Source organism: Streptomyces sp. NPDC007945, from assembly GCF_042958885.1.
Lineage (GTDB): Bacteria > Actinomycetota > Actinomycetes > Streptomycetales > Streptomycetaceae > Streptomyces.
On the sequence record NZ_JBIBJV010000008.1, the window covers coordinates 286,683 to 393,205 of the forward strand.

88 protein-coding genes and 1 pseudogene (1 of these 89 only partly in view) are annotated in these 106,523 nt (G+C 74.4%); 40 read left to right on the forward strand and 49 right to left on the reverse strand.

Features of this window, described 5'->3' with window-relative positions; translation table 11 throughout:
• The 4 genes in view from murC to ACFZCF_RS25385 are tightly spaced (at most 30 nt apart) and all read left to right on the forward strand, a layout consistent with a single transcriptional unit that may run on beyond the window.
• Positions 1-546: the end of a UDP-N-acetylmuramate--L-alanine ligase gene (gene murC, locus ACFZCF_RS25370; RefSeq protein ID WP_388448885.1), read on the forward strand. The gene continues 852 nt to the left of window position 1, outside the view; 546 of the gene's 1,398 nt are visible here — the last part of the coding sequence; the start codon falls outside the window, past its left edge; its stop codon occupies positions 544-546.
• Positions 547-561: 15 nt separating this feature from the next.
• Complete coding sequence (msrB, locus tag ACFZCF_RS25375) at positions 562-969, forward strand: peptide-methionine (R)-S-oxide reductase MsrB (protein WP_388448883.1); 408 nt, start codon at positions 562-564, stop codon at positions 967-969.
• A gap of 30 nt (positions 970-999) precedes the next feature.
• Complete coding sequence (locus tag ACFZCF_RS25380) at positions 1,000-2,535, forward strand: hypothetical protein (RefSeq protein ID WP_391288977.1); 1,536 nt, start codon at positions 1,000-1,002, stop codon at positions 2,533-2,535.
• Complete coding sequence (locus ACFZCF_RS25385) at positions 2,532-2,867, forward strand: hypothetical protein (protein WP_388448879.1); 336 nt, start codon at positions 2,532-2,534, stop codon at positions 2,865-2,867. The genes ACFZCF_RS25380 and ACFZCF_RS25385 overlap by 4 nt, the downstream gene beginning before the upstream one ends.
• Before the next feature lie 53 nt (positions 2,868-2,920).
• Here the strand turns inward: ACFZCF_RS25385 and ACFZCF_RS25390 are convergent, their stop codons facing one another.
• The 10 genes from ACFZCF_RS25390 to ACFZCF_RS25435 all read right to left on the reverse strand — a co-directional run bounded on the left by ACFZCF_RS25390 (position 2,921) and on the right by ACFZCF_RS25435 (position 14,881).
• Positions 2,921-4,258, reverse strand: a complete 1,338-nt coding sequence (locus ACFZCF_RS25390; RefSeq protein WP_391288980.1) for a protein kinase — start codon at positions 4,256-4,258, stop codon at positions 2,921-2,923.
• Positions 4,255-5,184, reverse strand: a complete 930-nt coding sequence (locus ACFZCF_RS25395) for a PP2C family serine/threonine-protein phosphatase (protein WP_388448875.1) — start codon at positions 5,182-5,184, stop codon at positions 4,255-4,257. The genes ACFZCF_RS25390 and ACFZCF_RS25395 overlap by 4 nt, the downstream gene beginning before the upstream one ends.
• Positions 5,181-5,855 (reverse strand): tellurium resistance protein, encoded by a 675-nt coding sequence (locus ACFZCF_RS25400; protein WP_388449014.1) that lies wholly within the window; start codon positions 5,853-5,855, stop codon positions 5,181-5,183. Before ACFZCF_RS25400 ends, ACFZCF_RS25395 begins: the two co-directional genes overlap by 4 nt.
• A gap of 105 nt (positions 5,856-5,960) precedes the next feature.
• Positions 5,961-6,164, reverse strand: a complete 204-nt coding sequence (locus ACFZCF_RS25405) for a hypothetical protein (RefSeq protein ID WP_388448872.1) — start codon at positions 6,162-6,164, stop codon at positions 5,961-5,963.
• Positions 6,161-7,762, reverse strand: coding sequence for a hypothetical protein (locus ACFZCF_RS25410; protein ID WP_391288983.1), 1,602 nt, complete (start codon positions 7,760-7,762; stop codon positions 6,161-6,163). Before ACFZCF_RS25410 ends, ACFZCF_RS25405 begins: the two co-directional genes overlap by 4 nt.
• Positions 7,763-7,766: 4 nt before the next feature.
• Positions 7,767-10,256, reverse strand: coding sequence for a GTPase-associated protein 1-related protein (locus ACFZCF_RS25415; RefSeq protein ID WP_391288985.1), 2,490 nt, complete (start codon positions 10,254-10,256; stop codon positions 7,767-7,769).
• Entirely contained in the window at positions 10,253-11,503 is a 1,251-nt protein-coding gene (locus ACFZCF_RS25420) for a hypothetical protein (protein WP_391288987.1), read from the reverse strand. Before ACFZCF_RS25420 ends, ACFZCF_RS25415 begins: the two co-directional genes overlap by 4 nt.
• Before the next feature lies 1 nt (position 11,504).
• Complete coding sequence (locus tag ACFZCF_RS25425) at positions 11,505-13,709, reverse strand: hypothetical protein (protein WP_391288989.1); 2,205 nt, start codon at positions 13,707-13,709, stop codon at positions 11,505-11,507.
• 222 nt (positions 13,710-13,931) lie between these two features.
• Positions 13,932-14,351, reverse strand: coding sequence for a hypothetical protein (locus tag ACFZCF_RS25430; RefSeq protein ID WP_391288990.1), 420 nt, complete (start codon positions 14,349-14,351; stop codon positions 13,932-13,934).
• A 77-nt stretch (positions 14,352-14,428) separates the two neighbouring features.
• Positions 14,429-14,881, reverse strand: a complete 453-nt coding sequence (locus tag ACFZCF_RS25435) for a pyridoxamine 5'-phosphate oxidase family protein (protein ID WP_391288991.1) — start codon at positions 14,879-14,881, stop codon at positions 14,429-14,431.
• A 144-nt stretch (positions 14,882-15,025) separates the two neighbouring features.
• Between ACFZCF_RS25435 and ACFZCF_RS25440 the strand changes: the two genes are divergently transcribed.
• Positions 15,026-15,655 carry a GNAT family N-acetyltransferase gene (locus ACFZCF_RS25440; RefSeq protein ID WP_391288992.1) on the forward strand — a complete coding sequence of 210 codons (630 nt, stop codon included), beginning with the start codon at positions 15,026-15,028 and terminating at the stop codon, positions 15,653-15,655.
• Positions 15,656-16,110: 455 nt separating this feature from the next.
• Positions 16,111-16,248 (forward strand): hypothetical protein, encoded by a 138-nt coding sequence (locus tag ACFZCF_RS25445; protein ID WP_391288993.1) that lies wholly within the window; start codon positions 16,111-16,113, stop codon positions 16,246-16,248.
• 63 nt (positions 16,249-16,311) lie between these two features.
• Here ACFZCF_RS25445 and ACFZCF_RS25450 read toward each other — a convergent pair whose 3' ends face one another.
• From ACFZCF_RS25450 to ACFZCF_RS25460, 3 genes are all read right to left on the reverse strand, one after another.
• Positions 16,312-17,100 (reverse strand): SDR family NAD(P)-dependent oxidoreductase, encoded by a 789-nt coding sequence (locus ACFZCF_RS25450; RefSeq protein WP_388448849.1) that lies wholly within the window; start codon positions 17,098-17,100, stop codon positions 16,312-16,314.
• Between the two features lie 102 nt (positions 17,101-17,202).
• Entirely contained in the window at positions 17,203-17,442 is a 240-nt protein-coding gene (locus ACFZCF_RS25455; protein WP_391288996.1) for a DUF397 domain-containing protein, read from the reverse strand.
• A complete protein-coding gene (locus ACFZCF_RS25460; protein WP_391288997.1) occupies positions 17,439-18,275 on the reverse strand; it encodes a Scr1 family TA system antitoxin-like transcriptional regulator in 837 nt (278 codons plus the stop codon). The genes ACFZCF_RS25455 and ACFZCF_RS25460 overlap by 4 nt, the downstream gene beginning before the upstream one ends.
• Positions 18,276-18,422: 147 nt before the next feature.
• Here ACFZCF_RS25460 and ACFZCF_RS25465 point away from each other — a divergent pair, with 147 nt between their 5' ends.
• Positions 18,423-18,857, forward strand: coding sequence for an ATP-binding protein (locus ACFZCF_RS25465; RefSeq protein ID WP_388448843.1), 435 nt, complete (start codon positions 18,423-18,425; stop codon positions 18,855-18,857).
• On the opposite strand, the gene fusA is transcribed toward ACFZCF_RS25465, so the two are convergent.
• Complete coding sequence (gene fusA, locus ACFZCF_RS25470) at positions 18,854-20,866, reverse strand: elongation factor G (protein WP_391289000.1); 2,013 nt, start codon at positions 20,864-20,866, stop codon at positions 18,854-18,856. The genes ACFZCF_RS25465 and fusA overlap by 4 nt on opposite strands.
• 270 nt (positions 20,867-21,136) lie before the next feature.
• Positions 21,137-21,544: a VOC family protein gene (locus tag ACFZCF_RS25475; protein ID WP_388448839.1), complete on the reverse strand. Its 408-nt coding sequence runs from the start codon at positions 21,542-21,544 to the stop codon at positions 21,137-21,139.
• Between the two features lie 183 nt (positions 21,545-21,727).
• Between ACFZCF_RS25475 and ACFZCF_RS25480 the strand changes: the two genes are divergently transcribed.
• From ACFZCF_RS25480 to ACFZCF_RS25500, 5 genes are all read left to right on the forward strand, one after another.
• A complete protein-coding gene (locus ACFZCF_RS25480) occupies positions 21,728-22,357 on the forward strand; it encodes a nucleoside/nucleotide kinase family protein (RefSeq protein ID WP_388448837.1) in 630 nt (209 codons plus the stop codon).
• 28 nt (positions 22,358-22,385) lie between these two features.
• Positions 22,386-23,489 carry a hypothetical protein gene (locus ACFZCF_RS25485; RefSeq protein ID WP_391289003.1) on the forward strand — a complete coding sequence of 368 codons (1,104 nt, stop codon included), beginning with the start codon at positions 22,386-22,388 and terminating at the stop codon, positions 23,487-23,489.
• Between the two features lie 51 nt (positions 23,490-23,540).
• Complete coding sequence (locus tag ACFZCF_RS25490; protein WP_391289004.1) at positions 23,541-24,065, forward strand: tetratricopeptide repeat protein; 525 nt, start codon at positions 23,541-23,543, stop codon at positions 24,063-24,065.
• A 91-nt stretch (positions 24,066-24,156) separates the two neighbouring features.
• Positions 24,157-25,116, forward strand: coding sequence for a hypothetical protein (locus ACFZCF_RS25495; protein WP_388448831.1), 960 nt, complete (start codon positions 24,157-24,159; stop codon positions 25,114-25,116).
• An 85-nt stretch (positions 25,117-25,201) separates the two neighbouring features.
• Complete coding sequence (locus ACFZCF_RS25500; RefSeq protein ID WP_388448829.1) at positions 25,202-26,356, forward strand: aminopeptidase P family protein; 1,155 nt, start codon at positions 25,202-25,204, stop codon at positions 26,354-26,356.
• Between the two features lie 10 nt (positions 26,357-26,366).
• Here ACFZCF_RS25500 and treZ read toward each other — a convergent pair whose 3' ends face one another.
• Positions 26,367-28,118, reverse strand: a complete 1,752-nt coding sequence (gene treZ, locus ACFZCF_RS25505; RefSeq protein ID WP_391289007.1) for a malto-oligosyltrehalose trehalohydrolase — start codon at positions 28,116-28,118, stop codon at positions 26,367-26,369.
• Positions 28,119-28,193: 75 nt separating this feature from the next.
• Entirely contained in the window at positions 28,194-29,162 is a 969-nt protein-coding gene (locus ACFZCF_RS25510; RefSeq protein WP_388448825.1) for a GNAT family N-acetyltransferase, read from the reverse strand.
• Positions 29,163-29,341: 179 nt separating this feature from the next.
• Here ACFZCF_RS25510 and ACFZCF_RS25515 point away from each other — a divergent pair, with 179 nt between their 5' ends.
• The 3 genes from ACFZCF_RS25515 to ACFZCF_RS25525 all read left to right on the forward strand — a co-directional run bounded on the left by ACFZCF_RS25515 (position 29,342) and on the right by ACFZCF_RS25525 (position 31,681).
• Complete coding sequence (locus ACFZCF_RS25515; protein ID WP_388448823.1) at positions 29,342-29,890, forward strand: FHA domain-containing protein; 549 nt, start codon at positions 29,342-29,344, stop codon at positions 29,888-29,890.
• 124 nt (positions 29,891-30,014) lie between these two features.
• A complete protein-coding gene (locus tag ACFZCF_RS25520) occupies positions 30,015-31,088 on the forward strand; it encodes a cytochrome P450 (protein ID WP_388448821.1) in 1,074 nt (357 codons plus the stop codon).
• A 98-nt stretch (positions 31,089-31,186) separates the two neighbouring features.
• The gene (locus tag ACFZCF_RS25525) at positions 31,187-31,681 is read left to right on the forward strand and encodes a hypothetical protein (RefSeq protein ID WP_388448819.1); all 495 of its coding nucleotides are present in this window, start codon (positions 31,187-31,189) and stop codon (positions 31,679-31,681) included.
• Positions 31,682-31,759: 78 nt separating this feature from the next.
• Here ACFZCF_RS25525 and treY read toward each other — a convergent pair whose 3' ends face one another.
• Positions 31,760-34,231, reverse strand: coding sequence for a malto-oligosyltrehalose synthase (gene treY, locus ACFZCF_RS25530; RefSeq protein ID WP_391289010.1), 2,472 nt, complete (start codon positions 34,229-34,231; stop codon positions 31,760-31,762).
• Positions 34,232-34,312: 81 nt separating this feature from the next.
• Here treY and ACFZCF_RS25535 point away from each other — a divergent pair, with 81 nt between their 5' ends.
• Positions 34,313-35,572: an MFS transporter gene (locus ACFZCF_RS25535; protein WP_391289012.1), complete on the forward strand. Its 1,260-nt coding sequence runs from the start codon at positions 34,313-34,315 to the stop codon at positions 35,570-35,572.
• Here the strand turns inward: ACFZCF_RS25535 and glgX are convergent.
• Entirely contained in the window at positions 35,526-37,646 is a 2,121-nt protein-coding gene (glgX, locus tag ACFZCF_RS25540) for a glycogen debranching protein GlgX (RefSeq protein WP_388448813.1), read from the reverse strand. The genes ACFZCF_RS25535 and glgX overlap by 47 nt on opposite strands.
• Before the next feature lie 137 nt (positions 37,647-37,783).
• Here glgX and ACFZCF_RS25545 point away from each other — a divergent pair, with 137 nt between their 5' ends.
• From ACFZCF_RS25545 to ACFZCF_RS25560, 4 genes are all read left to right on the forward strand, one after another.
• Positions 37,784-38,632 (forward strand): Tat pathway signal sequence domain protein, encoded by an 849-nt coding sequence (locus tag ACFZCF_RS25545; protein ID WP_391289014.1) that lies wholly within the window; start codon positions 37,784-37,786, stop codon positions 38,630-38,632.
• A gap of 70 nt (positions 38,633-38,702) precedes the next feature.
• The gene (locus ACFZCF_RS25550; protein WP_388448809.1) at positions 38,703-40,025 is read left to right on the forward strand and encodes a copper amine oxidase; all 1,323 of its coding nucleotides are present in this window, start codon (positions 38,703-38,705) and stop codon (positions 40,023-40,025) included.
• 108 nt (positions 40,026-40,133) lie between these two features.
• Positions 40,134-41,420: an SAV2148 family HEPN domain-containing protein gene (locus ACFZCF_RS25555; protein WP_388448807.1), complete on the forward strand. Its 1,287-nt coding sequence runs from the start codon at positions 40,134-40,136 to the stop codon at positions 41,418-41,420.
• A gap of 88 nt (positions 41,421-41,508) precedes the next feature.
• Positions 41,509-42,234 carry an exonuclease domain-containing protein gene (locus tag ACFZCF_RS25560; protein WP_391289017.1) on the forward strand — a complete coding sequence of 242 codons (726 nt, stop codon included), beginning with the start codon at positions 41,509-41,511 and terminating at the stop codon, positions 42,232-42,234.
• Positions 42,235-42,278: 44 nt separating this feature from the next.
• On the opposite strand, the gene ACFZCF_RS25565 is transcribed toward ACFZCF_RS25560, so the two are convergent.
• Entirely contained in the window at positions 42,279-43,109 is an 831-nt protein-coding gene (locus tag ACFZCF_RS25565) for an alpha/beta fold hydrolase (RefSeq protein ID WP_391289019.1), read from the reverse strand.
• 95 nt (positions 43,110-43,204) lie between these two features.
• Positions 43,205-44,062, reverse strand: coding sequence for a phosphotransferase (locus ACFZCF_RS25570; RefSeq protein WP_391289021.1), 858 nt, complete (start codon positions 44,060-44,062; stop codon positions 43,205-43,207).
• A gap of 372 nt (positions 44,063-44,434) precedes the next feature.
• On the opposite strand from ACFZCF_RS25570, the gene ACFZCF_RS25575 reads away from it, so the two are divergent.
• Complete coding sequence (locus ACFZCF_RS25575) at positions 44,435-44,986, forward strand: DUF1697 domain-containing protein (protein ID WP_391289023.1); 552 nt, start codon at positions 44,435-44,437, stop codon at positions 44,984-44,986.
• Here the strand turns inward: ACFZCF_RS25575 and ACFZCF_RS25580 are convergent.
• From ACFZCF_RS25580 to ACFZCF_RS25645, 14 genes are all read right to left on the reverse strand, one after another.
• On the reverse strand, positions 44,983-45,732 hold the full coding sequence (locus ACFZCF_RS25580) for a CbiX/SirB N-terminal domain-containing protein (RefSeq protein WP_391289025.1): 750 nt from the start codon (positions 45,730-45,732) through the stop codon (positions 44,983-44,985). The genes ACFZCF_RS25575 and ACFZCF_RS25580 overlap by 4 nt on opposite strands.
• Before the next feature lie 4 nt (positions 45,733-45,736).
• Positions 45,737-46,624 (reverse strand): ABC transporter permease subunit, encoded by an 888-nt coding sequence (locus ACFZCF_RS25585; RefSeq protein ID WP_391289027.1) that lies wholly within the window; start codon positions 46,622-46,624, stop codon positions 45,737-45,739.
• Positions 46,611-47,408 (reverse strand): ATP-binding cassette domain-containing protein, encoded by a 798-nt coding sequence (locus ACFZCF_RS25590; protein ID WP_391289029.1) that lies wholly within the window; start codon positions 47,406-47,408, stop codon positions 46,611-46,613. The genes ACFZCF_RS25585 and ACFZCF_RS25590 overlap by 14 nt, the downstream gene beginning before the upstream one ends.
• A gap of 34 nt (positions 47,409-47,442) precedes the next feature.
• Entirely contained in the window at positions 47,443-48,552 is a 1,110-nt protein-coding gene (locus tag ACFZCF_RS25595; RefSeq protein ID WP_391289031.1) for an aliphatic sulfonate ABC transporter substrate-binding protein, read from the reverse strand.
• Positions 48,553-48,752: 200 nt separating this feature from the next.
• Entirely contained in the window at positions 48,753-50,096 is a 1,344-nt protein-coding gene (locus ACFZCF_RS25600; protein WP_388448788.1) for a sulfate adenylyltransferase subunit 1, read from the reverse strand.
• Positions 50,097-50,098: 2 nt separating this feature from the next.
• Positions 50,099-51,034: a sulfate adenylyltransferase subunit CysD gene (gene cysD, locus ACFZCF_RS25605; protein WP_189950047.1), complete on the reverse strand. Its 936-nt coding sequence runs from the start codon at positions 51,032-51,034 to the stop codon at positions 50,099-50,101.
• Complete coding sequence (gene cysC, locus ACFZCF_RS25610) at positions 51,031-51,597, reverse strand: adenylyl-sulfate kinase (RefSeq protein ID WP_388448785.1); 567 nt, start codon at positions 51,595-51,597, stop codon at positions 51,031-51,033. The genes cysD and cysC overlap by 4 nt, the downstream gene beginning before the upstream one ends.
• Positions 51,597-52,331 carry a phosphoadenylyl-sulfate reductase gene (locus ACFZCF_RS25615; RefSeq protein ID WP_388448783.1) on the reverse strand — a complete coding sequence of 245 codons (735 nt, stop codon included), beginning with the start codon at positions 52,329-52,331 and terminating at the stop codon, positions 51,597-51,599. Before ACFZCF_RS25615 ends, cysC begins: the two co-directional genes overlap by 1 nt.
• Entirely contained in the window at positions 52,328-52,507 is a 180-nt protein-coding gene (locus tag ACFZCF_RS25620; RefSeq protein WP_388448781.1) for a hypothetical protein, read from the reverse strand. Before ACFZCF_RS25620 ends, ACFZCF_RS25615 begins: the two co-directional genes overlap by 4 nt.
• The gene (locus ACFZCF_RS25625; RefSeq protein WP_189950039.1) at positions 52,504-54,201 is read right to left on the reverse strand and encodes a nitrite/sulfite reductase; all 1,698 of its coding nucleotides are present in this window, start codon (positions 54,199-54,201) and stop codon (positions 52,504-52,506) included. Before ACFZCF_RS25625 ends, ACFZCF_RS25620 begins: the two co-directional genes overlap by 4 nt.
• 126 nt (positions 54,202-54,327) lie before the next feature.
• The gene (locus ACFZCF_RS25630) at positions 54,328-54,411 is read right to left on the reverse strand and encodes a putative leader peptide (RefSeq protein ID WP_311136957.1); all 84 of its coding nucleotides are present in this window, start codon (positions 54,409-54,411) and stop codon (positions 54,328-54,330) included.
• 219 nt (positions 54,412-54,630) lie between these two features.
• Positions 54,631-55,200 carry a GNAT family N-acetyltransferase gene (locus tag ACFZCF_RS25635; protein ID WP_388448779.1) on the reverse strand — a complete coding sequence of 190 codons (570 nt, stop codon included), beginning with the start codon at positions 55,198-55,200 and terminating at the stop codon, positions 54,631-54,633.
• Between the two features lie 365 nt (positions 55,201-55,565).
• A complete protein-coding gene (locus tag ACFZCF_RS25640) occupies positions 55,566-56,858 on the reverse strand; it encodes a GAF domain-containing protein (protein WP_388448777.1) in 1,293 nt (430 codons plus the stop codon).
• Positions 56,859-58,001: 1,143 nt separating this feature from the next.
• Complete coding sequence (locus ACFZCF_RS25645) at positions 58,002-59,648, reverse strand: acyl-CoA dehydrogenase family protein (protein WP_391289036.1); 1,647 nt, start codon at positions 59,646-59,648, stop codon at positions 58,002-58,004.
• 17 nt (positions 59,649-59,665) lie between these two features.
• On the opposite strand from ACFZCF_RS25645, the gene ACFZCF_RS25650 reads away from it, so the two are divergent.
• The gene (locus ACFZCF_RS25650; RefSeq protein ID WP_388448773.1) at positions 59,666-60,790 is read left to right on the forward strand and encodes a YihY/virulence factor BrkB family protein; all 1,125 of its coding nucleotides are present in this window, start codon (positions 59,666-59,668) and stop codon (positions 60,788-60,790) included.
• A 234-nt stretch (positions 60,791-61,024) separates the two neighbouring features.
• On the opposite strand, the gene ACFZCF_RS25655 is transcribed toward ACFZCF_RS25650, so the two are convergent.
• Positions 61,025-62,635: a hypothetical protein gene (locus tag ACFZCF_RS25655; protein ID WP_391289038.1), complete on the reverse strand. Its 1,611-nt coding sequence runs from the start codon at positions 62,633-62,635 to the stop codon at positions 61,025-61,027.
• The gene (locus ACFZCF_RS25660; RefSeq protein ID WP_391289039.1) at positions 62,632-68,466 is read right to left on the reverse strand and encodes a hypothetical protein; all 5,835 of its coding nucleotides are present in this window, start codon (positions 68,464-68,466) and stop codon (positions 62,632-62,634) included. The genes ACFZCF_RS25655 and ACFZCF_RS25660 overlap by 4 nt, the downstream gene beginning before the upstream one ends.
• 410 nt (positions 68,467-68,876) lie before the next feature.
• Between ACFZCF_RS25660 and rsgA the strand changes: the two genes are divergently transcribed.
• Positions 68,877-70,001, forward strand: a complete 1,125-nt coding sequence (gene rsgA / locus ACFZCF_RS25665) for a ribosome small subunit-dependent GTPase A (RefSeq protein ID WP_388448767.1) — start codon at positions 68,877-68,879, stop codon at positions 69,999-70,001.
• A 60-nt stretch (positions 70,002-70,061) separates the two neighbouring features.
• Complete coding sequence (locus tag ACFZCF_RS25670; RefSeq protein ID WP_391289041.1) at positions 70,062-71,432, forward strand: AlkA N-terminal domain-containing protein; 1,371 nt, start codon at positions 70,062-70,064, stop codon at positions 71,430-71,432.
• Here the strand turns inward: ACFZCF_RS25670 and ACFZCF_RS25675 are convergent.
• Both ACFZCF_RS25675 and ACFZCF_RS25680 read right to left on the reverse strand, forming a co-directional pair.
• Positions 71,419-71,901, reverse strand: a complete 483-nt coding sequence (locus ACFZCF_RS25675; protein ID WP_391289043.1) for a DUF456 family protein — start codon at positions 71,899-71,901, stop codon at positions 71,419-71,421. The genes ACFZCF_RS25670 and ACFZCF_RS25675 overlap by 14 nt on opposite strands.
• A gap of 670 nt (positions 71,902-72,571) precedes the next feature.
• On the reverse strand, positions 72,572-73,555 hold the full coding sequence (locus ACFZCF_RS25680; protein WP_391289045.1) for a helix-turn-helix domain-containing protein: 984 nt from the start codon (positions 73,553-73,555) through the stop codon (positions 72,572-72,574).
• Between the two features lie 230 nt (positions 73,556-73,785).
• Between ACFZCF_RS25680 and ACFZCF_RS25685 the strand changes: the two genes are divergently transcribed.
• The 4 genes from ACFZCF_RS25685 (at position 73,786) to ACFZCF_RS25700 (ending at position 81,464) form a co-directional block, all read left to right on the forward strand.
• Positions 73,786-77,595 (forward strand): S8 family serine peptidase, encoded by a 3,810-nt coding sequence (locus ACFZCF_RS25685; protein ID WP_391289047.1) that lies wholly within the window; start codon positions 73,786-73,788, stop codon positions 77,593-77,595.
• Positions 77,596-77,718: 123 nt separating this feature from the next.
• Positions 77,719-79,206, forward strand: a complete 1,488-nt coding sequence (locus tag ACFZCF_RS25690) for a protein phosphatase 2C domain-containing protein (protein WP_391289049.1) — start codon at positions 77,719-77,721, stop codon at positions 79,204-79,206.
• Between the two features lie 27 nt (positions 79,207-79,233).
• Complete coding sequence (locus ACFZCF_RS25695; protein WP_388448755.1) at positions 79,234-80,976, forward strand: pyruvate dehydrogenase; 1,743 nt, start codon at positions 79,234-79,236, stop codon at positions 80,974-80,976.
• 83 nt (positions 80,977-81,059) lie between these two features.
• The gene (locus tag ACFZCF_RS25700; RefSeq protein WP_391289051.1) at positions 81,060-81,464 is read left to right on the forward strand and encodes an ATP-binding protein; all 405 of its coding nucleotides are present in this window, start codon (positions 81,060-81,062) and stop codon (positions 81,462-81,464) included.
• Between the two features lie 75 nt (positions 81,465-81,539).
• On the opposite strand, the gene ACFZCF_RS25705 is transcribed toward ACFZCF_RS25700, so the two are convergent.
• The gene (locus ACFZCF_RS25705) at positions 81,540-82,640 is read right to left on the reverse strand and encodes a DUF2637 domain-containing protein (RefSeq protein WP_388448751.1); all 1,101 of its coding nucleotides are present in this window, start codon (positions 82,638-82,640) and stop codon (positions 81,540-81,542) included.
• A gap of 194 nt (positions 82,641-82,834) precedes the next feature.
• On the reverse strand, positions 82,835-83,704 hold the full coding sequence (locus ACFZCF_RS25710; protein WP_388448749.1) for a (2Fe-2S)-binding protein: 870 nt from the start codon (positions 83,702-83,704) through the stop codon (positions 82,835-82,837).
• Between the two features lie 627 nt (positions 83,705-84,331).
• Here ACFZCF_RS25710 and ACFZCF_RS25715 point away from each other — a divergent pair.
• Positions 84,332-85,036: an FCD domain-containing protein gene (locus ACFZCF_RS25715; protein ID WP_391289053.1), complete on the forward strand. Its 705-nt coding sequence runs from the start codon at positions 84,332-84,334 to the stop codon at positions 85,034-85,036.
• A gap of 184 nt (positions 85,037-85,220) precedes the next feature.
• Positions 85,221-86,852: a hypothetical protein gene (locus ACFZCF_RS25720; RefSeq protein WP_391289055.1), complete on the forward strand. Its 1,632-nt coding sequence runs from the start codon at positions 85,221-85,223 to the stop codon at positions 86,850-86,852.
• Between the two features lie 7 nt (positions 86,853-86,859).
• On the opposite strand, the gene ACFZCF_RS25725 is transcribed toward ACFZCF_RS25720, so the two are convergent.
• Complete coding sequence (locus ACFZCF_RS25725; protein WP_388448744.1) at positions 86,860-87,648, reverse strand: hypothetical protein; 789 nt, start codon at positions 87,646-87,648, stop codon at positions 86,860-86,862.
• A 312-nt stretch (positions 87,649-87,960) separates the two neighbouring features.
• The gene (locus tag ACFZCF_RS25730; RefSeq protein WP_391289057.1) at positions 87,961-89,655 is read right to left on the reverse strand and encodes a PucR family transcriptional regulator ligand-binding domain-containing protein; all 1,695 of its coding nucleotides are present in this window, start codon (positions 89,653-89,655) and stop codon (positions 87,961-87,963) included.
• A gap of 325 nt (positions 89,656-89,980) precedes the next feature.
• Here ACFZCF_RS25730 and ACFZCF_RS25735 point away from each other — a divergent pair, with 325 nt between their 5' ends.
• The 5 genes from ACFZCF_RS25735 to ACFZCF_RS25755 all read left to right on the forward strand — a co-directional run bounded on the left by ACFZCF_RS25735 (position 89,981) and on the right by ACFZCF_RS25755 (position 96,750).
• Complete coding sequence (locus tag ACFZCF_RS25735; protein WP_391289059.1) at positions 89,981-90,871, forward strand: FAD binding domain-containing protein; 891 nt, start codon at positions 89,981-89,983, stop codon at positions 90,869-90,871.
• 2 nt (positions 90,872-90,873) lie between these two features.
• A complete protein-coding gene (locus tag ACFZCF_RS25740) occupies positions 90,874-91,467 on the forward strand; it encodes a 2Fe-2S iron-sulfur cluster-binding protein (RefSeq protein ID WP_391289061.1) in 594 nt (197 codons plus the stop codon).
• Positions 91,468-91,469: 2 nt separating this feature from the next.
• Positions 91,470-93,869, forward strand: a complete 2,400-nt coding sequence (locus ACFZCF_RS25745) for a xanthine dehydrogenase family protein molybdopterin-binding subunit (RefSeq protein WP_388448738.1) — start codon at positions 91,470-91,472, stop codon at positions 93,867-93,869.
• 230 nt (positions 93,870-94,099) lie between these two features.
• Positions 94,100-95,572, forward strand: a complete 1,473-nt coding sequence (locus ACFZCF_RS25750; protein WP_388448736.1) for an NCS2 family permease — start codon at positions 94,100-94,102, stop codon at positions 95,570-95,572.
• 38 nt (positions 95,573-95,610) lie between these two features.
• The gene (locus ACFZCF_RS25755) at positions 95,611-96,750 is read left to right on the forward strand and encodes an XdhC family protein (protein WP_388448734.1); all 1,140 of its coding nucleotides are present in this window, start codon (positions 95,611-95,613) and stop codon (positions 96,748-96,750) included.
• Between the two features lie 357 nt (positions 96,751-97,107).
• Here ACFZCF_RS25755 and ACFZCF_RS25760 read toward each other — a convergent pair whose 3' ends face one another.
• Entirely contained in the window at positions 97,108-98,412 is a 1,305-nt protein-coding gene (locus tag ACFZCF_RS25760; RefSeq protein ID WP_391289065.1) for an ROK family protein, read from the reverse strand.
• Positions 98,413-98,464: 52 nt separating this feature from the next.
• Positions 98,465-99,070 carry a TetR/AcrR family transcriptional regulator gene (locus tag ACFZCF_RS25765; RefSeq protein ID WP_388448730.1) on the reverse strand — a complete coding sequence of 202 codons (606 nt, stop codon included), beginning with the start codon at positions 99,068-99,070 and terminating at the stop codon, positions 98,465-98,467.
• 149 nt (positions 99,071-99,219) lie between these two features.
• On the opposite strand from ACFZCF_RS25765, the gene ACFZCF_RS25770 reads away from it, so the two are divergent.
• Together ACFZCF_RS25770 and ACFZCF_RS25775 are read left to right on the forward strand one after the other, a co-directional pair.
• Positions 99,220-100,374, forward strand: coding sequence for an acyl-CoA dehydrogenase family protein (locus tag ACFZCF_RS25770; protein ID WP_388448728.1), 1,155 nt, complete (start codon positions 99,220-99,222; stop codon positions 100,372-100,374).
• A 401-nt stretch (positions 100,375-100,775) separates the two neighbouring features.
• Positions 100,776-101,858 (forward strand): endonuclease/exonuclease/phosphatase family protein, encoded by a 1,083-nt coding sequence (locus ACFZCF_RS25775; RefSeq protein ID WP_391289067.1) that lies wholly within the window; start codon positions 100,776-100,778, stop codon positions 101,856-101,858.
• Positions 101,859-102,065: 207 nt separating this feature from the next.
• On the opposite strand, the pseudogene ACFZCF_RS25780 reads toward ACFZCF_RS25775, so the two are convergent.
• Positions 102,066-102,214 (reverse strand): annotated as a pseudogene (locus tag ACFZCF_RS25780) (heme-binding protein); the annotation flags it as partial.
• Between the two features lie 274 nt (positions 102,215-102,488).
• Between ACFZCF_RS25780 and ACFZCF_RS25785 the strand changes: the two are divergent.
• The 3 genes from ACFZCF_RS25785 (at position 102,489) to ACFZCF_RS25795 (ending at position 104,557) form a co-directional block, all read left to right on the forward strand.
• The gene (locus ACFZCF_RS25785) at positions 102,489-103,250 is read left to right on the forward strand and encodes an SDR family NAD(P)-dependent oxidoreductase (protein ID WP_388448724.1); all 762 of its coding nucleotides are present in this window, start codon (positions 102,489-102,491) and stop codon (positions 103,248-103,250) included.
• Positions 103,251-103,336: 86 nt separating this feature from the next.
• Positions 103,337-104,062, forward strand: coding sequence for a TetR family transcriptional regulator (locus ACFZCF_RS25790; RefSeq protein WP_391289070.1), 726 nt, complete (start codon positions 103,337-103,339; stop codon positions 104,060-104,062).
• Positions 104,063-104,173: 111 nt separating this feature from the next.
• Positions 104,174-104,557 carry a Zn-ribbon domain-containing OB-fold protein gene (locus tag ACFZCF_RS25795; RefSeq protein ID WP_388448720.1) on the forward strand — a complete coding sequence of 128 codons (384 nt, stop codon included), beginning with the start codon at positions 104,174-104,176 and terminating at the stop codon, positions 104,555-104,557.
• 63 nt (positions 104,558-104,620) lie between these two features.
• On the opposite strand, the gene ACFZCF_RS25800 is transcribed toward ACFZCF_RS25795, so the two are convergent.
• The 3 genes from ACFZCF_RS25800 to ACFZCF_RS25810 form a co-directional block, all read right to left on the reverse strand.
• Entirely contained in the window at positions 104,621-105,577 is a 957-nt protein-coding gene (locus tag ACFZCF_RS25800; RefSeq protein ID WP_388448718.1) for an electron transfer flavoprotein subunit alpha/FixB family protein, read from the reverse strand.
• Between the two features lie 33 nt (positions 105,578-105,610).
• Positions 105,611-106,399, reverse strand: a complete 789-nt coding sequence (locus ACFZCF_RS25805; protein WP_388448716.1) for an electron transfer flavoprotein subunit beta/FixA family protein — start codon at positions 106,397-106,399, stop codon at positions 105,611-105,613.
• A 28-nt stretch (positions 106,400-106,427) separates the two neighbouring features.
• On the reverse strand, positions 106,428-106,523 hold a 96-nt coding region (locus tag ACFZCF_RS25810), incomplete at its 5' end, for an acyl-CoA dehydrogenase family protein (protein ID WP_157849844.1).

Genomic DNA, 106,523 nt, shown 5'->3' on the forward strand with positions numbered 1-106,523 from the left:
CGCCACTACGCCCACAACGCCGCCGCGGCCCTCGCCGCCGGCGCCCGCGCGGGCCTCGACCCGGCCGCCCTCGCCCAGGCGCTCACCGCCTACACCGGCGTCGGCCGCCGCCTCCAGCTCAAGGGCGAGGCCGCGGGCGTCCAGGTCATCGACTCCTACGCCCACCACCCCACCGAGATGACCGCCGACCTGGAGGCCATGCGCGGCGCCGCCGGCGACGCCCGCCTCCTCGTCGTCTTCCAGCCGCACCTCTTCTCCCGCACCCAGGAGCTCGGCAAGGAGATGGGCGAGGCGCTGGCCCTCGCCGACGGCTCCGTCGTCCTCGACATCTACCCGGCCCGCGAGGACCCGATCCCCGGTGTCACCAGCGAGCTGATCCTCGACGCGGCCCGCGCCGCCGGCGCCGACGTCACCGCCGTCCACGACAAGACGGCCGTCCCCGAGACGATCGCGGGAATGGCGCGGCCCGGCGACTTCGTTCTGACCATGGGCGCGGGCGACGTCACGGACCTCGGTCCGCGGATCCTCGCCCGCCTGGCGAACTGAGGGAGTGGACGCACGATGGCGTACGAGGTCGAGAAGTCGGACGCGGAGTGGCAGGAGCAGCTGACCCCGTCGGAGTACCAGGTGCTCCGGCTGGCCGGCACGGAGCCCGCCTTCCGCGGTGAGTACACGGACACCAGGACCGAGGGCGTCTACTCCTGTCGCGCCTGCGGCGCCGAGCTCTTCACGTCGAACGAGAAGTTCGAGTCGCACTGCGGCTGGCCGTCCTTCTTCGACCCGAAGGACAGCGACGCCGTCGAGCTGGTCGCGGACACCTCCCACGGCATGGTCCGCACCGAGGTCCGCTGCGCCCGCTGCGGCTCCCACCTCGGCCACGTCTTCGAGGGCGAGGGCTACCCGACCCCCACGGACCAGCGCTACTGCATCAACTCGATCTCCCTGAGGCTGAAGCCGGCAGAGGACTGACACGACCCGGCGGTCCCCCTAAGGTGTCCGGTGACGGATCAGGGGGACCGCATGGCCGGCCGCAACTCAGCTCCGCTTCCCACCTACCGCAAGGACGCGGTGACGAGGAAGCTCTGCGCGCACGTCTACCTCGACGACACCTTCGCCCGCGACATGGACGTCGAGCTCACCGGGGACCGACTGACGGCCCTAGGCCTGCCGCTCGGGGTGAACCTGGTGGCGCTGGCGCGGCACGCGCGGGTGGCCGCGCGCCGGGTCCGGGCCAGGGACCGGACCCTGTCGCTGCTTTTCCTCGCGCTCTGGGCGGGCGTCGCGCTCCTCGCCGCCGGACTCGCCGTCGACCCGCTCCTCGGCTGGATCGGCGCCGCGATCGGGTTCGCCGCCCTCGTCGGCGGCTGGTGGGCCACCCACCACGACCTCGCCGTCTCCTGGCGGGAGGCCCAGCGGGTCTTCCAGGAGGCCGCCCGCCCCGAGGAGCAGGCCCCGGCCGTCGAGCGCGACGCGGAGGACCGGCTGCGGGCCCTCGCCCGCGCCAACGTCCTGCCGTACACCGCCTCCGCCGGGCACCACGACCCGTTCGTCGGCCACGGCGAGAAGGTGAAGGACGTCGTCTGGCACCCCATCGACGTCTCCCAGCCCGCCGACGACCCCGCCCATCCCGGCCGGAAGCTCACCGTCCGGCCCTTCGACGCGGTCGACCTGCACACCTTCGTGGCCCGGGAGATGGAGAACATATCCGGCCTGGAGGGGCTGCGCGCCAGGAACCGCCTGTACGTCTCCGGCGACCACGTCCCGTACCTCGTCGGCGAACTCCTCGACTCGCGCGTCGACCGCCCGCGCCCCCAGATCTCCCCCGACCTCGTCCGCACCGGCCTGATCAAGCCCGGCGCCGGCACCCGCACCTACCTGAGCCTGGAGCGGATCAGCGACGGCGGCCGGGTCGTGGTCTCCGTCCACATGCGCGCGCGGCTCCATCCGCCCAGCCTCTCCTGGGAGTTCATGATCTTCGTGATCCCGCCGCCGGCCGCCCGCTTCTACACCGTCACCACCCTCCCCACCCAGGGCTTCGACCGGTTCCGGATGCTCCTCAGCGGCACCAACTCCATCTGGTGGCGCTGCCTCACCGGCTCCTGGGCCCGCTCCGCCCGCCGCGCCTCCCAGGAACGCGACCGCGCCCGGGCCCTGCGGCGCGCCCGCCGCGACATCACGCGCCGCAACACCCTGCACGACCACGGCGCCACCGACAGCATCCGCGAACGCGTCTCCGACCCCGAGCAGATGCTCTTCAGCGACTCCGCCGACGCCCAGGACTACCTCCAGCGCCTCCAGGGCGGCATCCTCATCGCCACGGAACGCTTCCTGAAGGACCATCACGTCGACAGCGCGTCCTTCGACTCCACCAAGCAGATCATCAACTCGAACCCGACGTACAACTTCAACGGGATCGTCCAGGGCAACGCCTTCGGGCACCAGAACGTCGTCCAGAACACACCCGGCCAGCCCGGGGGCGGCGGCGGACAGCCCGGCCCCGGCGGCCAGTGGGCACAAGGTAAGGGGACCCCGTGACCACCTTCAACTTCAACGGCCCGGTGAGCGGCAACGCCTTCGGCAACGACAACACCGTCACCAACAACCACTTCCACCCGGCCGCCGAGCCGGTCACCGCCCGCGCCCTCGCCGAGCAGCTGGTGACCCTGCTGCGCGAACAGCCCGCGGCCACTGGCGCGGTCGCCCCCGCGGAGTCCGTACGGGACGAACTCGCCGCCGCCGAGCGGGAGAACCGCCCCGTCGACGAGGGCCGGGTCCGCACCGCGCTCGCCGCCGTCGAGCCGTACGTCACGGTCGGCAGCGGCGGCATGGCCCTGCTCCAGGGCATCCTGGCGATCTTCGGCGGCTGACGGACGGCCGGGGGCGCCGAGGCGGCCGGGGCCGCCGGCCGCCCCTCGCCGGGTCAGCGCGCGCGGACCTCGGCCCTTGCCCCGTCGGCCAGTTCGAGGGCGAGGCCGGCGCGCAGCGGCACCGTCTGGCCCGGCACGATCCGCTGGCTGGTGCCGTCCGAGCGGGTGCCGGTCCACGCCTCCGCCGAGCGGTTGGCGAGCCCGTACCGGCCCGGCTTCTGCGGGTGCTCGACCAGCTCGGCGACGAGGCTGCCGTCCGAGTAGTCGTGCCGCGTCGGCTCGGCCGTCAGGTGGTGGCGGTGGATCCGGGCCGCCCGCCCCAGCATGATGTGCCGCTCCGACCGGGGCGGCGGGGTGGTCACCACCAGCCGGGGCGGCAGCACCAGCGGGGCGCCGTCCTTCCAGCAGGTCCCGGGCGTCGTCGTGCCGGGCTCCGTCATGTTCGCCCGGCCGCAGTTCGGGCACTCCACGATCGCGTCACGGGCCGCCCGCAGCGCGTCGCGCCACTGGGACTCGCGCACCCGGGCCGACGGCTCCCGCAGCCCCACGGTGAAGTTCTGCGTGAACAGCCGCTGGAGCGACGGCGGCACCAGCGGCCACAGCACCCGCGCCGTCGTGTGCTCCACCGGGTCCGGGCGGTTGTCCGGGTCGTCCGGGTCGAAGACGAACAGCGGGTCCTTGCCGTACAGCCGGCGCTCCGCGTGCTCGTCCAGGCAGCGGATCGCCAGTTCCCTGGCCCCCTTGAAGGGGTGGTGGTTCACCAGGAACATGAAGAGCAGCACCGACAGCGAGTGCAGGTCGCTCTGGGTGCCGGGCATGGCCCCCGGGTCACCGCGCACCAGCTCCGGCGCCATGAAGCCCATGGTGCCGGAGATGCCGCTGCGGTCGCCCTCCACCACCGCGTTGTCGTTGTCGCAGACCAGGACGTCGCCGGTGGCCGGGTCGAAGAAGATGTTGCCCCAGGAGATGTCCCGGTAGGCGATGCCGCGCGAGTGCAGCGCCTGGTAGGCCTCCACCGTGTACAGGCAGGCGGTGAGCAGCTCCCGGAAGCTCGTGGTGACCGTCCGCCGGAACAGTTCGGGCAGACCCCGGAAGCGGTCGGGGCGCAGGTCCATCAGATAGCCGAAGCGGTCCGGTGCCGCGTCGACGAACGCGGTCGGCCACAGGAACCGCTCGTCGTCGAAGTCCCGCTCCACCAGGTCCTCGACGACCCGCCGCTGCTGCGGGGTCGCGCTCTCGGGGTAGTACCACTTGAGCGCCTTGGCGGAGCCGTCGGGGAGCGTCACCCGGTAGACCTCGCCCTGGCCGCCCTGGCCGAGCAGCCGGTCGACGACGAGCGTCTTCCCGGTGCCGGTCGTCAGCGTGTCCCCGTTGTCGAGCATGCCGCTCATGGTCGTTCGCTCTCCTCGTCGTCGTTCGCATCGGATGGGGCGGCCGCGTCCGCCTCGGGGCCCCAGGGCCCGGCGGGCTCCGGAGCCCGTGCCCAGGCCTCCCGGGGGTCGGACCCCGGCTCCGCCCGGTGGGCCAGGGCCAGGGTCGTGTCGTCGCCGGAGTGGCGGGACGCGGCCTCCAGCCAGCGCGGTACGTCGTCCTCGATGCCGGGCAGGCCCCGGGAGGACAGTCGTTCGTAGAGTCCGGCCGTGAACTCGGTGAAGCCGGCGTCCGAGGCGAAGCTCTTCGAGAGGCCGTCGGTGGAGAGGGCGACCAGCCGGGGCGCCCGCGCCGGGTCGGGCAGGGGCTCCCAGTGGACGCGGACCAGGTGCCAGGCCTCGTGGAGGCAGAGGGAGGCGGTCTCGTCGCCGAGTTCGGCGTGCTCGGGCGCGAGCGGGAGCCGGACCCGGCCGTCCGGGTCCACCACGGTCAGATCGCCGTCGCCCAACTGCCAGGCCACGAAGAGACCGGGCGCCAGGACGGCTCCGACGAGCGTGGAGCCGTACAGCCGCAGGACCTCCTCGCGGGGCGCGTCGGCGCCCTCGGGGCCGGGCTGGCGACCCCAGTGAGCCCACACCCTGGCCTGCCAGTCCCGCACCAGCTGCTCCGGCAGCTCGTAGCGGGCGTAGTCGCGCAGCCAGGGCAGCCGGCCGGTGCGGACGAGCGCGCCGAACTCCCGCCCCTTGGCGGCGAACAGGTCGGCGGCGAAGCGGGCGCCGATGTCGCTGCGCGGGTACGAGGCGGAGCCGTGGCCGTCGGCGACGGCGAGGACCACCGGGTCGGTCGCCGCTCCCGTGCCGTCGGTCAGGACCGCGTCCTGGTTGAGCTTCTTGCCGTAGCCGATGACGCTCGTTTCGAGGATGTCCCAGGTCGCCAGGGCGCTCACCACACGTCGTCGTCGTCGGTGGCGAGCACCGGCGGCGCGTACGGCGCGGCCGGCTTGGTGGGGCCGTCGCCCGTGCCGTTGCCGCCGGCGACGGGCTGGGAGGCGGCCTTCACGGCGGCCGTCGACGCCCAGCGGATGGCGGCGGCGAGCTGCTTCGGGCTGTTGGCGTCCAGCGGCCGCAGCTCCGGGTTGGCCAGGAACTCCTGGAGCACGCCACGGTCGGCGTCCGCGCCGATCGCGATGGCCACCCGGACCGCCTTGCGGCCCCACGGCGTCGCCTCGATGGCCCGCAACCCGGCCCGCCAGTCGTCGGTGGGGGCCCCGTCGGAGACGAGCGCGATCACCGGCTTGAGGGCGCGCTCCGGCATCGGCGGGGTGCGCAGCTCGCCGGCGACCAGGGCCAGCGCCTCGCCGAGGTTGGTGGTGCCGTCGGGCGTCACGTCCTGCCAGGTGAAGTCGTGGACCTTCACCGGGTCCTTGTGGTGCCAGCGGGCGGTGGTGGAGAAGGTGATGGTGCGGAGCAGGAGCTGGGCGGCCGGGTTGTCGTCGGCCACCGAGCGCATCTCCGGGATCGCCTCCCGGATCGCGTAGTTGAGCTGGCCGATCTTCTCGCCGGACATCGAGTACGAGGTGTCGAGCAGCCAGATGAAGTGCACCGGGCGGTTGGCCATGGCGCCGCCGGGGAGGTCGGACACGATTTCCTCCAGGGGAGTCAGGGGTTCAGGGAGTCGGGACGGGTGGTCGGGGGACGGTCGGTCGGACCGGGGGCGCGGGGATCAGGGGGAGGTGCCGGTGGTGGCCGTCAGCTCCTCCCAGCGGGCGGGGACGTCCTCGGCGAGCCGGAGGATCGCGTCGAGCAGCCCGGGCGCCCCGTACACGGCGCCGAGGGCCGCCGCCGTGAGGACGAGGACGGTGGCCGTCGTCAGCAGGGCGCGTACGGCCTTCCGGGCGCGGGCGACCCGGGGGGTGACCACGGTCATCGGGCGCGCACCCCCGTCCCGCCGGGCCGGGCGTCGACGAGCGGGCCGACCCGCAGTCCGGACCGGGAGAGCAGCCACAGGACGGGTTCGGCGGCCCGCCGGGCCTCGGGGTCGAGGGCACCGGTGCCGGTGGCGGTGAAGGCGCTGACGGACCAGTAGCGGGCGGTTTCGAACTGGTGGGTGAGGTTGCGGACGAGCCCGCCGAGGCCGAGCGCGGTCAGCCAGCCGTCTATCTGCGCGCCCGCGGGCGGCAGGGAGGCGATCCGGTCGAGCACGTCCCGTTTGGTGACGACGACGGCCACGGGCAGTCTTCCCCTCCGTCCGACGAGTGCGGTGAGTTCGCCGCTGAGCCCGTCGAAGGTCTCGACGGGGCCCTGGGCGGCGGGCCGGGCGTCCTCGGCGGTGCCGCTGTCGGCCTCGGCCACCCGCTGCCGGACGACCCGGTCGGCGAGGACGTCGACGACGAAGAGGACCCCGTCGGCGTGGGCGAGGTACTGCTGTTCGCGCAGCCGGTCGGCACCCTGGAGGGCCTCGCCCATGGGGTCGTACAGGTAGAGCAGCCGGCGGCGCCGGCCCCTGCCGACGAGGATCATCCAGGCCCGCTGGTCGCCCTGCGTCTTCAGCGCCCAGTCGTCGTCCCTGAGCCGCTGGTCGAGGAGGGCGCCGTCGTGCCGGTCGGCGTCGGAGGCGTAGTCGAGGGTGAGCGCGCCGCTCGTGGCCCAGGACCGCAGCCCGGCGACGACGGCGGCCATCAGCATGGTCTTGCCGGAGGAGGAGGCGCCGATCAGGGGCACGTGCACCACCCGGGTGGTGGCGAGGGACGGCGGCAGCGGCCGGTCGCAGGCGGGGCACTCGGCGGCGACGCGCGCCCGTCCGGTGAGGAGCGAGGCGGGCAGCCTGACCCCGCACCGGCAGACGTGCCGGAAGACGCCGTACCGCCCGGGCCGCAGCTCCCGGTGGACCTCGTTGCCGCACGTGCAGCGGTGGGCGGCCAGCGGCACCGGCCGGTGGCAGCCGGGGTGCGGGCACACGGTCCGGATGCGGAAGGTCAGCAGCCAGGCCCGCTCGGCCCCGCGCAGCGCTCCGACGGCGAGCAGCCACCCGGCCCACACGAGGGTGGCCAGCAGCGCGAAGACGAGCAGCGCGGCGCCGTGCAGGACGGCGACCAGCAGCACCGCGAGGGTGGCGCCGAGCGCGGTGCCGGGGGCCATGAGCAGCAGCCACAGCCGGCTGACCGGGTTGCCGCCCGGCGCGCCGGTGGAGGGCCGGCGGCGCTGGAGCAGGCGGGCGACGACGGTCGCCATCCAGTGGCTCCGCCACCGCCGCCAGGGGGCCCGCAGTCCGGCGCCGAGGACGCCCGCCGTGTCGACCCACAACTGCCGCGCCCAGTAGGAGGGGTGGGCGGGCTCGGTGTCGAGGGCGATGACCCGCTGGTCGGAGCGGCCCGCGTCGAAGGGGCCGAGTTCGACCACGGCGGCCCTGGTGGCGGTGGCGAGCAGCTTCCAGAACGCGTTGCCGACGCAGACCAGGAGGGCTGTGACGGCCCACAGCACGACGAGCAGGGTGAGGACCAGTTCGGTGAGTTGTCCGCCGTTCACGCCGTCACCTCCCGCCTTCGCGCGGCGGCCGGACGTCGCCCCAGCGGGGTTCCTGGGCCTTGTCGGGCCGCCGTCCGCCGCCGAGGCGGCGGAAGAGCTGCCTCATACCGCCGGCGGGCCGGCACCACTCCTCGAAGGCGGCCCGCCGGGACGGCGCCCGGCGGGCGACGAGGTCGGCCGCCGCCCGGACCTGGTCGTCGGGCAGCCGGCGCACGACGGGCCGCAGCACCTCTTCGAGGAGGCCCGTGCGGGTCAGTTCCCACAGGGGTCCGACGCGCTCGTGGGAGGTCCAGACGACGTAGCAGTCGGCGACCCGGTGCGGGGCGGCGAGGAAGTCGGTGAGGACGGGGGAGCGGGCCGCCTTGTCGTAGGCGTCGATGAGGGTCGGGTCGTTGCTCTCGGCGAAGGCCTTCATCTCCTCGGCGGGACGCTGCGGCCTGAGCAGCAGCAGCGCGAGGGCGCGCGCGGCCCGCCTCTGGACGGCGGGCCGGGCGTTGTGAGAGAGGCCCTGGACCCGGTGGACGAGGCCGCCGTGGGGAACGCTGGGGTCGCCGTCGGGGTGCTGGAGGGCGTGGACGAGGGAGAGCAGCTTCAGGTCGGCGACGACGGACCGGCCGAGCGCCTCGACGCCTTCGGCGAGGAGCCGTTTGGCGAGCAGCGGGGCGTCGGAGTCGCTCGCGGGCGCCTCGATGGCGGCGGCCACCAGGTCGTCCCAGGTGCCGGCGGCCTGGTGGAGGGCGGCGCCGTCGTCGAGCAGGGCGGACGCCTCGGCGGCCGTCTGGGTGCGGTCGGGCCAGACGAGGGCCAGCGCGGTGCGCAGCACCATCGGCGTGGGCGGCGCGCCGTCCACGCCGGCCGCCCCGCGCAGTTCGCGCAGGACCGCGGTCCGGTTCCCCGTGCCGGGGTCGGGCTCCCGGGCCGCCGCGCACAGCCGCAGGTGGGGCCGGTCCCCGGGCGGGTCGAGGGGCCCGTCGAGGGGGAGCGGTACGGCGCGCAGCGCGCGGGCCACGGCCGGCGGGTCGTCGGCGGCCCGGGTCTCCAGGAGGTCCAGGAAGCGGACCCGCAGCGGCTCGGACGCGGCCAGGACGTCCGGCACGTCCCGGACGGAGTGGGCGTCGGCGCCGGCCCGGTCCAGGACGCGGCGGCAGAGGCGTTCGGCGAGCCCGGGCAGCAGGTCCTCGTGTTCGACGCCGAGCGCCCGGGCGGTGGTGAGGAGCCCGCCGACCCGTCGCAGCGGGGTGGTGGGGGTGGCGATGCCGGCACGGACGGGTTCGCCGAGTTCACCGGTGAGCCGGGTGCGGTACGGCTCGGGGAGCGCACCCGGCGGCACCGGCGGGGGCGTGGCGGCCCTGTCGTGGACGGCGGCGGCGACGAGCCGGGCGGTGACCGGGGCGGTGACGGCGAGCGGGACGGTGTCGCGGAAGGCGGCGAGCAGTCCGGCGAGGGCGTCCGGGGCGAGCGCGCCGGGCCGGCCCTCCTCGCAGACGGCCCGCAGGAAGGCCTCCAGGGCGGTCTCGTCCAGGGCGCGGGGGTGGTCGGCGGCCCAGCGGGCGGCTTCGGCGACGGCACCGGCGGGGACGGGCACGCCCCGGGCGAGGGCGAGCGCGGCGAGCGGCCCGGCGGCGAAGGGCCCGGCGCCGGGCAGGTCGCGGGCCGACTTGAGGAGCGCGTTGGCCCCGGCGGCCCAGACGGCGGCGGCGGTGAGCGCCCACGCGTCGTCGGTGGCGGGCGGTGCGGCGCGCGGGTCTGAGCGGTCGTGGACGGCGTACCGGTGGGGCTGCCCGGTGACGGCCCGGGCGTCCTCGGGGCGGACGCCGACGACCTGGTGGCGGGCGTGCTGGGGCCGCCGGGTGTACGTGGTGAAGGTGAGGTTCCTGGCGACGTCCCGGGGGAGCGCGGCGCAGGCGACGATCAGCCAGTGGGCGACGTCCCGGCTGTCCTGCTCGGCGATGACCACCTGCGGGGCCTGCGGGTCCTCGGCGAGGCGCCGCAGGTCGGCGAGGAGGGCGGCGAGCCGCGGTCCGGCCTCGGCGGCGAACGCGGTGAGCGTGGCCCCGAGGCCGCCGGGCAGTCCCGGGGTGAGACGCTCCAGGGGCGGCGGCGCGCCGCCCTCGGGGGAGCGGTCCGTCCATTCGGCGGCGCCCCACATCGCGATGGGCGGCAGGTCGTCGGGGAGCGTCTCGCCGGCGGGCACGAGCAGGGCGTGGGCGTGGAAGTTGCCCCAGCGGCCGCTGTAGTCGGCGCCGGTGTAGACGGTGCGGCTCAGCAGTCCGCTGCCGTCGGACAGCCGGGTGAAGCCGAACATCTCGGGGAACGCGCCGAGTTCGTCGTCGGTCGGCCGGGCGGGGGCGTCCCGGGGCGGCTCGTAGCCGACGAGTTGTTCGGCCTCGCGCAGCACGGCGTGGGGCACGCCGGGGCTGACGGCGGTGAAGCGGAAGCCGGAGCCGTCGGGCCCCGGGGGCGCCGAGGTGTAGTGCATCTGGAGGAGGCTCACGCGACCGGCACCCCCTTGCCGTTCTCGCGCGGCGGCTTGGCGACGGGCAGGAGCCCGCGCCGGGCGAGCAGCCAGAGCAGCGGGTCCTCGACCCGCACGGGCTGGGGTCCGGTGGCGGGCGCGTCGGCGGGGGAGTCGTCGGGCGGCGGTGCGCCGAGAGCGGAGATCCCGAAGAGCGAGACCTCGGAGAAGTCCCGCTCCAGCTGCCGCCACAGCGCGCCGGAGCCCCAGCCCTCCAGGAGGGACCGGGTCTCCTCGTGGACGGCGAGCCGGTCGGCGGGGTCGTACCGGCCGCCGGTGTGCGGGGCGTTGCCGAGCAGCGGCGAGTGCGGGTCGAGCAGGCCGCGCACGGTGTCGGTCTTGGTGACGGCGACGGCCAGCGGGGTGCCGACCCGGCCCCGGGAGCCGGCCCGGCCGTGCGAGCGGAGCTGGGTGGCGAGCTCGGCGGCGATCTGGAGGGCGGGGGTGTCCCGGGCGGGTACGGGCCCGCCGCGGTCGCCGACGGTGTCGCGGACGGCACCGAGCTGGAGCGGGTCGACGAGGAGCACGATGCCGTCGGCGGCGCTGAGGTACTGGGTGTAGAGGTTCATCGCCTCGGCGGACTTGAGGTCCTCGCCGGCCGCGTCGAAGAAGACGAGGGCGGTGTGCCGGCTGCCGTCGCGGCCGAAGCCCTTGCGGGGCAGGCTCAGCCGGTAGAGCAGCGGGTCGTTGAAGCCGGCGGCGGAGGGGATGGTGGCGTCGGGCAGCCGCATCCGGTCGTACAGGTCCTCGGCCATCTCGCGGTCGCGCCGCTGGCTCTCGTCGCCCATGGCGGCGAGCGCCGCGCCGTACGCCTGGCCGACCCGGTGCCGGAGTTCGTTGACGAGCACGGACACGTAGGTGCTCTTGCCGGAGGCCTTGGCGCCGACCAGGGCGATGATCCGGCTGTCCTGCTCGCAGTAGTCGCTGGGCAGGTCGCTGTGGCAGTTGGCGCAGACCCGGACCGGGGTGGGCACCCCGCAGTGCGGGCACTCGGCGCGCGGCCCGGCTCCGCGCAGCCCGCCGAAGCCGCGCGGCGGGGTGAAGACGGGGCCCCGCATGTACGCGGCGGGGGCGCGCGTCGAGCCGGTGAAGCCCGCCCACACGTCGTCCCGTTCGGGGGCGCAGGGCGTGCCGCCGCGCAGGCCGGTCCGTGCCATCAGGCAGCGGTAGGGCAGCCGGGCGGCCTGTGTGCGGTGAAAGCAGTAGGGGCAGATCACCGTCGTCATGTCAGCGCACCACCAGGGTCGTGAGGGCGGGTTCTTCGAGGCGTACGGCTCCGGCACCGTCGCCCAGCAGGAACGCGCGGAGCGCGTACGGCGGGCGGGACAGGTCCGGGACCGGCGGGAGTTCGAGGGTCTGGTGCGGGGTCAGGGCGAGCGACGCGCCGTCGATCCTGAGCAGGACGGTGCCGTCCTCGGCGTGCCGGGGCCGCACCGAGGCCCGGTGGACGAGGACGAGTTCGGGCAGCGGAACGGCCGGGTCGTGTCCTTCGGCGCGCACCTCGACGGCGTGCGGCACCCGCCGCTGGAGGCCGCGCCGCCGGGTCAGCAGCCGGTACCGCACCACGGTCTCGCCCGGCACGTCGACGGCGACGGGCGCGCGGCGCACCCCCACGACGGCGCCCCCGGCTCGGGTCCCGACCCCGTCCTGAGGCACGTGGGGCCTGAGCGTGACGTGCGAGGGCCCGGTCCCGAGGGGCAGTCGCAGCCCCTCGCGGACGTAGGCGCTGCGGCTGATCCGCAGTTCGCCGCCGGGCCAGGCGGCGGTCACGGCGCCCGCCCCGGACGGCCAGTCGAAGACGAGCCGCACCTGGCCGCCGGGCTCGCGCACGGTGCGGGGCGGGCCGATCGGGCCCGGCACGTCGAGCCGGACCCCGGGGCCGGCGAGCGCCCGCTCGCCGAGGACGGTGACGGCGCTGACGAGCCCGGCGAAGGCGGCGGCCGGCGCGGTGGGGACGGGGTCGCCGTAGCGGGCCCAGGGCAGCGGGGCGGGCAGCGCGTCGGCGCGCAGTTCGGTGCCGGGCGCGGGCACGGCCCCCTCGGGCCAGACCACGAGCCGCACCTCGGCGCCCTCGCCGCCCTGCCCGGTGAACCGGACGCCTTCCTCGGGTCCCGCGTCGGCGGTGAGCGCGGTGAGCGCCCGGGGCCAGGGGTGGACGGTGGCGGTCCGCAGGATCCCCGGGGCGTCCACGGTCCCTTCGACCGGCGAGAGGTGACGTGCCGTCAGGGTGACCTGGTAAAAGCCTGGTTCGAGGTCGGTGAAGACGTGCTCCTCGGCGCGGTCGGCGGTGTGCCGGAGGGTGAGGCCGCCGGGGCCGGTGAGGGCGAGGAGGGTGGCGGTGGCGGTGCGGGGGCGCCGCCAGCGCACGGCGATCCGGGCGGGGCCGTCCTCCAGTGCGGCCTCCTCGGCGTCGGGCGCGACGAGCAGCGGGTGGGACACGAGCGGGACGCCGGTCGGTCTGCCGTCCTCCACGGGGAAGGCGGCGTACCGCACGCGAAAACCCACCGGCGGGTCGGCGTCGACGGCGGTGGTCGCGGTCCCGCCGGTGCCGGGGACGGGCGTGGCGCGGTCCAGGCCGGGGCCGTCCCGCAGCACCCGCCAGCGGGTGCCGGGGCGGGCGGGCCAGGCGAGCGCCATCCGGCCGCCCTCGACCGGGCGGGTGGTCAGCGGGGCGTCCTCGGAGGCGGGGACGGTTCCGAGCCGGATCAGACCGCGCACGGCCTCGTCGTCGTCGGAGGTGACGGCGAGGACCCGCAGATAGCCGGCCTCGGCTCCGGCGGGGTCGGTCGGGGCGGCGGTGCGGGCCGCGGCGAGCTCCCGGTCGCAGCGGTCGAGGCGCCGCCGCAGCCGCGCGTCGAGGGAGCCGAGCCACGGGTCGGCGCGCAGGACGTCGGGCCCGAGGGTGGTGACGGCGTGGGCGCAGGCCCGCAGTCGCCGCCGCGACCAGAGCGGGGCGAGGGACTCGGCGGCGGTCCGCTGCCGGTCGTCGAGTGCGGGCAGGGCGCGGGACGCCTTCGCGAGGAGGGCGAGTTCGGCGGGGTCGATCCCCAGGTCGGTGGCGCCCTGCCGGGCAAGGGGCAGGAGTTGGTAGAGGAGGACGCGGCGGAGCAGCGCCGGGTCCTGCCGACGGATGGCGGCGAGCAGCCGGAGCACGGGCGCGTGCGCGGGCCGCGCGTCGGCGCGGCCGAGCAGGGCGGCCTCGTCGACGAGCCGCCGTCGGCGGGGCGTGCACAGGGCGACCCCGTCCAGGACGGAGAGGAACGCGCTGCCGTCGGCCCGTTCCTGGGGGTCCGTCAGGGCTTCTCCCGCGTACCGTAGTCCCGCGGTCCGCTGACCCTCCGTCAGCTTGCCGTACTCGGGTGCGAGCGGTGCGAGGGGTAACGGACCCAGGGCGCCGGGCAGGCCCAGCTTTTCTCCGAACCCCCGTCGCATCCCCCGTCCTTCGCGCTCGTGCGGTCCACAAGGGCATCATCTCAGCAGAAGAAACGCCCGCGCGCAGTTTCTTTCCGCAGATCACCCACGGTGCCGGAGTGGCTGCGGAGGGTGCGGAGGGCGGTCCTGAGGTGGGGGATCGGCCCAACGAAACGTTTCCGCCATGCCCCACGCGGAGGGGCCGCCCCCAGGCCAGGCTGTGACCGCGACCCTCGACACGGCTCAGCGCCCCCTCGCCTCGACGGCGTCCCCTTCTTCGGCCCGGTCCTCGGCGCCGTCCCGCGCGGGGAAGGAACCGCCGGCCCCGGCCGTTCCGTCCTGCCGTGGGTTCCCGGCCCCGGCGGAGCCCCCGGGGCCGTACCCGCCGCCCTGCTGGGCGATCCGCTCGCGGAGGTCGTCGATCACGTGCCCCGTGAACCCCGTGAACCGGATGTCGCGGACGGTCCGGTCGAACTCCGCGAGCGCGGCCTGGGCGGCGGGCGAGGCGCCGCCTCCGGTCTCCTTCGCCACCTGGGTGACCAGGCCCTCCAGGCCCTCGGCCAGGAACAGCGGACCGGGGAGTCCGCCCCGCGCCGCGCCGCCGTCCCCGCCGACCTGGACGTCCCTGGTCAGCCTCACCAGCGTGCCGGTCTCGTACGTCATGGCGTACCCCCTCGTGTCGGCCTCGGTCGAGGCCACGGCCAGCGCTGGCCGCAGGGGGTGTGCGGGGGAGGGGTTCGTCAGTCCCGGCCGGGGACGTCTAGGGCGGTCCCGTAGAGGCGCGAGACCCGGAGCGCGATGGTCACGCGCCGGTCGGGCAGCGGCTGCGCGCCGGGGGTCGCCCCGTCGGCCGGGTCCACTATCTCCGCCTCTCCCTCCGCCACGGCGAAGGACCAGACGTCCGGGCCGCCGACGTGCAGCGAGGCGTGCGGGTCGCGGCGCAACTGGCGGACCTTGAGGCGGTCGGCGGTGGAGGAGACCCGCAGGACGCGTTCCTCGGCGTTCCAGTCGTAGAGGACGGTCGTCAGGTGCGGGTGGCCGGTGGTCCTGACGCTCGCGAGCACGCCGAACCGCTGCGCGCTCAACAGCCGGGAGAGCTCCTGGTCGGTGAGCGCCCGCGGGGCCGGGCCGTCGTTCCGGGTGGTGCCCGCGGCGGGGTCGGTGGCGGGGTCGGTGGCGGTCGGCTCGTTCACGGCGGTCGGCCTTTCGGTGGTCCGGTGGAGACAAGGAGACCGTAGCAGATAGTTTCGTTGCAGATCATCTTGTGCGGTCTTTCTCGCGTGCGGTCCGCGCCCCGCACAATGAGACCTGTGACGGGCGACGGACGGGGGAGGCCGATGACGCGGACAGGACGCCAGTGGGTCGAGGGCTGGGCCGTGGCCCGGCGGGCTCCCCGGCCGGTGGACGTGCCCTGGGGGCTGCGGATCGACGTCGGGCAGCCGACCCAGACCGTCCGGCACGTGCTGCTCGACGCGGACGCAGCCACCGCCCGCGCCCTGGTCGGGTCGATCACCGAACCCACCACCTGCGTCAAGGCGTTCCTCGCCCCGGACGCCATGCGGCCCTGGTTCCCGGCGGCGTGGGAGCCCGTCGACCCCTGCTTCCTGATGGCCGTGGACCTGCGCCCCTCGCCCGCGCGGACGCCGGACGGCTACACGGCCGCCGTCGAGACCGCCGACGGCGTCGTCTCGGTACGCGTCCACGGCGCCGACGGGGAGCCCGCCGCGTCCGGCGTCGCCGGCCTGACCGGCGCCGCCTGCGTCTACGACCGGATCGTCACCGAACCGGCGCACCGGCGCCGGGGCCTCGGCACGGTGGTCATGGGCCTCCTCACCGACGCCGCCCTCGCCACCGGCGTGACCGAAGGCCTCCTCGCCGCGACCGTCCCGGGACGGTCGCTCTACGAGACCCTCGGCTGGAAGGTCCTGGCGCCCCTCAACGGCTTCGTGTACAGCCCCCGCGCCTAGGGCCTGTCGTCAAACTCCCGCCTGCCCCACGACGCCATGCACGCACTCTCGCCGCACCGGGCACAAGGCCAAGTACGTCCCGTACGAGGCCTCGCGCCCGGCACGCCGAGAGCACGCGCCTGACGCCGCGGGGCCGCCCTCCGGGCGACGCCGGGAGTTTGACGACAGGCCCTAGCCCGCACCCCGTCGCGCGTGACATGTCCACGCTGCGCTTGCGGTCATCGCCTTTGCCGATGTCGATCCGAGGAAAGCGATGAGAATACGCGGGATCCTGGCGGCCTTCGTGGTCGCCCTCTCCGTCGTCCTGATGGCGGGCCTGGCCCAGAGCGGGGCGGACCTGCTGCGGGCGGACCGCCCGGCGGTGACGGAGACGAAGCGCACGACGGCGGGCGCTCGACTACCTCTTCTTCTCCGAGGCCGCCGGAGCCGCGACGCTCAGCGCCGCTCCCTACGCCATGTACTTCGACGACGCCGCGCGCACGACCCTCACGTACAAGGCGTCGGAAGCCGCCAGGGCCGTCGACGGCGACTACCTGAAGCTGTCGGACCACACCCTCTACCGCGGTTGGTCGACGGTCACCGTCGAACCCTGACCCTCCGGTGACGGACGGCCCGCGCCGCGTCCCCCGCGGTGCGGGCCGTCGGCCGCGGCGGCTTCAGTGGACCGAGAAGCCGCCGTCGACGAAGAGCGAGTGGCCCGTCACGTACGCGGACGCGGGGCTCGCCAGGAAGACGGCGGCGCCCGCGAAGTCCTCGGCGAGGCCGTTGCGGCCCACCATCGTGCGGGCCGCCAGCGCCGCGACCTTCTCGGGGTCGGAGGAGAGCCGCTGGTTCAGGGGGGTCATCACGAAACCGGGGACCAGGGTGTTCGCCGTGACGCCGTGCGCCGACCACGCCTCGGCCTGCGAGCGGGCCAGCGACTCCAGGGCACCCTTCGACACCCCGTACGCCCCGCTCTGCACGAACGCGCGGTGCGCCTGCTGGGACGTCACGTGGATGATCCGCCCGTAGCCCCGCTCGGCCATCCCCGGCCCGAACCGCTGCCCCAGCAGGAACGGCGCCTCCAGGTTTACGGTCATCGTCGTGTCCCACACGTCCTCGCCCAGTTCCCCGAAGGGCGGGCGCAGGTTGATCCCGGCGGAGTTCACCAGGATGTCCGGCTCCCCGAACACCTCCGCGGCCGCCTCCGCGCCGGCCTTGATCCCCTCCCGCGTGCTCAGGTCCGCGCTCACCCAGGCTGCCCGGCACCCTTCGCCCGTCAGCTCCTCGACGGTCGCGACCAGCTCCGCCTCCTTGCGCGCGAGCACCACGACACGCGCCCCCGCCCGGGCCAGCGCCCCGGCGATCGCGCGACCGATCCCGGAACTCCCCCCGGTCACGAGCGCGGTGCGGCCGTCGAGCGAGAAGAGGCCGGAGAGGTACGCCGAGGCGGAGTCGTTGGTCATGCCACGCATCCTGGCACACGCCGGTGCGCCGGGAACGCCGAAGCCCGCTGCCACGGGCGGCGGCCGTGACACCGGGCTCGGTGGGCGGGTGCGCGTCTCGACTCAGGCGAGCTGGGCGACGAACTCCGTCCAGGCGACCGACGCCACCGCGAACTGCGGCCCGTCCGGAACCTTGGAGTCACGGACGTGAACGGTGGAGGGGCAGGCGGCCACCTCGACGCAGTTGTCGCCGTCGCCGCTGCTGTAGCTGGACTTGTGCCAGGAGAGGGCGACTTCGACGCAGTCGTCGCCGCTGCCGCTGCTGTAGCTGCTCTTGAACCAGGCCAGTTCAGTCGTGCTCATAGTGCTCCTCGGATCTCCCGCAACAGGCCCACGGATGCCTCGACAGACAGAGCCTGTGTCCGCATCCTGGCATACCGCTTCTGGAGCATGCTGACTTCTTTGGGGTCGGAGCTGAGCTGGCCTGTTCCCTGGCCTTCGCAGTACGCGTACCAAGTGTTGTCCTCGGTTTCGAGGAGACACAAGGGGCCGCCGAGACCGGCGTGGAATCCGCGGGACTGCGGCATGATCTGGATGTCGATGTTGCGGCGTTCGCCCAGGTCAAGGATGTGGTCGATCTGCTCGCGCATGACCTCTGAGTCGGCCACCTGGCGGCGCAGGGCATGCTCCTCGATGATGAAGCTGTAGATCGTCTCGGGGCGTTCCGTCAGGATGCTCGCCCGCTCCATGCGGGTGACCAGGTTCGACTCGATCTTGTCGTCGCTCATCGCCGGAAGCTGCTTCTCGAAGAGCGTCCGTGCGTACGCGGGAGTCTGGAGCAGGCCGGGCACCAGCCGGCTCTCGAACGTGTACAACGTCACCGCCAGCGGCTCCAGCTCCGCCCACTCCTCGAACCACTTCGCCAGCCCCGCCCTGCGCGTCAGCGGCCGGGCCGCCGCCCGGATCACCCCGAACGCGTCCAGCACCACCTCCGCCTTGTCCACGAGCTTCTTCGACGGCGCGCGCCTGCCCTGCTCGATCGACGCCACCATCGGAACCGAGTACCCCACCCTCGGCGCGAACTGTTCCTGGGTGAGTGCCGCCCGTTTGCGGAAGGCCTTGAGTACTTCCCCGAACGCCTTCAGACTCTCGGACGTCTCCGATTCGCCGCTTCCCTTGGGAACGTCGTCCGCCACCCCGCCACCTCCCGCACCACGTGCTCGTGTTGAACACACCAAGGTTCACGGAACGTCACCGGTACAGTCCAGCGAGCGAACCCGTACAAGCGAAGCGTACGAGTCCAGTAGCTGGTAACCCGCCATGATCGGCGGGAAATTGGCCGCATGACGACTCCCCTGGCGCGCAAACGGCCCGTCACCGTACGCATGTTCGCGCAACGCTTCAGTTCCACCCCCCGAGGTGCCCGCCTCGCCCGCAGGCTGGCGACGCACCAACTGCACCAGTGGGGCGTCCCGTACGGCTCCGAGCTGTCCGACACGGTGGGACTCCTCGCGGCCGAGCTCGCGGCGAACGCGGTGACCCACGGCCGCGTGCCCGGGCGCGACTGCGAGCTGGGGCTCCTGTACGCGCCCGGGCTGTATCTGCGGATCGACGTCAGCGACACCCGGGGCGAGTGCCGGCCCGCCCCGGCCGCGTCGCCGGGGCCGCTGGACGAGGGCGGCCGCGGGCTGCTGCTCGTCGGGGCGCTGGCGACGCGGTGGGAGGTGCTCGACCGCGTACCGGTCGGGAAGACGGTACGGGCCGAGCTGGACCTCTAGGCGGTGGCGGGCTCGTAGCCCGCCGGGCGGGTGGTGAAGGTGCCCCGGCCCTGGGTGCGGCCGCGCAGGCGGCTCGCGTAGCCGAAGAGCTCGGCCAGCGGGACCGTCGCCGTCACCACCGACGTACCGCCCCTGACCCGCGAGTCCGTGACCCGGCCCCGGCGGGCCGCGAGGTCGCCGAGGACCGCGCCGACGGACTCGGCGGGGACGGTGACCGTCACCTCGGCCACCGGCTCCAGGAGGGTCATCACGCTCGCGCGCAGCGCCTCCCGCAGGGCCGTCCGGCCCGCCGTGCGGAAGGCGAGCTCCGAGGAGTCCTTCGGGTGCGTGGCACCGTCGGTGAGCGTGACGCGGACGCCGGTGACCTGGTGCCCGCCGAGGGGCCCCTCGGCGAGCGCGTCGCGGCAGCCGGCCTCGACCGCGCGGACGTACTCCGGCGGCACCCGCCCGCCCGTCACCGTCGACGCGAAGGCGAAGCCCTCCTCTCCCGCGTCCCCGTCCAGGGGGTGGACGTCGAGGACGACGTGGGCGAACTGGCCCGCGCCGCCGTCCTGTTTGACGTGCCGGTGGAGCAGGCCCGTGACGCCCTTCACCACCGTCTCCCGGTACGCGACCTGCGGGCGGCCGACCGTGACTTCCAGGTCCCGGTCGCGCCGCAGCCGCTCCACCGCGACCTCCAGATGGAGTTCGCCGAGGCCCGACAGGACGGTCTGGCCCGTCTCCGGGTCGGTCCGCACCACCAGCGACGGGTCCTCCTCGGCGAGCCGCGCGAGCCCGGCGGCCAACCGGCCGGTGTCGGTGCTCCGGCGGGCCTCCACGGCCATGGAGACCACCGGGGCCGCCGGGACCGGCGGTTCCAGGACGACGGGCACGTCCGGGGCGCACAGGGTGGCCCCGGCGCGGACGGTCTTCGGGCCGACGACGGCGACGATGTCACCGGCGACGGCGTGGGGCACCTCGGCCGTGCGGTCGGCCTGCACGCGCAGCACGCGCGAGATCCGCTCCGTCCGGCCGGTGGCGGTGTCGAGCACGGTGTCCCCCTTGGTGAGCACGCCCGCGTACACGCGGAGGTAGGTCAGCCGGCCGGTGGGGGCCGCGGTCACCTTGAAGGCGAGCGCGACCAGCGGCGCGTGCGGATCCGCCGCCCGCTCGCCGCCGCCGACCGGGGGCCGGTCGGCGGGGGCGGGCAGGTAGGCGACGACCGCGTCCAGGAGCGGTTCGATCCCGCGGTCGCGGTACGCCGAGCCGCACAGCACCACCACGGCCGCGCCGGACGACGTCACAGCCCGCAGGGCCCGCGCGAGCGTCCCGTCGGACAGCGCCTCGTCCGCGCAGTACTCCTCCAGGGCCTCCGGGTGCAGCTCCGCCACCGCCTCGTCGAGCGCGTGCCGGCGGCGTACCGCCTCCTCCCTCAGCGGGGCGGGCACGTCGGTCGTTTCGAGACCGTCGCCGTCCCACACGTACGCCTTCATCCGGACGAGGTCCACGACGCCCCGGAAGCCGTCCTCACGGCCGAGGGGCAGCTGGACGGGGAGCGCGACGACGCCCAGGCGGGAGCGGATCGAGGCCACGGCCGCGTCGAGGTCCGCGCCCGCCCGGTCCATCTTGTTCACGAAGGCGATCCGGGGAACGCCGTGCCGGTCGGCCTGCCGCCACACCGTCTCGCTCTGCGGCTCGACGCCCGCGACCGCGTCGAAGACGGCGACCGCGCCGTCGAGGACGCGGAGCGCGCGCTCGACCTCGTCGGAGAAGTCGACGTGGCCGGGCGTGTCGATGAGGGCGAGCCGGTGGCCGTCCCAGGCGCAGGTGACGGCGGCGGCGGAGATGGTGATGCCGCGCTCCCGCTCCTGCGGGTCGAAGTCGGTGACGGTCGTGCCGTCGTGGACCTCGCCCTGCTTGTGGACGGCGCCGGTCAGGAAGAGGATCCGCTCGGTGACGGTCGTCTTGCCGGCGTCGACGTGGGCGAGGATGCCGAGGTTGCGGACGCGGGGGTTCGGGAGAACGCGCACGGTGACGTGCCTTTCGCTGCTGCGGGATCACAGGACAGCGCGATTGCCGCCCGTACGGACGACTTCGTACGGCACGGTCCTGCGGTGACGGGCGCGCAGCCGTCACCGGCAGGCGGAAGAGGCGAGGATCACGTCGAAGCGGCGGGCACGGGCAGCCGACGGGTGACTGCGCACGGCCGGCTCCCCTCGGTCGACATGACTCGGCACGGCGCACCGGACGGCGGGCCGTGCCGCGAGTCTAGGGAGCGCCGCCGCGCGGGCGACAGCGAATTAGCCGGCCGGCTGGAGGAGGTCCCAGCGGTTGCCGTACAGGTCCTCGAAGACGGCGACCGAGCCGTACGGCTCGTGGCGGGGCTCCTCCAGGAACTTCACCCCGGCGGCCGACATCCGCTCGTGGTCGCGGGCGAAGTCGTCGGTGTGCAGGAAGAAGCCCACCCGGCCGCCGGTCTGGTTGCCGACGGCGGCCTCCTCCTCGTCGTTCTTGGCGCGGGCGAGCAGCAGCCCGGCGTTCCCCAGCCCGCCGAAGCCGCCGGAGCCGGCCGGGCGGACGACGACCCAGCGGGTGCCGTTGCCCCGGTCGGTGTCCTCGACCAGCTCGAAGCCGAGGGCGTCGGTGTAGAAGGCGATGGCCTCGTCGTAGTCACGGACGACGAGGGTGACGAGTGCGATGGACGGCATTACCCCAACGTAATACGCGGAAAGCACAACAACCCACCCGCACGACCCCGCGTCGCGGACGCCCCGACCCTCGACCCGAGGAGGGTCCGTACGAGGGTCGGGGGAGGGGTCTCCCGAGGGTCCCGGCAGGCCCCCGGAGCTCCCGGGCCCCGGTCGGGGCCCGGGGCTGGAAGAATCGGCCGCATGGACGCGCGGGAGTTCGAGGGGCTCGTCGGACGGGCGAGGGAGCTCGCCGGAGAGCGGCGGCGGCGGATCCTGGGGATCGCCGGGCCGCCCGGGGCCGGGAAGTCGACGCTCGCCGCACGGCTCGTCGAACGGCTCGACGGGCTCGCCGTCCTCGTCCCCATGGACGGCTTCCACCTCGCCGGGGCCGAGCTGGCGCGGCTCGGACGCGCCGACCGCAAGGGCGCGCCCGACACCTTCGACGCCGCCGGGTACGCCGCCCTGCTGGCCCGGCTGAGGTCCCCCGAGCCGGGGACCGTCGTCTACGCGCCCGCCTTCGACCGGACCCTGGAGGAACCGGTCGCCGGCTCGGTCGCCGTACCGGCCGGGACGCCGCTCGTCGTCACCGAGGGCAACTACCTCCTCCACGACGGCGGGGGATGGGCCGCCGTCCGGCCGCTCCTCGACGAGGTCTGGTACGCCGACCTCCCCGACGCCGTCCGCGTGCCCCGGCTCGTCGACCGCCACGTCGCCCACGGCCGGGGCCGCGCCGAGGCCGAGGCCTGGGTGCGGCGCTCCGACGAGGCGAACGCCCTGCTCGTCGCCCGCAACCGCGACCGCGCCGACCGCGTGGTGAACATGGGGCCGTGACGGCCCGAGGAACACAGCAGGGGGAGACGTGAGCGAAGTCCTCTACGGCGAGAAGTCGTGGAACCCATTGGCCCGCACGGTCGAACTGACGGAGGAGGGGGTGCGGCGCGGCGGCCGCCTCACCCCGCACGGCGAGCTGAACCTGGCCGCGACGGCCGAGGCGTACCTGCGGGGGCAGTGGCTCGGCGGCGGCGGGTCCGAACGGGCCCTCGCCCGCCTCGAAGAAGGCCCCGGCGTCGTCCCGGTCATCCGCGTCACCGGCACCGGCGTCCCGCTCAAGGTGCGGCGGACCGCCGAGTTCGCCCACGAACTGGGACGCCTCGCGGTGCGGCTCAGCGGCGGGCCCGAGCGGGTCGCCGAGCTGGCCCGGCGCGCCGAGGCCGAGGGCGTGCCGCTGTGGATGGCCCGCCGCACCGCGCCCGGCCCGCACGGCGACGTCACCGTCGCCGTCGACCGGCGGCTCGTCCGCGTCGACGTGTGGGGCCCGCACGCCCCCGCCGTCCGCATCCGGGCGCCGTACGGCTTCCACCCCGACGAGCCCCACCCCTCCCGCGGCCTCACCCTCACCGTCGGCGGGACACCGGCCGAGCTCCGCCTCGTCCACAAGAAGCTGCGGAAGTCGAAGAGCGTGGTGGAGGCGGAGTTCCCCGGCGGCCCCTCGGCCCCGACCAGGGGACTCTGGGAGCTGCGGCGGCACGGCGCCACCAGCTCCTGGCTGCTCAGGGACGGCCTCCGCGTCGCCCTCCTGGCCCGCCCGCCGCGCCGCCGCACCCCCACCGGCCCCGATCGGCTCCTGCTCCCGCTCGGCCCCGTCGGCCACGAGACCTCCGACCCGCTCGACGCGGTCATGGCCCACGCCTTCGCCACCGCGTTCGGCCTCGGCGACACCACCGGACTCGCCCGCTTCCCCGCCCAGTGGCGCATCCGGGAGGGATTCGAGCCCGTCGCCCTCGACACCGACTGGAACCGCCCCTGGTACAGCAACCTCGGCACCTCCAGCGCCGACAACGAACCCGGCGGCGGCGACGGCTGGGGCTCCGACGGCGGCGACGCCGGGGACTCCGGCGGCGGCGACGGCGGCGGGGACAGCGGCGGTGGCGGCGGCGACGGCGGCGGCGGTGGCGGCGACTAGCCGCGTGTCCCAGAGAACCGCAGGGCACCCCGGAGTGGCTAGGGTGGCCGCATGAGCGACGACAGCGGGTGGGAGGGGCGGGTCGCCGCCCTCTGGGAGCGGATCGACGACCTCGGCGACGAGGAGTTCCGCGAGCGGATCGCGGAGCTCGCCGCCGAACGCGGCGACGCGGACGCCGCAGCCGTCTTCGAGGTCGGCGCCGCCCACGACTCCACCGGGCAGCCCGTCGAAGCCGTCCGGCACTACACGCGCGCCCTGGAACTGGGACTGACCGGCCCGCGGCGGCGCCGGGCCGTCATCCAGCTCGCGAGCAGCCTGCGGAACCTCGGACGGCCCGACCGCAGCGTCGAGCTGCTCACCGAGGAGCGGGCCCTGCCCGCCGGACGGCTCGACGCCGACGAGCTCGCCCTCGCCCCCGCCGTCGACGCCTTCCTCGCCCTCGCGCTCGCCGACACCGGCCGCGAGCGCGAGGCCGCCGCGCTGGCCCTCGGCGCCCTCGCGCCGCTGCTGCCCCGCTACAACCGCTCCCTCGCCCACTATGCCCGCGACCTCCTCAAGGCCCCGTACGGCTCCTGAGGCCGCCGCGGCGGCGAGTTCGGCGGGCGGCCGGTGACCGCCCCGCCGCAGTCGCTACGCTGAACGCAACGGCGAGGGAAGGCGGGCTGGCGTGGGGTGGCTGCGCAGGACACCGAAGCGGGACGGCGAGGACGCGCCCCGGGACCCGGAGTTCGCCTACTTCTCCGAGCGGGAGGCCGCGCTCTTCCGCGCCACCGTCCGCGAGGCCTTCGCCGAACTCGGCCTGGAGGTCACGGTCTACGCCTCCTCCGTCCAGGACGACAAGCAGCGCCGCTTCGGCCTCGGCAACCTCGCCGCCGTCTGCCACCGCGACCGGCGCGGGCCCCGCGTCTGGCCCGACCTGATCCGCCGGCACGTCACCCTCGTGGTGCGGACCCTGGACGGCCCCTCGGCCCTCGACACGCTGCCGCCCGACCAGATCCGCGCCCAGCTCTACCCCCGGGTCGTCAACGGCGAGGGGATCGACCCCGGCGCCTTCGGCTACGCCAGGACGCTCGCCCCCGGCCTGTACGAGGTCCTCGCGCTCGACCTGCCCGAGAGCGTCATGATGCTCACCGACGAGGCCCTCGACCGGCTCGGCGACCCCGCCCAGCTCCGCGCCCGCGCCCTGAAGAACCTGCGCGGGCTGCCCGTCGAGGAGCACGAGACCGTCCGGGACGCCGACGGGATGTCCTTCGAGGTCGTCGTCGGCGACTCCTTCTACACCGCGAGCCGCGTCCTCGACCTCGACGCCCTCGCCCAGCGGGTCACCGGCCTGCCGCTCGGCGAGCACGGCGCGCTCGTCGCCGTGCCCTTCCGCCACCAGATCGCCTTCCACCCCATCCGGGACACCTCGATCATCCCGGCGCTCGGCGCCATGGCCTCCTTCGCCGCCTCCGAGTACGAGGACACCCCGGGCGCCATCAGCCCGTACGTCTTCTGGTGGCGGGGCGGCACGCTCACCCAGCTCAGCGAACACGACGAGGAGCGCGGAGAGCTGCGGATCGTCGTCGGCGACGACTTCCAGGACCTCCTCGAACGGCTCATCGCCCAGGGGCCCGGCCCACGCTGACGGGGCCGCCGCCCGGTCGCGGCGGCCCGAACCGGCGGGGAGGATGCTGGGAGCACCGCCCGCCCGCCGCCGCGAAGGAGACCCCATGCCGACGACCGCCGCCGCCGACGCAGTCGGTGACGCCCCCACGCCGTTCACCGCCGACGACTACCGGGCCCGGATGGACCGCGCCGCCGCCTCCGCCGCCGACGCCGGACTCGCCGGGGTGCTCGTCGCCCCCGGCCCCGACCTGGTCTACCTCACCGGCTACCAGCCGACCGCGATCACCGAGCGGCTCACCGTCCTCGTCATCGCCCCCGGCCAGGATCCGGTGCTCGTCGTCCCCACCCTGGAGGCCCCCGACGCGGAGAAGGCCGTCGGCGCGCCCGCGCTGACGCTGCGCGACTGGACCGACGGCAAGGACCCGTACGCCGTCACCGCGCCGCTCCTCGACGTCGACGGCAGGTTCGGCGTCAGCGACAACGCCTGGGCGATGCACCTCCTCGGCCTCCAGCAGGCCCTCCCCGGCACCTCGTACGTCTCCCTCACCGAGGCCCTGCCGATGCTGCGGGCCGTCAAGGACGCCCACGAGCTGGACCGGATCGCGGCCGCCGGGGCCGCCGCGGACCGCGCGTACGGGGAGATCCTCAAGGTGCGGTTCGCGGGCCGCCGCGAGACCGAGGTCGCCGCCGACCTCGCCCGGCTGCTCCTGGACTTCGGCCACTCCCAGGTCGACTTCACGGTCGTCGGCTCGGGACCCAACGGCGCCAACCCGCACCACGAGGCCGGCGAACGCGTCATCGAGCGCGGCGACATGGTCGTCCTCGACTTCGGTGGGCTCAAGCACGGCTACGGCTCCGACACCACCCGCACCGTCCACGTCGGCGAACCCACGGACGAGGAGCGCCGGATCCACGACCTGGTCCGCGAGGCCCAGCAGGCCGGCTTCGAGGCCGTGCGGTCCGGGATCGCCTGCCAGGATGTCGACCGCGCCGCCCGCAAGGTCATCACGGACGCCGGGTACGGCGAGTACTTCATCCACCGCACCGGCCACGGCATCGGCGTCACCACCCACGAGCCGCCCTACATGATCGAGGGCGAGGAGCGGCCGGTCGTCCCCGGCATGTGCTTCTCCATCGAACCGGGCGTGTACCTCCCCGGCCGCTTCGGCGTCCGCATCGAGGACATCGTGACGATGACCGAGGACGGCACCGGCCGCCGCTTCAACGCCACCCCGCACGAGATGGCGATCGTGGATTAACCCCGCCGGGCTACCCGTCGCCGAGCACCACCGCCGACTCGCCGCCGAGGCGCAGCAGCCCGTCCCGGGCGGGCGCCTCGACCGGCTCCCAGGCGGCCAGGACCCGGTCGCGGCCGTTGGAGCCGAGCGGGATCTCGGCCGGCTCCTTGCCCAGGTTCACCGCCACCCGCACGTCGCCGCGACGGAAGACCAGCCAGCGGCCCTCCTCGTCGAAGGCGGTCTTCACACCGCCCAGATCCGGGTCGGTGAGGTCGGGAAGGGTGCGGCGCAGGGCGATCAGCTCGCGGTGCCAGGCCAGGAGCCGCCGGTGCGGGTCGCGCTCCCGCTCCGAACGGTCCAGGACCGAGCGGTCCCGGGTCGCCGGGTCCTGCGGGTCGGGCACCTCGCCCTCGTCCCAGCCGTGCGCCGCGAACTCCCGCCGCCTGCCCCGCCGTACGGCCTCCGCGAGCTCCGGGTCCGTGTGGTCGGTGAAGTACTGCCAGGGCGTGCGGGCGCCCCACTCCTCGCCCATGAAGAGCATCGGCACCGAGGGGCCGGTGAGGACGAGCGTCGCCGCGCAGGCGAGCAGACCGGGGGAGAGGGAGGCCGAAAGACGGTCGCCGAGCGCCCTGTTGCCGATCTGGTCGTGGGTCTGGGCGTAGCCGAGGAAGCGGTGGGCGGGGGTGCGCTCCCGGTCGACCGGACGCCCGTGGTGCCGGCCCCGGAAGGACGAGTACGTGCCGTCGTGGAAGAAGACCCGGGTCAGGGTCTTGGCGAGCGCGGCCATCGGGGCGCGCGCGAAGTCCGCGTAGTAGCCCTGGGACTCGCCGGTCAGCGCGCAGTGCAGGGCGTGGTGGAAGTCGTCGTTCCACTGCGCGTGCAGGCCGAGGCCGCCGAGCGTGCGCGGCGTGGTGGTGCGCGGGTCGGCCTGGTCGGACTCGGCGATCAGGAAGTGCTGGCGGCCCTGCTCCTTCGCCAACTCGTCGACCGCACCGGACAGTTCCTCCAGGAAGGTGAGGGCCCGGTCGTCGGCGAGGGCGTGCACCGCGTCCAGCCGCAGCCCGTCGATCCGGTAGTCCCGCAGCCAGGCGAGCGCACTGCCGAGGAAGTACGCCCGCACCTCGTCGGAACCGGCCGCGTCCAGGTTGACCGCCGCGCCCCACGGCGTGTGGTGGGTGTCGGTGAAGTACGGGCCGAAGGGCGGGAGGTGGTTGCCGGAGGGGCCCAGGTGGTTGTGGACCACGTCGAGGACCACGCCCATGCCGAGGCCGTGCGCGGTGTCCGTGAAGCGCTTCAGCGCCGCCGGGCCGCCGTACGGCTCGTGGACCGCCCACGGCGCCACCCCGTCGTACCCCCAGCCGTGCGTCCCGGGGAACGGGCAGAGCGGCATCAGCTCCACATGGGTGATCCCGAGCCCGGCGAGTTCCCCGAGCCGGGCCGCCGCCGCGTCGAGGGTGCCCTCCGGGGTGAAGGTGCCCACGTGGAGCTCGTACAGGACCGCGCCGCGCAGCCGCAGCCGGGGCGGCTCGTGCAGCCACGTGTGGGCCGTGTGGTCGACGACGGCGCTGAGCCCGTCCGGCCCGTCCGGCAGCCTGCGGCCGCGCGGATCGGGCAGCACGGGCCCGTCGTCGAGCCGGAAGCCGTACCGGTCGCCGTCGGAGGCCGGCACGGTGCCGGTCCACCAGCCCTCCCGCAGGGCGTCCCGTTCCAGGGGGTGCCCGGTGCCGTTCAGCTCCAGGGTCACCCGGTCGCGGGCGTGCGGCGCCCACACCTCGAAGAGCACGGTGGTTCTCCTCGCAGACGGCGATACGGTCGTCGGTACGGCGTCACAGCCGGTGGATCACTCCCATCCTGGCAGTCAGGAGGGCGACGCGCCCGGCGCGTCCCACACGTAGTCGATCTGCCGCTGGAAGTTCACGTACCCGGCGCGGGCGAAGGCCGCCGCCATCGGCACGTTCCCGACGTCGGTCGCGGCCCGGATGCGCGGCACGTCCTGCGCGGCGAGGATCCGGGTGCCCTCGGCGAGGATCTCGTCGATGTAACCCTTGCCCCGGTGCTCGGGGAGCACGCCGATGTAGGCGATGATCGGGTTGTAGTTGTTGCGGGCGGGGATCACGAAGCCGACCGGCTCGCCGGTGCCCGGCAGTTCCGCCACCTGCCACCACGCGCGGGGCGTCGTGTAGTGCGGGAACTCCTCGTCGTGGTGCCGCTCGGCGGCCTCCCGCAGCGACAGCCCCTCGGCCAGGTCGGCCTGCCCGTGCGCGTCGAGCGTGCCGGCCATCACCGGTGTCATCAGCGCGAGCAGGTCCTCCCGGTCCCGGACCGGACGGAACACCAGCCGGCCGGTGGGCTCGGCGATCGGCGTTCCCGGCAGCCACTCCAGGCGCAGCCGCTCCACCAGCGGCCGGGCGCCCGTCCCGGCGAGCAGCGAGAGCAGCAGCCCGACCCGGTCGCGGGTCTCCGGCACCTCGCGCCAGTCCGGCGGCAGATAGCGGTTGAACTCCGGCGGCACGGTGCCGGCCGGGACGACGGCGGGCAGCGCGGCGGCGAGCAGCCGCCGGCCCACCTCCTCGGCCTCCCCGGCCGGGAGCTCCGGGGCGAGGTCGAAGAAGTCGAGGGCGAGCGGCTCGCCCCCGTCCTTGTTGGTCCACCAGGCGATCCGGCCGAGCAGGCGGCCGTCGCGGAGGGCCACCCACATCCAGTCGGGGCGGCGGCGGCCGGAGCCGAGGTCGTCGGCGAGTTCGTCGTCGAGGGTGTAGGCGAGGCCGAGGAAGAGGTCCAGCTCCTCCGGCCCGGTGAGCGGGCGGACGACGAGGTCGTCGGTCATACGGTGGTTCCCCCAGGGGTACAGGTGAGCGAAGCCCGCAGACCGTAGCAGTGGTCGCGGGGAACGGTCGCACGGATTTCCGCGTCCTCATGCTCGTGCGGAGAGCGCACGGTGAGCGGTGACGGTCCTGGGACGGAGGCTTCTGGACAGTGCGGCCCGGCCACGCGGACAATCGCGGTGTGACGACCCCTTACGAGCCCCCGGCGCACGCCCCCCGGCTGACCGACGCCGAGCGGGACCGTGCCCTCGGCCTGCTCCGGGACGGCGCCGCCCAGGGACGTCTCTCGCACGACACCTTCCTCTTCCGGATGGAGCGCGCCCTCCAGGCCCGCCGCCCCGACGAACTCGACGTGCTCACCGCCGACCTGCGCGGCGAGGGCACCTGGACCCGGCGGGTGGTCGGCGCGGTCGAGCGGATGTCGGCGTTCACCGCGCGCATCGGCCGGGCCTGGCACTCCGAGCGCCTCCCGAAACTGCTGCTGCCGCAGCCGGGGCCGTACCCGCTGAGGATCGGCCGGGACCCGGTGAACGGCCTGCGGCTCAGCCACGCGACCGCCTCCCGGCTGCACGCCGAACTCTCCCTCCAGGACGGCCTCTGGGTCCTGCGCGACCTGGGCTCCACCAACGGCACGACGGTCAACGGCCGCCGGGTCGTCGGCGCGGTGGTGGTGCGGGCCGGGGACGTCGTCGGCTTCGGCGAGACGACCTTCCGCCTGTCGGTCGACTGACCCCGCTCCGGGCCTGGTCAGGGCGGTGCGTCCTCACCCGTTCGGCGGTACGCGACGGGCGCCGCGCCGCCGCCGGTGGTGGGCTGGGGTGACCCACCGCCGACCGACCCACTCTGGGGGCACGATGCGCGACGACCGGACCCCCGACCCCTCCCGCACCCCCCGCGCCACCGGGCTCCGCCGTCCGCCGGCCATGGCGCCCGACGGACGGACCGGCGCCGCCGCGCCCGGCCGGGTGCGGAGCGTCGCCGACCCGGCGGCCGGGGCGCCCGTGCCGCCCGGCGGCCGGACCGTGGCGCCCAGCCCGCTGGACCCGGGCGCGGCGAACGACCCCTACCCCGTCTTCCGGCGGCTGCGGGAGGAGTTCCCGCTCACCTACGACCCGCTGCTGCGGGCCTGGGTGCTGAGCCGGTACGCGGACGTGGCCACCGCGCTCACCGACGGCCGCTTCACCCACGGGCACCGGCCCGGCGACCCCGCCTGCTCGCGCGCCCACGTCGACGTGGACCTCGCCGAGCTGCGGTCCGTCGCCGAGCGCACCGCCTACGTCCTCGCCCGGCGGATCGCCGACCGGCCCCGCGCCGACCTGGTCGCGGACTTCTGCCACTGGCTGCCCGCCGGGACCGTCGCCGCCGCCGTCGGCGTCCCCTACCGGGACATGATGCGGCTGGTCAGGGGCCGGGCCGCGACCGCGCTCGCCGGCGAGTGCGGCGGGCAGATCGCCGTCCGCGAGAAGGCGCTGGCCTCCTTCCTCGGGAACGTCCTCGCCGACCCCGACCAGGTCGCCGCCCTGCGGGACGCCCCCACGGCCCTGGTCGCCCGGGCGTGGTCCGAGTCGCTGCGCCGCGACCCGCCGGTGCAGATCGCCGTGCGGCGCACCCGCGAGGACGTCCCCGTGAGTGGCGGGATCCTGCCGGGCGGCTCGTCGGTGGCGCTGCTCGTCGGCGCGGCCGGACGGGACCCGGAGCGGTTCCGCGCCCCGGACCGCTTCGACCCGCTGCGTGACGACCCCGGCCAGCTCACGTACGGTTCCGGCTTCTGTCCGGCGGTGATCCTGGCCGGTCTGGAGGCCGAGTACGGGCTCCGCGCGCTCTTCGAGGCGATGCCCCGCCTGCGCCTCGCGGACGGCTTCCGCCCGGTGTCGACCGGTCTGATCACCCGTGCCCCGCGCACCCTCGACGTCCTGCCCAACGGCTGAAACGAGACCCCCGCGGCGCTGCTAGGGTGACGTGCGCTCGTCAAGCGAGCCTTCTGATGAACCCTCTGATGAATCACGTCCAACGGGGAAAGAAACACGTGAAGCTTCGTCATGCCCGCGCGATCGCCGTCTTCGGCATCGCCGTCTTCGCCCTCACCGGCGCCCGCGGCTCCGGCGGCGGCGGTTGCGACAACCACAGCTCCGGTTCGAGCTCCAGCTCCGGTTCCACCTCGGGTGGCAGCCACAGCGACAGCGACAGCAGCAGCAGCTCCGGCGGCGTCTCCGTGCCCGGTGGCGGCAGCAGCGCCGACAAGGCGGCCCGCGACGTCACCATCGACAAGTGCGCCTACGACGCCGCCACCAAGAAGCTGACCGCCAAGATCACGGTCAAGAACGACGGTTCGCTGGACTACGACTACAGCGTCACCATGAAGTTCACCGGCGGCGGCGCCGTCCCGGCCACCGCCGTCAAGACCGGCATCGCGGTCACCGCCGGCTCCTCCACGAGCGCCGAGCTGACCACCCCGTACCCGGGCACCGGCGACGGCTCCGAGTACACCAAGTGCGAGGTCACCCGGGCCAGCCGCCTCTGACGGCCGCCCGCACCCGAACGACGGGACACGGGGCGCGCGCCCGTGTCCCGTCGTCGTGTCAGCGGCGCTCCGCGCGCCTCACTCCGTGATCCGCGCGAGGAGGGCGACCGGGCGGTCGGCGAAGAGTTCCGCCAGCTTGAGCTCGCTCTCGGGGCCTCCCGTGAACTCCCGTACGCCGTCCAGGACATCGGCCCACCGGCCCTCCGGGAGCACCAGTTCGGTGTCCCGCCAGCCGCCCGCCTCCGCGAGCCGCAGCGACAGCCGGGTCACCGCCGACACCACCTGGCCCCCGCGGGCGAAGGCCAGGCAGTGCGCGGCCGCCGGGCCCTCCGCGACCAGCGGGGTGTGGCCGCCGCCCGGGCCGAAGGCCGCCGGACGCTCGCGGCGCAGCCCCAGCGCGGCCCGCACCAGCGCCGTCCGGTCGTCGTCCGGGCCCGGCTCGTACGGCGCGCGGTTGTCGGGGTCGACGAGCGCCCGGTACTCCCGCTCGGTGGCCTGGTACAGCTCCGGCACACCGGGCATGGTCAGCTGCACCAGCGCCGCGCCGTCCGCCTGGGCCCGGATGTGCGGCTCCAGGGCGAACGCCGCCTCGGACGCCGCCCGCAACGGCACCCGGCCGGGCCCGGCCGCCGTGAACTCGGCCACCGCCCGCTCGTACGCCGGGTCCTGCTCGGTCCAGGACGTCCGCAGCCCCTCCTCCCGCACGGCCTTGAGCACGGCCGGGCCGATCCTCTCCGGATCCGGGGTGCCGAAGCCGAACGCGGTCTGCCACGCCGTCCAGGCCAGGTGCGGATCCGGCACCGGCACCCCGGCGACCTCGGCCAGCAACCCGGCCCACACGTCCGGGCACTGCGCGAGCACCGCGATCGCCGCCCGCACGTCCGCGCTGCGCTTGGTGTCATGGGTGGTGAGGACCGTGCCGGTCGCCGGCCAGTCGCGGGCGAGCCGGGCGCAGGCCGCATGGAACTCCTCGACCGGGACGGCCGGCCGGCCCGGGTCGCCGCCGACCTCGTTGGCAGAGAGCAGCGGCGCGTACCGGTAGAAGGCGGTGTCCTCCGTCGACTTGGCCCGCAGCGCCGAGGACGTCTGCGCGAACCTGGCCCGAAAACGCACGAGTTCGGGGTCCTCGCCGAGGAGCAGCTCCCGTACGGCGTCCACGGCCGCCGCCTCCTCCGGGACGGCGAAGGCGGCCCGCGCGCCCCGGACGACCTCGGGGGTGAGGAGCCGCTCCGCGTCGCCGGCGCCGTAGGGCCGGTAGACCGGCACGCGCACGAGGAGCTCCTCGATCGCGGTCCGCAGCGCCCACGGCGCGTGGTCGTGGTGCGCGGGACGGGCCGCGCAGAGCCGTACCGCCTCCCGGGTCAGCCGGTTCGTCTCGGCCGCCAGGTCGTGCCGCACCACCTCGTACGCGGCGCGCCGGGCGGTCGCCTCCCACGCCCCGCCCCGGTCCCCGGTCCGGCCGGTGAACGCGCGGTACACGTCCGCGAGTTCGGCCGCGCCGACCGGGTCGGTGAGGACGCCGTCGACCAAGCGCAGGGCGTCGTAGCCGGTGGTGCCGGCCACCGGCCAGGAGGCCGGCAGGGTCTCGTCCCCGGTGAGGATCTTCTCGACGACGATCCAGCACCGGCCGCCGGTCTCCGCCGACAGCCGCTCCAGGTAGCCGTGCGGGTCGGCGAGCCCGTCGGGGTGGTCGATCCGCAGCCCCTCGATCACCCCGTCGGCGACCAGCCGCAGGATCGTCGCGTGGGTCTCCCGGAACACCTCGGGGTCCTCCACCCGCACCCCGATCAGGTCCGAGACGGTGAAGAAGCGCCGGTAGCCCAGCTCGGTGCGGGCGAGCCGCCACCAGCCGAGGCGGTAGTGCTGCCGGGCCAGGAGCTCGTCGAGCGGCAGGTCCTCGGTGCCCGGCCGGAGCGGGAACTCCTGCCCGTCCAGGCGGAGCACCCCCTCCTCGACCCGCAGCCGGTCCCGCACCTCCGGGAGCCGCGCGGGCAGCACCGGCAGCAGGATCCTGCCGTCCCCGGCGGACCGGTCGACGTCGAACCAGCGGGCGTACGGGGAGTCCGGGCCGTGCCGCAGGAGGTCCCGCAGCGCGTGGTTGTGGAGCGGCGAGGCCGCCATGTGGTTGGGGACCAGGTCCACCACGAGACCGAGCCCGTGCGCGCGGGCGGTGGCGGTGAGCGCCCGCAGCCCCGCCTCGCCGCCCAGCTCCGCCCGGACCGCCCGGTGGTCGGTGACGTCGTAGCCGTGGGCGGAACCGGGCACCGCCTCCAGGACGGGGGAGAGGTGCAGATGGGAGACGCCGAGCCCGGCGAGGTGCGGCACCACCCGTTCGGCGGCGGCGAACGGGAACGCGGGCTGGAGCTGGAGCCGGTAGGTGGCGCGGGGGACGACGGGCGGCCCTGGCCGGGGCGGCGCGGCGGGCGGCCCGGACGCGGCGGTGGAGGGCGTGCCGCCGGGACGGGGACGTGCGGACGGCGTCCGGTCGGACGGCCGGTGCGCGGACGGCCGGTGCTCGGACGGCGGGGGTGCGGACGGGTTGGACGTCATGCGAACGTACGTACCCCGTACGGAAGCTTCCGTGTCATCACCCGATGCACCCGTTCGTGGGTATCCGGTTACTTTCGGCCGATGCTCCGGACGTACCGCGACACCCTCTGTCTGCTCGGCCCCGCCCTTCCGGTCCTGTCCTTCCTCGGCCGGCTGCCCACCGCGATGTGCCAGCTCGGCAGCGTGCTGCTGGTCGCGGAGACCAGCGGCTCGCTCGCCACGGCGGGGCTCGCGGGCGGCGCGCTGGCCGCCGGGCAGACCGTCGCGGGCCCGCTGCTCGGGCGGCTCGCGGACCGGCGCGGCCAGCGCGGTCCGGTCCTCGCGGCCTCCCTCGCCAACGCCCTCGCGGTCGCCGCCCTCGTCCTCGCCGCCGTCGCCGACGCCCCGACCGGGCTCCTCGTGCCGCTGGCGCTGCTCGCCGGGGCGACCGTCCCGCAGATCGGGCCGCTCGCCCGGACCCGGTCGGTGGCGCTCGCCCGCCGCGCCGGCTCCGACGACCGGACCGTCGGCGCCGTCCTCTCCTTCGAGGGCACCCTCGACGAGGTCTCCTTCGTCCTCGGTCCCGCGCTCGTCGGCCTCGCCGCCGCCCTCGCCCACCCCGGCGCCGCGCTGCTCGGCGCGGCCCTGCTCCTCGCGCTCTGCGGCACCGGCTTCGCCCTCCACCCGACCGCGGCCGCGGCCGCGAGCCCACCGGAAGGCACGGCCACCCGCACGGGCGCCGCCGAACGGACGCGGCTGCCCGGCTCCGCGTACGCCCTGCGGGTGACGATGGTCCTCCAGGGCGCCATGTTCGGCGCCTCCCAGGCCGGGATCACCGCCCTCACCGCCGGTCTCGGCGTCCCCGCCCAGGCGGGCCTCGTCTACGCGGCGATGGGGGTGATGAGCGCCGCCGTCGGCCTGTCGCTCGCCGCCCTGCCCGCCACGGTCGGGCTCACCCTCCGCTGGCGGGCCGCGACCGCCGGGCTCGTCCTGCTCTCCCTGCCGCTGCTCGCGGTCGACTCCCTCACCGGCCTGTACGCGGTGGTGACCGTGCTCGGCGCCGCCTACGCCCCGCACCTGATCACGGTCTTCGCACTGACCGAGCGGTCCGTCCCCGCGGGCCGGCTCGCCGAGTCCATGGCCTTCCTGACCAGCGGGATCGTCGGCGGCCAGGCCCTCGCCCTGGCGTTCTCCGGGCGGCTCGCCGAACAGCACGGCGCCCCCGCCGCCTTCGCGGTGGCGGTGGGGGCGGCCGCGGCCTGCGCGGTGCTCTCCTGGACCGTACGGACGGGGAGGGCGCCGCGCGGGCCGGAGGTCACGCGGGGCGGCGCAGCACCGTCAGGCTCAGCGGCGCGAGGGTGACGCGCTCGCCCGCTCCGATCTCCGGACCCTCCCGGGGCGGCAGCCCGTCCGGCTCCGAGGTGTCCACCACCGTCCGCCAGCACCGCCCGTGGCTGTCCGGGACCGCGAACTCCAGCTCCTGCGAGGAGGCGTTGAACATCAGCAGGAAGGAGTCGTCGGCGATCCGCTCGCCCTGCGGGCCCGGCTCCGAGATGGCGTTGCCGTTGAGGAAGACGGTCAGCGCCCTGGCGTGCGCCGCCTGCCAGTCGCGGGCCGTCATCTCGTCGCCCTCGGGGGTGAACCAGGCGATGTCGGTGAGTTCGTCGTGGGTGCCCTCCACCGGCCGGCCGTGGAAGAAGCGGCGGCGCCGGAAGACCGGGTGCTCGCGGCGGAGCCGCACCATCGCCCGGGTGAAGCGCAGCAGCGTCGCCTCCGCCTCGCTGTTCTCCTTGGGCCACCGCACCCAGGACACCTCGCCGTCCTGGCAGTAGGCGTTGTTGTTGCCGCCCTGGGTGCGGCCGAACTCGTCGCCGTGGCTGAGCATCGGCACGCCCTGCGACAGCATCAGCGTGGCGAGGAAGTTGCGCATCTGGCGGGCCCGCAGCTCCTTGATCCCGACGTCGTCGGTCTCGCCCTCCGCCCCGCAGTTCCAGGACCGGTTGTGGCTCTCCCCGTCCCGGTTGCCCTCCCCGTTGGCCTCGTTGTGCTTCTCGTTGTACGAGACGAGGTCGCGCAGCGTGAAGCCGTCGTGGCAGGTCACGAAGTTGACCGAGGCCAGCGGGCGTCGGCCGTCGTCCTGGTACAGATCGGAGGAGCCGGTCAGCCGGGACGCGAACTCGGCGAGCGTGCGCGGCTCGCCCCGCCACAGGTCCCGCACGCAGTCCCGGTACTTGCCGTTCCACTCGGTCCACAGCGGCGGGAAGTTCCCCACCTGGTAGCCGCCCTCGCCGACGTCCCACGGTTCCGCGATCAGCTTCACCTGGCTGACCACCGGGTCCTGCTGCACCAGGTCGAAGAAGGACGACAGCCGGTCCACCTCGTGGAACTGCCGGGCCAGGGTGGCCGCCAGGTCGAAGCGGAAGCCGTCCACGTGCATCTCGGTCACCCAGTACCGCAGACTGTCCATGATCATCTGGAGGACGTGCGGGGACCGCATGAGCAGCGAGTTCCCGGTGCCCGTGGTGTCCATGTAGTACCGCGGGTCGTCGGCGAGCCGGTAGTAGGAGGGGTTGTCCAGGCCGCGGAGGGAGAGCGTCGGACCCAGGTGGTTGCCCTCCGCCGTGTGGTTGTAGACCACGTCCAGGATGACCTCGATGCCCGCCTGGTGCAGCGCCCGCACCGCCGACTTGAACTCCAGGACCTGCTGGCCCCGGTCGCCCCAGGAGGCGTAGGCGTTGTGCGGGGCGAAGAAGCCGATCGTGTTGTAGCCCCAGTAGTTCGAGAGCCCCGCGTCCACCAGCCGGTGGTCGTTCACGAACTGGTGGACCGGCATCAGTTCGAGCGCCGTGACGCCCAGTTCCTTCAGGTGCCCGATGACCGAGGGGTGCGCGAGCCCGGCGTAGGTGCCGCGCAGCTCCTCCGGAAGGTCCGGGTGCAGCTTGGTCAGGCCCTTCACATGGGCCTCGTAGATCACCGTGTGGTGGTACTCGGTGCGCGGCCGGCGGTCGTCGCCCCAGTCGAAGTACGGGTTCACCACCACCGAGGTCATCGTCCGGCCGGCCGAGTCCAGGTCGTTGCGCGCGTCCGGGCGCCCGAAGGGATACCCGTACACCGCCTCGCCCCAGTCGATCGCGCCCGACATCGCCCGCGCGTACGGGTCGAGGAGGAGCTTCGACGGATTGCAGCGGAGGCCGCGCTCCGGCGCGTACGGCCCGTGCACCCGGAAGCCGTACCGCTGCCCCGGCATCACGCCGGGCAGATAGGCGTGACGGACGAAGGCGTCCGTCTCGCGCAGTTCGACGGACGTCTCCGTGCCGTCGTCGTCGATGAGACACAGTTCCACGCGGTGCGCCGCCTCCGAGAAGACCGCGAAGTTGGTGCCCGCTCCGTCATAGGTGGCGCCCAAGGGGTACGCCCGTCCCGGCCAGACCTGCATGGATACGAATATTCCTCTTCTGTCCGGGTTCATGCGTGCTCTTCGGCCAGATCCTGCCCGAAAGACGAGCAACCTCGCGGGAACTCGCCCCGTCCTACCGGGTGACCGCAGGCCAAGCGGGGGATAGAGGGGGAAATGTGTACGAAATAGTGCGCCGCCACCTGGGGAAGGTGGTGGCCGGAGCGGCCATGGCGGTGACGGGCACCGCCGTCGCGGTCGCGATCAGCCTGCCGGGCACGGCAGGCGCGGAGGACTCGCCCGCCGCCCGCGGGGCCGCCTCCGGGAGCGCGCCCGCGGACGGCGCCCGGGGCACGGACGGCGCCGGGGGCGCGGAGGGAGCGGGCGGCCGGGGAGCCGCCGCGCTCGCCCCCGCCACCGTCGTCCCGCCCGCCCCCGAGGGCGCGCGGGGCAGCGGCACCGATCCGCTGACCGACGACGAACTGGCCCGGGCCCGCGCGCTCGCCCTCGGCACCGCCGACTCCGCCGCCCGGCAGGACGTCGACGGCGACCGGGGCCGCCCGCAGCACCTCGGCACCGAACTCGCCGACCCGGTCCCCGGGCGGGAGGCCGACCGCCGCGCCCAGGTCCGCTTCTACGACTACGCCCGCGACGAGCTCGTCACCCGGACCGTCGACCTGGCCACGGGCAAGGTCGAGACCACCGCCGCCCGGCGCGGGGTGCAGCCCTCGGCCCACCCCGAGGAACTGCGCGCCGCCCTCGAACTGATCCTCGCGAGCCCCCTCGGCAAGGGCGTGAAGGAGGACTACCGGGACGCCACCGGCACCGAGCTCACCAGCGCCGACCAGCTCTGGTTCAACGGCGACGTCTACCGCACCTACCGCGAGAAGAACGTCCCCGAGGCGCTCTCCCGCTGCGGCGAACACCGCTGCGTCCGGCTCGTCACCAAGGTCCGCAACGGCGCCTGGATCGACACCCGGAACCTCATCGTCGACCTCTCCGCGAAGAACGTCGTCCGCGTCGGCTGACCACCGCCGGCCGCCGTTCCACCACCCGCCCCGGCTCCGCCGGGGCCCGCACGCAAGGAGTCACGCCCGCATGACCCGCCCGCTCCACCGGCGAGCCAGGGGGATCCTCGCCGCCCTCGCGGCCACCGCCTTCCTCGGCACCGCCACCGCCGCCGCGGCACCCGCGCCGACGCCCACCCCGCCGCCCACGCCCGGGCCCCGGCCCACCCTCGCCAAGCCCCCGGTCTCGGCCGTCTGCTCGCCCGCCCACCGGGTCACCCGGAAGCTCGACGGCGGCGCCTCCTGGGACATGTGCTGGCGCTACAGCACCGACGCCGGCCTGATCCTCGACCGGGTCACCTACCAGCCGCCCGGCGGCGCCCCGGTCCGCGTCCTCACCAGCGCCCGGCTCGCCCAGATCCACGTACCGTACGACGACGGCGGCGCCGAGTACGACGACCTCACCGGCGCCGGCTTCGGCTGGGGCCTGCAGGACCTCAAGCCCGCCGAATGCCCCGGCGGCACCCTCTCCTCCGTCAAGGTCCCCGAGGTCGGCACCGTCAAGGGCCTCTGCACCACCACCCGCGCCCGCGGCCACGCCTACCGCATGGCCAGCGACTCCGGCGCCGGCGTCTACCAGGCCCAGGCCAAGGACCTGCTCGTCTACACCGTCAACAAGGTCGGCTGGTACGAGTACATATCCGAGTGGCGCTTCTCCTCCGACGGCACCATTGGCGCCAACGTCGGCGCCACCGGCAGCCTCTCGCCCGTCGACTACAACGCCACCGACGGCCGCGGCTGGCCCATCGGCAAGGGCGCCCGCGGCTACGCCACCAGCCACGCCCACAACGTCTTCTGGAAGCTCGACTTCGGCCTCGACGGCGGCCGCGACCGCGTCGAGCAGTACGACTCCACCGTCACCCCGCCCGCCGGCGACGGCAGCCCCACCGTGCACACCAAGCGCACCACCGTGACGAAGGAACTCGCCGGCGACGCGAAGAACATGCGCTGGTGGCGGGTGGTCAGCGGCACCGGCAAGAACGCCGACGGCCACGCCCGCAGCTACGAGATCGTCCCCGGCCACACCGACACCCACGCGGGCCGCGGCTTCACCCGGCACGACGTCTACTTCACCCAGTCCCGCGCCTGCGAGCAGTACGCCAGCAACAACATCGGCAACTGCCCGGCCGGCGCCGGCGACAGCGTGGACAAGTGGGTGAACGGGGAGACGCTCACCAACCCCACCGTCTGGGTCAACATCGGGTTCCACCACGTCGCCCGGGACGAGGACCAGCAGCCCATGCCCGTCCACTGGCAGGGCTTCCAGCTCGCCCCCAGGGACGTAACCGCTATGAATCCCCTCACTCCGTCCGATCTCGCCTCCCAGAACGGACAGCCCGACACCCGGAGTTGAGCAAGCCGCCGACCGATCCTGCTGCACCGCCTCCCGCTCGCGGAGTACCCTTCCTTGATCTTGTCGGAAGAATCGGGACGGGCGTCCAGAGCAGAAGGCGGTGCGCGGGTGAGCTCGGGAGGCCTTGAGCTGCCCCCAGGTGACGCGGGTCACGAGGGGGGACCGGCCGACCCAGGGGAGGCGCCGCCCACGGTGATCCTCCCCACGGGCCCGGCCGCACCCCCCGGGGCGGTCCAGGTGGCCCGCCCCGTGGAGATCGGCGCCGAACTCGACTGGGGCGCCGAGGCCTGGAGCGAGGTCCGCACCCGCGCCCAGCGCGCCGGCCGCGCCTACATCTGGCTCAACCTCGTCGAACAGCGGATGAGGGCCGTCGTCGCCGCCGTCCTCAGGCCCGTCTACGAGCCCGTCCACGGAGACGAGTGGGTCGTCGCCGCGGCCGGCCCGGCCGGCCAGGAATGGGTCCGCCGGGCCGTCGCCGTCCGCGAGGTCTCCCGCCGCAAGGGCTACCTCCTCGACCCTGCCGACGACAACGTCCTCTCCTTCCTCACCCTCCCCCAGCTCCGCGAGCTGATGGTCCAGCACTGGCCCTGCTTCGAGCCCTACTTCGACGACCGGCGCGAGGTCGAACTCGCCCTCGACGAACTGGAGGTGACCCGCAACGTCGTCTCCCGCAACCGGGCCCTCTCGCCCACCGTCCTCGCCCAGGCCGAACGGGCCTCCGCCCGCATCCTGGAGATCCTCGGCGGCGGCGCCGGCGTCCCCTCCGCCGAGCGGCTCCCCGTCGACGCCGTCGAGGACCTCGTCGGCGACCGGTACGCCGACGTCGTCTCCGTCCACCCCGACCGCGTCCGGCTCCAGCGCCAGCTCCCCGCCGAGGACCTCTTCGGCGGCGCCCGCCGCCTCGACGCCACCGGCATAGGCCTGAACCTGCTCGTGCAGAACTTCTCCGGCCGCCGCATGGTCCGCCTCGCCGAGTCCGGCTGCCGGATACGGCTCCTCTTCCTCAACCCCGCCAGCAGCGCCGTCAAGCGCCGCGAGCGGGAGCTCGGCATCCGCAAGGGCGAGCTGAGCCGCTCCGTCGAGATGAACATCCTCCACATGCGCCGGGTCCGCTCCAAGCTCCGCGACCCCGACGCCTTCCAGATCCACGTCTTCGACGAGACCCCCCGCTTCACCGCCTACCTCGTCGACGGCGACGGCCCCGACGGCGTCGGCGTCGTCCAGTCCTACCTCCGCAGGGCCCGCGGCATGGAGGCCCCCGTCCTCGTCCTGCGCGGCGGCGGCCGCGCCGTCGTCCGCCACGACACCCCCGGACGTGACGCGGACCACGGACTCTTCGAGACCTACCGGGAGGAGTTCGAGTCCGTCTGGCTGGACTCCCGGCCCGTTTCCTGAGCCCCGTGCCCCGCCCCTCGCGGCCGCGTTGTCAGAGGCGCGTGCGAGGGTGTGAGCACCACGGGGGAGATCACGTAAGGAGGACCCGATGGCCTGGCATGGGGAAGCACTGGTCGGCTTCGACCTGGAGACGACCGGAACGGACCCGCTCGAATCCCGCATCGTCACCGCGTCGATCGTCGAGGTCCGCGGCGGCACGGTCACCGGCCAGCTCGACTGGCTCGCCGACCCCGGCGTCCGCATCCCCGAACAGGCCTCGGCCATCCACGGCATCAGCAGCGAGCGCGCCGCCGCCGAGGGCCGCCCGGTCCGCGAGGTCGCCGACGAGGTCGCCGCGACCCTGACCCGGTACTGGATCCAGGGCGTCCCCGTCGTCGCGTACAACGCCTCCTTCGACCTGAGCCTGCTCTCCGCCGAGCTGCGCCGGCACGGACTGCCCTCGCTCGCCGAGCGGATGGGCGGCACCGGGATAGGCCCCGTCGTCGACCCGTACACCATCGACCGGGCCGTCGACCGCTACCGCCGCGGCAAGCGCACCCTGGAAGCGGTCTGCGGCGAGTACGGCGTCGAGCTCACCCGCGCCCACCAGGCGTCCGCCGACGCCCTCGCCGCCGTCCGGGTCGCCCTCGCGATAGCCGAGCGGCACCCGCAGGTGGCCGCCCTCCACCCGGCCGAGCTGCACCAGCGGCAGATCGGCTGGTACCGCGCCTGGGCCGAGAACTTCCAGGACTTCCTGCGGCGCAAGGGCGACCGGGACGCGGTGGTCGACCCGGTCTGGCCGCTGCGCGGCGAGCCGGTGGCCGCGACCCCCTGACGGGGCGTCGGCCGACCGCCCCGCCCCGCTCCTCAGGACCCCTGTCAGGCGTGCTCCTTGAGGAACGACAGCAGCAGGTCGTTCAGGACCTCCGGCTGGTCCAGCTGGAGCCAGTGCCCCGCGTCCTCGACCCGCTCGTACCGCCAGGGGCCGCCGGCCACCTCGCCCGTCCGCTCCATCGAGCGCTCCGTGAGGAAGCGGTCCCCGGTGGACCACACGCCCATCACCGGCACCCCGGCCGGCAGCGGCGCCGCCGGAACCTCAGGACCGAACTGCGCCTCCGCCGGGAAGCCCGAGCGGTAGATGTTCAGCGCGGCCGTCAGCGCCCCCGGCGCCCGCAGCGCCTCGATCACCTGCTCCGCGTCCGCGTGCTCGGCCAGCATCTCCCGCAGCTGGGCGTGGTCGTCCCGGGAGAGCCAGTCCTCCGCCAGCCCGGCCAGCTGGAACAGCAGCATGTACCAGGAGCGCTGCTTCTGCTCCCAGCCCGCGCCCAGCACCGCCGTCACGTGCCCCACCGACAGCAGGCCCAGGCCGCTCACCCGCTCCGGCACCACCGAGGCGAGCCCCTGCGCGACGGCCGACCCCCAGTCGTGCCCCACCACGTGGAAGCGGTCCACCTCCAGGTGCGCGAGGAGCTCCAGCATGTCGCCCACGTGCTTCGCCGGGCTGTACGCCTCCGGGCCGCCCTCCGGACGGTCCGAGGCGCCGAAGCCGCGGAGCGTCGGGGCGACCGTCCGGTAGCCCGCGGCGTTCAGCGCCGGAACCTGACGGCGCCACAGGAGGTGGCTGTCGGGGAAGCCGTGGAGGAGCAGGACCACCGGCCCCTCCCCGCTCACCTCGACGTCGAGAGTCACCTCGGACAACCGCACGCGCATCACAACACCCCGTTCCCGTCGGCCCGTTCGTCGACGATCATGATGACAGCCCGGGGGGAACGCCCACCAGTCGGCGGCAGGACGACGGGAACCGGTCAGAAGGGGTACCAGCGGACCTCGGGATCGCCCTCCCGCAGCGACGCCACCCGCCGCTCGAACTCGGCCAGCGCCTTCGGGTCGTGCGGCGCGTGCTGCGCCACCCAGGCACAGCTCGCGGTCTCCCGCGCCCCGCGCAGCACCGCGCACCCCTCCCACTCCCGCACGTCCCAGCCGTACGCCTCGGTGAAGGCGTCGTAGGCCGCCGGGTCCAGGCCGTACCGGTCCCGGGAGAGCGCGAGCACCACCAGGTCGTGCTCGCGCAGATCGGAGGAGAAGGTCTCCAGGTCCATCAGGACCGGCCCCCGCGGACCCACCCGCACATTGCGCGGCAGGGCGTCGCCGTGGATCGGGCCCGGGGCCAGGTGCGGGGTGAGCGCGGCCGCCGCCGGGGCGAAGGCGTCCCGGCGCTCCCGCAGGAAGGCCGCGTCCGCCGGGTCGATCGCCTCACCGGCCAGCCGCAACCACCGCTCCACCCCGCCGAGCAGCTCCCGCCGGGGCAGGACGAGGTCCGTCGGCTCGGGCAGCGCGTGCACCGCCCGCAGCAGCGGCGCCAGGTCGCGCGGCTCGGTCGGCCGGACGGCGTCCGGCAGCGGGTGCCAGAAGGTCAGCGGATGCCCCTCGACGAGACGCGGCTCCCGCTCCGCCGCCCGCACCGCCGGGACCCCGGCCTCCGCGAGCCGGCCGGCCAGCGCCACCTCCCGCTTCGCCCGCTCGAACAGCTCGGCGGACCGGCCCACCTTCACGACCAGGCCGTCCACCGCGAAGACCGCGTTCTCGCCCAGCGCGAGGAGCCGCGCCCCGCCGGCCGCCAGCCCCGCCGCCGCCAGGATCTCCCGCGCCCTCGCCTCGTCCATCACTCTCTCCCTGCCCGGTGGTACGTCTTCCGCCCGAAGTCTCCCACCCGTGGCCGCACCCCCCGTCATTACGAAACCTTGTTTGATAAGTCACAACTGCGTGACGGCCCTTCCGCTCCCGCCCGCCCATCGGGAAGGGTTCGATCCAGCCACCGCGCCGCCCCCCACGAGGCGCGGTGGCCGCTAGGGCCTGTCGTCGAACTCCCGCCTGCCCCACGACGCCATGCACGCCCTCTCGCCGCACAGGGCACAAGGCCGAGTACGTCCCGTACGAGGCCTCGCGCCCGGCACGCCGAGAGCACGCACCTGACGCCGCGGGGCCGCCCTCCGGGCGACGCCGGGAGTTCGACGACAGCCCCTAGAGTGGCCCGCATGACCACGACGTACGCGCTCCTCCTCCGCGGCATCAACGTGAGCGGCCGGCGGAAGCTGCCCATGGCCGAGCTGCGCGAGCTCCTCGAAGGCCTCGGCCACCGCGACGTCCGCACCTACCTCCAGAGCGGCAACGCCGTCTTCACCACCGACGGACCCGCCTCCGAGACCACCCTCGCCACCGCCGTCGAGCGGGCCGTCGCCCAGCGCTTCGGCTTCACCTGCGACTGCCTGGTCCGCGACGCCGCCTACCTGGCCGCCGTCGCCGAGGCCTGCCCCTTCCCGGCGGCCGACCTGGAGGGCAAACAGCTGCACGCCGTCTACTGCTCCGCCCCGGTCACCCCCGACCGCTTCGCCTCGATCGACCCCGAGGCGTTCGCCCCCGAGGCCTTCGCGCTCGGCGACCGCGTGGTGTACCTCTACACGCCGGACGGCCTCGGCCGCTCCAAGCTCGCCGAGGCCGTCCTGCGCCCGTCCGTCACCAAGGGTCTCGTCGCCACCGCCCGCAACTGGAACACCGTCCGCAGACTGGTGGAACTGACCACCGGCTAGCCGGCCGCGACCGCCAGGCGTTCCGGGGCGCGCAGGGCCTCCCGGTAGCGCTCCACGAGGAGGGCGGCGAGTTCGGGCGAGGGGCCCAGGACGTCGGACAGGACGTCGGCCTCCGCCGCGCCGGCGGCGATGCGGTCGGGGAGGCGGCCCGGGGCGATCACGTACGGGGCCACCGCCACGCGGCGGACGCCCCGTTCGCCCCGCAGGGCCCGGACCGCGGCCTCGGTCCTGGGAAGGGATGCGGAGGCGAACGCGGGTCGCACGGAGCACCAACCGGTGCGCCGCAGCTCCCGCGCCGTTTCTGCGATCGCCGCGATCGCCTCCGGGTCGGTGGAGCCCGCCGAGGCCAGGACGACCCCGGTGGTGCTCTTGTCGGCGGGCGTGAGCCCGGCCTCGTACAGGCGCCGTTCCACCGTCGCGAGGAGCAGCGGGGACGGGCCCAGGACCTCCGCCTGGCGGATCCGCAGCGAGGCGGGGGCCTGGCGCAGGACGGCGGGGATGTCGGCCTTCGCGTGGAAGGCCCGGGTCAGCAGCAGCGGCAGCGCCACCACCTCCCGCACCCCCTCGGCGGCGAGCCGGTCCAGGACGCCCGCCACCGACGGCAGGTTGAAGTCCAGGAACGCGGTCTCCACCCGCGCCCCCGGCCGCAGCGCGCCGGCCCGGCGCACCAGCGCCTGGACGGTCGCCGCGTGCCGCGGGTCGCGGCTGCCGTGGGCGATGACGAGGAGGGCCGGGGACGTGCGCATCGGATCAGGCCTTCACGAGCAGACCGCGGCGGCGCAGGACCGCGCGCTCCAGCGGGCTGAAGAAGAGCAGGTCGATCGCGATGCCGACGAGCAGGATGAGGAAGATCGCGAGGAAGATCCCCGGCATGTCGAAGTTGTTGCGGCCGTTCTCCAGGAGCTGGCCGAGGCCGAGGCCCAGGTCGGGGGAGGAGGCGATGATCTCGGCGGCCATCAGCGAGCGCCAGGAGAACGCCCAGCCCTGCTTGAGTCCCGCCAGGTATCCGGGCAGCGCGGCCGGCATCACGATGTGCCAGGCGCCCTTGAGCCCGGTCGCGCCGAGCGTCCGCCCGGCCCGCAGGAAGAGCGGCGGCACCTGGTCGACGCCGGCCACCAGGCCGTTGGCGATGGACGGGACCGCGCCGAGCAGGATCACCGCGTACATCATCGAGTCGTTGAGGCCCAGCCACAGGACGGCGGGCGCCACCCAGGCCACCGACGGCAGTGACTGGAGGCCGGCCAGGATCGGGCCGATCGCGGTGCGGATCACGCCCACCCGGGCGACGAGCAGCCCCAGCGGGGTGCCGATCGCCAGGGCGAGCAGGAAGCCGAGGAGGGCGCGGGAGACGCTGGTCCACAGCACCTCCAGGAGGGTGCCCTCCAGCCACATCGTGGACAGGCTGGCCCAGACGGCGCCGGGCGACGGCAGCTTGCCCGCGTCGGTCACCTCCAGGGTGACGAGGAGCTGCCAGACCGCCAGGACCAGCACGATCGCCAGGACCGGCGGCAGCACCTTCTTCAGCAGCACCTCGCGCACCGGGGTGCGGCGGATCTGCACGCTCTCCAGCGCGTCGAGTCCGGCCTCCAGGCCCGCGAGGTCGTCGCCCTTGCGGACGGGGGTCTCAGTGCTGGCCATGGCGGCGGATCTCCCCACGCAGTTCTTCGGTGATCTCGACGGACAGTTCCGCCACGGCGGCGTCCTCGATGCGGCGCGGCTGCGGGATGTCGATGGTCCACTCCCGCGCGATCCGGCCGGGCCGCGAGGAGAGGAGGACGACGCGCTGGGCCAGCCGCACGGCCTCGCGCACGTTGTGGGTGACGAAGAGGACGGAGAGGTTCGTCTCCCGCCAGATCCGGGTCAGCTCGTCGTGGAGCACGTCCCGGGTGATGGCGTCGAGCGCGGCGAACGGCTCGTCCATCAGGAGCAGGTCGCTGGCCTGCGCCAGGGAACGGGCCAGCGCCACGCGCTGCCGCATGCCGCCGGACAACTCGTGGACCCGCTTGCCGTACGAGCCGCCGAGCCGGACCAGTTCGAGCAGCCGCTCGGCCTCCGGGCGGCGCTCCGCCTTCGGGAGTCCGCGCAGCTTCAGGGCGAGTTCGATGTTCTTCCCGGCGGTCAGCCACGGGAAGAGGGCGTGCTCCTGGAACATCAGGGCCGGCCGGCCGCCGGGGGTCTCGATCGACCCCGCGGACGGCCGGTCGAGCCCGGCGACCAGGTTGAGCAGCGTGGACTTTCCGCAGCCCGAGGCTCCCAGAAGGGTGACGAACTCGCCGGGGGCGACATCGAGGGAGATGTCGTCCAGGACGAGCTGGCCGCCGGCGGGGCCGCCGAAGGACTTGGAGACGTGCGCGAGGCGCGCGGCGTGCCCTGTGGCGGGCGCGCTGTCCTCGGCCTTGGCGAGCGTCGTGGGCGTGGCCATGGTCGTCACCTCCTGGGTAGCAGCGGTTGGCTGGTTACTTGACGCCGAGACCGGCGTCGGCGACCTCGGGCTGTCCCTCGGCCTTGAGGACCTTGTTGAGCGCCTTCAGGTCGTAGATGCCCTTGAGGTCGGGCTGCTCCAGGAGACCGGCCTTCACCGCGTGGTCGGCCTGGGCCTGGAGGGTGGCGGCCAGCGGGTCGTTCGTGAACCGGATCGACGGCCAGGCGCCGTCGATGACCTTGGCGCCGAGCGGCTTGCCGGTCAGCTCCTTCAGCTTGGCGTTGGCCGACTCCTTGGCCTTCTCCGGGTTGGCGTTGATCCAGGCGTTGGTCTTCACCGAGCCGCGCAGCACGGCCTCCACCACGTCCGGGTGCTCCTTCAGGAACGTCTGGGACACGATGATGTTGGTGATGACGAACTTGTTGTCGGGCCACAGCGTCGACTCGTCGAGGAGGACCTTGGCGCCCTCGCTGACGAGCTTGGACGCGGTCGGCTCCGGGACCCACGCGCCGTCGATCGAACCGGACTTGTAGGCGTCCGGGGTCACCTTGTTGTCGGTGCGGAAGACGGAGACGTCGCCCTTGCCGCTCTCGGCGTCGACCTTCCAGCCCTGCTCGGAGATCCAGTTGAGGAACGCGACGTCCTGCGTGTTGCCGTGCTGCGGGGTCGCGATCCGCTTGCCCTTGACGTCCGCCAGGGTCTTGATCTTCTCCGGGTTGACCACGAGCTTGACGCCGCCGGAGGCGGAGCCGCCGATGATGCGGAGGTTCTTGCCCTTGGACTTGGTGTAGCCGTTGATCGCCGGGGAGGGGCCGATGAAGCCGATGTCGATCGAGCCGGCGTTGAGCGCCTCGATCTCGGAGGGGCCGGCGTTGAACGTGGAGACGTCCAGCTTGGTGCCGCCCAGCTCCTTCTGGAGGATGCCCTCCTGGTGGCCCACGAGCGCGGTGGCGTGGGTCAGGTTGGGGAAGTACCCGAGCCGTACGGAGTCGGCGGAGAGCTTCTCGCCCGTCGCCGCCACCTGTTCCTTGTCGTTCTTGGCCTCGGAGCCGTAGCCGCACGAGGCGAGCGCGCCGATCAGCAGAGGCAGCGTGGCGGCGGCGGCGAGGCCGCGGAGCGTGGTGGTGCGGGTGGTGGCAGGCACGGGAGGTCTTCCCCTCGGTTCAGTGGGTCTGTGGTCTGCGTTTGCGGCGGTGCGGGTGGAGCGTCGTCGCACGGCGACAGCCGTGCGCGGAGGCGGTCAGCACGCACATCGCGCGACACCTCCCCTGCCTGCGCCGAGGGCGCCGGAACCCACCCGGCCCCCTTCCTTCGCGAAAGAGCCGTAGAAGTCCTGATGCATCGTCAGAAGTCCCAGCCTTCCTCGTCCTCGATGGCCACCACGGCCTTGGCGGTGGCGAAGGACTCGCCCGCCATGCCGGCCGCCAGCGTGGTGCCGTCGGCCGGGTCGATCAGCAGGAACGAACCGGTCCTGCGGGAGTCGGCGTACGCGTCCAGCGCCAGCGGCTCCGCCGTGCGCACCCGCACCCGGCCGATGTCGTTGGCGACGAGCCGCCCGGGCTCCGGGTGCTGGGAGAGGTCGTCCAGGGTGAGCCGGGACGGGATCTCCTTCACGATCGCCTTGACCGTGCGGGTGGTGTGCTTGAGCAGCACCCGCTGGCCGACGGTGAGCGGCTGGTCCGCCACGTGGCAGACCGTCGCCTCGACGTCCTGGCTGGTCGCCGGGGCGTCGGCGCTCGGGGCGAGCAGGTCGCCGCGCGAGATGTCGATGTCGTCCGCGAGCCGGATCGTCACCGACTGCGGGGCCCAGGCGATGTCCACCGGCTCGCCCAGCGCGTCGATCGCGGTGATCGTCGACGTCCTGCCCGAGGGCAGGACGGTGATCTCCTCGCCCACCCGGAAGGCACCGGCCGCGATCTGGCCCGCGTAACCCCGGTAGTCGGGGTGCTCGGCCGTCTGCGGACGGATCACGTACTGCACCGGGAAGCGGGCGTGGCAGGCCGTCAGGTCGTGGCTGACCGGAACGGTCTCCAGGTGCTCCAGGACGGTGGGGCCGCCGTACCAGTCCATGTTCGCGGACGGCTCCACCACGTTGTCGCCGGCGAGCGCCGAGATCGGGATCGCGGTGATCTCCGGGACGCCGAGCTCGGAGGCGTACGTGGTGAACTCCTCGGCGATCGCGGCGAAGACGGGCTCCGCGTAGTCGACGAGGTCCATCTTGTTCACGGCCAGGACCACGTGCGGGACGCGGAGCAGGGCGGCGACCGCCGCGTGCCGGCGGGTCTGCTCGACGACGCCGTTGCGCGCGTCGACGAGGACCACGGCCAGCTCGGCCGTCGACGCGCCCGTCACCATGTTCCGGGTGTACTGCACGTGCCCCGGGGTGTCGGCGAGGATGAACCGCCGGCGCGGGGTCGCGAAGTAGCGGTACGCCACGTCGATCGTGATGCCCTGCTCCCGCTCGGCCCGCAGGCCGTCGGTCAGCAGCGCCAGGTCCGGCGCCTCCTGGCCCCTGCTGCGGGACGCGTGCTCGACGGCCTCCAGCTGGTCGGCGAGGACCGACTTGGAGTCGTGCAGGAGGCGGCCGACCAGGGTCGACTTGCCGTCGTCGACGGAGCCGGCGGTGGCGAAGCGCAGCAGGGTGGTGGCGGCCAGCTCGGCGGCCGGCTGCTCGGTGGACGTGCTCATGGTTAGAAGTACCCTTCGCGCTTGCGGTCTTCCATCGCGGCCTCGGACAGCTTGTCGTCGGCCCGGGTGGCACCCCGCTCGGTGAGACGGGAGGCGGCGATCTCGGCGATGACGGCGTCCAGCGTGGTGGCGTCCGAGTCGACGGCGCCGGTGCAGGACATGTCGCCGACCGTGCGGTAGCGGATCAACCGCGTCTCGACCGTCTCCGACTCCTTCGGGCCGCCCCACTCGCCGGCCGTCAGCCACATGCCGTTGCGGGCGAAGACCTCGCGCTCGTGCGCGAAGTAGATCTCCGGGAGCTCGATCCCCTCCCGCTGGATGTACTGCCAGACGTCCAGCTCGGTCCAGTTGGACAGCGGGAAGACCCGTACGTGCTCACCGGGGGCGTGCCGGCCGTTGTACAGCTGCCACAGCTCGGGGCGCTGGCGGCGCGGGTCCCACTGCGAGAACTCGTCGCGCAGCGAGAACACCCGCTCCTTGGCGCGGGCCTTCTCCTCGTCGCGCCGGCCGCCGCCGAACACCGCGTCGAAACGGTGCTGCTGGATCGCCTCGGTGAGCGGCACGGTCTGCAGCGGGTTGCGGGTGCCGTCCGGACGCTCCTTGAGGGCGCCGCGGTCGATGTACTCCTGCACGGACGCGACGTGCAGCCGCAGCCCGTGCCGGGCGACGACCCGGTCGCGGTACTCGATGACCTCGGGGAAGTTGTGCCCGGTGTCGACGTGCAGCAGCGTGAAGGGGACCGGCGCCGGGGCGAAGGCCTTCAGCGCCAGGTGCAGCATGACGATGGAGTCCTTGCCGCCGGAGAAGAGGATCACCGGCCGCTCGAACTCGCCCGCCACCTCACGGAAGATGTGGACGGCCTCGGACTCCAGCGAGTCGAGGTGCGACAGCGCGAACGGGCTGTCGGTCTCCTCGTGGACATGAGCGACGGTCGTCATGAGAGACCCCTCTCGGTGAGCAGCGCGTGGAGCTGCGCCGCCGATTCCTGCACGGTCTGGTTCTGGGACTCGATCCGGAGATCGGGGGCCTCGGGGGCCTCGTACGGGTCGTCGACGCCGGTCAGGCCGGAGATCTGGCCGGCGGCCTGCTTGGCGTACAGGCCCTTGACGTCGCGGACCGAGCAGACCTCGACCGGGGTGGCCACGTGCACCTCGACGAAGGGGGTTCCCTCGGCCTGGTGGCGCTTGCGGACCGCCTCGCGGCTGTCGGCGTACGGGGCGATGACCGGGACAAGCACGGTCACGCCGTGCGAGGCGAGCAGTTCGGCGACGAAGCCGATCCGCTGCACGTTGGTGAACCGGTCCTCGCGGGAGAAGCCGAGGCCGGCGGAGAGGAACTCGCGGATCTCGTCGCCGTCGAGGATCTCGACGCGGCGGCCCTCCTCGCGCAGCCGGCCGGCCAGCTCGTAGGCGATCGTGGTCTTGCCGGCGCTCGGCAGGCCGGTGAGCCAGACGGTGGCACCGGTCACGGGGGTCTCCAGGGGGGTGTCGGGGGTGGTCATCAGCCGTGCAGCCCGCATTCGGTCTTGGCGCGGCCGGCCCAGCGGCCGGCCCGGGCGTCCTCGCCCGCCTCGACCCGGCGGGTGCAGGGCGCGCAGCCGACGGAGGCGTACCCGTCCATGAGGAGCGGGTTGGTCAGGACCCCGAACTCCGCCACGTACGCGTCGACGTCGTCCTGCGTCCAGCGGGCGATGGGGGAGACCTTCACCTTGCGGCGCTTCTCGTCCCAGCCGACCACCGGGGTGTTCGCCCGGGTCGGCGACTCGTCGCGGCGCAGCCCGGTCGCCCACGCGGTGTATCCGGTCAGCCCCTCCTGGAGCGGCCGGACCTTGCGCAGCGCGCAGCACAGGTCGGGGTCGCGGTCGTGCAGCCTCGGCCCGTACTCGGCGTCCTGCTCGGCCACCGTCTGACGCGGGGTCAGGGTGATGACCTTGACGTCCATGACGGCCTCGACGGCGTCACGGGTGCCGATCGTCTCCTCGAAGTGGTAGCCGGTGTCGAGGAAGACGACGTCCACGCCGGGCATGGCGCGGGAGGCGAGGTGGGCGACGACCGCGTCCTCCATGGAGGAGGTCACGCAGAACCTCGGCCCGAAGGTGGCGGTGGCCCACTGGAGGATCTCCAGCGCGGAGGCGTCCTCCAGGTCGCGGCCGGCCTGCTCGGCGAGCGCCTTCAGTTCGGCGTCGGTGGTCTCCGCGCCGGCCCGGCTGCCCCGGCCGTCCTGAGCGGTCGTCATATCTCTTCCCCTCCCGTGGTCTTGTGCGAAGTCGCCGGGGCGAGGAGCCCCAGGAACCTCAGCTGGAAGGCTCGACCGCACGCGGCGCATTCCCAGGCCCCGTGGCCCTGCTCGTTCGGACGCAGGTCCTCGTCGCCGCAGTACGGGCAGTAGAACGGGGCGGCGCGCTCGCTCATGACAGCGCCTCTTCCGAGGCGCGGGCCGCCCAGGTGGCGAAGCGCTCGCCGTCCTCGCGCTCCGCCCGGTAGCGGGTGAGGACGCGCTCCACGTAGTCGGGCAGCTCGGCCGAGGTGACCTTCAGGCCGCGGACCTTGCGGCCGAAGCCGGCCTCCAGGCCGAGGGCGCCGCCCAGGTGGACCTGGTAGCCCTCGACGCGGTTGCCCTCGTCGTCCAGGACGAGCTGGCCCTTGAGGCCGATGTCCGCGACCTGGATGCGGGCGCAGGCGTTCGGGCAGCCGTTGATGTTGATGGTCAGCGGCTCGTCGAAGTCGGGGAGGCGGCGCTCCAGTTCGTCGATGAGCGCCGAACCGCGGCCCTTGGTCTCGACGATCGCCAGCTTGCAGAACTCGATGCCGGTGCAGGCCATCGTGCCGCGGCGGAACGGCGACGGCGTGACGCGCAGGTCGAGCGCCTCCAGGGCGGCGACGAGCGACTCCACCTGCGACTCGACGACGTCGAGGACGATCATCTTCTGCTCGGCGGTGGTGCGGACCCGGCCGGAGCCGTGCGCCTCCGCCAGCTCGGCGATCTTGGTGAGGGTGGGGCCGTCCACCCGGCCGACGCGCGGGGCGAAGCCGACGTAGAAGTTGCCGTCGTTCTGCCGGTGCACACCGACGTGGTCGCGCCAGCGGCCGGCCGGCTCGGCCGGGGCCGGGCCGTCGGTCAGCTTCCGCTTCAGGTACTCGTCCTCCAGGACCTGGCGGAACTTCTCCGCGCCCCAGTCGGCGACGAGGAACTTCAGCCGGGCGCGATTGCGCAGCCGGCGGTAGCCGTAGTCGCGGAAGATCGAGATGACGCCCTCGTAGACGTCGGGGACCTCGTCCAGGGAGACCCAGGTGCCCAGCCGGACGCCGAGCTTGGGGTTGGTGGAGAGACCGCCGCCGACCCAGACATCGAAGCCGGGGCCGTGCTCCGGGTGGACGACGCCGACGAAGGAGACGTCGTTGATCTCGTGGGCCACGTCGAGCAGCGGCGAACCGGAGACGGCGGACTTGAACTTGCGGGGCAGGTTGGAGAAGTCCTTGTTGCCGACGATCCGGCGCTGGATCTCGTCGATGGCGGGGGTGCCGTCGATGATCTCGTCCTCGGCGATGCCGGCCACCGGCGAGCCGAGGATGACGCGCGGGGTGTCGCCGCACGCCTCGGTGGTGGAGAGCCCGACCGCCTCCAGGCGGTTCCAGATCTCGGGCACGTCCTCGATCCGGATCCAGTGGTACTGGACGTTCTGCCGGTCCGTGATGTCGGCGGTGCCGCGCGCGAACTCCTCCGAGATCTCGCCGATCACCCGGAGCTGCCGCGTGGTCAGCCGGCCGCCGTCGATGCGGACGCGGAGCATGAAGTACTCGTCGTCCAGCTCCTCCGGCTCCAGGACGCCGGTCTTCGTGCCGTCGAGCCCCTGCTTCCGCTGGGTGTACAGGCCCCACCACCGCATGCGCCCGCGCAGGTCGTTGGGGTCGATCGAGTCGAATCCACGCTTGGAGTAGATCGTCTCAATGCGTGTCCGCACGTTGAGACCGTCGTCGTCCTTCTTGAACTGCTCATTGCCGTTCAGCGGGGTGAAGTGCCCCACGGCCCACTGACCCTCGCCACGGTGGCGCCCGGTCTTGCGGCGGGCGGCGGCGGGAGTGGGGTTTTCCGGGGTGGCGGCCATGGCGTCTTGTCCTTCGGGACTGCGAGAGGGCGGCTCTGACCTGCACACGCGCGCGCAGAACAGAGAGTGGCGCGTCAGTGCGCAGCAGGGTCGGGCAGAGAGGGAGGTGCGGCAGTGCTGGCTTGCTCAGCGCGCCGGACAGATGGCGCTGGACATGCGGCCGAGGTCGACGTGCCGCCGACTCACCAAGGCAGTTCCAGTTCCAGGCATGGCGGAAGCGTGTCACGGGACTTTGGAACCAGTCCAGCTTCGTCCGGGATGTGGACATGAACGTCTCGTTGAGTGAGACGGTGTGGTCTGGGTCACGTGAAGGGGGCCTGGGTGGGGCCCCTTTCGCGCGGTGGGAGGGGTGGGGTGGGGGTGGGGGTGGGGGTGGGGGTGGGGGGTGATCGGTGATGGGGTGGTGGTGGGTGATGGGGCGGTGGGCGCTCAGGCCCGGGCCCCCGGCCACGGTCCGGGCGTCTCGGCCTCCTCGACCGTCTCGGTCTTCGTGTCGAAGAGACGGAAGCCGCGGCGCTCGTAATTGGCCATGGCGTGCGGCCCGTCGAGCGAGCACGTGTGCAGCCAGACCCGCTTGGTCGGCTCACGGTCCGGCCAGCGTTCGGCCAGGTCCCAGGCGCGCCGGACGCCCTCGGTGAGCAGGTGGCCGCCGATGCGGCGGCCCCGGAAGGCGGGGATCAGGCCGAAGTAGACGATCTCGACGACCCCGTCGTCCTGCGGGTCGAACTCCACGTACCCGGCCGGCGTCCCCCGGTCGTACGCCACCCAGATCTCGGCGCCCGGCTTCTCCGCTATCTCCTTCCACTGCGCGTACGAGAGCGACAGCCGGTCGGCCCAGTGGATGTCGCCGCCGACCGCGGTGTAGAGGAAGCGGCTGAACTCGGGGGAGGGGACCTCGGCCCGCCGGACGACGACGTCCCCGCCCTCGGGGAGCTGGGCCGGGCGCAGGTCGTCCGGCGAGGTCTGTTCCAGGGACCAGGTGGTGAGAGTGATGCTCATGCCCTTATCGCATCATGCGGAGCGCGGGATTCCCAGGGGGGTCCGGGGGGTCGGGGGGGCGGGGGCGGAGGTCGGGGTCGGCGTGGGCCGGGGTGGGTCGCGAGCCGGGGGCAGGGGGCCGGGGGTCAGGGGTGGGGGGTGGGGGGTGGGGGTAAGGGTGTCGCGCGCGCCGCGGCGGGGGCTCGGGCCGCTGGGGCCCTTGCCGCACCGTGGAGGCGGCGTCGGGGCGCCGCCGGAGGGTGGTGGAGGTGGCGTCGGAGCGGCTTGGGACGACGCGGGGGCGACGCGGGGGCGACATCGGAGGAGCGCCGGACACGTTGTCCAGAATGTGGACGGCCGGGGCGTCGGCCCGTCCCGGACCTGCCTCAGACCCCGACGCCGGACCGGATCGCCGGAGCCGTCGAATGGGGAAGCAGCTCGTCCGGGTGCTCCGGGCGCCGCACCTCCACCGCGATCTCCTCGCGGAAGCGGTACGGGCGGTGCGCCAGGACCCCCGCGAGGGTCCGCCGCACCCGGGACATCTCGGCCCGGACGGTCACCGTCCTCGTCCGGTCCCCGAACACGTCCTCCGCCAGATCCGCCGCGGTCCGCCCGTCCGGGTGGAGGGCCAGCAGGTAGAGCAGCTCGGCGTGGCGCGGGCTCAGCTCCTGCTGCCAGCTCCCCGCCGCCCCCGAGACGGCCACCGTCCAGCGGCGCGGCCGGCTGAGGTCGAGGACCACCCGGCTCGCCGCCCCCGACTCCGCACCGGCCGGCGCCGTGTCCTCCTCCACCCGCAGCAGCCAGCCGCCGGGCAGCGGCTCCACGGCGCACATCCCCAGCGAGGGCAGCCAGACCCGTCCGGCGCCCAGCCCCTTCGGCAGGGTGATCCGGTCCGTCGGGGCGAGCCCGGTCACGGCGGCGGTCCAGCCGTGGGAGTCCACGGCGACGGCCCGGCCGCCCACCCGGCACAGGATCGGCGCGGCCACGGCCCGCAGCCGCTCGATCGTGGACCGGTGCCGCTCGCGCAGCTCCGCTTCGGCGAGCCGGGCGACCGAACCGACGAGCGCCAGCATCGAGGGGTGGAAGGTGGAGGCCGGCCCGCTGACGTCGAGGACGCCGAGCAGGCGACGGTCGCGCGGGTCGTGGACGGGGGCCGCCGCGCAGGTCCAGTTGTGCAGCGACTGCACGTAGTGCTCGGCGGAGTGGACCTGCACCGCCCGGTGGGTGGCGAGCGCGGTGCCGACCGCGTTGGTGCCGGTGGCGTGCTCGTCCCAGGCCGCGCCCTCCTCCAGACAGATGCCGTTCGCCTGCCGCAGCACCGAAGGGTGGCCCTCGCGCCAGAGGACGCGGCCGTGCTCGTCGGTGACCACCATGATCTGGAGCGAGGCGTCGGCGATCCCGGCGAGCCCGGAGCTGAGCGTCTCCATCACCTCGGCGAGCAGGGTGCTCCGCCGCCGCTGCTCCAGCTCGTCGCGGCGCAGCAGCACGCTGCTGGTGCCCTGGTCCGGGTCGAGCCCGAGCCGGGCCATCCGCCGCCAGGAGGCGTCGATCTCGGCGCGGGGCGCGATCGGAGGCGTACGCCCCGCCAGGGTCTCGTCGCGGACGCGGTGCAGCAGCCGGGCCGCCTGGACGGCGTCCATGGTGGACAGCCGCTTCATGTCGAGCCGCGTGTTGTTCATCGGTCCCTCCCCGCCACCCGGTGTGCTGTATCGGTTCTGCAGTGCTCGGGCGGATGACCGGAGCGCCATGAACCCCGTACGGCCCGCCCGAATTGTCCTCCAGAGCCCCGGCTCGCAGTGCCGAGGGTCCATCGTGCCGCCCGGAACCCCTCCATGGAGCCCGGTTCGGGTAATCCTGCAACCCTTTGCAACTCTGGCCCCGCCCCGCCCCCGTGCGTGAGGGTGATGACGGCGGGTGGTGGTGCCGTGTCGGCGCAGCACCACCCCCGCCTTCCGCGCGTACCGCCCGCGCGCCGCCCTAAGGGCCGCCGGGCCACCCCTGGGTACGCGCGGCCAAGCCCCCGCGGAACGCGACGCGATGAGCCCCGCCCGGCTCCGTACCCGCGCCTCCGCGCGATGTGACGCGGGCCGCCCCGGCGCCCCACCGGCTCCGCGCGAGCCGCCTCGGCAACCGCGCCGCGCTCCGCCCTCCGCGAGACGCGACGGGGCCGGCGGCCCGGCGCCCCACCGGCTCCGTGCTCACCCTCCGGGCGATGTGACGCGGCCCGTTTCGGCAGCGCGCCCGCCGTCCGCATCCGCGCCGTGTCCTGCCCTCCGCGAGACGCGGCTCGCCTGGCTCCGTACCCGCCCTCCGGGCGACGAGACGCGGGCCGCCCCGACTCCACACCGGCTCTGTGCCCGCCCTCTCCGGGCGATGTCACGCGGGCCGTACCGGCAGCGCGCCCGCCCTCCGCAACCGCGCCGTGTCCTGCCCTTCGTCATCGCGCCCCGCGCACCGTCCGCGTGGCTGATCTCCTTGCATTTGAACGGGACCAAGTCCCAGGCCCAAGGCCCCCGGATGCCGGGCCCCGAGCCCGGACCCCGGACGCCGGGTCCCGAGTCCGGACTCCAGGCCCCGGGCTTCAGGCCCCAACCGCAAGCCTCAGGCCCCGACCGCAAGCCTCAGGCCCCGGCCCCGGCCCCGGCCCCGGCCCCGGCCCGGGCCCCGGCCCGGGGACCCGAGTCCGGGGTCCGTGGTCCCGAGCCCGGACTCCGGACCACGGACCCCGGCCCCGGCCCCGGGCCCCGAGCCCGGACACCGGGCCCAGGCCCCGACCCCGAACCCCGGCCACCAGACCCCGGCCCGGCCCCCGACTTCCCCCCTCACGCCACCGGCCGGGCCCGTTCCACCACCGCGCGCAGGTCGAGGGTGGGCGGCAGGGTGCCGAAGGCGGCGCCCGAGTCGCCGCCCAGGCGGCCCGCGCAGAACGCGTCCGCGACCTCCGGCGGCGCCCAGCGGACCAGCAGCGCGCCCTGGAGGACCAGCGCCATCCGTTCCGCGAGGCGTCGGGCCCGCGCCTCCACGCCCTCCAGGTCGGCCAGCTCGGTGAGGACCCCGCGGATCGCACGGTCGAGACGCGGGTCCGCGCCGCGCGCCTCGCCGACCTCCCGCAGGTACGCGTCGAGCGCCGCCGGCTCCGTCCGCAGCACCCGCAGCACGTCGAGGGCCTGGCCGTTCCCCGAGCCGGCCGCCACGGAGTACAGCGGCGACTCCCGCAGCAGCCGGGGGAGCCCGGACTCCTCCACGTACCCGTCCGCGCCCAGGCACTCCCACGCCTCGGCCACCACCGGCACGCACCGCTTCGACACCCAGTACGTCGCCGCCGGCACCGCGATCCGCAGCAGCGCCCGTTCCCGCTCCGAGCCGGCGTCGGCGGAGTCGTACGCCGCCGCAAGCCGCATCCCGAGGACCGTCGCCGCCTCCGACTCGACCGCCAGGTCGGCCAGCACGTTCCGCGTCAGCGGCTCGTCGACGAGCGGCCCGCCGGACGCGGAGCGGTACGAGGCGTGGTGCACGGCCCGCGCCACCGCCTGCCGCATCAGCGCCGCCGAGCCCAGGACGCGGTCCAGCCGGGTCGCCGCCACCATCCCCCTGACCGTCCGCGCCCCGCGCCCCTCCTCGCCGATCCGGCGCGCCCACGTCGTCCCGTCGAACTCGACCTCGACGGTGGGGTTCGAGTGGTTGCCCGGCTCGTTCTCGAGCCGCTGGATCGGGAACGCGTTGCGGGAGCCGTCGTCGAGCACCCGGGGCACCAGGAAGCAGGTGAGCCCGCCGGGCGCCCGCGCGAGGACCAGGAAGGCGTCCGACATCGGCGCCGAGCAGAACCACCTGCGCCCCGTCAGCAGGTACGCGCCGTCGTCGGCCAGCGGCCGCGCCGTCGGCGTGGTCGCCCGTACGCCGGCGCCGCCCTGCCGCTCCGTCAGCCCCGTGCCGAGCAGCGCCCCCGCCTTCGAGGCGACCGGACGCAGCTCCCGCTCGTACACCCGGGAGACCGCGAGCGGCTCCCACACCGCCGCGACCTCGGGCTCCGCCCGCAGCGCCGGCACCGCCGCGTGGGTCATGGACACCGGGCAGCCGATCCCGGCCTCCGCCTGCGTCGCCACCAGGACCCCGGCGGCCCGCCGCACGTGCCCGCCGGGCCGGTCCCACGCGTCCGTCAGCCCCGCCGCCACCGCCTCGCCGAGCAGCCGGTGCCAGGCCGGGGGGAAGTCCACCTCGTCGATCCGGCGCCCGTCCCGGTCGTGGGTCCGCAGCCGGGGCGGGAAGGCGTTCGCCCGCTCGCCCCACACGCGGACCCGCTCCGAACCGGACGCCCGGCCCAGCGCCCGCAGCTCCTCGCGGGCCCCGTCGAGGAGCTCCGCGGGCAGGTGGCGGCCGACCGCCTCGACGAGGGCCCGGTCGCCGGCGAAGACGTCGTACCCCACCAGCGGAGGAGCCGGGTCCACGGCGGTGCGGGAGGGTGCTTCCATGCCGATACGGTAAGCAGGTGCAGGCAGCAAGCGAAACACCCGAACGGCCGGAGCGGCGCCCCTGGAGCAGGCTGCACCGGGCCCGCGTCCTCTACCGCAACGTCTCGAAGCGGAAGATGGTCTGGCTGCTCCTCAAGGACACCGTCAACTCGTGCATCGAGTACCGGGTCCTCGGCCTCGCCGCCGAGGCCGCCTTCTTCACCCTGCTGTCCCTGCCGCCCCTCCTGCTCGGCCTGATCGCCGTCCTCGGCTACGCCGACGACTGGACCAACACCGACACCGTCGCCAGCATCGAGGAGAACATCCTGCGGGCGGCCGGGACGATCCTCTCCGAACGGGGCGTCGCCGAGATCGCCCAGCCGATCCTCGACGACATCACCCGCGCGAAACGGCCCGAACTCATCTCGCTGGGCTTCGCCATCGCCCTGTGGTCGGGCTCCCGCGCGGTGAACGTCTTCATCGACACCATCACCGTCATGTACGGCCTCGACGGACACCGGGGCATCGTCAAGACCCGGCTCCTCGCCCTGCTCCTCTACATCGTGGCGCTGCTCATCGGAGCCGTCGTCCTGCCCCTCGCGGTCGTCGGCCCCGACCGGGTCGTCGAGCTCGTCCCCTGGGGCACGGGCGTCGTCGCCGTCCTGTACTGGCCGGCCGTCATCCTGCTCTCCATCGCCTTCCTGACGACCCTGTACCACGTCTCCGTCCCCGTTCGCTCGCCCTGGATCGAGGACATCCCCGGCGCGCTCGTCGCCCTCGCGATGTGGGCCTTCGGCAGCTTCCTGCTGCGGATCTACCTGACGAGCCAGGTCGAGGGCCCCACCATCTACGGCTCCCTGGCCGCCCCCATCGCGATCCTCCTCTGGATCGGCGTCTCCGCCTTCGCCGTCCTCGTCGGCGCGGCGGTCAACGCGGCGATCGACCGCGTCTGGCCGTCCGTCGCCACCGCCGCCGCCCGCGAGGCCAACGAACGCGCCCGCGCCGTCCAGGCGGCCGAACTCGTCGCCCGCATCCGCGCCGAGGCGGAGGACGTCGACGAGGACGACCCCGACATGCCCTCCGAGTTCCCCGAACGCTGGTCCAAGTTCCTCCCCCCGGACGACGTGAAGTCCCGCCTCCACACGGGCTGGGAGAAGGACTGAGCACTTCGCCTGTTCACCCCCGAGGGGGGTCTACGAGGAGCACCCCACCAGGCGCGCCGGCGCCGCCCGGCGGGCCGGACGGCGCCCGCCCCGGCCGTCTCCGCCGACTCGCCCTGACGCCTACGCCTACGGCCCCCGGACCCCTGGCCTGCGTCCTGCTGCGGGCCGGCCTGCCGCTCGCCGAGAGCACCGCCCGCTCCGGTCGCACCGACCACCCGTGAAACCCGCGCCCCGTCACCTCCCGCCGTCGGTGCCCCAGTCGGTGGTCAGGGCCTCCGTGACGGCGACGAGCTGCTCCTGGTCCAGCGGCTGGAGGTGGGAGAGGTGGTTCCTGGCCTTGCTGAGCCTCCGCAGCCGGTCCCGCTGGTCCGAGGGCAGGACCAGGTACCCGGCCACCCGCGCCAGGTCGCCGATCTCCAACTCGGCCAGCGGGGCCGCGGGGAGCCCGTTGCGCACCCGGTGCTCGGACCTGGCCCGCTCCCGGAACTGGTCGAGGTCGACGCCCTTCCGGAGCAGGCCGGGGACGAGTTCCGTCAAGGACGTGCGGGCCTCCTCGACGAGGGGGAGCAGGACCCGGTTCTGGGCGTGGCACACGAGGACCCGCAGTTCGGGGGAGTCGGGGTCGAGGAGCCGGTGGGCGACCACCGGGCGGACGTGCCCGTCCCAGCTGTCGACGACCCCCGACGCCCAGTCGTCGAGGATCTCCGCCGAGGGACGGGAGGCGTGCGCCGTCGACATGCGCCGGGGCCAGCTCCGGCTCTCGCGGTCGTCCACGCCGGGCAGTGCGGTGGTCAGGGCCCGGCGGAGGGACTCCACGTCCCCGCCCTTCCACACCTCGCGCAGGACGAGCGCGCGGTCGACGTCAGGCCCGCAGACCTCCGCGACGACCGAGTCCGTCACCCTGTCGTACAGCGCCTGCGCGGCCGTCGCCGGCGGACGGGGCCGCCAGGCGAGCAGCACCTCGCTGTCCAGACGCGTCCACACCCGCCACCACCAGTGCAGGGTGACCTGGTGCGGACTCGGCCCCCGGCCGAGGGCCCGGGCGGGCAGGTCGTCGACCCGCGCGGCGAAGAGGAAGCGGGGACGCCGCTCCGCCGGCAGCCCCGCCTCCCGGAAGGTGGCGTGGGCCGTGCGCAGCAGCTGTCCCATCTCCTCCGCCGAGTGCTCCTCCCAGCCGCGCACCACCACGGTCGGCGGCGAGCCGGGCGCGTCGCCGCCGACGCCTTCGTCCTGGTCGGCCCCCTCGGACCCCCGGTGCCCGCGGCGGGCCCTCCTCAGCAGCTCGTCCAAGGGGTCGCCCGTCGCCCCCAGCTCCTTGGCGAGGCGGTCGACGAGCGACACTGCCGGGGCCGTACCGGGCGGCTCCGCCGCCGCGAACGGGTCGGCGCCGGGACCGGCCGGGGGCGCCGCCCAGTTCCCGAGGAGGGCGCCGTAGGGGTCGTCGGCGTCGAAGCCGTCGTCCTCCTCGTGCCACGGGTCGAAGAGGACGTGGCCCGGAGCCGGGTCCTGCGCCCCGCCGGAGGTGCGCTGGGCCGGCACGGCGACCACGTCCGGGGCCGGGATTTCCGCCCCGCCGTCCGGCGGTCCGACCGAGCCCGGCACCGGTACGGCCCCGTCGAACCGGTGCAGCAGCTCGCGGAGGAAGAACTCCGCCCGGCCGGACTCCACCACGGTGTCCGGGAAGTACCAGACGCAGTCGAGCCCCGCCCGCAGGTCCCGCTCGACCCGGTCGAGGTGCCGGCGCGGTCCGGGAAGACGCGCCAGGTCCCGCGCCGCGACCGCCGGGACGGAAGGGACGGCGTCCGGTGCCGCCGCCCCGCCGCCGTCCCGGGCGAGGTCCGTCATCGGCCGTCGCCGATCGCCTTCAGGGCCCGGAAGGTGACCGGGTCGAGCGTGCTGCCGCCGTCCTCGACGACATCGAGGACCCCGATGCGGTCGAGCCGGGCAAGGAACCGCTCCGCCGTCTCCAGGGCGCGCTCGGACTCGCTCTCGTCGAAGAGCCCGGCGGCGACGAAGGCCGCCTGGAGGTCGCCGGGGCCCGCGACCGCCTTGCCGGCGGCGTGGTCGTCCTCCTCGTAGAACTGCGCCCAGGCGGTCAGCCGGGCGATGTCGGAGTCGTCCAGACCGGCCAGCCTCAGGTGGCCCTCCGCCCTCTGCGGGCCGGCCATCTCCGCCAGGAGTTCCTTCAGCACGTCCTGCTGCCGCTTGCCCTTCCGCACGTTGGCCATGGCCAGTTCCACGAGGACGGGCCAGCCGCCCGTCACCCGGATCAGGTTCCGCCGGTCGTCCGGGGACGTGAACGGGGACTCCGGCCAGGCGCGCAGGCTGTTGAGGTTCCACCGCTCGGGATGGACCACCCCCACGGCCCCCTCCACCGCCGGAGCGACGTCCGGATCGCACAGGACCACGGCGTAGCGGCGGGGCGGCGCGGAGGAGGCCCCCTCGGGCCGGGCGCTCTCCGTGTACTCCAGGAGCCGTTCGAGGGCCTTCTCCAGCCGGCCGGCGTCCTCGCCCCGGAGGTCGACGAGGAGGAGGCGGGAGCCGACGTTGCGGCGGGAGTTCGCCGTGATGACCTCCGTGAGGTCGCCGCCGGGCCCGACCGGCACGATGGTCAGCCCGTGGCCGTCCACGTGCAGTTCGAGGCCGCGCGCCACCAGGTCCGCGCCGAGCGCGGGGGTGCAGGGCACCAGAGTGGTGCGGGTCGCGTGGTCGAGGATCTCGCTCAGCTGGCCGTCCGTCAGCGGACTCATCCGCTGCACCCGGGTGCGCCGGTCCGAGCCGAGGGACCGCCGGGCGACCTTCGGGTCGTAGTCGTACGGCTGGTCGAACTGGGTGTCGCGGAGCTCGTTCTCCAGCTCGGCCTTGGTGCCGAGCATGTTGACCACGTTGGGGCTGCGCATCGCGTAGACCCGCTCGCCGTCCAGCTTGATCAGCAGGCCGAGGTTGACCATCTCGTCGAGGTAGATGATCAGCTGACGCTCGGTGACCTGCCGGAAGCCCTCGTCCCAGCGCTCACGGGCGTGTTCGAGGAGTTCGGCGGGCCGGTAGCCGTGCCCGTGCCCCTCCTCCCGACTGCGCACGGCGATGAGCAGGGCGAGGACGCGGTAACGGTCCTCCAAGTTGATCGTGTAGCGCAGCCGCTCGGCGATGAGTCCGCGGACCTCCTCCGTGCCCGCGACCTGCTGCACGTCCTCCCAGGTGATCGGAGCGTGGCGGCCCGAGGCGGGCAGCGGCCGCTGCTGCATGTAGGAGACCAGGTGGTCGCAGAAGATCTGGAGCAGGTTGGCCTGGTAGTTGGTCAGACCGAGGATGTGCCAGACCAGGTCGCGGGTCTCGAAGACCAGTCCCACTGCGGCCATCGGCTTCTCCACGAGCTCGACCGCGTCCCTCGGGTCCAGCGGCCCGACCGGCACGTCCCGGCCGCCGTGCGCGGTGACCACGTTGATCAGCCGGTTGAAGCGCTGCACCTGGTGCAGGCCCGCGAGCACGATCTTGAAGTCGCGTCCGGTGTCCTCCATGAGCCGCTGGAGCCGCTTCACTGTCGGGAAGGTGGACTGGCCGCCGCCCGTGTAGACCGCCTGCGCGTCGGCGGTCAGGAAGGCGTCGGCCTCGTCGGCGAGCAGCAGGATGCGCCGCTCCGGCGACGCCGTGATCCACTTCCGGATCGCGTCGGCGACCACGTCGGCCGGCGCCCGATCGGCGATGGTCCCGCTGAGCACCCGCAGCCGCTTCAGCTCGGCGAGCAGCATCCGCCAGATCCCCTCCGGCGGCTCGGCGTGACCGATGTCGGCCTTCATCAGGTCCAGGTAGACCGCGACGCGGTTCTCCGGATCACCCTTCTGGAAGACCTCCGCCGCCTGCCTCAGCAGCGACGACTTGCCGAGCTGGCGCCCGCCGAAGAGAAAGATCGGACCCTGCGGGTCGATCACCGAACGCATCTCGTCCGTCCGCCCCTTGAAGACCTCGGGCGGCACCAGCCCCGCGACGTGCGGGGTGTACGGGGTGTAGCCGGTCCAGGGCAGGGTGACCCGCTGCGTGGCGCGGAAGGAACGCGGCGCCCGCGCGGCCACCCAGCCGACCACCGCCGGGTCGACGACCAGCGCCTGCTGGGTGCGGCCCCGGGACTCCATGGCCAGCCGGCGTCGGTTCTCCACGCCCAGCGGCTGGGTGTAGAGGATGATGTTGGCGCCGATCGCGGACGCCGGCAGGTGCCGCAGCGGTCCTTCGCCGCGGAGCTGGTCGGTGATGACGACCACCTTGTAGGAGCGCCGGGCCTGGGAGCCGAGCGCGGCCACGTATCCGGGCGTGCTCTCCGTGATGTCCGCCCGCACGCTGAGCCGCGTCACCCCCCAGGACGCCGTCTCCACATGGGGTTGGGGCGCCGCGGACAGGCCGAGCAGCCGGAGCACGCTGACGACCTCCCGGCCGATCTTCTGCGCGTCCCGCGCCTGGGCCAGCCGGTCCCAGGCGTCGAGGCCCGCCTTCGCGTTCGACACCAGGGGATCGCCGTCGGCGTAGTGCAGCGCCCACCAGCGGGCGCTGACACCGTCCACGTCAGGCTTGGGCGCCTGGGGGTCGGTCACCCCCGCCAGGAAGCGGGAGAGGACCTCGCCGGCCGGCTCGGTCGGTTCCGGCAGGGCCTGGCCCCGGCGGGTGAAGGTGAGGAGCTCCTCGGCCGCCACCGTCTCCCCGCGGTCCAGCAGCCCGCGGACCCGGGCGGCGTCGGGCGCCGACATGGGGAGCTGGTCGAGCTGTCCGCGCAGCTCGTCCGCCTTCCGCTTCTCCAGCGCGTCGAGCCGCTCGCCGACCTCCAAGATCGCGTGGAGCCGCTCCCGGTAGCGGCCTCCGTGGCCGTCGCCCTCCAGGTCGAGCAGCAGGCCGGCGAACTCCCGCTCGTCCTCGTGGGTCAGCAGGTTGTGCGCACGTACCCGGGCCAGCCCCAGCTGGGCCCTGCGGTGCTCCTTCGCGCACGCGGACCGCCACGCGTCGGTGGCGTCGGCGGACGCCTGCCGGAGCTCGGCGAGCCGGGACGGCGTCAGCTCGACCCCGCCGATCCCGCCCTCGGTGAGCCGCTCCAGGAGCCGCTCGGCCAGGTGCAGATCGCCCTGCTCGCGGTGCCAGGCGAGGGCCTTGGCCGGATCGGCGGAGCCGAGCGCCGCCGAGAGGACGGCGAGGGCCTCCGGGTGGGACAGGTCCGGCAGGTCCCGGCCGTCCTCGGTGAGCCAGGGGAGCCCCGGCACGAGCAGCAGTTCGTCGGCGGGCGGCGGGAACCACACGTCCCGCACCTCGGGTGCGTGCTTCAGGTCGAGCCACCGCAGCAGCAGCGCCAGCAGCGCGCCGCCCACGCCCGGCGCGGGCGGCGCGGACCGGGCCGCCTCGACCGCGGCCTTGAGTTCCCGGCTGATCTCCTTGCCGGAGGCGCGCGGCGCCTCGGCCACCCGGACCGCGTCCTTCAGGAGGTCCTGCACGGTCTTGACGTGCGTGCGCAGCTGGTTGCGGGCGCCCGCGTAGATGTCGTCCTTGGACTGCCGGGGGCTGCGCTTGGCACGGTCGGTCTCGTCGATGAGCCGGTCCACGGCGTCGAGCCGCTTGAAGTGGGTCTCCAGGAGGTCGAACAGCTCCTGTCGGCCCGTCCGGCCCTCGCTCGCGGCCCAGTTCTCGATCGCCTGGAGCGTACGTCCCAGGACGCCGTCCGCCGCCGTGAGCGTCTGGAGCACCACGGTGGCCCGCTGGTAGCGGATCTTGCGCTTCGGCAGGTCGACGGCGAGCTGCCGCGCCTGGTCGGCGAGCCTCTCGTACCGGTCGGCGGGGGTCTCGACGGAGGCCGGCCGCAGCCCGCCGGGCTCGATCTCCGCACCCATGCGGATCGCCTGTACGAGTCCGTCGAGCAGACCCGCCCAGGGCGCGGGCAGTCCGGGGAGCGCCGTGTGCTCGGCGAGGACGGTGCTCGCCCAGCGGGCCGAGATGCTGCTGCGCACGGCCGCGGCGACCAGGACCAGCTGGGCCTCCGGGTCGTCGTCCCAGGGTCGCCGCCTGCCCAGCGCCTCCAGCCGCTCCTCCGCCTTCGCCTGCAGGTCGGAGGCGGCGGCGGCCGAGACGTGGAACGCCGCGTCCGCGAACTCCAGGGCGAGCGTGCGGTGCGCGGGTGCGCCGGCGGCCCGGGTGAGCCAGTACGCCTCCGCCAGCCTGCCCCGCGCCACCAGCTCCGCGACCCGGCCCTGACCGTCGGCCCACACGTCGACCGGGGCCGGCACGGTGTCGGGGTCGTCGGCGGCGTCCGGGAGCGGGGCGGGGGCCTCCGAGGCGGCAGGGGCCTCCGAGGCGGCGAGGGCCTCCGAGGCGGTAGCCGGCTCAGGCGTCGGCTCAGGCTCGGGTTCCGGTTCCGGCTCGGGTTCCGGTTCCGAGGTGGTGGACGGGGTCAGGTCCCGGGTCGGTTCGAGTGCCGGGGCGGGTTCCGGTGCCGGTTCCGCTTCCCGTACGGCGTTCTGGTGGGTCGTGGGGGCGGCTTCCGCCTCCGGGACGGCCGCTTCCTCCTCGGGCTCCGAGGGGCCGTCCTCCGAGGAGTCGCCCTCCGAGGAGTCGCCCTCCGAGGGGCCGTCCTCCGAGGGGCCGTCCTCCGACGGAGCGTCCTGCGAGGAGTCCTCCCCGTCGTCCGTCTCCGGGGTCTCCGCCACCGCCGCCGCGGGCTCATCCTCGCTCCGCAGCCGGGCGAGTTCGGAGTCCAGCTGCGCTATGTGCTCCTCCATGTTCGTGCGGACCAGCGGACTGGTGATCGTCGCCAGCAGCGTCTCGGCCTCCTTGCGGGCCGTCACCACCTTCGCGATCTCCTGCTCGACCAGGCGGCGCTCCTCCTCGTCCGCGCGCAACCGGCCGATCAGCTCCTCGGCGTCGCCCCAGCTCTGTGCCGCGTCCCAGGTCCCCGCCCCGGCCTCGGCGAGGGCGTCGGCCAGTCGCTCGCGCTCGCGCGCCCAGGTGAGGGTCGCCCGCAGGAGCCCGTCGTCCGCCGGGAGCCGTCCGTCGCGGAGCGCGACGGCGAACGCGTCCATGCGGTCGGCCAGTTCCCCGGCGTCGGAGCGGAGGGCGGCCGTCCGCTCCGAGAGGGCGTCGGGGGTCGGGCGTGCCGCCGGCGTCCCGGGCGCTTCGGTGCCGGACGACGCCCCCGGCCCCGGCAGCGGGTCGGCGGCGTCGCCGGGTTCGCCCTTCGTCTCGACGAGACAGGAGGGGCGGTCCCAGATCTCGTTCGACACTGGGGGGCCGTCCTTCCGCGTGGCCTGCTCCAGTTCGTCGCCGTGGCTGTGCACGAGGCGGTGGGCCCGGAGGGTCGGGCGCAGGGCGAGTCCGTACAGCATGAGCCGACCCAGGTCCGTGGGCAGCTGCCGGAGCATCTCGGTCAGCTGGCCGGCGTCGGGATCCCGGAGCCGTTCGCCGTGGCCGAGCTCCTCCAGTCGCGCGCAGCCGACGCTCAGCCCGCAGCCGCTGACCAACCAGAGGAGATCGTCGGGCGCCCGGCTGACCCAGAGCCGCGCCCCGCTCGTCCTGCGCAGCGCCGCCGCCGCGGGACCGCTCGGGTAGTGCAGGAAGTGGCCGCCGTGCGCGCGGTCGATGTGCCGGAACAGTTGCAGCACGAGCCGCGGGCGTTCCAGCAGCCACTGCCTCAGTGTCGAGATGGAATGCATCGGACAGCCCCCTTGCTCCCCTCCAGCCAGCCTGCGCTCAACAAGCTGGTGGACCCACCCAGGTGACTGTCAGTCATATCAGATGGTGGCGGCAAGGGGGCGCGTCGAGACCGAAGGGGCGCGAGGGGGCGCGGAGGAGCGTGAGAGGGGCGTCGCATCCCCTCGGAGAAAAGGGGTGGCGGCGCGTTCGACGCCGTCCTAAGGTGAGGGCCGTACTCAGGCGGCGGTCGTTTCCGCTGCCCTGGAGCCGACGAAGAAGCAGGAGGTGAGGACATTGATGACTGTCACGGTGACGGGCTGTGCCCGCATTCAGGAGTTCATCGTTCCCACCCCTGTGGTCTCCGGCTGACACCCACTCGTAGCGCGCGCTCGGAGCGCGCCGCCGGGGGCCGCCCTTCGAAGGGTCCCCCTTGTTCAACGCTTCGCTTCACCCGCTTTCCCCTTCCACTTCCTCGTCCGTCCTCGACGCCCACGGCTGGGACGCCGGCTGGGCGGAGGCCTTCGCGCCGTACGCCGCTCAGGGGCTCGTCCCCGGGCGGGTCGTCCGGGTCGACCGGGGGCAGTGTGACGTGGCCACGGCCGACGGGGTCGTGCGCGCCGACACCGCGTTCGTGACGCCGCACGATCCGCTGCGCGTCGTCTGCACCGGGGACTGGGCCGCCGTCGATCCCGATGGCGCCGCCGATCCCCGGTACGTGCGGGCCTGTCTGCCGCGGCGGACGGCGTTCGCGCGGTCGACGTCGTCCAAGCGGTCCGAGGGGCAGATCCTCGCGGCCAACGTGGACCACGCCGTCATCACCGTCTCGCTCGCCGTCGAACTGGACCTCGGCAGGATCGAACGCTTCCTCGCCCTCGCCTGGGAGTCCGGTGCCGTGCCCACCGTCGTGCTGTCCAAGGCCGACCTCGTGCCCGACCCGGTCGTGCTCTCGCACCTCGTCGACGACGTCCGCGACGTCGCCCCCGGCGTGGAGGTGGTGCCGCTCAGCTCCGCCACCGGTGACGGGGTCGAGGTGCTGTCGGCCGTCGTCGCCGGCGGTACCACCGTGCTGCTCGGCGTCTCCGGCGCCGGGAAGTCCACCCTCGCCAACGCCCTCGTCGGCGAGGACGTCATGACGGTGCAGGCCGCCCGTGACGTCGACGGGAAGGGCCGGCACACCACGACGACCCGCAACCTCTTCGTGCTGCCCGGCGGCGGCGTGCTCATCGACACCCCGGGGCTGCGCGGCGTCGGGCTGTGGGACGCCGAGGCCGGGGTCGGGCAGACCTTCGCGGAGATCGAGGAACTGGCCGCCGAGTGCCGCTTCCACGACTGCTCCCACGAGACCGAGCCGGGATGCGCGGTGGCCGCCGCCCTCGACGACGGCACGCTGTCCGTACGCCGCCTGGAGAGCTACCGCAAGCTCCTCCGGGAGAACCAGCGGCTCGTCGCCAAGACCGACGCCCGCATGCGCCACGAGATCCGCAAGGACTGGAAGCGCAAGGGCGCCGAGGGGCGGGCCGCCCTGGCCCTCAAGCGGGAGGGCCGGATCCGCTAGACGGCCCGTGATGTCCGAAAGCCGCGAGTGTGCGGCGGTGCGCCGCCGCACACTGGAGGCATGACGGACGACGAGGGCGACACCCTCTACCAGGCGGTGAGCAGCAGGGACGCGCGGTTCGACGGGGAGTTCTTCTTCGCCGTCCGCACCACCGGCATCTACTGCCGGCCCAGCTGCCCCGCCGTCACCCCCAAGCGGCGCAACGTCGCCTTCTTCCCGACGGCCGCCGCCGCCCAGGGCCACGGTTTCCGAGCCTGCCGCCGCTGCCGGCCCGACGCGGTGCCCGGCTCCGCCGAGTGGGACGTCCGCGCCGACGTCGTCGGACGGGCCGTGCGGATGATCGGCGACGGGGTCGTGGACCGCGAGGGCGTCCCCGGCCTCGCCGTCCGGCTCGGCTACAGCACCCGCCAGGTCCAGCGCCAGCTCACCGCCGAGCTGGGCGCCGGACCGGTGGCGCTCGCCCGCGCCCAGCGGGCCCACACCGCGCGCGTCCTGCTCCAGACCACCTCCCTGCCGGTCACCGAGATCGCCTTCGCCGCCGGTTTCGCCTCGGTCCGGCAGTTCAACGACACCATCCGGGCCGTGTACGCCCGCACCCCGACCGAGCTCCGCGCCGAGACCACCGGAGCGGCCGGGCCGCGCGCCGCCACCACCGGCGTACCGCTGCGGCTCGCCTACCGGGGGCCGTACGCCGCCGCCGAGGTCTTCGACCTGCTGGCCGCGGAAGCCCTGCCGGGCGTCGAGGAGGTCACCGGGGAGCGCGGCGCCCGCACCTACCGGCGCACCCTGCGGCTGCCGTACGGCCCCGGGGTCGTCGCCGTGGCGGAAGCGGCGCCCGGCCGCTGGCTGGAGGCGCGGCTGCACCTCGCCGAGCTGCGCGACCTCACCACCGCCGTGCACCGGCTGCGCCGCCTCCTCGACCTCGACGCCGACCCCTACGCGGTCACCGAGCGCCTCGGCGCCGACCCGCGGCTCGCCGCCGCGGTGGCCGCCCGGCCGGGGCTGCGCTCGCCGGGCGCCGCGGATCCGGAGGAGTACGCCCTCCGGACCGTCCTCGGCCCGGCGGAGTCCGCGCGCGTCCTGGCGGAGCTCGGCACGCCCCTCGACAGCCCCGACGGGAGTCTCCACGCGCTCTTTCCCGCGCCCGTGGACCTCGTCGGCCATCCGGTCGCCGGGCCGCTCGCCCGGGCCCTCGCCGACGGTGGCCTCCGGCTCGACGCCGGTGCCGACCGCGACGAGTCCGCGCGGGTCCTCGGGGAGGTCCCCGGTGTCGACGCCCGCGCCGCCGCCCTGATCCGGATCCGGTCGCTCGGCGACCCCGACGTGGCGCCCGTGGGGGATGCGGGGCCCGTGGCGGACGCGGGGGAGTGGGCGCCCTGGCGGTCGTACGCGCGGCGCTACCTGGAGTTCTCGGAGCTCAGCCGAACATGACCGCGCCCGCCCACGCGCCGACGATCAGCAGGCAGGAGAAGAGCTCGACGAGGATGCTGGTGCCGCCGGCGCGCATCGCCGCGCGGGTGGCGGCGCGGGCCTGGCCGTGGCCGCCGAGGCGGCGCCGCTCGCCGAGGTAGATCCCGCCGGCGAAACCGGGGACCGCGCCCAGCACCGGGACCAGGACGAAGCCGAGGAGGGCGCCCGCGCCCGCGTAGCCGACCGTCCTGCGGGTCAGGGCCGCGCCCCGGAAGCGGCGCGGCGGCAGTTGCCAGACCACCACCTGGGTGAGGAGCAGCAGGGCGGTCGAGGAGACCAGCAGGATCCAGGCGAGGCCGGTCTGCTCGTGCAGCGACCACCACAGCACGGCGGCCCACACCAGCCAACTGCCCGGCACGCCGGGGGCCAGGACCCCGAACAGGCCGAGGAGCATGACCGCCGCGACCATCAGGAGCTGCCACACACCCACGGCCCCAGCCTCCCCCACCCGCCGACTTCCCGCAGATCGCGGAGCCCGAAGGGGTGGCCGCCCGAGCCGCCGCCGCGCTTCCCGCGCGGGGACTCCCGGACGCGGGCCGTTCCGGACGCGGGCCGCGCGGGCGCCGCCGCGCCCCTCGCGCGGGGCCGTGGGCAGCGCGGAGGGAAGGGCGCCGCGCGGGAAGCGTGGCGGCGGCGCGGGGCCTCGGGCCGCGCGCCGGGTGCCGCACGCGGGCCCGGAGGCGTGCCCCGGCTCGGGCGGGGCCGGTGCCCGGCGCCGGGCCCGCCCGGCCCGGATGCGCGCCTCAGCACCCCCCGGTACGGGCGCCCCGTCGCGCGACCGTCGAGGACGGACGGTGGCCCCGCCCGGTACGGAGGCGCGTCCCGCCCGCCGGGGACGGAGCCCAACCGCAGGCCCGCCCGGCACGGCCGTGCGCCACGCCCGCCCGGCACCGCCGCGCGCCACGCCCGCCCGGCGCAGCGCCCGACCCCGGCACCTCCCGGCCTGGAGGCGCGCCCCCACCCCGGGCGGCCGCAGCACCGAGCCCGGCCCCGGCAGCGCCCGGCACCGCCCGGCCCCGACACCGCCCGGCACCGACACCCGCCCCCTGCCCTCGCCCCCCAACCGCCCCGGCCCCCTCCCGGAACGGTGCCGGGAAGGGTCAGTTTCTCGCCACCCACCCCTTCTCGTACGCGTGCCAGCCCAGCTGCAGGCGGGTCGTGACGGCGGCCAGTTCCATCAGGCCCTTGACGCGGCGCTGGACGGTGCGCAGGCCCAGGTCCAGTTGTTTGGCGACGCTCGCGTCGGTCATGCCGGCGAGGAGGAGGGAGAGGATCTCCAGGTCGGTGGCGTCGGGGCCGGGGGCCTGGTCCTCGGTGATCTGGGCGCCGACGCCGAGCCGCAGGGGCAGTGCGTCGCGCCAGACGGACTCGAAGAGGCCCATCAGGGACTCCAGGAGTCCGCTGGCGTGGACCACGAGCGCGGCCGGTTCGGCGCCGCGGCCGGTGAGCGGGACCATGGCGAGGGTGCGGTCGGCGACGACCAGCTTGGTCGGGACGCGGTCGACCACCCGGATCTGCTCCTCGCGGCCGAGCGCCGCCGACAGTTCGAGGAGGCCGGAGGGGAGGGTGAGCACCTCCCGCTCGATGACCACCCGGTAGCGGACGCCCCGCCCCGCGGCCAGTTCCTCCGCGTCGTTCTCCAGGCCGGTGACGGCGATCGGCTTGCCGGTGACGAGCGCGCAGACCTCCTCGGTGGCGCCGTGCTGGAGCTGGAAGAAGCGGTGCGCCACCGCGCTCGCGCCGGTCACCACCTCCACCAGGTCGTGGACGGCGGGCTCGGCCGCCTCGGACCGGTACTCCTCCGACAGCAGCGCCGCCGCCAGCTCCGCCTGCTCCAGCTCGTGCCGCTGCTGGGTGAGGAGCGCGCCGAGCGCGACCGCGGGCGGGGCCGCGACCCAGCGGCCGGTGCGGGCGGAGGACTGGGCGGCGAGGCCCTGCGCCTCCAGGCGCCGCAGGGCCCGTTCGGTGTCCGCTTCGGGGAGCGAGAGCCGGTGCGCCAGGTCGGTGACCTCCGCCGCGCCGAGCGCGATCAGCGCCCGGTAGGCGGACTCCTGCCGCTCGTCCAGTCCTATCGAACCCAGCATCGGTTCCCGCCCCTCGCCGTGCCTCCGGGAGCGCGCGCGACGTTCCGCGCGGGTTCTCCGGAGGCATTCGTTCCGTTGGTGACCTGGCGGGAATCGGCCACGGCGTATTCCCGCCGCGCCCATCATCCCTGTACCGCCCTCACCTCTGCCAATGTGGCGCCACCGCAGCACCAACCGCCTCCGGATTCAGGTGACTTGCGCCTGTTGTCCGGATTCAGATGGGGAGAGCGATGCGTCCGATTTCGCGTACGGCCCTGGGAGCGGCGACCGCCGCCGTCCTGGCCGTCACCGCGGCCCTGCCGTCCGCCGCGGCCCAGCCGCCGGCCGGCGGCCCCGCCGACCGCCCGCCGGTCGGCAGCCAGGAGCAGGCCCGGGCCGGAGAGCGAAGCGAGCCGGGGGTCCCCCCGGCCGAAGGCCGGGAGAGGTCCGCCACGGTGACCCTGGTCACCGGCGACCGCGTCCTCGTCCGCCGGGACGAGCGCGGCAACCCCGCCGCCACCGTGCTGCCCCGCGAGGACGGCACCGTGCCGCTGGTCCAGACCCGCCGCTCCGGCCCGGACCTCTACGTCTATCCCGAGGACGCCACCGACGCGCTCGCCGCCGACCGGGTCGACGAGGAGCTCTTCAACGTCACCGGCCTGGTGCGCCAGGGCTACGACGACGCCTCCACCACCACCCTCCCGCTGATCGCCGTCTACGGCTCCGCCGCCACCGCCCGCACCGCCCCGGCCGCCCCGCGCGGCGCGCGCAAGGGCCAGGTCCTCGAGACCATCGGCGGCGTCGCCCTCCGGGCCGACAAGAAGCAGGCCGCCACCTTCTGGTCCGAGATCTCCGCGCCCGCCGCCCGCTCCTCCGCCGCGGCCGTCGAGAAGCTGTGGCTGGACCGCAAGGTCGAGGCCACCCTGGAGCACTCCGCCCGGCAGGTGCACGCCCCGGAGGCGTGGGCCGCCGGTTACGACGGCACCGGCACCAAGGTCGCCGTCCTCGACACCGGAGCCGACACCGGCCACCCGGACCTCCGGGGCCGGATCGTCGCCTCGGAGAACTTCACCGACTCCGACACCTCCGAGGACCGCGGAGGCCACGGCACCCACACCCTCTCCACCGTCGGCGGCTCCGGCGCCGCGAGCGGCGGCAGGAACAAGGGCGTCGCCCCCGGTACCGCCCTCCTCAACGGCAAGGTCCTCAACGACTCCGGATCCGGCGCCACTTCGTGGATCATCGCCGGCATGGAGTGGGCCGTCGCCCAGGGCGCCGACGTCGTCTCCATGAGCCTCGGCAACCCCTCCGAGACCGACTGCGACGACCCGATGAGCGCCGCCGCCGAACAACTCGCCCGGAACGAGGGCACCTTGTTCGTCGTCGCGGCGGGCAACGCGGGCCCCACCCTCAACTCCGTCTCCTCGCCCGGCTGCGCCCCCGGCGTCCTCACCGTCGGCGCCACCGACCGCGACGACTCCACCGCCTGGTTCTCCAGCCGCAGCCCCGTCCCCGACGAGGCCCACACCCTCAAGCCGGAGATCGCCGCCCCCGGCGTCGGCATCTCCGCCGCGGCGGCCGGCGGACGCGGCCTCTACGCGTACCAGGCGATGTCCGGCACCTCGATGGCCACCCCGCACGTCGCGGGCGCCGCCGCCATCCTGAAGCAGCGTCATCCCGACTGGACCGCCCAGCAGTTGAAGGCCGCGCTGGTGGCCTCCGCCGAGACCGACATACCCGGCGACGTCCGCGAGACCGGCGCCGGCCGGCTCGACGTCGAGGCCGCGATCGGCCAGACGGTGCTCTCCGCCCCCGCCGTCCAGGCAGGCACCTACCACTGGCCGCAGGACAAGAGCGACCGCACCACGGTCACCGTCCCCTACACCAACACCTCCGACGCCCCGGTCACCCTCGACCTCGCCGTCGAGAAGGTCACCGGCAACGACGGCTCCGCGATCCGCTCCACCGTCGCCCGCCTCGGCAAGCGCACCGTCACCGTCCCCGCCGGAGCGACCGTCCGGGTCCCCCTGGCCGTCGACCCCACCGCCCGCCTGGAGCGCGCGCAGTACGGCGACGTCACGGGCAGGATCGTCGCCACCGGCCGCGGCGGCGTCCACGTCTCCACCCCGTTCTCGCTGTACGTCGAACCCGAGAAGGTCACCCTCCGCGTCAAGCTGATCGACCGCCTGGGCAAGCCGGCCGACGGAGCCTCCTCGCTCGACGTCATCGGCACCGACGACGCCACCGGCGAGCGCCGCTTCAACGAGGGCGCCACCGACCAGGTCTTCCGGGTGCGCCCCGGCAGCTACTTCCTCACCTCCTTCGTCACCACCCCCGACGCCGGCGAGGGCGCCACGCTGACCGACTCGCTCACCCACCTGGCCCGCCCTCAGGTTGAGGTCACCCGGGACACCACCGTCGTCCTCGACGCCCGCAAGGCCGCCCGCCTCTCGATCCGCACCGACCGGCCGTCCGAGGTCCGCGGCACCACCCTGGCCTTCGCCCGCACCTGGGACGACGTCTGGGCGCACTCCGGGACCGCCCTCGGCCCCCGCACCATCCGCTCCTTCCACGCCTCCGTCGAGGGCGAGGCCCGCGACGGCTCCTTCGAGTCCGGGAGCTACTGGCGCGCCGCCGCCCCGCAGCTCACCTCGCTGCGCACCGGCGACGGCCTGGACCTCCACCCGGTGACCGCCTCCACCGGCTCCGACAACCTCGACGGCACCGGCTCCGCCCGGCTCGTCGACGCCGGGAGCGGCACCCCGGCCGAGCTGAAGGCCGCCGGCGTCCAGGGCCGCCTCGCCCTGGTCCGCCTCCCCGACGACACCACGAGCGTCGCCGTCCTCGCCCGCGACGCCAAGGCCGCCGGCGCGATCGGCGTCGTCGTCCACCACGACTCGCCCCTCCGCTGGTACCCGACCGGCGGTTTCACCGGCGCCGGTCTCCCCGCCCTCGCGGTCCCCGCCGCCGAGGCCGCCGCACTCCGCGAGCGGCTCGCCGCCAGCGAGGTCACCCTGCACTGGCAGGCCACGGCCGAGCCGCCCTACGTCTACAGCCTCGCCTTCCCCGAGACCGGCGAGGTCGACCGGGACCGCGTCCACCGGGTCCGCGACTCCCGCCTCGGCCGCTCCGAGGTCACCTACGGCTCGGCCGGCGTCGACGCGGACTTCATGAACTTCCCCGCCGCGTACCGCCCCAACGGACTCGCCGTCGGCTTCGCGGGCCTGGAGACCGTCCCCGCCCCGGGCGGCCGCACCGAGTACCACACGACCGGCGACACCGCCTGGCAGCAGCTGACCGGCAGCAGCTTCCCCTACGGCGAACTGATGGTCGGCGACCGGCACACGTACACCCCCGGCGAGCGGCGCACCGAGACCTGGTACGACGGCGTCCTCGTGCCGACCGCACCGCGCGACGCCGACGGCGAACCCGTCCTCGTCTCCGAGCGCCAGGGCAATCTGATCGGCTTCGCCGCCGCGATGTGGGGCGACGGCACCCACCACGCCGAGCCCGGCTCCTTCGGCGACCTCGGCAACCTGCGGCTGCGCCGCGACGGCGAGCTCATCGACGAGACCGCCTGGCCCTTCGGCGTCTTCGAAGTGCCCGCCGAGCAGGGCACGTACGAGCTGGAACAGAACACCGCGAAGCTCGGCAACCGGAACTGGGCCCGCTCCACCTCGGTGCGGACGATCTGGAAATTCACCTCCCGGCTCGACGAGACGGTCTATTCTCAGGGCATCCCGATTCTCTTCCCCCGGTACGACCTGCCGGAGGACGGACTCAAGACCCTCGCGGCGACGGACGGCCAGAAGATCCGCCTCACCGCGACCGGGCACGCCGGCTACCAGCCGGCCGCTCTCACCTCGGCCACGCTCTCGTACTCCTATGACGGCGGTACGACCTGGACCGAAGCACCGGTCTCCCAGCAGGACGGCACCTGGACCGCGACCGTGGACCACGCGGGCGCGACGGGCAGGCCGGTCACCCTGAGGACCGAACTGACGGACGCCCGCGGCAACTCCGTCACCCAGACCGTGGTCCGCGCTTACGACGTGCGCTGACCACGCCGGTCCGCCGGACGTCCTTCCCGTGGGGGGTGGGGTCGTCCGGCGGACCACCCATTCGCAGCAACGGTTTTCCTCGTGTCCCGTTTTCCAGGGCCGCCCGCGGTGGACAATAAGGGCATGACTCAGCAGGGGGACAACTGGTGGGACGCGCTCTACGAGGACGCGGCGGAGGACCTCACGCCGACGCCCTCGCCCGACTCGCTGGACGCCCACTTCACGTCCGCCACCCAGGCCACGCAGGCTCCCGGATCCGCCGAGGCGGCCCCGCCACCGGTGCCCCCCGCACCGCCCGCGGAGCCCCTCCGGACCGCCCCGCCGCCGGTGCCCTCCGCACCGCCCGCGCCCACGGTGCCGCCCGCGCCCTCCACGCCGCCGGCACCACCCGCGCCGCCCGTGCCCTCCGCGCCGCCCCGGCCCACCGTGCTCGGGCCGGCGCCGTGGGAAGCACCGGTCACGGGGCCCCGCACCTTCCCGGCACCGCCCCCGGTCCCCGTGCAGCCCGAGCCCGAGCCCGAGCCCGTACGCGAACAGGAACCCGGGGCGGACGCCACCGTGTCGGTCGAACCGCCCGCCCCCGGCCACGAGCCGACCGTCCAGGTGACCATGCCCCGGCCCCGCACCGGCTTCCTCGGCAGCCGTCCGCCGACGTACGAGGCCGAGCCCACCGCCCTGCCCGCCGCGCGCCCCGGCGAACTCGCCGACCTGGTCGCGGACACCGTCCTCGACGGCGCCCGCTACGGCACCGCCACCCTGCGCGCCGCCTCCGTCCGCGGCGACTCCGCCCGCTACCGCGGCGAGCCCCGCCGCGACGCCCTCCTCACCGCCCGCTTCGGCCACGACGAGACCGCGCTCCTCCTCGTCGCCGTGGCGGCCGGCTCCCGCGCCGCCGACGAGGCGCACCTCGCCGCCGCCGACGCCTGCCGCTGGATCGGCGAGGCCGTCGGCCGCAGCCACGCCCGGCTCTCCGAGGACATCCGCTCCGGCCGCCGCGGCGAGCTCAAGTCGGGCCTCCAGCGGCTCACCGACCGCACCTACGGACGGCTGCGGGCCCGCGCCGTCGAGCGGGGCCTGGCGCCCGACGCGTACACCGCCACCCTGCGCTGCCTGCTCATCCCCGCCGACCCCGACTGCCGCACCCGGGTCTTCTTCGGCATCGGCGGCGGCGGACTCTTCCGGCTCCGCGACGGTGCCTGGCAGGACATCGAGCCGCTCCTTCCCGACCCGGCCTCGGTGACCGGCGCGCCCGTCGTGGGCTTCGGCTCGACGCCCCCGCACGGCACGCCCGAGGTGACCGACGAGGGCGACCGGCTCACCATGGACCTCGGCGTCACCACCGCCCCCGGGCCGCTCGTCGAGGAACCCGTCCCGCCGCCGGCCGAACCCTTCCGCTTCCGCGCCTCGGTGGCCCGGCCCGGCGACACCCTGCTCCTGGCCTCGCCCGGCCTCGCCGAACCGATGCGCGGCGAGCCCGCCCTCGCCCAGGAGCTGGCGGCCCGCTGGGCCGGCGCCGAACCGCCGGGCCTCGCCGCCTTCCTCGCCGACACCCAGCTGAGGGTGACGGGTTACGCCGATGACCGTACGGGGGCCGCCGTCTGGGAGGCGTGAGGCGCCGGGCCGTGTGTTGATGGATCCATGGCCAAACAGAACGTAGCGGAGCAATTCGTCGACATCCTCGTCCGCGCCGGAGTACAGCGGCTCTACGGTGTGGTCGGCGACAGCCTGAACCCGGTCGTCGACGCCATCCGGCGCAACCCCGCCATCGACTGGATCCAGGTGCGCCACGAGGAGACCGCCGCCTTCGCCGCGGGCGCCGAGGCGCAGATCACCGGCCGCCTCGCCGCCTGCGCCGGTTCCTGCGGACCGGGCAACCTCCACCTCATCAACGGCCTGTACGACGCCCACCGCTCGATGGCCCCCGTGCTCGCCCTCGCCTCCCACATCCCGTCCAGCGAGATCGGGCTCGGCTTCTTCCAGGAGACCCACCCCGACCAGCTGTTCCGCGAGTGCAGCCACTACAGCGAACTCATCTCCAACCCGCGGCAGATGCCCCGGCTGCTGCACACCGCCGTGCAGCACGCCGTCGGCCGCGGCGGCGTCTCGGTGGTCGCGCTCCCCGGCGACATCGCCGACCAGCCCGCCCCCGAGAAGAGCGCCGGCTCCGCGCTCGTCACCTCCCGGCCCACCGTCCGCCCCGGCGACTCCGAGATCGACGCCCTGGTCCGGATGATCGACGCGGCCGAGCGGGTGACGCTGTTCTGCGGCAGCGGAACCGCCGGCGCCCACCCCGAGGTCATGCAGTTCGCCGAGCGGCTCAAGGCCCCCGTGGGCCACGCCCTGCGCGGCAAGGAGTGGATCCAGTACGACAACCCCTTCGACGTCGGCATGAGCGGCCTGCTCGGCTACGGCGCCGCCTACGAGGCCACCCACGAGTGCGACCTGCTGATCCTGCTCGGCACCGACTTCCCGTACAACGCCTTCCTCCCCGACGACGTGCGGATCGCGCAGGTCGACGTCCGGCCCGAACACCTCGGTCGCCGCTCCCGGCTCGACCTCGCCGTCTGGGGCGACGTCCGCGAGACCCTGCGCTGCGTCACGCCCCGGATCCGGCAGCGCACCGACCGGCGCTTCCTCGACAAGATGCTGAAGAAGCACGCCGACGCCCTGGAAGGCGTGGTGAAGGCCTACACCCGCAAGGTCGAGAAGCACACCCCGATCCACCCCGAGTACGTGGCCTCCGTCCTGGACGAACTCGCCGACGACGACGCGGTCTTCACCGTCGACACCGGCATGTGCAACGTGTGGGCGGCCCGGTACCTCACCCCCAACGGGCGCCGGCGGATCATCGGTTCCTTCAGCCACGGCTCCATGGCCAACGCCCTCCCGCAGGCGATCGGCGCCCAGTTCACCGACCGGGGACGGCAGGTCGTCACGCTCTCCGGCGACGGCGGGTTCTCCATGCTCATGGGCGACTTCCTCACCCTCGTCCAGTACGAACTCCCGGTGAAGATCGTGCTGTTCAACAACTCCTCGCTCGGCATGGTCGAGCTGGAGATGCTGGTCGCCGGGCTCCCCTCGTACGGGACGGCCAACAGGAACCCCGACTTCGCCGCCGTCGCCCGGGCCGCCGGCGCCTACGGCGTCCGCGTCGAGAAGCCCAAGCACCTGGCCGGGGCCCTCAGGGACGCCTTCAAGCACAAGGGCCCCGCCCTCGTCGACGTCGTCACCGACCCCAATGCCCTCTCCATCCCTCCGAAGATCAGCGCCGAGATGGTCACCGGCTTCGCCCTCTCCGCCGGCAAGATGGTGCTGGACGGGGGAGTGGGCCGGATGCTCCAGATGGCGCGATCCAATCTGCGCAACGTGCCCCGCCCCTGAGGGCGCCGGGCGCGGCGCATGCGGACCGGCTCGCGGGGCAGGCTCTTCCGTGAGCCTGTTCGACGCGATCGTGGGTGGGGGCTATGGCCGGGAACGCACGACAGCCGACTCGGCTGCTCAGGAAGGTGGGTGGGGCGGAGCTGACGGCGGTGCCGGAGGTACGCCACGCGTTACGCGAGTTGCTCGGTGCCTGGGGCGGACCGGACGCCGGGGCCGTCGCCGAACTGCTCACGAGTGAACTGGTCACCAACGCGCTGGTCCACACCGCCCACGGCGCGGTCGTCACCGCGACCGTCGATCCCGGCCAGCTCCGGGTCGAGGTCCGTGACTTCGAGCCCGGTCTCGCCACCCCGCCCGCACCGCCCGCCGACGACGGTACGAGCGGCCGGGGGCTCTTCCTGGTGCGGGAGCTCGCCGACTCGTGGGGGGTCGAGGAGCGCGACACCGGGAAGGTCGTCTGGTTCGAACTGAACGGCGGGGCCGCCTGAAGGCGGCCCCGCCGTAGGGGTTGTCACGGACCCGGCGCGAGGTGCCACGGGCCCGCTTGGGGTGGAGCGGTGCCCTCAGCCGAGCAGCCGCTCCATCTCGGAGATCTTCGCCTCCAGGGAGTCGAGTCGTGGCAGGGCCTGGGTGTCGTCCTCGGCGGTGAGGTCCACCGTCCGCGACTCCCGCTGCTCACTCTCCCTGACGGCTTGCAGGGAGGGCCGGGGCCGAAGGGGCAGTTGTCCCGGGTCCGCTATGGCGGGTTCCGCGACGGCCGCCGTCACCGACGCCGTCGCGGAACCCGGCCCGGACACGGAGGCCTGGCCCCCGCCGGTCCCGGAGGCGGCGGAGAGCGCCGCCACCTCCACCTGGCGCCCGCCGCCCCGGCCGAAGGCCCGGTGCTGACGGTTGAGCGCCTTGATCTGCGCCCGGTCGAGCTTGGCCTGCTCGCGCCGGCGGATCCTGTTCCGCTCCTTCTCGCGCCGGTCCTCCCGGACCTCGTCCACGGCCTCGTCCAGGGTCCGTACGCCTTCCAGGAGCATCAGCGACCAGGCGGCGAAGGTCTCCCGGGGAGCCCTCATCCACCGCACGATCCGGATCTGCGGCAGCGGACGGGGCACCAGGCCCTGTTCGCGCAGCGCCGCCCGGCGGGTCTGCTTCAGCGCCCGGTCGAAGAGGACCGCCGCCGACAGGGACATCCCCGCGAAGAACTGCGGGGCCCCGTCGTGGCCCAGGCCGCGCGGCGCGTGCACCCAGTTGAACCAGGCGGCCGCGCCCGCGAAGAGCCAGACCAGGAGGCGCGAGCCGAGGGCCGCGTCGCCGTGGCTGGCCTCGCGGACGGCGAGCACCGAGCAGAACATGGCGGCACCGTCGAGGCCGAAGGGGACCAGGTACTCCCAGCCGCCCGTCAGGTTGAGGTTCTGCCGGCCGAAGCCGACGAGCCCGTGGAAGGAGAGCGCCGCCGCGACGGCGGCGCAGCAGAACAGCAGTCCGTACGAGGCGAAGCCATAGATGGCCTCCTTGCGTCTGCGCCGCTCCTCGCTGCGTTCCCAGGAGTCCTCGGCCGCGGCCTGGTCACCGGCGCGCTTCCCGCGCGCGAGCACCGCCACCGCCGTCAGGACTCCGGCGACCATCACGCCGCCCGGAAGCAGCCAGTCCAGCGATATGTCGGTCAGTCTCATGCGGTGTCCCTCGCATCGCAGTCGGGCGTTGGGCCGCCCATACTGTCCGACCGAACACGGGACGTACGGGGTTTCGGGGCAAGAGCACGCCAACGAGGGTCCACGGCCTACGAATGGGGACGTTCTGGTCGAACGCAATGCCGTGGGGGCGGAGTTACGTTCGATTCACGCCACCCTTCCGGGTGGCGTAATCCTCAGGCGGTCGCGGCGAGCCTCCGCACCCGGTCCGCGTCGCAGGTGCGCGGGCAGGTGAGGCAGGTGTCCTCGGGGCGCAGCGTGTAGAAGAAGCAGCAGGTGGCGCGGTCCCGGGTGGCGCGCGGAGCGCCGTCCGGCCCCTCGCTCCCGGGCAGCGGCCGGAAGCCGGCCCCGCCCGCGTACGGCTTCTCCGGCCGGCCGGTGGCCCCGGGGAGCAGCAGCTCCAGTTCGTCCATCGCCCGCTCCTCCTCGCCGAGGAGGGCGCCGATGTACCAGAGGCTCTCGACGATCTCGTCCGTCACCATCCCCCACAGCGCGCGGCGGCCCCGCCGCATCCGGGGGCCGAAGCCCCCGAGGAGGGCCTCGAAGTGCTCGGCGAGCGAGGCCCGGACCTCCGCGCGCAGCGCGTCCTCGTCCGCGACCACGCGGGCGCCGGGCAGCGCGGCCGCCGGGTCGCCGGGAAGGCAGGCGAACTCCTCGACGCGGACCGCCATCCGGCCGCGGGTCCGCTGGAAGGAGACCGCCGTCACCGGGAGGCGGGGGACCCGGCGGTGCAGGAACCAGGGGAGGGTGACGAGGAGGCAGGCGGGCCAGGCGTACCGGTGGAGCCCGAAGCTCGCGATGACGTCGGGGCGGGCCTGCTGGCCGTGGTCGCGGAGCACCTGCGCGTTGTCCCAGGCGAGGAAGGCGTCCAGGGTGGGCCCGCCGGCCGCGAGCTCCTCGGCGAGGACCCATCCGGCACCGCGCGGCAGCCGCTCGCTCTCGGCCGTCTCCTCTATCCGCAGGCCGGAGAAGACCTCGGCGAGCCGGGCGTACGAGGCCGCGACGGGCGAGGCGTGGAGCGAGGGCAGCAGAGCGGGGACGGTCATGCGGACCACCGAATCGCGATCGTTAGCAGGTAAGCCTTACCTTACCCGAATCGCCATCCTGTCTCACCCCCGGCCGGCCCGCCCCCGTGGGCGTCATCCCGCGGAACGGTCCGTTCGCCTATGGTGCACAGGGGACCCGGGCCGCGCGAGCCGGGCCCGGCACGAGGCCGCAGGAGGACCCGGGTGGAGCACGGCGTAGCACGCGAGCGGACGACGGACGGACCGCCCGCGCGCCCCGGCGACCCCACGATCGACTTGCCCGCCCCTGCCGACGCCGGGACCGGGCCGTCTGCCCCTGGCGATGCCGCGACCGGCACGGGAGTCCGTGGCGGTGCCCCGACCGGCCCGTACGCCCCTGACGGCATCGGGACTGGCCCTGGCGCGACCCGCGGCGGTCCCGCGACCGGCCCGTACGCCCCCGACGGCGCCGCATCCGGCCCGTACGCCCCCGGCGATCCCGCGTCCGGTGCATACGCCCCTGGTGGCACCGGGAGCCCTCACGCGCCCGGCCGCCATGCCCCTGGCGGTGCCGAAACCGACCCGCACGCCCCCGCTGCCCCTGCGGCCGACCCGCACGCCCCCGGCGCCTGCGCAACCGACCCGCAGCATGCCCCGGCGGGCGGTGCGGTGTCCGGTGGCGTCGCGGCGCCCGTTCGCGTACCCGAGCAGGCTCGGGGGGAGGTGCCCCTCGTCGGGGGTGGGCCGCGGGCCGTGCGGCGGCACTCCGTGCGGGGGCAGGTCCTCGACGCGCTGCGCACCGCGCTCGTCGCGGGTGAGCTGCGGCCCGGCGAGGTGTACTCGGCCCCCGCCCTCGGCGAGCGCTTCGGCGTCTCCGCGACGCCCGTCCGCGAGGCGATGCAGCGCCTCGCCGTCGAGGGGGCCGTCGAGGTCGTGCCCAACCGCGGCTTCCGCGTCGTCGTCCGCACCGCCCGCGAGCTGGCCGAGCTGGCCGAGGTCCGCGCCCTCATCGAGGTCCCGGTCATGCTGCGGCTCGCCCGCACCGTCCCGGCCGCCCGCTGGGCCGCGCTCCGGCCGTTCGCGGAGGCGACGGGCGCCGCCGCCGCCCGCGGCGACCGCGCGCACTACGCGGAGACCGACCGCGCCTTCCACCGCGAGGTCCTGGCCCTCGCCGGCAACGAACAGCTCCTCGTGATCGCCGACGACCTCCACCGCCGCTCCCAGTGGCCCCTGCTCAGCGCCCCCGTCCCGCGCCACGCGGATCTGGTCGCCGACGCCGCCGAGCACTCCGCCCTCCTCGACGCCCTCGTCGCCCAGGACCTCCCGGTCGTGGAGTCCCTGGTGCGCGAGCACTTCACCGGCGCCGACGGCTGACGGCCGCCGCGCCGCCGGAGCCCCCGTGCGGCGCCCCGGACGTCCCCGGCCCCCGCCGGGACCGTGGTTTCCGGCGCCGGCGCGTCCCGGAGGGGCCGGTCTCGGACGGGGCGGTCCCGCCGGGCCCGGGGCCCACTAAGGTCGGGGGCGACAGCCGTTCGTACGCGCGCCCGTGAGGTGTCCCATGCCGTCCGCGACCCCGTCCCCCGCGGACGGACGCCGGCCCTCCCCGAGGCCCCCGGCGCCGCTCACCGGTACGGGGCCCGAGGCCGCCGCACTCCTCGGTTGGCTCACCGACCCCGAGGCCCCGCGGCTCTGCCTGGTCACCGGCGCCCGGGGGAGCGGGAAGAGCGCCCTCCTGGGCTGGCTGGCCGCCCACGGGGCACGGTCCCGGCGCGGCCGGGCCAGGACCGAGCGGGTGCTGGTGCCGCTCGCCGGGCAGAGCGCCCTCGGGGTCGCCTGGACGCTCGCCGACCGGCTCGGCGTGGTGGCCCGCACCCCCGCAGATCTCGTGCGGGCCCTCGCCACCAGCGAGGCCCGCCGCACCGGCAGGACCGTGCTGCTCCTCACCGACCTGCACGCCGCCGCCGAACCGGACGCCCTCGCCGAGCTGTTCGGCGGTCTCGCCGAGGTCGGGCGGATCCGGCTCGTCGTGGAGGCCCGCACCGGCGCCCGCGTCCCGAGGGCCGCCCGCACCACCGTCGTCGACCTCGACGGGGACGGGCCGGCCGGGCCGCCGGCCCCGGCGCCGTTCCCTGTCCTCCCTGCCCTGCCCGGCCTCCCCGACCTCTCCGACCCGGTCGCCGTCTGCGCCGCCGACCCGCTCCTCGTCACCACCGGTTACGCGACCGCCTCCCCCGACGACCACGGCGGGCTGCGCGACGCCTGGCTGCGGGCCGGACAGGCGCTGTGCGCGGCGGACGGCCCGGCCGGCCGGGCCCTGGTGCTGCTCACGGCGCTCGGCGACGGCGCCGACCCCCGGCTGCGGCCCGCGCTCGCCGCACAGGCGGCCCCGGCGCCGTGGCGGCTGCGCTGGGCCCGGCACCGGGGCGACGTCTCCCCGCCGTGGCCCGGTCCCGTCGCGGTGCTCGGCGCGACCGCCGGCGGTCCCTCGGCCGAGCTGCTCCTGGTGGGCGACCACAACGGCACGGTCCGGCTGCTGCGGGAGGCCGACGCCTCGGGCGCGGGGCGGCTCGCCCACCGGGTGGAGGGCCGGATCACGGCCCTCGCGCCCACCGCCGACGGGACGGTGCTGCTGCTCGACGAGCGGGGCCGGCTGCACTCCGTCCGGGGCACCGCGCCCCGCCCGCCGTACCTGGAGCGGCTCACCGAGGCGGTCTCCACCACCCTGTCCCGGCACCCCGGTACGGCGCTCGCGGCGATCGCGGGCTCGGTGGTGGTGGGGGACCGGCTCGGTTCGGTGCACGCGTTCGGCGTCAACGGCCTCCACCAGGCCGCTTCGCACAGCGGCCGGGTCACCGCGGTGACCGCCGTCGAGTCGGAGACCCCGTTCGTCTGCTCGGGCGGCGCCGACGGCACCGTACGGCTCTGGACGCCGGGCCGCGCCCCGGTGCCCGAGCCGCTGGCGGAGCACCGGGCGCCGGTGGTCGCCCTGCACGCGGCCCCCACCCCCGGCGGGCCGCTGGTCGCGGCGGCCTGGGCCGACGGCCGGGTCGAGCTGATCGCGCCGGAGGGCGGCCGGCGCCGTGCCTTCCGGCCCGGCCCGGAGGTCCGCGCCGTCGCCGTCACCGCCACCGGGGCGCTCGTCGTCGGCACCGAGGAGAGCCTCGTCTGCCTGGAACCGCAAGGAAACTGACGGGGATTCACATCGCGGTGCGGGGGGCCAGCTGCGACGCCAGCCAGGTCGGTACGCCCCCGAGGAGGCGGAAGAGGCGGCGGGCCTCGGCGCGCAGCCGGCCCGCCTCCGGTTCGGTCTCGGTGTCGGCCAGCGCGGTCAGCGCCGGGGCCGTACCCACCAGGTAGCCCAACTCCTCACGGATCCGCAGCGATTCGGCGAAGCCGTGCCGGGCCTCCGCCAACTCGCCCTCCCTTAACGCCAGTCCGGCGAGGTGGCGCCAGGTGGAGGAGAGCAGCAGCGAGTCGCCCTGCGCGGTGGCGCCGGCGTGCGCCCTGCGGTACGCGGCCCGGGCCGCCTGCGGGGAGTCGCCGAGGTTCTGGGCGATGAGCCCGCGCCGGTAGTCCAGGAGCGGCCGGCCCGCCTCGGAGGGGGCGATCAGGGCCGCCGCCCGGCCGAGCGCCATCCGGGCCTCGTCGGCGCGGTCCCGGACGCCCAACAGGGTGGAGGCGTAGGCGAGATAGCCGCGCTCGCAGGCCGCGGCGCCGCGCTCCTCGTCGCTGCTCGCGACCGCCTCGGCGGCGCGCAGCGCCTCCTCGGCCTCGGCCCAGCCCTGTTCGGTGTAGAGGCAGCGCTCGATCAGCAGCGCGGCCCGTTCGAGCGCGGCGGCCGGTTCGTGCGCGCGAGGGGCGAGCAGCGCCGCCGCGTCGGTCCAGCAGCCGCGGGAGCGGAGCCGCCATATGGCGGTCTCCACGGGAGTCTCCTTGCCATGGGCGAGGGACGGGTTTCCGCCGCCCGCTGATTCGGAACCAGACATGGCGGTGTCCGCCACATTGCCCTCCCCGAGCGCGCCGTCGAGCTGTTGAGTAGGACGGCATCTCAGCACGAACGGACGTACCCGGCCAAGGGGTCGGGTGAAAAAATTCACAAAGGCGCGGGGTCGACAGGGCGCCCCGCCGGGGCGGGGCCCGGCGGGGCGTCGGGGTGCCGAGACCCCTGATCACGGCGGTGATCAGGGAGGGCGGGGGTGCGGGGGCCTCGGGGGGGGGGGGGGCGCGGAAGGCTCCGCCGTCACTCCTCCGGACTCGACCGAAGGAGTGAAATCCGGATCCGCGCCGGTCAGACTCCGTCAACTCATCCGCAGGGCCAGGAAGAAGTCGAGCTTGTCCTCCAGGCGGGAGAGGTCCCGGCCGGTCAGCTGCTCGATGCGGCCGACGCGGTAGCGCAGCGTGTTCACGTGGAGGTGCAGCCGGGCCGCGCAGCGGGTCCAGGAGCCGTCGCAGTCCAGGAAGGCCTCCAGGGTCGGGATGAGCTCCGCCCGGTGCCGCCGGTCGTAGTCCCGCAGCGGGTCCAGGAGCCGGGCCGTGAAGGCGCGCCGCACGTCGTCCGGCACGAAGGGCAGCAGCAGCACGTGCGAGGCCAGCTCGTGGTGGCCGGCCGCGCAGACCCGGCCGGGGCGGGCGGCGGCCACCCGGCGGGCGTGCCGGGCCTCCTCCAGGGCGCCCCGCAGCCCCTCGGCCGAGTGCACAGCGGCGCTGACGCCCAGGGTGAGCCGCCCGTCGTCGGCGAGGCCGGACGAGAGCGGAGCCCGTACCGCCGCGAGCAGGGCATCCGCGTGCAGGCCCAGGGCGGGCGACGCGCCGTCGTCCTCGCTCTCCGGCAGCGGGCCCGTGGCCAGCGGCACCAGCGCGATGGCCTCGTCACCCGTGTGGGCGACGGCGATCCGGTCCGCGGACTCGGCACCCACCGTCGCCGGGTCGACCAGGATCTCCTCCAGGAGCGCCTGGGTGACCGGTCCCGGCTCCACCGGCGCCTGGCCGCCCTCCTGCTCCCACTCGACGCGGGCGACGACGACCTGCCAGTGCGGGGCCGCGCCGAGGCCGGGCAGCAGCACGGGGGCGGCGACCCGGAGCCGGGCGGCGATCTCGGCGGGCGCGGCGCCCGTCTGCACCAGTTCCAGGACCTCCTGGGCGAGCCGGCGGCGCACCGTGCGGGCCGCGTCGCGCCGGTCGCGCTCGACGGAGATCAGCTGCGTGACGCCCTGGAGCAGGTCGAGCCGGGCGGCCGGCCAGTCCCCCGCGTCGGCCTCCACCGCGAGCAGCCAGTCCGACAGCACCGTCTCGCGGACGTCCCGGGCCCCCGGCCCGGCGGCCCGGCCCGTGTTCCTGATCGGGAAGAGGGAGTACGGGCTGCCCTGGAGGGTCAGCCGGTGCGGGCCGCGCCGGCCGGTGCGGGTGGCGGCCAGGTGCTCGCCGGCGAGGGCGGCGGCGAGCGCCGGGTCCAGCGGCTCCCCGGCGCCGGCGATCTGCCGCCCGGTGGGGGAGAGGACCCAGGCGCGCAGGTCCAGGTCGGAGCCGAGCAGGTCGAGGACCGCCTCGGGGCCGCCGCCGGCCGGTCCCGAGGTCATCAGCCGCCGGTGCCGGTCCACGACGGCCGCCAGGTCGCCGGCCCGCTCACCGGAGACCTGTCGAACGACGTGCTCGGTGATCGTCGCGAACGCAACGGTTTCGTTGACGGCGAAGAGCGGCAGCCGGTGGCGCGAACACGCCTCCACGAGATCGTCGGGGATGTCGCCCAGCTCGGCCTCGCCGGCCGCGAGCGCGGAGACCCCGGCCTGGCTGAGGATCCGGACGAAGGGCTCGGCGTCGGCGGGCTCCCGCAGCCAGGCCAGGCCGGTGAGGACCAGCTCGCCGCCGGAGAGGTACCGGCTGGGGTCCTTGAGGTCCGTGGTCATCACGCCACGGACGGAGCGGTCCAGCTCCTCCTCGCCGCCGAGCAGGCGCAGCCCGAGCGCGTCGTTCTCCAGCAGTGCGCGCAGCCGCATTCGTGTCGCCGCCGTTCCTTCGAGTGGGTGATTCGGGTGGTGATGGGGTTGTCGGGTAATCGACGGTGGAGTCGGTGAGGGTGGTGCCGCCGTTTCCAGGGGGAAACGGCGAGGTTTCCGTTCACCGTCTTTCGTTCGAATCTACAAGACGTGCGGGGGCACCGGCCAACTCCTTCATGTTTTCGGTGACTGCACCCCGGCCATCGTGGCTTGTGTACTAGGCCACACACCGCGTGAACAGGACATGAACACCGAAGTCGAGGGCCGAACGTCCCCCAGGGCCCAGACGTCCGACCCCCACCAGAATCGCTAGAAGAGAGCCACCATGGACTTCCTTCGCCCCGCCAGCTGGGAGGAGGCGCTCGCCGCCAAGGCCGAGCACCCCACAGCCGTGCCCATCTCGGGCGGCACCGACGTCATGGTCGAGATCAACTTCGACCACCGGCGCCCCGAGTACCTGCTGGACCTGAACCGCATCGAGCTGCTGCGCGAGTGGGAGGTCGGCGAGGAGAACGTCCGGCTCGGCGCTTCCGTTCCGTACACGCAGATCATGGAGAACCTCCGGGCCGAGCTGCCGGGCCTGGCGCTCGCCTCGCACACCGTCGCCTCTCCGCAGATCCGCAACCGCGGCGGCGTCGGCGGCAACCTCGGCACCGCCTCCCCGGCCGGTGACGCCCACCCCGCCCTCCTCGCCGCCGGCGCCGAGGTCGAGGTCGAGTCGGTCCGAGGCAGCCGCTTCATCCCGATCGACGAGTTCTACACCGGCGTGAAGCGCAACGCGCTCCAGCCCGACGAGCTCATCAAGACCGTCCACATCAAGAAGGCGGACGGCCCCCAGCAGTACTCCAAGGTCGGCACCCGCAACGCGATGGTCATCGCCGTCTGCGCCTTCGGCCTGGCACTGCACCCGGAGACCCGCACCGTCCGCACCGGCATCGGTTCGGCGGCGCCGACCCCGATCCGCGCCAAGGAGGCCGAGGCCTTCCTGAACGCGGCCCTGGAGGAGGGCGGCTTCTGGGACAACGGAAAGATCATCACCCCCGCGATCGCCAGGCAGTTCGCCGACCTCTGCTCGGCCGCCGCCAACCCGATCGACGACGTCCGGGGCACCGCCAAGTACCGGCGCCACGCCGTCGGCATCATGGCTCGCCGCCAGCTCGGCTGGACCTGGGAGCAGTACCGCGGCGCCGGCCGCACGCTTGAGGGAGCTGCATAACCATGCGCGTGAATTTCACGGTCAACGGCCGTCCGCAGGAAGCCGACGACGTCTGGGAGGGCGAGTCCCTCCTCTACGTCCTGCGCGAGCGCCTGGGCCTGCCCGGTTCCAAGAACGCCTGCGAGCAGGGCGAGTGCGGCTCCTGCACGGTCCGCCTCGACGGGGTGCCCGTCTGCTCCTGCCTGGTCGCCGCCGGCCAGGTCGAGGGCCGCGAGGTCGTCACCGTCGAGGGACTGGCCGAGTACGCCAAGGAGCGCGAGGCCCACGGCGGTTGCGCCTCCGGAGCCTGCGGCACCTCGGTCGACCAGGCCAAGAGGTGGGAGGCCAAGCCGCAGGACTCGCAGACCGGTGAGGGCGTGGAACTCTCCCCGATCCAGCAGGCGTTCATCGACGCCGGCGCGGTCCAGTGCGGCTTCTGCACCCCCGGCCTGCTCGTCGCGGCCGACGAGATGCTGGAGCGCAACCCGTCCCCGACGGACGCGGACATCCGCGAGGCGCTCTCCGGCAACCTCTGCCGCTGCACCGGATACGAGAAGATCCTCGACGCGGTCCGCCTCGCGGCCGCGCGCCAGGAGCGCCAGGGAGAGGCGGTCTGACGATGGCTCAGAACACCCGTACCGTACCGGTGGGCACGCCCACCGACGTCACCCAGAACCACACCCAGGGCGGCGTCGGCGCGTCCACCCTCCGCCCCGACGGCACCCTCAAGGTGACCGGAGAGTTCGCCTACTCCTCGGACATGTGGCACGAGGACATGCTGTGGGGCCAGGTCCTGCGCTCCACCGTCGCGCACGCCGAGATCGTCTCCATCGACACCTCCGAGGCCCTCACCATGGACGGCGTCTACGCCGTCCTGACGCACGAGGACCTGCCGGCCGCCAAGAACTACGGCCTGGAGTTCCGCGACACCCCGGTGCTCGCCTACGGCAAGGTCCGGCACCACGGCGAGCCGGTGGCCCTCGTGGCCGCCGACCACCCCGAGACCGCGCGCCGCGCCGCCGCCAAGATCAAGGTCGAGTACCGGGAGCTCCCGGTCATCACGGACGAGGCCTCGGCCACCGCCCCCGACGCGATCCTGGTCCACGAGAACCGCGACGACCACCACGCGGCCCACGTCCCGCACCCCAACATCGTGCACCGCCAGCCGATCATCCGCGGCAACGCCGACGAGGCCGCCAAGCGCGCCGACGTCATCGTCACGGGCGAGTACACCTTCGGCATGCAGGACCAGGCCTTCCTCGGCCCCGAGTCCGGCCTCGCCGTGCCCGCCGAGGACGGCGGCGTCGACCTGTACGTCGCCACCCAGTGGCTGCACGCCGACCGCGAGCAGATCGCCCCCTGCCTGGGCCTGCCCCAGGACAAGGTCCGGATGACCATGGCCGGCATCGGCGGCGCCTTCGGCGGCCGCGAGGACATCTCCATGCAGATCCTCGCCTCGCTGCTCGCGCTGCGCACCGGCAAGCCCGTCAAGATGGTCTACAACCGGTACGAGTCCTTCTTCGGGCACGTCCACCGGCACCCCGCGAAGCTCTACTACGAGCACGGCGCCACCAAGGACGGCAAGATCACGCACATGAAGTGCAAGATCGTCCTGGACGGCGGCGCCTACGCCTCGTCCACCGTGTCGGTCGTCGGCAACGCCTCGTCCCTCTCGGTCGGCCCGTACGTCATCGACGACGTCGAGATCGAGGCGATCGGCCTCTACACCAACAACCCGCCCTGCGGCGCCATGCGCGGCTTCGGCGCGGTCCAGGCCTGCTTCGCCTACGAGGCGCAGATGGACAAGCTCGCGGCGAAGCTGGGCATGGACCCGGTGGAGTTCCGCCAGCTCAACGCCATGGAGCAGGGCACGATCATGCCGACCGGCCAGGTCGTCGACTCGCCGGCCCCGGTCGCCGAGCTGCTGCGCCGGGTCAAGGCCCGCCCGATGCCGCCGGAGCGCCAGTGGGAGACCGCCGGCGAGAGCGCGGACGTCCGCGCGCTGCCCGGCGGCCTCTCCAACACCTCGCACGGCGAGGGCGTCGTCCGCGGCGTCGGCTACGCCGTCGGCATCAAGAACGTCGGCTTCTCCGAGGGCTTCGACGACTACTCGACCGCGAGGATCCGCCTGGAGGTCATCAACGGCGAGGCCGTCGCCACGGTCCACACCGCGGCGGCCGAGGTCGGCCAGGGCGGCGTCACCATCCACGCCCAGATCGCCCGCACCGAGCTCGGCGTCCAGCAGGTCACCATCCACCCCGCCGACACCCAGGTGGGCTCGGCCGGTTCGACCTCCGCGGGCCGCCAGACGTACATGACCGGCGGCGCCATCAAGAACTCCTGCGAACTCGTCCGCGAGAGGGTCCTGGAGATCGGCCGGCGCAAGTTCGGCTCGTACCACCCGGCCTGGGCCAACGCCGAACTCCTCCTGGAGGGCGGCAAGGTCGTCACCGACGGCGGCGAGGCCCTCGCCACGATCGCCGACGTCCTGGAGGACCAGGCCGTCGAGATCGAGGAGGAGTGGCGGCACCGTCCGACTCAGGCCTTCGACCGCGTCACCGGCCAGGGCGACGGCCACGTCCAGTACGCCTTCGCCGCGCACCGCGCGGTGGTCGAGGTGGACACCGAGCTCGGCCTCGTCAAGGTGATCGAGCTGGCCTGCGCGCAGGACGTCGGCAAGGCGGTCAACCCGCTCTCCGTGATCGGCCAGATCCAGGGCGGCACCACCCAGGGCCTGGGCGTCGCGGTGATGGAGGAGATCATCGTCGACCCGAAGACCGCGAAGGTGCGCAACCCCTCCTTCACGGACTACCTGATCCCGACGATCCTCGACACGCCGACCATCCCGGTCGACTACCTCGAACTGGCTGACCCCCACGCGCCGTACGGCGTCCGCGGCATCGGCGAGGCCCCGACCCTGTCGTCCACCCCGGCCGTCCTCGCGGCGATCCGGGCGGCGACCGGCCTGGAGCTGAACAAGACCCCGGTCCGCCCCGAGGCGCTCACCGGCACCCTGTAGGACCCTCCGGGCGGTGCGTGCCTCCCGGGGAGGTCGCCCTCCCTTCCGCCCGCACCGCCCGGAGCGCGGTACCCGCACCACCAGAAGTACCCGCAGTGCCAGAAGTGCCCGCAGTACCCCGTTCGTCTCGGGCCGTCCCCCGGGTCGTGCAGCCAACAGCAGTTCCCAAATCCCGCCTCATACGAGTCCCTCTCGTGCGGGTGCCCCTTTGAACCTTGGGAGTAGGCCCCATGACCCAGTCGTCCGTGGAGCCCAAGACCGCAGCGGAAGACGCGGGCTCCGGCTCGCGCAACCCCGCCGGACGGTCTTGGCTCGACCGGTACTTTCACATCTCGGAGAGAGGATCCTCCGTCGGCACGGAGATCCGCGGCGGCGTCACCACCTTCATGGCGATGGCGTACATCCTCCTGCTCAACCCGATCCTCCTCGGAGGTCCGGACGTCGACAAGAACGTCCTCGCCTCCTCCGCCGTCATCACGGCGACCGCCTTCGCCGCGGCGGTGACGACCCTGCTCATGGGCTTCGTCGGCAAGGTGCCGCTCGTCCTCGCGGCCGGCCTGAGCGTCTCCGGTGTGCTCGCCACCCAGGTGGTGCCGCAGATGACCTGGCCGCAGGCCATGGGCATGTGCGTCGTCTACGGCCTGGTGATCTGCCTCCTGGTGGTCACCGGACTCCGCGAGATGATCATGAACGCCATCCCGCTGCCGCTCAAGCACGGCATCACCATCGGCATCGGCCTCTTCATCGCGCTGATCGGTTTCAACAAGGCCGGCTTCGTCGGCGCCGGCCCGCAGTTCGGCCCGCCCGTCACCATGGGCTCCGGCGGCGAACTCATCGGCTGGCCCGTCCTGATCTTCGCCGTCACCCTCCTCGCGATCTTCGCCCTCCAGGCCCGCAAGGTCCCCGGCGCCATCCTCATCGGCATCGTCGGCGGCACGATCGTCTCGCTGATCGTCAACGCCGTCGCCGACGTCCCCGCCAAGGGCCCCGGCTCCTGGGCCAACGGCTCCCCGGAGCTCAAGGGCAGCGCCGTCTCCGCCCCGGACTTCTCGCTCTTCGGCGACGTCTCCTTCGGCGGCTGGGGCGACGTCGGCTACATCACCGTCGGCGTCATCGTCTTCACCCTCGTCCTCGCCGGCTTCTTCGACGCCATGGCCACCATCATCGGCGTCGGTACCGAGGCCAACCTCGCCGACGACAAGGGCCGCATGCCGGGCCTGTCCAAGGCCCTCTTCATCGACGGCGCCGGCGGCGCGATCGGCGGCGTCTCCGGCGCCTCCGGCCAGACCGTCTTCGTGGAGTCCGCCACCGGCGTCGGCGAGGGCGCCCGCACCGGCTTCTCCTCGGTGATCACCGGCCTCTTCTTCGCGGCCTGTCTCTTCTTCACCCCGATCACCCAGATCGTGCCCCGCGAGGTCGGCTCCGCCGCCCTGGTCGTCATCGGCGCGATGATGATGATGAACGCCAAGCACGTGAACTGGGGCGACAGCTCCGTCGCCATCCCGGTCTTCCTGACCGTCGTGCTGATGCCGTTCACCTACAGCATCACCCCGGGCGTCGCGGCCGGCGTCATCGCCTACACCGTCATCAAGGTGGCGCAGGGCAAGGCACGGGAGGTCGGCGCGTTCATGTGGTGCCTCACCGCGATATTCATCGTGTTCTTCGCCCTTCACCCGATCGAGGGCTGGCTGGGCGTCAGCTGACGCCCGAGCCCCCTCCCCACACCGCCAAGGAGACCGACATGCTGGACATCGCCGAAGAGCTGCACCGGTGGGTCGAGCAGGGACGCGACTTCGCCGTGGCCACCGTGGTGGCCGTCGGCGGCAGCGCGCCCCGGCAGCCCGGCGCCGCCCTCGCCGTCGACAGCGAGGGCACGGCGATCGGCTCGGTCTCCGGCGGGTGCGTGGAGGGCGCGGTGTACGAGCTGTGCCGCACGGCGCTCGACGACGGCGAGGTCGTCGTCGAACGCTTCGGCTACAGCGACGAGGACGCCTTCGCGGTCGGCCTGACCTGCGGCGGCGTCATCGACATCCTCGTCACGCCGGTCCGCGGCGGGGTCTACCCCGCCGCGCTGGCCGCCGCCGTCTCGGGCCGGGCCGCGGCCCTCGCCCGGATCGTCTCCGGCCCCGGGGACCTGCTCGGCCAGGCGCTCCTCGTCCACCCGGACGGCTCGTACGAGGGCAAGCTCGGCGGCCACCCCGAGCTGGACCGCACCGCCGCCGCGGAGGCGCGGGCGCTGCTGGACGCCGGCCGCACCGGCACGGTCGAGATCGGCGAGGACGGCAGCCGCTGCGGGCAGCCGCTCACGCTGCTCGTCGAGTCCTCCGTCCCGGCCCCCCGCATGATCGTCTTCGGCGCCATCGACTTCGCCTCGGCGCTCGTCCGGGTAGGCAAGTTCCTCGGCTACCACGTGACCGTCTGCGACGCCCGTCCCGTCTTCGCGACCCGGACGCGGTTCCCCGAGGCCGACGAGATCGTCGTGGAGTGGCCCCACCGCTACCTGGAGTCGACGGAGGTCGACGGCCGGACCGTGCTGTGTGTGCTCACGCACGACGCCAAGTTCGACGTCCCCCTCCTCCGGACGGCCCTGAGGCTTCCCGTCGCCTACGTCGGCGCGATGGGCTCGCGCCGCACCCACGAGGACCGCAACGCGCGTCTCCGCGCGGTCGGCGTCACGGAACTCGAACTGGCCCGCCTCCGCTCGCCGATCGGCCTCGACCTCGGCGCCCGCACCCCCGAGGAGACGGCCCTCTCGATCGCCGCGGAGATCGTCGCCGACCGCCGCGGCGGCAGCGGCGCCTCGCTCACCGGCGCCCACACCCCCATCCACCACGACGGCCCCGACGCCCCCGCCGCCCGCCGCATCGGCTCGGTCGCCTGACCACCGCCCCCGCGGCGTGGCGGGCGCGCAGGCCGTGGGGCGGGCGCGCCCGTCGTCGGGTTGGGGGCACCTGCCCTCTGACCGGCCGGGCCCACGTCTGGTTGGTGCGCCCGCTGTCCGAGCGAGGCGCTCGCGGTGGGGCGGGCGCGGTCGCATTCTGGCAAGCCCGCCCGTTCTCTGACCGGCCGGGCCGTTGCCCGGCCCGGGTGCCCGCTGTCCGACCGGCGCGCTCGCCGTGGGGCGGGCGTGCTCGTCGCCCGGGCCCGTGCGCCCGTTGCCTGACCGCCTCGGCCGTCGGCCGGCCGGTGGGTGCGCGGGACCTCCGAGGCCGAGGCGTCCGGGTCCCGTCGGCGCGGGTCAGCGGGCGGCGCGTTCTCGCAGGGTCTCCGCCCAGGCGGGGGCCTCGCCGGCGGGACCGGACTGCTCGCGTCGGCCGCCGCGGGCGAAGAAGTCCGCCAGCGGGAGGATCGCCGCGCCGACCGTGACCGCCTCCGGGCCGAGCAGGCCCATGCCCATCGTCACCCGGGCCGCCGGGTACGCCAGCGCGTACGCGCGCGCGTGTGCCTCGACGGCCGCCAGGAAGCGCGTGCCGAGCAGCAGCCCGGCCCAGCCGCCGACGAGGATCCGCTCCGGCTGGAAGAGGTTGACCAGGTCGGCGAAGCCCGCGCCCAGGTACTCGGCCGTCTCCTCCAGGACGCCGACCGCGGCCGGGTCGGCGTCCGCGCCGTCCCCGGGGTAGGCCGCCGCGACCAGGGCCGCGAGCGCGGTCTCCTCGTCGGCGCCCGTCGGCGGCCGGCCCCCCGCCTCGCGCCAGCGGGCGAGCAGGGCCTCGGCGCCCGCGTACGCCTCCAGGCAGCCCTGCGCCCCGCAGCGGCAGCGCCGGCCGCGTACGCACACTTTCAAGTGGCCCCATTCCAGGGCCCGTCCGGGACCGATCGGGTCGGTCGTCACGCAGGCGCCGACACCGGAGCCGAAGAGGACGACGACCGCGCTGCTCGCGCCCCGGCCGGCGCCGAACCACATCTCGGCCTGGCCGAGGGTCTTGGCGCCGTTGTCGATGCGGTAGGGGACCTCGGGCGGCAGGTCGACGGCCTCGCGCAGGAGCCGTTCCAGCGGGACGGCGTCCCAGCCGATCGTCTGACCGTGCACGACGGCGCCGTCCGCGTCGGTGTGTTCGACGATGCCGGGGACGCCGATCCCCACGCCGAGCAGCCGCTCCGCCGGGACCGCCGCCGCCCGCAGCACCTCGGCGACGCCCTCGCGGATGAGGTCGACGACCACCCCGACCTCGTACCGCTGGCCGCCCGTCGCCGACGGGGCCAAGGGGCGTTCGGCGCGGGCGAGTTCGGTGAGCGTGAGGTCGAACAGCTCGACCCTGACCCGGGTCTCGCCCACATCGACGCCGATCATGTGCCCGCTGGCGGGGGCGACGCGCAGCAGGATCCGGGGGCGGCCGCCCGCCGAGTCGACGCTGCCGGCCTCCTCGACGAGCCCTTCGGCGACGAGTTCGGCCACCACGTTGCTGATCGAGCCGGAGCTGAGCCCGGTCGCGGGGCCGAGCGCGAAGCGGCTCATCGGGCCGTCGAAGTAGAGCCGCCGGAGGACCGCCGTGCGGTTCTCGCGCCGCAGGTCCCGCACGGTCCTGCCGTTCGATCTGGTCACTCGGGGCCCCTCGCGGTCGTGGTCCATCGGGCGGGTCATCGGCGGCCGTCGCTCAGGCCTTGCGCAGCCCGCTGAGCAGCAGCTCGGCCAGCTGGTCGTACGCCTCGGCGTCCGCGAGGCCGGTGGACGCGGCCACCTGCCGGCGCTGGATGCGCACCATCACGGAGGCGATCACGTCGGCGGCGAAGGCCACGTGGACCTCCCGGAAGACGCCCGCCCGGACGCCCTCCTCGATGAGCTGCTGCACCCGTCCGGCGGCGGCGCGGGTGTTCCGCTCGTAGACCTCGGCGGCCGGTTCGAAGGCGGCCACGTCGTCGAAGAACTGCGGGGAGACCGGCGCCAGCTCGGCGGAGACGGCCCGCAGATAGGCGGAGAGCCGTTCGGCGGGGCCGCTCGCGGCGGCCAGGACGGCCTCGACGCGGGCCGTGGCGCGCCGGAAGAAGTGCACGACGGCGGCTCTGACCAGCTGTTCCTTGCTGCCGGCCAGGCCGTACAGGGTCCGCTTGGAGCAGTGCAGCCGGGCGGCCAGGTCGTCGAGGGTGAGCCGGGCGAAGCCCTCGCCGACGAGCAGGGCGACCAGCTCCTCGAAGAGCGCGGAGCGGCGTGCCGCTCCGCGGCCCGTGAGCCTGGGGGCGCCGGCGGCGGAGGTCTCGATCACCCGAACAGTATGCCGGGCCGGCCGAGGTGAGGGGTTCCCTCCGGAGGGTCATGCGCTATTTTTAGCGGTACTGGAGTACCCGTCCGAGTACCGCTTCGGTGGGCGCCCCCGTACCCCACACAGGACCACCGCGCGCCGATGGAGTCGCCATGGATGTCGACCGCCTGCTTCCCACCCCCGAAGCGGCGGACCTCATCGCCCTCACCCGCGAGATCGCCGACAACGAGCTCTCGCCGCGGGTGGACGAGCACGAGGCCGCCGAGACCTATCCCGAGGGTCTCTTCGCCACGCTGGGCCGGGCCGGGCTCCTCGGCCTCGCCTACCCCGAGGAGTACGGCGGCGGAGGCCAGCCGTACGAGGTCTACCTCCAGGTCCTGGAGGAGCTCGCCGCCCGCTGGGCGGCCGTCGCCGTCGCCACCAGCGTGCACACCCTGGCCTGCCACCCGCTGTACGCGTTCGGCACCGAGGCCCAGAAGGAGCGCTGGCTCCCCGCGATGCTGGAGGGCCGGCTGGTCGGCGGCTACAGCCTCTCCGAACCGCAGGCGGGCTCGGACGCCGCCGCCCTCTCCTGCAAGGCGGAGCGCCAGGAGGACGGCAGCGGCTACCGGATCACCGGCACCAAGGCGTGGATCACCCACGGCGGCAGGGCCGGCTTCTACTCCCTCTTCGCCCGCACCGCCCCCGGCAGCCACGGCGTCTCCTGCTTCCTCGCCCCCGGCGAGGCCGAGGGCCTCTCCTTCGGCGCCCCCGAGCGCAAGATGGGCCTCCAGGCGGTCCCCACCACCTCCGCCTACTGGGACGGCGCCCTCATCGAGGAGGACCGGCTCGTCGGCACCGAGGGCCAGGGCCTCCAGATCGCCTTCAGCGCCCTCGACAACGGCCGCCTCGGCATCGCCGCCTGCGCCACCGGCCTCGCCCAGGCCGCCCTCGACGCGGCCGTCGACTACGCCAACGAGCGCACCACCTTCGGCCGCCGGATCGTCGACCACCAGGGCCTCGGCTTCCTCCTCGCCGACATGGCCGCCGCCGTCGACGCCTCCCGCGCCACCTACCTCGACGCCGCCCGCCGCCGCGACCTCGGCCGTCCCTTCAGCCGCCAGGCCAGCGCCGCCAAGCTGATCGCCACGGACACGGCGATGAAGGTCACCACGGACGCCGTCCAGGTCCTCGGCGGCTACGGCTACACCCGCGACTTCCCCGTCGAGCGCTACATGCGCGAGGCCAAGATCATGCAAATCTTCGAGGGCACCAACCAGATCCAGCGGCTGGTCATCAGCCGGGGGCTGGCCCGCCCGGAGAAGTAGCGGGTCACGTACGGTCCCGGGCGATGGCGCCCGGTCCCGCGGCGTGACGGCCGCCGATGCGCAGAGGCGTCCCGCCGGGAGCGGGGCGCCTTCGTCGTTCCGGAGCCGCCTTCGGGGGCGTGGGGCGCGGCTCTCCCGGCAGAGGGTGCTCGCCTCGCGGGCGCGGCTGCCGTCGAAGGCAGCCCAGCCGGCCTGCTGCGTCTGCTCGGAGAGGGAGGGCGACAGGCGGCGCCGTGCGGAGTCGGCGAACGTCCCGTCGCGCAGGAGCGCCTTCGTGGGCTGGACCTCGCCGAAAGGCGCGGCGGGTGCCGCCGCCGGTCATCGGCCGGGGAGCCCGCGGACCCTAGAATGATCGCTTTGGCGGGCGCAGGGAGCGCCCGCCCTTTCATGTGGGGGGATCCATGAGGAAGGCACTGACCGCCGGCGCCCTCGCGCTCGCGGCGCTGCTGACGAACGTCGTGGGGGCGACGGCCGCGTCGGCCGAGCCGACGGCCGTCACCTACACGGCGTGGACCTGGAACATATCGGGCCACAAGATCAACCGCGGAGCGGTGGACAACGGCCTGGTCGAACAGGCGATCGGGTCGATCAAGCGGCCCGAGAACGCCGTGGACTTCGTCTCGTTCAACGAGATCTGCTACAGCCAGTACCGTGCGATCCGGACGCAGCTGGCGAGCTGGAACCCGGACAATCCGAGCTACGCCCGGTTCCAGGAGGCCATCCCCGCGGGGAGCACCGACACGAGCTCGGACCGGAACCCCATCTGCGGCGGTGAGGCCTTCGGGAAGGCCGTCTTCAGCCGGCACGAGCTCGGCAGGGCCGAATACCGCACCTTCACGCAGGAGAGCGGCCTGTTCTACCGCTCGGCCGACGGCGTCGAGCATGCGGTGCCGAACGGGCTGCTCTGCGCGCCGCTGGCCGCCCGGTCGAGCATGAAGTTCTGCTCGGTGCACATCAGTCCGATCTCGACCTCGGACGTCCTGGCGGCGGACGGTAAGACCGTGCTGGTGCCGGGGAAGCCGTACGGCTACCGCCAGTTGGTCGAATTGGCCTCCTGGCTGGACGGATCCGCCGCCGCCGGGGAGACGTACATGGTGGCCGGGGACTTCAACGCGCAGCCGGACTACGGGCGGCTGAACCAGTTCTACGACGAGGAGGTCAACGCCGTCCCGGGGTCCGTCAACCTCGGGAACAAGGGCGCCCACCGCGAGCTCGACGACATGGACTCCTCCTGCCCGGGCCACGGGGAGGAGACCTCGATCAACCCGGCGGACGACGTGCCCTGCGGCAAGACGCAGCCGAAGATCGACATGATCTTCGTCCGTACGGACCGGCTCGCCTCGCGGGACTACACCGCCGACGCCAAGTCGGTCCCGGACTGCGCAGGGTTCGCCAAGGACGGCAAGGTCGACCCCGCGATCGCCACGCCCTGCTCCGACCACCGCGTGCTCATCGGCCGGGCGACGCTCCTCGTCGGTCCGTAGCTCGTAGTGCGTCGACCCGTGGGCCCGTCGCCCGGCGACGTGACGGACTCGTGTTGATTTCGTGTTGAACCAGTTGGGGCGTATGCTCTGATCAGCCACCCCGGTTCGCCTGTGTTCCCCCGTTTCAGGCGCACCGGGGTCGGCTTTTTTCGTGCCCGATGTGCTATCGGGGCAGGTCGCCGCGCCCACGCGGGCGCACTTCTCGTCCGGGACGCCCTTCAGGTTCGGGGTCCGGGCCAGGCGCCGGCGAGCTCGGAGGTCGGGGCGTTCCAGGAGACGGCCGTGTACGCCTTCCGCTCCGCCGACGCGTAGGACTGCGGGCCCGCGCCGTCGCCGCGCAGGGTGACGATCGCGTCGGGTGGGGGACGCGTCGAGGATCGACCGGCGGTTCATACGCCGGCCGGCCACTTCCGGCCGGCGTACCGGATGCCGTCCGCGGGCGGATCGGGGCGCCCGGATCGGCCGATCGGATGACCCCCGGCCCCCGGCCCCGGCGTCGCGCGCCGGGGTGCGGGTTCTATGGTGAGCGGCGCAGACCGCGCGGACCGCGCGGTCCCCCGCGGGGAGCGTCCCCGGGTCGGCGGCCAACCCGCCGGCCGGGCCACCCGCACGACACGTACGAGGAGTTCCATGGACATCGCCGGCTCCGCCGCTCTCGTCACCGGTGCCGCCTCCGGCCTCGGCGCCGCCACCGCCGCCGCGCTCGCCGCCCGCGGCGCCACGGTCTACGGCCTCGACCTCGACAAGGCCGTCGCCGCCGCCGGGGAACTGCCCGAGGGCGTCCGGCTGATCGCCGCCGACGTCACCGACGAGGACCAGGTCCGCGCCGCGCTCGCCGCGATCGACGCCGACGGGGCCGAGCTGCGGCTCGCCGTCAACTGCGCGGGGATCGCCCCGTCGGCCCGCGTCCTGGGCCGCAAGGGCCCGCACGACCTGGACCTCTTCCGCGCGGTCGTGAACGTCAACCTGGTCGGTACGTTCAACGTGATGCGGCTCGCCGCCGAGTCCATCGCCCGCCACGAGGCCGACGAGCACGGCCAGCGCGGCCTCGTCGTGAACACCGCCTCCATCGCCGCCTTCGAGGGCCAGGTGGGGCAGATCGCGTACGCCGCCTCCAAGGCCGGTGTCGCGGGGATGACCATCACCGCCGCCCGCGACCTCGCCCAGTACGGCATCCGCGTCGTCACCGTCGCCCCCGGCATCGTCGACACCCCGATGATGGCCGGCTTCAGCGAGGAGATCCGCGCCGGGCTCGCCGCCGGCGTCACCTTCCCGCAGCGCCTCGCGCGGCCGGCGGAGTACGCCCGGCTGGTCACCATGATCGCCGAGCACGACTACCTCAACGGCGAGACGATCCGGATGGACGGCGCCCTGCGGATGACCGCCCGCTGACCCGGCCCGCCCGCGAGAGCACTCGGTGCCGGATCATCTCGGCACCGAGTGCCGCGCGAAGGTCGTCCGGATGTTAGGTTCGTGCCATGGCAGCAGCGGCGATGAACCCCCCGACCTCCCCGAAGCCCGCGATGCGGGACTCCCTCATCGCCGCGGCCTTCCAGCTCTTCCTGGAGCGGGGCTACGAGCAGACCACGGTCGACGACATCGTGACGCTCGCGGGTGTCGGCCGCCGCTCCTTCTTCCGGTACTTCCCGTCGAAGGAGGACGTGGTCTTCCCCGACCACGACCAGTGCCTCGACGACATGACCCGCTACCTCGCCGCCAGCGCCGACGGCGACGACCCGATGGTCCGGGTCTGCGGGGCCGCCCGCCTGGTCATGCGGATGTACGCCGAGAACCCCACCTTCTCCGTCCAGCGCTACCGGCTCACCCGGGAGGTCGCCGGACTGCGCGCGTACGAGCTCTCCGTCGTCTGGCGGTACGAGAAGACCCTCGGCGACTACCTGCGCACCCGCTGGGCCGACCGCAGGGACGGCACCCTGCGCGCCAACGTGGCCGCCGCGGCCGTCGTCGCCGCCCACAACCACGCCCTGCGGCACTGGCTCCGCTCGGGCGGCGAGGGCGAGCCCTTCGAGGAGGTCGACCGGGCGCTGGAGTTCGTCCGCGCCACCTGGAGCCCCGAGGCGCCCGGCGGCGCCGGAGACGCCGCGGGGGACGGGGACGAGGACGTCGTCGTCGTCATCACCAAGCGGTCCACCCCGATGTGGCGCGTGGTGCGCGAGGTCGAGTCGAGTCTCGGCGAGGGATGAGGGGCCGCAGTATCTCAGATTGAGGGAACTGAGGTCTTTCTTTGCTGGCACTGAGTGCCATATCTTGGGCTCCATGCACGGTCGAGCCGCCGAGTGCGAGGAGAAGGCATCGTGTTCCACACGGGACTGAGGAACCCCGGCGCCGTCCGGACCGAGGAATCGGCCGAAGGCACCGATCTCTACTTCCAGCGCTGCGCCTGGTGCCGGACCACCACCTTCCAGCGCCTGCTCTGTCCGACCTGCGGGTCGACCGACCTCTCCCCCCAACTCAGCGAGGGGGAGGGCGTGATCACCGTCCGCCGTGCCTACACGGCCGCCGAGGCCGACCTCTGGCCGGTGCACATGGCCGAGGGCTTCGTGGTCCGCTGCCGGGTCGACGGGCCGCCGCACGCGGTGCGGCCCGGCGTCCGGGTCAAGCTCGCGAGCGCCGCCGACATCGGCCGCCGGCCGGTCGTCCGGCTCTGCGAGGAGGTCCCGCTGGACGGCTGGATCTGAGTCCGGAGGGCAGACGGAAAGGGGGTGGCACAGAGTGCCACCCCCTTGGTCGTGCGGAGGGCGTCAGCGCGAGCCGATCTCCTCGGTGAGCTGCGGCAGCACCGCGAAGAGGTCGCCGACCACGCCGTAGTCGACCAGATCGAAGATCGGGGCCTCGGGGTCCTTGTTGACCGCGACGATCGTCTTCGACGTCTGCATGCCGGCCCGGTGCTGGATGGCGCCGGAGATGCCCGCGGCGACGTACAGCTGGGGCGAGACCTGCTTGCCGGTCTGGCCGACCTGGTTGGAGTGCGGGTACCAGCCGGCGTCGACGGCGGCGCGGGAGGCGCCGACGGCCGCGCCGAGGGAGTCGGCCAGCTTCTCGACGACCTCGAAGCCCTCGGCGGCGCCGACGCCGCGACCGCCGGAGACCACGATGGCGGACTCGGTCAGCTCCGGGCGGCCGGTGGAGACGCGCGCCGTGCGGGAGACGACCTTCGCCGCGTTGCCGGTGAAGGCGACGGTGACGTTCTCCACCGTGCCGGCGGCCGGCGCGGCCTCCGGGGCGGCGGAGTTCGGCTTGACGGTGATGACCGGAACGCCGTGCGAGACGCGGGACTTCACCGTGTACGAGGCGGCGAAGACCGACTGCGTGGCGACCGGGCCCTCGGCGCCGGCCTCCAGCTCGACGGCGTCGGTGATGAGGCCGGAGCCGAGGCGCAGCGCGACGCGGGCGGCGATCTCCTTGCCCTCGCCGGAGGAGGTCACCAGGACGGCGGCCGGCTCCTTTTCCTTGGCGATCTGGGTGAGCGCGTCGACCTTGGGGACGACGAGCTGTTCGGCGAACTCGGCGCCGTCCGCCACGTAGACGGTGGCCGCGCCGTACTCGGCGACGGTGGCGGCGACGGAGGCGGCGGCCTCGCCGGCGCCGAGGACGACCGCGGACGGCTCGCCCAGGCGGCGGGCCAGGGTGAGCAGTTCGAGGGCCGGCTTGCGGACCGCACCGTCGGCGTGGTCCACGAGAACCAGGATCTCAGCCATGATTCCTTGCTCCTGAGGTGGGGTGACGGTCGGTCAGATGAACTTCTGGGCGGCGAGGAAGGCGGCGAGCTGCTTGCCGCCGTCACCGTCCTCGTCGGTGACGATCGTGCCCTGGGTGCGGGCCGGGCGGGCGTCCGCCGACTCGACCAGGGTCCACGAGCCGGCCAGGCCGACCTCGTCCCCGTCGATGTCCAGGTCGTCGAGCTCCAGCTCCTCGACCGGCTTCTTCTTCGCGGCCATGATCCCCTTGAAGGAGGGGTAGCGGGCCTCGCCGGACTGGTCGGTGACCGAGACGACGGCGGGGAGCGGGGCCTCCAGGAGCTCGGTGGCGGCGTCGCCGTCCCGGCGGCCCTTCACCACCCCGTCCTCCACCGACACCTCGGAGAGCAGCGTCGCCGCCGGCAGGCTCAGCCGCTCGGCGAGCAGCGCCGGCAGCACGCCCATGGTGCCGTCGGTCGACGCCATGCCGCAGACGACCAGGTCGAAGCCGGTCTTCTCCAGCGTCTTGGCGAGGATCGCGGAGGTGGCGATGACGTCGGAGCCGTGGATGGCCTCGTCGTTGACGTGGACGGCCTTGTCGGCACCCATCGACAGCGCCTTGCGCAGGGCGTCCTTGGCGTCGTCCGGGCCCACCGTGATCACGGTGACCTCGGCGTCGTCGGCCTCCTCGGAGATCCGCAGCGCCTGCTCGACCGCGTACTCGTCGAGCTCCGAGAGGAGGCCGTCGACCTCGTCGCGGTCGACGGTCAGGTCGTCCGCGAAACCGCGGTCGCCGGTGGCGTCGGGAACGTACTTCACACAGACAGCGATCCTCAGGGTCACGGCCTGGCTCCTTTCAACGAGCGGATGGTTACGGGAGGTTGCGGGCCATGACGATGCGCTGGACCTGGTTGGTGCCTTCGTAGATCTGGGTGATCTTGGCGTCGCGCATCATGCGCTCGACGGG

What these genes read in the sequence shown, in the direction of transcription:
- msrB (WP_388448883.1), top strand. Translation starts at nt 562, where the DNA reads ATGGCGTACGAGGTCGAGAAGTCGGACGCGGAGTGGCAGGAGCAGCTG.
- ACFZCF_RS25390 (WP_391288980.1), bottom strand. Translation starts at nt 4,258, where the DNA reads ATGAGCGGCATGCTCGACAACGGGGACACGCTGACGACCGGCACCGGG.
- ACFZCF_RS25400 (WP_388449014.1), bottom strand. Translation starts at nt 5,855, where the DNA reads ATGGCCAACCGCCCGGTGCACTTCATCTGGCTGCTCGACACCTCGTAC.
- ACFZCF_RS25405 (WP_388448872.1), bottom strand. Translation starts at nt 6,164, where the DNA reads ATGACCGTGGTCACCCCCCGGGTCGCCCGCGCCCGGAAGGCCGTACGC.
- ACFZCF_RS25420 (WP_391288987.1), bottom strand. Translation starts at nt 11,503, where the DNA reads ATGACGACGGTGATCTGCCCCTACTGCTTTCACCGCACACAGGCCGCC.
- ACFZCF_RS25425 (WP_391288989.1), bottom strand. Translation starts at nt 13,709, where the DNA reads ATGCGACGGGGGTTCGGAGAAAAGCTGGGCCTGCCCGGCGCCCTGGGT.
- ACFZCF_RS25430 (WP_391288990.1), bottom strand. Translation starts at nt 14,351, where the DNA reads ATGACGTACGAGACCGGCACGCTGGTGAGGCTGACCAGGGACGTCCAG.
- ACFZCF_RS25440 (WP_391288992.1), top strand. Translation starts at nt 15,026, where the DNA reads ATGACGCGGACAGGACGCCAGTGGGTCGAGGGCTGGGCCGTGGCCCGG.
- ACFZCF_RS25445 (WP_391288993.1), top strand. Translation starts at nt 16,111, where the DNA reads ATGTACTTCGACGACGCCGCGCGCACGACCCTCACGTACAAGGCGTCG.
- ACFZCF_RS25450 (WP_388448849.1), bottom strand. Translation starts at nt 17,100, where the DNA reads ATGACCAACGACTCCGCCTCGGCGTACCTCTCCGGCCTCTTCTCGCTC.
- ACFZCF_RS25455 (WP_391288996.1), bottom strand. Translation starts at nt 17,442, where the DNA reads ATGAGCACGACTGAACTGGCCTGGTTCAAGAGCAGCTACAGCAGCGGC.
- ACFZCF_RS25465 (WP_388448843.1), top strand. Translation starts at nt 18,423, where the DNA reads ATGACGACTCCCCTGGCGCGCAAACGGCCCGTCACCGTACGCATGTTC.
- ACFZCF_RS25475 (WP_388448839.1), bottom strand. Translation starts at nt 21,544, where the DNA reads ATGCCGTCCATCGCACTCGTCACCCTCGTCGTCCGTGACTACGACGAG.
- ACFZCF_RS25480 (WP_388448837.1), top strand. Translation starts at nt 21,728, where the DNA reads ATGGACGCGCGGGAGTTCGAGGGGCTCGTCGGACGGGCGAGGGAGCTC.
- ACFZCF_RS25490 (WP_391289004.1), top strand. Translation starts at nt 23,541, where the DNA reads ATGAGCGACGACAGCGGGTGGGAGGGGCGGGTCGCCGCCCTCTGGGAG.
- ACFZCF_RS25500 (WP_388448829.1), top strand. Translation starts at nt 25,202, where the DNA reads ATGCCGACGACCGCCGCCGCCGACGCAGTCGGTGACGCCCCCACGCCG.
- ACFZCF_RS25510 (WP_388448825.1), bottom strand. Translation starts at nt 29,162, where the DNA reads ATGACCGACGACCTCGTCGTCCGCCCGCTCACCGGGCCGGAGGAGCTG.
- ACFZCF_RS25520 (WP_388448821.1), top strand. Translation starts at nt 30,015, where the DNA reads ATGCGCGACGACCGGACCCCCGACCCCTCCCGCACCCCCCGCGCCACC.
- treY (WP_391289010.1), bottom strand. Translation starts at nt 34,231, where the DNA reads ATGACGTCCAACCCGTCCGCACCCCCGCCGTCCGAGCACCGGCCGTCC.
- ACFZCF_RS25535 (WP_391289012.1), top strand. Translation starts at nt 34,313, where the DNA reads ATGCTCCGGACGTACCGCGACACCCTCTGTCTGCTCGGCCCCGCCCTT.
- glgX (WP_388448813.1), bottom strand. Translation starts at nt 37,646, where the DNA reads ATGCAGGTCTGGCCGGGACGGGCGTACCCCTTGGGCGCCACCTATGAC.
- ACFZCF_RS25550 (WP_388448809.1), top strand. Translation starts at nt 38,703, where the DNA reads ATGACCCGCCCGCTCCACCGGCGAGCCAGGGGGATCCTCGCCGCCCTC.
- ACFZCF_RS25560 (WP_391289017.1), top strand. Translation starts at nt 41,509, where the DNA reads ATGGCCTGGCATGGGGAAGCACTGGTCGGCTTCGACCTGGAGACGACC.
- ACFZCF_RS25565 (WP_391289019.1), bottom strand. Translation starts at nt 43,109, where the DNA reads ATGCGCGTGCGGTTGTCCGAGGTGACTCTCGACGTCGAGGTGAGCGGG.
- ACFZCF_RS25570 (WP_391289021.1), bottom strand. Translation starts at nt 44,062, where the DNA reads ATGGACGAGGCGAGGGCGCGGGAGATCCTGGCGGCGGCGGGGCTGGCG.
- ACFZCF_RS25575 (WP_391289023.1), top strand. Translation starts at nt 44,435, where the DNA reads ATGACCACGACGTACGCGCTCCTCCTCCGCGGCATCAACGTGAGCGGC.
- ACFZCF_RS25580 (WP_391289025.1), bottom strand. Translation starts at nt 45,732, where the DNA reads ATGCGCACGTCCCCGGCCCTCCTCGTCATCGCCCACGGCAGCCGCGAC.
- ACFZCF_RS25585 (WP_391289027.1), bottom strand. Translation starts at nt 46,624, where the DNA reads ATGGCCAGCACTGAGACCCCCGTCCGCAAGGGCGACGACCTCGCGGGC.
- ACFZCF_RS25590 (WP_391289029.1), bottom strand. Translation starts at nt 47,408, where the DNA reads ATGGCCACGCCCACGACGCTCGCCAAGGCCGAGGACAGCGCGCCCGCC.
- ACFZCF_RS25600 (WP_388448788.1), bottom strand. Translation starts at nt 50,096, where the DNA reads ATGAGCACGTCCACCGAGCAGCCGGCCGCCGAGCTGGCCGCCACCACC.
- cysD (WP_189950047.1), bottom strand. Translation starts at nt 51,034, where the DNA reads ATGACGACCGTCGCTCATGTCCACGAGGAGACCGACAGCCCGTTCGCG.
- cysC (WP_388448785.1), bottom strand. Translation starts at nt 51,597, where the DNA reads ATGACCACCCCCGACACCCCCCTGGAGACCCCCGTGACCGGTGCCACC.
- ACFZCF_RS25615 (WP_388448783.1), bottom strand. Translation starts at nt 52,331, where the DNA reads ATGACGACCGCTCAGGACGGCCGGGGCAGCCGGGCCGGCGCGGAGACC.
- ACFZCF_RS25620 (WP_388448781.1), bottom strand. Translation starts at nt 52,507, where the DNA reads ATGAGCGAGCGCGCCGCCCCGTTCTACTGCCCGTACTGCGGCGACGAG.
- ACFZCF_RS25625 (WP_189950039.1), bottom strand. Translation starts at nt 54,201, where the DNA reads ATGGCCGCCACCCCGGAAAACCCCACTCCCGCCGCCGCCCGCCGCAAG.
- ACFZCF_RS25630 (WP_311136957.1), bottom strand. Translation starts at nt 54,411, where the DNA reads ATGCCTGGAACTGGAACTGCCTTGGTGAGTCGGCGGCACGTCGACCTC.
- ACFZCF_RS25635 (WP_388448779.1), bottom strand. Translation starts at nt 55,200, where the DNA reads ATGAGCATCACTCTCACCACCTGGTCCCTGGAACAGACCTCGCCGGAC.
- ACFZCF_RS25640 (WP_388448777.1), bottom strand. Translation starts at nt 56,858, where the DNA reads ATGAACAACACGCGGCTCGACATGAAGCGGCTGTCCACCATGGACGCC.
- ACFZCF_RS25645 (WP_391289036.1), bottom strand. Translation starts at nt 59,648, where the DNA reads ATGGAAGCACCCTCCCGCACCGCCGTGGACCCGGCTCCTCCGCTGGTG.
- ACFZCF_RS25655 (WP_391289038.1), bottom strand. Translation starts at nt 62,635, where the DNA reads ATGACGGACCTCGCCCGGGACGGCGGCGGGGCGGCGGCACCGGACGCC.
- ACFZCF_RS25660 (WP_391289039.1), bottom strand. Translation starts at nt 68,466, where the DNA reads ATGCATTCCATCTCGACACTGAGGCAGTGGCTGCTGGAACGCCCGCGG.
- ACFZCF_RS25670 (WP_391289041.1), top strand. Translation starts at nt 70,062, where the DNA reads ATGACGGACGACGAGGGCGACACCCTCTACCAGGCGGTGAGCAGCAGG.
- ACFZCF_RS25680 (WP_391289045.1), bottom strand. Translation starts at nt 73,555, where the DNA reads ATGCTGGGTTCGATAGGACTGGACGAGCGGCAGGAGTCCGCCTACCGG.
- ACFZCF_RS25685 (WP_391289047.1), top strand. Translation starts at nt 73,786, where the DNA reads ATGCGTCCGATTTCGCGTACGGCCCTGGGAGCGGCGACCGCCGCCGTC.
- ACFZCF_RS25690 (WP_391289049.1), top strand. Translation starts at nt 77,719, where the DNA reads ATGACTCAGCAGGGGGACAACTGGTGGGACGCGCTCTACGAGGACGCG.
- ACFZCF_RS25695 (WP_388448755.1), top strand. Translation starts at nt 79,234, where the DNA reads ATGGCCAAACAGAACGTAGCGGAGCAATTCGTCGACATCCTCGTCCGC.
- ACFZCF_RS25700 (WP_391289051.1), top strand. Translation starts at nt 81,060, where the DNA reads ATGGCCGGGAACGCACGACAGCCGACTCGGCTGCTCAGGAAGGTGGGT.
- ACFZCF_RS25705 (WP_388448751.1), bottom strand. Translation starts at nt 82,640, where the DNA reads ATGAGACTGACCGACATATCGCTGGACTGGCTGCTTCCGGGCGGCGTG.
- ACFZCF_RS25710 (WP_388448749.1), bottom strand. Translation starts at nt 83,704, where the DNA reads ATGACCGTCCCCGCTCTGCTGCCCTCGCTCCACGCCTCGCCCGTCGCG.
- ACFZCF_RS25720 (WP_391289055.1), top strand. Translation starts at nt 85,221, where the DNA reads ATGCCGTCCGCGACCCCGTCCCCCGCGGACGGACGCCGGCCCTCCCCG.
- ACFZCF_RS25725 (WP_388448744.1), bottom strand. Translation starts at nt 87,648, where the DNA reads ATGTCTGGTTCCGAATCAGCGGGCGGCGGAAACCCGTCCCTCGCCCAT.
- ACFZCF_RS25730 (WP_391289057.1), bottom strand. Translation starts at nt 89,655, where the DNA reads ATGCGGCTGCGCGCACTGCTGGAGAACGACGCGCTCGGGCTGCGCCTG.
- ACFZCF_RS25735 (WP_391289059.1), top strand. Translation starts at nt 89,981, where the DNA reads ATGGACTTCCTTCGCCCCGCCAGCTGGGAGGAGGCGCTCGCCGCCAAG.
- ACFZCF_RS25740 (WP_391289061.1), top strand. Translation starts at nt 90,874, where the DNA reads ATGCGCGTGAATTTCACGGTCAACGGCCGTCCGCAGGAAGCCGACGAC.
- ACFZCF_RS25745 (WP_388448738.1), top strand. Translation starts at nt 91,470, where the DNA reads ATGGCTCAGAACACCCGTACCGTACCGGTGGGCACGCCCACCGACGTC.
- ACFZCF_RS25750 (WP_388448736.1), top strand. Translation starts at nt 94,100, where the DNA reads ATGACCCAGTCGTCCGTGGAGCCCAAGACCGCAGCGGAAGACGCGGGC.
- ACFZCF_RS25755 (WP_388448734.1), top strand. Translation starts at nt 95,611, where the DNA reads ATGCTGGACATCGCCGAAGAGCTGCACCGGTGGGTCGAGCAGGGACGC.
- ACFZCF_RS25770 (WP_388448728.1), top strand. Translation starts at nt 99,220, where the DNA reads ATGGATGTCGACCGCCTGCTTCCCACCCCCGAAGCGGCGGACCTCATC.
- ACFZCF_RS25775 (WP_391289067.1), top strand. Translation starts at nt 100,776, where the DNA reads ATGAGGAAGGCACTGACCGCCGGCGCCCTCGCGCTCGCGGCGCTGCTG.
- ACFZCF_RS25785 (WP_388448724.1), top strand. Translation starts at nt 102,489, where the DNA reads ATGGACATCGCCGGCTCCGCCGCTCTCGTCACCGGTGCCGCCTCCGGC.
- ACFZCF_RS25790 (WP_391289070.1), top strand. Translation starts at nt 103,337, where the DNA reads ATGGCAGCAGCGGCGATGAACCCCCCGACCTCCCCGAAGCCCGCGATG.
- ACFZCF_RS25800 (WP_388448718.1), bottom strand. Translation starts at nt 105,577, where the DNA reads ATGGCTGAGATCCTGGTTCTCGTGGACCACGCCGACGGTGCGGTCCGC.